General features: G+C 71.4%; 113 protein-coding genes, 3 pseudogenes and 1 riboswitch (1 of these 117 cut by a window edge). Of the genes and pseudogenes, 67 read left to right on the top strand and 49 right to left on the bottom strand.

Annotated features, from left to right (window positions below; translation table 11 throughout):
* Positions 1-1,110 carry the 5' end (the start) of a hypothetical protein gene (locus ACZ31C_RS30570; RefSeq protein ID WP_465798232.1) on the bottom strand. Its footprint begins 5,508 nt before the window's first position, so the window shows 1,110 of its 6,618 coding nt (coding positions 1-1,110); it begins with the start codon at positions 1,108-1,110; its stop codon lies off the left edge, out of view.
* Between the two features lie 508 nt (positions 1,111-1,618).
* The gene (locus ACZ31C_RS30565) at positions 1,619-2,599 is read right to left on the bottom strand and encodes a LysR family transcriptional regulator (RefSeq protein ID WP_465798231.1); all 981 of its coding nucleotides are present in this window, start codon (positions 2,597-2,599) and stop codon (positions 1,619-1,621) included.
* Between the two features lie 217 nt (positions 2,600-2,816).
* On the opposite strand from ACZ31C_RS30565, the gene ACZ31C_RS30560 reads away from it, so the two are divergent.
* The 4 genes from ACZ31C_RS30560 to ACZ31C_RS30545 are packed head-to-tail and all read left to right on the top strand — an operon-like array spanning position 2,817 to position 6,149.
* Positions 2,817-3,809, top strand: a complete 993-nt coding sequence (locus ACZ31C_RS30560; protein ID WP_465798230.1) for a glutamate ABC transporter substrate-binding protein — start codon at positions 2,817-2,819, stop codon at positions 3,807-3,809.
* 20 nt (positions 3,810-3,829) lie between these two features.
* A complete protein-coding gene (locus ACZ31C_RS30555) occupies positions 3,830-4,501 on the top strand; it encodes an amino acid ABC transporter permease (protein WP_350699589.1) in 672 nt (223 codons plus the stop codon).
* Complete coding sequence (locus ACZ31C_RS30550) at positions 4,498-5,292, top strand: amino acid ABC transporter permease (protein WP_465798229.1); 795 nt, start codon at positions 4,498-4,500, stop codon at positions 5,290-5,292. The genes ACZ31C_RS30555 and ACZ31C_RS30550 overlap by 4 nt, the downstream gene beginning before the upstream one ends.
* A gap of 29 nt (positions 5,293-5,321) precedes the next feature.
* On the top strand, positions 5,322-6,149 hold the full coding sequence (locus ACZ31C_RS30545) for a class II glutamine amidotransferase (protein WP_465798228.1): 828 nt from the start codon (positions 5,322-5,324) through the stop codon (positions 6,147-6,149).
* Here the strand turns inward: ACZ31C_RS30545 and ACZ31C_RS30540 are convergent.
* Complete coding sequence (locus ACZ31C_RS30540; RefSeq protein WP_465798227.1) at positions 6,118-6,663, bottom strand: GNAT family N-acetyltransferase; 546 nt, start codon at positions 6,661-6,663, stop codon at positions 6,118-6,120. The two genes, ACZ31C_RS30545 and ACZ31C_RS30540, sit on opposite strands and share 32 nt — an antisense overlap.
* Before the next feature lie 170 nt (positions 6,664-6,833).
* On the opposite strand from ACZ31C_RS30540, the gene ACZ31C_RS30535 reads away from it, so the two are divergent.
* The gene (locus tag ACZ31C_RS30535) at positions 6,834-7,400 is read left to right on the top strand and encodes a DUF2087 domain-containing protein (RefSeq protein ID WP_465798226.1); all 567 of its coding nucleotides are present in this window, start codon (positions 6,834-6,836) and stop codon (positions 7,398-7,400) included.
* 57 nt (positions 7,401-7,457) lie between these two features.
* On the opposite strand, the gene ACZ31C_RS30530 is transcribed toward ACZ31C_RS30535, so the two are convergent.
* Both ACZ31C_RS30530 and ACZ31C_RS30525 read right to left on the bottom strand, forming a co-directional pair.
* Positions 7,458-7,634: a hypothetical protein gene (locus ACZ31C_RS30530; RefSeq protein ID WP_465798225.1), complete on the bottom strand. Its 177-nt coding sequence runs from the start codon at positions 7,632-7,634 to the stop codon at positions 7,458-7,460.
* 87 nt (positions 7,635-7,721) lie between these two features.
* Positions 7,722-8,945 (bottom strand): serine hydrolase domain-containing protein, encoded by a 1,224-nt coding sequence (locus ACZ31C_RS30525; RefSeq protein ID WP_465798224.1) that lies wholly within the window; start codon positions 8,943-8,945, stop codon positions 7,722-7,724.
* Between the two features lie 413 nt (positions 8,946-9,358).
* On the opposite strand from ACZ31C_RS30525, the gene ACZ31C_RS30520 reads away from it, so the two are divergent.
* The 6 genes from ACZ31C_RS30520 to ACZ31C_RS30495 all read left to right on the top strand — a co-directional run bounded on the left by ACZ31C_RS30520 (position 9,359) and on the right by ACZ31C_RS30495 (position 16,862).
* Entirely contained in the window at positions 9,359-12,454 is a 3,096-nt protein-coding gene (locus ACZ31C_RS30520) for a hypothetical protein (RefSeq protein ID WP_465798223.1), read from the top strand.
* A gap of 170 nt (positions 12,455-12,624) precedes the next feature.
* Positions 12,625-13,110, top strand: coding sequence for a hypothetical protein (locus ACZ31C_RS30515; protein WP_465798222.1), 486 nt, complete (start codon positions 12,625-12,627; stop codon positions 13,108-13,110).
* A gap of 55 nt (positions 13,111-13,165) precedes the next feature.
* Positions 13,166-15,142, top strand: a complete 1,977-nt coding sequence (locus ACZ31C_RS30510; RefSeq protein ID WP_465798221.1) for a sensor histidine kinase — start codon at positions 13,166-13,168, stop codon at positions 15,140-15,142.
* A gap of 51 nt (positions 15,143-15,193) precedes the next feature.
* Positions 15,194-15,835 (top strand): response regulator transcription factor, encoded by a 642-nt coding sequence (locus ACZ31C_RS30505; RefSeq protein WP_465798220.1) that lies wholly within the window; start codon positions 15,194-15,196, stop codon positions 15,833-15,835.
* Between the two features lie 147 nt (positions 15,836-15,982).
* Complete coding sequence (locus tag ACZ31C_RS30500; protein ID WP_465798219.1) at positions 15,983-16,468, top strand: SRPBCC family protein; 486 nt, start codon at positions 15,983-15,985, stop codon at positions 16,466-16,468.
* Between the two features lie 16 nt (positions 16,469-16,484).
* A complete protein-coding gene (locus ACZ31C_RS30495) occupies positions 16,485-16,862 on the top strand; it encodes an ArsR/SmtB family transcription factor (protein ID WP_465798218.1) in 378 nt (125 codons plus the stop codon).
* On the opposite strand, the gene ACZ31C_RS30490 is transcribed toward ACZ31C_RS30495, so the two are convergent.
* Positions 16,849-17,403, bottom strand: a complete 555-nt coding sequence (locus ACZ31C_RS30490) for a hypothetical protein (RefSeq protein ID WP_465798217.1) — start codon at positions 17,401-17,403, stop codon at positions 16,849-16,851. The genes ACZ31C_RS30495 and ACZ31C_RS30490 overlap by 14 nt on opposite strands.
* Positions 17,404-17,503: 100 nt before the next feature.
* Positions 17,504-18,460, bottom strand: coding sequence for an FAD-dependent oxidoreductase (locus ACZ31C_RS30485; protein ID WP_465798216.1), 957 nt, complete (start codon positions 18,458-18,460; stop codon positions 17,504-17,506).
* A 110-nt stretch (positions 18,461-18,570) separates the two neighbouring features.
* Here ACZ31C_RS30485 and ACZ31C_RS30480 point away from each other — a divergent pair, with 110 nt between their 5' ends.
* Positions 18,571-19,479 carry a LysR family transcriptional regulator gene (locus ACZ31C_RS30480; protein ID WP_465798215.1) on the top strand — a complete coding sequence of 303 codons (909 nt, stop codon included), beginning with the start codon at positions 18,571-18,573 and terminating at the stop codon, positions 19,477-19,479.
* Positions 19,480-19,507: 28 nt separating this feature from the next.
* Here the strand turns inward: ACZ31C_RS30480 and ACZ31C_RS30475 are convergent, their stop codons facing one another.
* The 4 genes from ACZ31C_RS30475 to ACZ31C_RS30460 are packed head-to-tail and all read right to left on the bottom strand — an operon-like array spanning position 19,508 to position 22,521.
* Entirely contained in the window at positions 19,508-19,987 is a 480-nt protein-coding gene (locus ACZ31C_RS30475; RefSeq protein WP_465798214.1) for a hypothetical protein, read from the bottom strand.
* Entirely contained in the window at positions 19,984-21,231 is a 1,248-nt protein-coding gene (locus ACZ31C_RS30470) for a signal peptidase I (protein WP_465798213.1), read from the bottom strand. The genes ACZ31C_RS30475 and ACZ31C_RS30470 overlap by 4 nt, the downstream gene beginning before the upstream one ends.
* A 12-nt stretch (positions 21,232-21,243) precedes the next feature.
* On the bottom strand, positions 21,244-21,876 hold the full coding sequence (locus tag ACZ31C_RS30465; RefSeq protein ID WP_465798212.1) for a SipW-dependent-type signal peptide-containing protein: 633 nt from the start codon (positions 21,874-21,876) through the stop codon (positions 21,244-21,246).
* A gap of 9 nt (positions 21,877-21,885) precedes the next feature.
* Positions 21,886-22,521 carry a SipW-dependent-type signal peptide-containing protein gene (locus ACZ31C_RS30460; protein ID WP_465798211.1) on the bottom strand — a complete coding sequence of 212 codons (636 nt, stop codon included), beginning with the start codon at positions 22,519-22,521 and terminating at the stop codon, positions 21,886-21,888.
* 159 nt (positions 22,522-22,680) lie between these two features.
* On the opposite strand from ACZ31C_RS30460, the gene ACZ31C_RS30455 reads away from it, so the two are divergent.
* Complete coding sequence (locus ACZ31C_RS30455; protein WP_465798210.1) at positions 22,681-23,418, top strand: VOC family protein; 738 nt, start codon at positions 22,681-22,683, stop codon at positions 23,416-23,418.
* A 19-nt stretch (positions 23,419-23,437) separates the two neighbouring features.
* Here ACZ31C_RS30455 and bluB read toward each other — a convergent pair whose 3' ends face one another.
* Entirely contained in the window at positions 23,438-24,073 is a 636-nt protein-coding gene (bluB, locus tag ACZ31C_RS30450; RefSeq protein ID WP_465798209.1) for a 5,6-dimethylbenzimidazole synthase, read from the bottom strand.
* A gap of 40 nt (positions 24,074-24,113) precedes the next feature.
* A riboswitch (cobalamin riboswitch) is annotated at positions 24,114-24,316 on the bottom strand.
* 68 nt (positions 24,317-24,384) lie between these two features.
* On the opposite strand from bluB, the gene ACZ31C_RS30445 reads away from it, so the two are divergent.
* The 4 genes from ACZ31C_RS30445 (at position 24,385) to ACZ31C_RS30430 (ending at position 27,472) form a co-directional block, all read left to right on the top strand.
* Positions 24,385-25,542 (top strand): MalY/PatB family protein, encoded by a 1,158-nt coding sequence (locus ACZ31C_RS30445; protein WP_465798208.1) that lies wholly within the window; start codon positions 24,385-24,387, stop codon positions 25,540-25,542.
* Between the two features lie 58 nt (positions 25,543-25,600).
* Entirely contained in the window at positions 25,601-26,209 is a 609-nt protein-coding gene (locus ACZ31C_RS30440; protein WP_465798207.1) for a TetR/AcrR family transcriptional regulator, read from the top strand.
* 118 nt (positions 26,210-26,327) lie between these two features.
* Positions 26,328-26,912: a hypothetical protein gene (locus ACZ31C_RS30435; RefSeq protein ID WP_465798206.1), complete on the top strand. Its 585-nt coding sequence runs from the start codon at positions 26,328-26,330 to the stop codon at positions 26,910-26,912.
* Positions 26,909-27,472: a hypothetical protein gene (locus tag ACZ31C_RS30430; RefSeq protein WP_465798205.1), complete on the top strand. Its 564-nt coding sequence runs from the start codon at positions 26,909-26,911 to the stop codon at positions 27,470-27,472. Before ACZ31C_RS30435 ends, ACZ31C_RS30430 begins: the two co-directional genes overlap by 4 nt.
* Here ACZ31C_RS30430 and ACZ31C_RS30425 read toward each other — a convergent pair.
* The 4 genes and pseudogenes from ACZ31C_RS30425 to ACZ31C_RS30410 all read right to left on the bottom strand — a co-directional run bounded on the left by ACZ31C_RS30425 (position 27,456) and on the right by ACZ31C_RS30410 (position 29,362).
* On the bottom strand, positions 27,456-27,740 hold the full coding sequence (locus ACZ31C_RS30425) for a DUF427 domain-containing protein (RefSeq protein WP_465798204.1): 285 nt from the start codon (positions 27,738-27,740) through the stop codon (positions 27,456-27,458). The two genes, ACZ31C_RS30430 and ACZ31C_RS30425, sit on opposite strands and share 17 nt — an antisense overlap.
* A gap of 41 nt (positions 27,741-27,781) precedes the next feature.
* A pseudogene (locus ACZ31C_RS30420) lies at positions 27,782-28,279 on the bottom strand (metallophosphoesterase family protein).
* Between the two features lie 45 nt (positions 28,280-28,324).
* A complete protein-coding gene (locus ACZ31C_RS30415) occupies positions 28,325-28,915 on the bottom strand; it encodes a DinB family protein (protein ID WP_465798203.1) in 591 nt (196 codons plus the stop codon).
* Between the two features lie 54 nt (positions 28,916-28,969).
* Complete coding sequence (locus ACZ31C_RS30410) at positions 28,970-29,362, bottom strand: winged helix-turn-helix transcriptional regulator (protein WP_465798202.1); 393 nt, start codon at positions 29,360-29,362, stop codon at positions 28,970-28,972.
* An 88-nt stretch (positions 29,363-29,450) separates the two neighbouring features.
* Here ACZ31C_RS30410 and ACZ31C_RS30405 point away from each other — a divergent pair, with 88 nt between their 5' ends.
* Positions 29,451-29,846 carry a hypothetical protein gene (locus ACZ31C_RS30405; RefSeq protein WP_465798201.1) on the top strand — a complete coding sequence of 132 codons (396 nt, stop codon included), beginning with the start codon at positions 29,451-29,453 and terminating at the stop codon, positions 29,844-29,846.
* Between the two features lie 25 nt (positions 29,847-29,871).
* On the opposite strand, the gene ACZ31C_RS30400 is transcribed toward ACZ31C_RS30405, so the two are convergent.
* The gene (locus tag ACZ31C_RS30400) at positions 29,872-30,858 is read right to left on the bottom strand and encodes an AraC family transcriptional regulator (RefSeq protein ID WP_465798200.1); all 987 of its coding nucleotides are present in this window, start codon (positions 30,856-30,858) and stop codon (positions 29,872-29,874) included.
* Between the two features lie 89 nt (positions 30,859-30,947).
* Here ACZ31C_RS30400 and ACZ31C_RS30395 point away from each other — a divergent pair, with 89 nt between their 5' ends.
* Complete coding sequence (locus ACZ31C_RS30395; protein ID WP_465798199.1) at positions 30,948-31,781, top strand: NAD(P)H-binding protein; 834 nt, start codon at positions 30,948-30,950, stop codon at positions 31,779-31,781.
* A gap of 62 nt (positions 31,782-31,843) precedes the next feature.
* Here ACZ31C_RS30395 and ACZ31C_RS30390 read toward each other — a convergent pair whose 3' ends face one another.
* From ACZ31C_RS30390 to ACZ31C_RS30375, 4 genes are all read right to left on the bottom strand, one after another.
* Positions 31,844-32,131, bottom strand: coding sequence for a hypothetical protein (locus ACZ31C_RS30390; RefSeq protein WP_449946036.1), 288 nt, complete (start codon positions 32,129-32,131; stop codon positions 31,844-31,846).
* 117 nt (positions 32,132-32,248) lie between these two features.
* Positions 32,249-32,617, bottom strand: coding sequence for a VOC family protein (locus ACZ31C_RS30385; protein ID WP_465798198.1), 369 nt, complete (start codon positions 32,615-32,617; stop codon positions 32,249-32,251).
* 28 nt (positions 32,618-32,645) lie between these two features.
* Positions 32,646-32,963, bottom strand: coding sequence for a MerR family transcriptional regulator (locus tag ACZ31C_RS30380; protein ID WP_465798197.1), 318 nt, complete (start codon positions 32,961-32,963; stop codon positions 32,646-32,648).
* A 594-nt stretch (positions 32,964-33,557) separates the two neighbouring features.
* Positions 33,558-34,571: a DUF1152 domain-containing protein gene (locus ACZ31C_RS30375; protein ID WP_465798196.1), complete on the bottom strand. Its 1,014-nt coding sequence runs from the start codon at positions 34,569-34,571 to the stop codon at positions 33,558-33,560.
* Between the two features lie 107 nt (positions 34,572-34,678).
* Here ACZ31C_RS30375 and ACZ31C_RS30370 point away from each other — a divergent pair, with 107 nt between their 5' ends.
* A complete protein-coding gene (locus tag ACZ31C_RS30370) occupies positions 34,679-38,062 on the top strand; it encodes a S8 family serine peptidase (RefSeq protein WP_465798195.1) in 3,384 nt (1,127 codons plus the stop codon).
* 128 nt (positions 38,063-38,190) lie between these two features.
* Here ACZ31C_RS30370 and aztD read toward each other — a convergent pair whose 3' ends face one another.
* The 4 genes from aztD to aztB form a co-directional block, all read right to left on the bottom strand.
* A complete protein-coding gene (aztD, locus tag ACZ31C_RS30365; RefSeq protein ID WP_465798194.1) occupies positions 38,191-39,369 on the bottom strand; it encodes a zinc metallochaperone AztD in 1,179 nt (392 codons plus the stop codon).
* 80 nt (positions 39,370-39,449) lie between these two features.
* Positions 39,450-40,364, bottom strand: coding sequence for a zinc ABC transporter substrate-binding protein AztC (gene aztC / locus ACZ31C_RS30360; RefSeq protein WP_465798193.1), 915 nt, complete (start codon positions 40,362-40,364; stop codon positions 39,450-39,452).
* Positions 40,361-41,545 (bottom strand): hypothetical protein, encoded by a 1,185-nt coding sequence (locus ACZ31C_RS30355; protein WP_465798192.1) that lies wholly within the window; start codon positions 41,543-41,545, stop codon positions 40,361-40,363. Before ACZ31C_RS30355 ends, aztC begins: the two co-directional genes overlap by 4 nt.
* Positions 41,542-42,420, bottom strand: a complete 879-nt coding sequence (gene aztB / locus ACZ31C_RS30350) for a zinc ABC transporter permease AztB (RefSeq protein ID WP_465798248.1) — start codon at positions 42,418-42,420, stop codon at positions 41,542-41,544. Before aztB ends, ACZ31C_RS30355 begins: the two co-directional genes overlap by 4 nt.
* A gap of 50 nt (positions 42,421-42,470) precedes the next feature.
* On the opposite strand from aztB, the gene aztA reads away from it, so the two are divergent.
* On the top strand, positions 42,471-43,109 hold the full coding sequence (gene aztA / locus ACZ31C_RS30345; RefSeq protein ID WP_465798191.1) for a zinc ABC transporter ATP-binding protein AztA: 639 nt from the start codon (positions 42,471-42,473) through the stop codon (positions 43,107-43,109).
* An 18-nt stretch (positions 43,110-43,127) separates the two neighbouring features.
* Here the strand turns inward: aztA and ACZ31C_RS30340 are convergent, their stop codons facing one another.
* Positions 43,128-44,687, bottom strand: a complete 1,560-nt coding sequence (locus tag ACZ31C_RS30340; protein WP_465798190.1) for an MFS transporter — start codon at positions 44,685-44,687, stop codon at positions 43,128-43,130.
* A complete protein-coding gene (locus ACZ31C_RS30335) occupies positions 44,684-45,241 on the bottom strand; it encodes a TetR/AcrR family transcriptional regulator (protein ID WP_465798189.1) in 558 nt (185 codons plus the stop codon). Before ACZ31C_RS30335 ends, ACZ31C_RS30340 begins: the two co-directional genes overlap by 4 nt.
* Before the next feature lie 503 nt (positions 45,242-45,744).
* Here ACZ31C_RS30335 and ACZ31C_RS30330 point away from each other — a divergent pair.
* From ACZ31C_RS30330 to ACZ31C_RS30290, 9 genes are all read left to right on the top strand, one after another.
* A complete protein-coding gene (locus ACZ31C_RS30330; RefSeq protein WP_465798188.1) occupies positions 45,745-45,951 on the top strand; it encodes a hypothetical protein in 207 nt (68 codons plus the stop codon).
* A gap of 119 nt (positions 45,952-46,070) precedes the next feature.
* On the top strand, positions 46,071-47,423 hold the full coding sequence (locus tag ACZ31C_RS30325) for a glycosyltransferase family 2 protein (protein WP_465798187.1): 1,353 nt from the start codon (positions 46,071-46,073) through the stop codon (positions 47,421-47,423).
* 19 nt (positions 47,424-47,442) lie between these two features.
* Positions 47,443-48,468: an ABC transporter ATP-binding protein gene (locus tag ACZ31C_RS30320; protein WP_465798186.1), complete on the top strand. Its 1,026-nt coding sequence runs from the start codon at positions 47,443-47,445 to the stop codon at positions 48,466-48,468.
* Complete coding sequence (locus tag ACZ31C_RS30315) at positions 48,465-49,259, top strand: ABC transporter permease (RefSeq protein ID WP_465798185.1); 795 nt, start codon at positions 48,465-48,467, stop codon at positions 49,257-49,259. Before ACZ31C_RS30320 ends, ACZ31C_RS30315 begins: the two co-directional genes overlap by 4 nt.
* Position 49,260: 1 nt before the next feature.
* Positions 49,261-50,058, top strand: a complete 798-nt coding sequence (locus ACZ31C_RS30310; RefSeq protein ID WP_465798184.1) for an ABC transporter permease — start codon at positions 49,261-49,263, stop codon at positions 50,056-50,058.
* 1 nt (position 50,059) lies between these two features.
* On the top strand, positions 50,060-51,652 hold the full coding sequence (locus ACZ31C_RS30305; protein WP_465798183.1) for a nitroreductase family protein: 1,593 nt from the start codon (positions 50,060-50,062) through the stop codon (positions 51,650-51,652).
* On the top strand, positions 51,645-52,532 hold the full coding sequence (locus ACZ31C_RS30300) for a TauD/TfdA family dioxygenase (RefSeq protein ID WP_465798182.1): 888 nt from the start codon (positions 51,645-51,647) through the stop codon (positions 52,530-52,532). Before ACZ31C_RS30305 ends, ACZ31C_RS30300 begins: the two co-directional genes overlap by 8 nt.
* Positions 52,529-54,481: a TOMM precursor leader peptide-binding protein gene (locus ACZ31C_RS30295; RefSeq protein WP_465798181.1), complete on the top strand. Its 1,953-nt coding sequence runs from the start codon at positions 52,529-52,531 to the stop codon at positions 54,479-54,481. Before ACZ31C_RS30300 ends, ACZ31C_RS30295 begins: the two co-directional genes overlap by 4 nt.
* On the top strand, positions 54,478-56,397 hold the full coding sequence (locus tag ACZ31C_RS30290) for a TOMM precursor leader peptide-binding protein (RefSeq protein WP_465798180.1): 1,920 nt from the start codon (positions 54,478-54,480) through the stop codon (positions 56,395-56,397). The genes ACZ31C_RS30295 and ACZ31C_RS30290 overlap by 4 nt, the downstream gene beginning before the upstream one ends.
* A 50-nt stretch (positions 56,398-56,447) precedes the next feature.
* On the opposite strand, the gene ACZ31C_RS30285 is transcribed toward ACZ31C_RS30290, so the two are convergent.
* The 4 genes and pseudogenes from ACZ31C_RS30285 to ACZ31C_RS30270 all read right to left on the bottom strand — a co-directional run bounded on the left by ACZ31C_RS30285 (position 56,448) and on the right by ACZ31C_RS30270 (position 58,679).
* Positions 56,448-56,585, bottom strand: a complete 138-nt coding sequence (locus tag ACZ31C_RS30285; RefSeq protein WP_465798247.1) for a hypothetical protein — start codon at positions 56,583-56,585, stop codon at positions 56,448-56,450.
* A 111-nt stretch (positions 56,586-56,696) separates the two neighbouring features.
* Positions 56,697-57,026: pseudogene (locus ACZ31C_RS30280) on the bottom strand (hypothetical protein); the annotation flags it as partial.
* Between the two features lie 126 nt (positions 57,027-57,152).
* Positions 57,153-57,503 (bottom strand): Lsr2 family protein, encoded by a 351-nt coding sequence (locus ACZ31C_RS30275; RefSeq protein ID WP_396747958.1) that lies wholly within the window; start codon positions 57,501-57,503, stop codon positions 57,153-57,155.
* Positions 57,504-58,085: 582 nt separating this feature from the next.
* A complete protein-coding gene (locus ACZ31C_RS30270) occupies positions 58,086-58,679 on the bottom strand; it encodes a lytic polysaccharide monooxygenase auxiliary activity family 9 protein (RefSeq protein ID WP_465798179.1) in 594 nt (197 codons plus the stop codon).
* A gap of 564 nt (positions 58,680-59,243) precedes the next feature.
* On the opposite strand from ACZ31C_RS30270, the gene ACZ31C_RS30265 reads away from it, so the two are divergent.
* Both ACZ31C_RS30265 and ACZ31C_RS30260 read left to right on the top strand, forming a co-directional pair.
* Positions 59,244-60,491: a GAF domain-containing protein gene (locus ACZ31C_RS30265; RefSeq protein WP_465798178.1), complete on the top strand. Its 1,248-nt coding sequence runs from the start codon at positions 59,244-59,246 to the stop codon at positions 60,489-60,491.
* Positions 60,492-60,561: 70 nt separating this feature from the next.
* A complete protein-coding gene (locus tag ACZ31C_RS30260; protein ID WP_465798177.1) occupies positions 60,562-61,476 on the top strand; it encodes an aldo/keto reductase in 915 nt (304 codons plus the stop codon).
* 78 nt (positions 61,477-61,554) lie between these two features.
* Here the strand turns inward: ACZ31C_RS30260 and ACZ31C_RS30255 are convergent, their stop codons facing one another.
* A complete protein-coding gene (locus ACZ31C_RS30255; protein ID WP_465798176.1) occupies positions 61,555-62,400 on the bottom strand; it encodes a DeoR/GlpR family DNA-binding transcription regulator in 846 nt (281 codons plus the stop codon).
* 279 nt (positions 62,401-62,679) lie between these two features.
* On the opposite strand from ACZ31C_RS30255, the gene ACZ31C_RS30250 reads away from it, so the two are divergent.
* The 16 genes and pseudogenes from ACZ31C_RS30250 (at position 62,680) to ACZ31C_RS30175 (ending at position 77,345) form a co-directional block, all read left to right on the top strand.
* Complete coding sequence (locus ACZ31C_RS30250; protein ID WP_465798175.1) at positions 62,680-63,960, top strand: ABC transporter substrate-binding protein; 1,281 nt, start codon at positions 62,680-62,682, stop codon at positions 63,958-63,960.
* A gap of 55 nt (positions 63,961-64,015) precedes the next feature.
* Positions 64,016-64,951 carry a carbohydrate ABC transporter permease gene (locus ACZ31C_RS30245; RefSeq protein WP_465798174.1) on the top strand — a complete coding sequence of 312 codons (936 nt, stop codon included), beginning with the start codon at positions 64,016-64,018 and terminating at the stop codon, positions 64,949-64,951.
* A 3-nt stretch (positions 64,952-64,954) separates the two neighbouring features.
* Entirely contained in the window at positions 64,955-65,797 is an 843-nt protein-coding gene (locus ACZ31C_RS30240) for a carbohydrate ABC transporter permease (RefSeq protein ID WP_465798173.1), read from the top strand.
* Positions 65,798-65,838: 41 nt separating this feature from the next.
* Positions 65,839-66,702: a ketose-bisphosphate aldolase gene (locus ACZ31C_RS30235; RefSeq protein WP_465798172.1), complete on the top strand. Its 864-nt coding sequence runs from the start codon at positions 65,839-65,841 to the stop codon at positions 66,700-66,702.
* A gap of 1 nt (position 66,703) precedes the next feature.
* Complete coding sequence (locus ACZ31C_RS30230; RefSeq protein WP_465798171.1) at positions 66,704-67,933, top strand: ADP-dependent glucokinase/phosphofructokinase; 1,230 nt, start codon at positions 66,704-66,706, stop codon at positions 67,931-67,933.
* A gap of 6 nt (positions 67,934-67,939) precedes the next feature.
* Complete coding sequence (locus ACZ31C_RS30225) at positions 67,940-68,899, top strand: class I mannose-6-phosphate isomerase (RefSeq protein ID WP_465798170.1); 960 nt, start codon at positions 67,940-67,942, stop codon at positions 68,897-68,899.
* A 122-nt stretch (positions 68,900-69,021) separates the two neighbouring features.
* Positions 69,022-69,579: an RNA polymerase sigma factor gene (locus ACZ31C_RS30220; RefSeq protein ID WP_449945993.1), complete on the top strand. Its 558-nt coding sequence runs from the start codon at positions 69,022-69,024 to the stop codon at positions 69,577-69,579.
* On the top strand, positions 69,576-70,376 hold the full coding sequence (locus ACZ31C_RS30215; protein WP_465798169.1) for a hypothetical protein: 801 nt from the start codon (positions 69,576-69,578) through the stop codon (positions 70,374-70,376). Before ACZ31C_RS30220 ends, ACZ31C_RS30215 begins: the two co-directional genes overlap by 4 nt.
* 69 nt (positions 70,377-70,445) lie before the next feature.
* Positions 70,446-71,246 carry an ABC transporter ATP-binding protein gene (locus ACZ31C_RS30210; RefSeq protein ID WP_465798168.1) on the top strand — a complete coding sequence of 267 codons (801 nt, stop codon included), beginning with the start codon at positions 70,446-70,448 and terminating at the stop codon, positions 71,244-71,246.
* The gene (locus tag ACZ31C_RS30205; RefSeq protein ID WP_465798167.1) at positions 71,243-72,577 is read left to right on the top strand and encodes a hypothetical protein; all 1,335 of its coding nucleotides are present in this window, start codon (positions 71,243-71,245) and stop codon (positions 72,575-72,577) included. Before ACZ31C_RS30210 ends, ACZ31C_RS30205 begins: the two co-directional genes overlap by 4 nt.
* The gene (locus ACZ31C_RS30200) at positions 72,574-73,173 is read left to right on the top strand and encodes a hypothetical protein (RefSeq protein ID WP_465798166.1); all 600 of its coding nucleotides are present in this window, start codon (positions 72,574-72,576) and stop codon (positions 73,171-73,173) included. Before ACZ31C_RS30205 ends, ACZ31C_RS30200 begins: the two co-directional genes overlap by 4 nt.
* Positions 73,174-73,226: 53 nt before the next feature.
* Complete coding sequence (locus tag ACZ31C_RS30195; protein WP_465798165.1) at positions 73,227-73,373, top strand: hypothetical protein; 147 nt, start codon at positions 73,227-73,229, stop codon at positions 73,371-73,373.
* A gap of 61 nt (positions 73,374-73,434) precedes the next feature.
* A pseudogene (locus tag ACZ31C_RS30190) lies at positions 73,435-73,824 on the top strand (MerR family transcriptional regulator); the annotation flags it as partial.
* Between the two features lie 98 nt (positions 73,825-73,922).
* Entirely contained in the window at positions 73,923-74,288 is a 366-nt protein-coding gene (locus tag ACZ31C_RS30185; protein WP_465798164.1) for a metalloregulator ArsR/SmtB family transcription factor, read from the top strand.
* A complete protein-coding gene (locus ACZ31C_RS30180) occupies positions 74,285-74,764 on the top strand; it encodes an SRPBCC family protein (RefSeq protein ID WP_465798163.1) in 480 nt (159 codons plus the stop codon). Before ACZ31C_RS30185 ends, ACZ31C_RS30180 begins: the two co-directional genes overlap by 4 nt.
* A 154-nt stretch (positions 74,765-74,918) precedes the next feature.
* Positions 74,919-77,345, top strand: coding sequence for an ATP-binding protein (locus tag ACZ31C_RS30175; protein ID WP_465798162.1), 2,427 nt, complete (start codon positions 74,919-74,921; stop codon positions 77,343-77,345).
* A gap of 38 nt (positions 77,346-77,383) precedes the next feature.
* Here the strand turns inward: ACZ31C_RS30175 and ACZ31C_RS30170 are convergent, their stop codons facing one another.
* The 3 genes from ACZ31C_RS30170 to ACZ31C_RS30160 all read right to left on the bottom strand — a co-directional run bounded on the left by ACZ31C_RS30170 (position 77,384) and on the right by ACZ31C_RS30160 (position 80,064).
* Positions 77,384-78,208, bottom strand: coding sequence for a trypsin-like serine peptidase (locus ACZ31C_RS30170; RefSeq protein ID WP_465798161.1), 825 nt, complete (start codon positions 78,206-78,208; stop codon positions 77,384-77,386).
* Positions 78,209-78,380: 172 nt separating this feature from the next.
* On the bottom strand, positions 78,381-79,556 hold the full coding sequence (locus tag ACZ31C_RS30165; protein ID WP_465798160.1) for a low temperature requirement protein A: 1,176 nt from the start codon (positions 79,554-79,556) through the stop codon (positions 78,381-78,383).
* A 52-nt stretch (positions 79,557-79,608) separates the two neighbouring features.
* The gene (locus ACZ31C_RS30160) at positions 79,609-80,064 is read right to left on the bottom strand and encodes a hypothetical protein (protein ID WP_465798159.1); all 456 of its coding nucleotides are present in this window, start codon (positions 80,062-80,064) and stop codon (positions 79,609-79,611) included.
* A 326-nt stretch (positions 80,065-80,390) separates the two neighbouring features.
* Between ACZ31C_RS30160 and ACZ31C_RS30155 the strand changes: the two genes are divergently transcribed.
* Complete coding sequence (locus tag ACZ31C_RS30155) at positions 80,391-81,281, top strand: MerR family transcriptional regulator (RefSeq protein WP_465798158.1); 891 nt, start codon at positions 80,391-80,393, stop codon at positions 81,279-81,281.
* Between the two features lie 184 nt (positions 81,282-81,465).
* Positions 81,466-82,242 (top strand): hypothetical protein, encoded by a 777-nt coding sequence (locus tag ACZ31C_RS30150; protein ID WP_465798157.1) that lies wholly within the window; start codon positions 81,466-81,468, stop codon positions 82,240-82,242.
* Positions 82,243-82,312: 70 nt separating this feature from the next.
* Here ACZ31C_RS30150 and ACZ31C_RS30145 read toward each other — a convergent pair whose 3' ends face one another.
* Positions 82,313-83,158: a carbohydrate-binding protein gene (locus ACZ31C_RS30145; RefSeq protein ID WP_465798156.1), complete on the bottom strand. Its 846-nt coding sequence runs from the start codon at positions 83,156-83,158 to the stop codon at positions 82,313-82,315.
* A gap of 98 nt (positions 83,159-83,256) precedes the next feature.
* Between ACZ31C_RS30145 and ACZ31C_RS30140 the strand changes: the two genes are divergently transcribed.
* From ACZ31C_RS30140 to ACZ31C_RS30125, 4 genes are all read left to right on the top strand, one after another.
* Positions 83,257-83,592, top strand: a complete 336-nt coding sequence (locus tag ACZ31C_RS30140) for a hypothetical protein (protein WP_465798155.1) — start codon at positions 83,257-83,259, stop codon at positions 83,590-83,592.
* A 53-nt stretch (positions 83,593-83,645) separates the two neighbouring features.
* Positions 83,646-84,434, top strand: a complete 789-nt coding sequence (locus ACZ31C_RS30135; RefSeq protein WP_465798154.1) for a spermidine synthase — start codon at positions 83,646-83,648, stop codon at positions 84,432-84,434.
* Positions 84,435-84,496: 62 nt separating this feature from the next.
* Complete coding sequence (locus tag ACZ31C_RS30130; RefSeq protein ID WP_465798153.1) at positions 84,497-85,405, top strand: NADP-dependent oxidoreductase; 909 nt, start codon at positions 84,497-84,499, stop codon at positions 85,403-85,405.
* A 108-nt stretch (positions 85,406-85,513) separates the two neighbouring features.
* The gene (locus ACZ31C_RS30125) at positions 85,514-86,455 is read left to right on the top strand and encodes an acyltransferase domain-containing protein (RefSeq protein WP_465798152.1); all 942 of its coding nucleotides are present in this window, start codon (positions 85,514-85,516) and stop codon (positions 86,453-86,455) included.
* Between the two features lie 21 nt (positions 86,456-86,476).
* On the opposite strand, the gene ACZ31C_RS30120 is transcribed toward ACZ31C_RS30125, so the two are convergent.
* Positions 86,477-87,958: an NAD(P)/FAD-dependent oxidoreductase gene (locus tag ACZ31C_RS30120; RefSeq protein ID WP_465798151.1), complete on the bottom strand. Its 1,482-nt coding sequence runs from the start codon at positions 87,956-87,958 to the stop codon at positions 86,477-86,479.
* Between the two features lie 328 nt (positions 87,959-88,286).
* On the opposite strand from ACZ31C_RS30120, the gene ACZ31C_RS30115 reads away from it, so the two are divergent.
* Together ACZ31C_RS30115 and katG are read left to right on the top strand one after the other, a co-directional pair.
* Positions 88,287-88,712 carry a Fur family transcriptional regulator gene (locus tag ACZ31C_RS30115; protein WP_396748056.1) on the top strand — a complete coding sequence of 142 codons (426 nt, stop codon included), beginning with the start codon at positions 88,287-88,289 and terminating at the stop codon, positions 88,710-88,712.
* 43 nt (positions 88,713-88,755) lie between these two features.
* Positions 88,756-91,032: a catalase/peroxidase HPI gene (gene katG, locus ACZ31C_RS30110; RefSeq protein ID WP_465798150.1), complete on the top strand. Its 2,277-nt coding sequence runs from the start codon at positions 88,756-88,758 to the stop codon at positions 91,030-91,032.
* Between the two features lie 82 nt (positions 91,033-91,114).
* Here katG and ACZ31C_RS30105 read toward each other — a convergent pair whose 3' ends face one another.
* The 4 genes from ACZ31C_RS30105 to ACZ31C_RS30090 all read right to left on the bottom strand — a co-directional run bounded on the left by ACZ31C_RS30105 (position 91,115) and on the right by ACZ31C_RS30090 (position 95,124).
* Positions 91,115-91,735, bottom strand: a complete 621-nt coding sequence (locus ACZ31C_RS30105) for a DUF1775 domain-containing protein (protein WP_465798149.1) — start codon at positions 91,733-91,735, stop codon at positions 91,115-91,117.
* Positions 91,732-93,471 carry a copper resistance CopC/CopD family protein gene (locus ACZ31C_RS30100; RefSeq protein ID WP_465798148.1) on the bottom strand — a complete coding sequence of 580 codons (1,740 nt, stop codon included), beginning with the start codon at positions 93,469-93,471 and terminating at the stop codon, positions 91,732-91,734. Before ACZ31C_RS30100 ends, ACZ31C_RS30105 begins: the two co-directional genes overlap by 4 nt.
* Positions 93,472-93,485: 14 nt before the next feature.
* Positions 93,486-94,190 carry a YcnI family copper-binding membrane protein gene (locus ACZ31C_RS30095; RefSeq protein ID WP_465798147.1) on the bottom strand — a complete coding sequence of 235 codons (705 nt, stop codon included), beginning with the start codon at positions 94,188-94,190 and terminating at the stop codon, positions 93,486-93,488.
* 112 nt (positions 94,191-94,302) lie between these two features.
* The gene (locus ACZ31C_RS30090) at positions 94,303-95,124 is read right to left on the bottom strand and encodes a class I SAM-dependent methyltransferase (protein ID WP_465798246.1); all 822 of its coding nucleotides are present in this window, start codon (positions 95,122-95,124) and stop codon (positions 94,303-94,305) included.
* Between the two features lie 219 nt (positions 95,125-95,343).
* Between ACZ31C_RS30090 and ACZ31C_RS30085 the strand changes: the two genes are divergently transcribed.
* From ACZ31C_RS30085 to ACZ31C_RS30075, 3 genes are read left to right on the top strand one after another with little or no spacing between them, the layout of a single operon-like run.
* Positions 95,344-95,706 (top strand): DUF2089 domain-containing protein, encoded by a 363-nt coding sequence (locus tag ACZ31C_RS30085; protein WP_396748066.1) that lies wholly within the window; start codon positions 95,344-95,346, stop codon positions 95,704-95,706.
* Entirely contained in the window at positions 95,703-95,963 is a 261-nt protein-coding gene (locus ACZ31C_RS30080; protein WP_465798146.1) for a hypothetical protein, read from the top strand. The genes ACZ31C_RS30085 and ACZ31C_RS30080 overlap by 4 nt, the downstream gene beginning before the upstream one ends.
* 19 nt (positions 95,964-95,982) lie before the next feature.
* Positions 95,983-96,405: an SHOCT-like domain-containing protein gene (locus ACZ31C_RS30075; protein ID WP_465798145.1), complete on the top strand. Its 423-nt coding sequence runs from the start codon at positions 95,983-95,985 to the stop codon at positions 96,403-96,405.
* A gap of 84 nt (positions 96,406-96,489) precedes the next feature.
* Here the strand turns inward: ACZ31C_RS30075 and ACZ31C_RS30070 are convergent, their stop codons facing one another.
* The 5 genes from ACZ31C_RS30070 to ACZ31C_RS30050 are packed head-to-tail and all read right to left on the bottom strand — an operon-like array spanning position 96,490 to position 103,619.
* On the bottom strand, positions 96,490-99,300 hold the full coding sequence (locus ACZ31C_RS30070) for a DUF5682 family protein (RefSeq protein WP_465798144.1): 2,811 nt from the start codon (positions 99,298-99,300) through the stop codon (positions 96,490-96,492).
* Entirely contained in the window at positions 99,297-100,409 is a 1,113-nt protein-coding gene (locus ACZ31C_RS30065) for an ATP-binding protein (protein ID WP_465798143.1), read from the bottom strand. Before ACZ31C_RS30065 ends, ACZ31C_RS30070 begins: the two co-directional genes overlap by 4 nt.
* A gap of 14 nt (positions 100,410-100,423) precedes the next feature.
* The gene (locus ACZ31C_RS30060) at positions 100,424-101,758 is read right to left on the bottom strand and encodes a VWA domain-containing protein (protein ID WP_465798142.1); all 1,335 of its coding nucleotides are present in this window, start codon (positions 101,756-101,758) and stop codon (positions 100,424-100,426) included.
* Positions 101,755-103,152 (bottom strand): hypothetical protein, encoded by a 1,398-nt coding sequence (locus ACZ31C_RS30055; protein WP_465798141.1) that lies wholly within the window; start codon positions 103,150-103,152, stop codon positions 101,755-101,757. Before ACZ31C_RS30055 ends, ACZ31C_RS30060 begins: the two co-directional genes overlap by 4 nt.
* Positions 103,152-103,619 carry a hypothetical protein gene (locus ACZ31C_RS30050; RefSeq protein WP_465798245.1) on the bottom strand — a complete coding sequence of 156 codons (468 nt, stop codon included), beginning with the start codon at positions 103,617-103,619 and terminating at the stop codon, positions 103,152-103,154. The genes ACZ31C_RS30055 and ACZ31C_RS30050 overlap by 1 nt, the downstream gene beginning before the upstream one ends.
* A gap of 314 nt (positions 103,620-103,933) precedes the next feature.
* Between ACZ31C_RS30050 and ACZ31C_RS30045 the strand changes: the two genes are divergently transcribed.
* Both ACZ31C_RS30045 and ACZ31C_RS30040 read left to right on the top strand, forming a co-directional pair.
* Positions 103,934-104,452, top strand: coding sequence for a SigE family RNA polymerase sigma factor (locus tag ACZ31C_RS30045; RefSeq protein WP_465798140.1), 519 nt, complete (start codon positions 103,934-103,936; stop codon positions 104,450-104,452).
* Between the two features lie 3 nt (positions 104,453-104,455).
* Complete coding sequence (locus ACZ31C_RS30040) at positions 104,456-104,749, top strand: hypothetical protein (protein WP_465798139.1); 294 nt, start codon at positions 104,456-104,458, stop codon at positions 104,747-104,749.
* On the opposite strand, the gene ACZ31C_RS30035 is transcribed toward ACZ31C_RS30040, so the two are convergent.
* Positions 104,691-105,146, bottom strand: a complete 456-nt coding sequence (locus ACZ31C_RS30035; protein WP_465798138.1) for an STAS domain-containing protein — start codon at positions 105,144-105,146, stop codon at positions 104,691-104,693. The genes ACZ31C_RS30040 and ACZ31C_RS30035 overlap by 59 nt on opposite strands.
* Positions 105,147-105,389: 243 nt before the next feature.
* Complete coding sequence (locus ACZ31C_RS30030; protein ID WP_465798137.1) at positions 105,390-106,070, bottom strand: HAD family hydrolase; 681 nt, start codon at positions 106,068-106,070, stop codon at positions 105,390-105,392.
* A 451-nt stretch (positions 106,071-106,521) separates the two neighbouring features.
* Between ACZ31C_RS30030 and ACZ31C_RS30025 the strand changes: the two genes are divergently transcribed.
* Positions 106,522-106,950 carry a helix-turn-helix domain-containing protein gene (locus ACZ31C_RS30025; protein ID WP_465798136.1) on the top strand — a complete coding sequence of 143 codons (429 nt, stop codon included), beginning with the start codon at positions 106,522-106,524 and terminating at the stop codon, positions 106,948-106,950.
* Between the two features lie 12 nt (positions 106,951-106,962).
* Here ACZ31C_RS30025 and ACZ31C_RS30020 read toward each other — a convergent pair whose 3' ends face one another.
* Positions 106,963-107,478 (bottom strand): phosphatase PAP2 family protein, encoded by a 516-nt coding sequence (locus tag ACZ31C_RS30020; RefSeq protein WP_465798244.1) that lies wholly within the window; start codon positions 107,476-107,478, stop codon positions 106,963-106,965.
* Positions 107,479-107,792: 314 nt separating this feature from the next.
* On the opposite strand from ACZ31C_RS30020, the gene ACZ31C_RS30015 reads away from it, so the two are divergent.
* From ACZ31C_RS30015 to ACZ31C_RS29995, 5 genes are all read left to right on the top strand, one after another.
* Positions 107,793-108,305 carry a M78 family metallopeptidase domain-containing protein gene (locus ACZ31C_RS30015; RefSeq protein WP_465798135.1) on the top strand — a complete coding sequence of 171 codons (513 nt, stop codon included), beginning with the start codon at positions 107,793-107,795 and terminating at the stop codon, positions 108,303-108,305.
* A 12-nt stretch (positions 108,306-108,317) separates the two neighbouring features.
* Positions 108,318-109,538, top strand: a complete 1,221-nt coding sequence (locus ACZ31C_RS30010; RefSeq protein WP_465798134.1) for an MAB_1171c family putative transporter — start codon at positions 108,318-108,320, stop codon at positions 109,536-109,538.
* Between the two features lie 96 nt (positions 109,539-109,634).
* On the top strand, positions 109,635-110,756 hold the full coding sequence (locus ACZ31C_RS30005) for an AbfB domain-containing protein (protein ID WP_465798133.1): 1,122 nt from the start codon (positions 109,635-109,637) through the stop codon (positions 110,754-110,756).
* A 316-nt stretch (positions 110,757-111,072) separates the two neighbouring features.
* Positions 111,073-111,687 carry a superoxide dismutase gene (locus tag ACZ31C_RS30000; protein ID WP_465798132.1) on the top strand — a complete coding sequence of 205 codons (615 nt, stop codon included), beginning with the start codon at positions 111,073-111,075 and terminating at the stop codon, positions 111,685-111,687.
* Between the two features lie 5 nt (positions 111,688-111,692).
* Complete coding sequence (locus ACZ31C_RS29995; protein ID WP_465798131.1) at positions 111,693-111,953, top strand: superoxide dismutase; 261 nt, start codon at positions 111,693-111,695, stop codon at positions 111,951-111,953.
* Positions 111,954-112,153 lie beyond the last annotated feature (200 nt).

Raw genomic sequence — 112,153 nt, 5'->3', positions numbered from 1 at the left:
GGACGGCGCCGACATGCCGAGATTCGCGAAGACGTCGACGCCGACCGCGTTGGTGACCTCTGCCGAACCGTCGACCCGCAGGATCCGCAGCACGTGCGACTCCAGCACGGCGTCCTGCGTCGGTGGACCGGTGACCTCCCGCGCGACCAACGCCGTCCGCATCCGGAGATATCCGATCACGGACCCGTCGTCGTCGAACAACAGCGGCGACGGGTGGCTGCCCGTCCACGACAACGGGATGTTCGCGCGCAGGCTGTACTCGCCGAAGAACTCCCACAGGTCTCGTCTGGACGTCTGGGACAGCGCCGCGAGGTGCGGCCGGAACGACGCCATGACGTCGCGGAAGATCAGGTCGGCGTTCAGCACCGACTGCACGCCGAAGAGCGGCAGGTCGGTACGGAGGAGTTCCAGCGGTGCCGGTACGGGCTGTTCCTCGTCCGGGCTCGGAGCCTGGACCAGGTGTTTCGGGAACCACACCGTCAACCGCTCGGGCGGTGGGTTCTCCAGGTCGGCCCACGGACGGTGCACGTCGTCGCCCATGCGTAGCTGCCACCGCATCCGGTAGCGGTACGGCCACGAGCGCTCGCGACTGCGCAGCAGCGTCAGCGCCTGCACCGCGCCGGTGACCGTCGCGGAGGTCGACGCCTGGTTGTACGTCACGGTCGGCTGCACCGTCAGCGCCATCCGCCGCAGTACGCCGCCGCTGTCCGCCGGCACCGGGTGCGAGTAGGTCAACGGCACGCGTACGGTCCGCAGGTCGCTTGCGCCGCCGCTCTCCGCCACCTCCCATCCGCCGAATGCCCAGCGTTGGAGCGTGACGGGTGGGCCGTCGGGCATCTGCTCGATGTCGGGGTCCGCTTCCACTGCGTCGCGTAGCAGCACCCGCAGCCACGGGGTCCGGTCGCCGTCGGCGGGGCTCGACAGCGGCAACCCGGTCTCGCTGCGGATCCGGGGCCACTCGGTGAGCAGGTAGTCCGAGGTGAGGCGCCGTCCAAGATCCGCGTCGAGGGAGGCATGCGAGTCGGGGGTACCGGCCGCCGCCTTCACCTGCGCGAGCAGCCACTGGACCACGGCCTCGGGCACCGGCGCGATGTGTTCGAGTCCCTGCATGCCGTCGAACCGCGATCCGTACTGCCGTACCGCCTCGGTGATGCCCCGGCGCGTGGACCTGGGCGTCGATTCTTCCCCGGATTCGCCCTGTGGCGATGTCAACCGCTGGTTCCCCCCTTCGTTTCCGGCGGTCCGCGTACCGGTTCACCGCCTGAGGGCACGACCGTTCGCAACGGCGGAGCGATGCGATCGAGGAATGCGCTACCCGCGCATGACAAATGCAGGAACAATTACCGGAGCGAAGAATTGCGCCGCAATGTCGAAGCCACCGGCGGCGCTATCGAGAAGCCGTCTGCGGCTTCGTCGTCAAGCTCAGCCGGTGGTGCCGCGGAACCGAAGGATTTCGACGGAGTGGCGTCGAATGGGACACCTGCTTGCACTCATGCCGACAGGCTAGGTCCGGCGGCGGTGCGATGTCAGCAAGTGTGATCCAATGCACCCGTTAACCTATAGGTTAAGTGGGAGTTGCGGACGCGCCTCGCCCCGTGGGGCGCGGCCGCAGCGGCCCCTACGCCGCCTGGAGTCCAGGGCGCTGGACGCCGATCGGGGCCGACCGCAGGCGGCCCCGGAGGGTGCGCGCGGCCGTGCGCAGTTCGCGCACCGTGTGCGCCACCGGCGCCTCGCGCAGGACCTCCGGCGACGCCAGTGCGTAGATCCGACGGTGCGGCCAGTTGGCCAGCGGCCGGACGCGCAGCCGACTGTCGAGGTGGGCCGAGATGGCCAGCTCGTTCATGAGGGTGATGCCGACGCCGCTGGTGACGAGGTTCTGGATCGTGACATGGTCGTCCGCGGTGGCCACCAGGCGGGGTGCGAAACGCGCCGCCGCGCAGGCGGCGAGGAAGCGGTCCCGCACCGTCTCCATGACCCACGGCTCGTCGGCGAGGTCGGCGAAGTCGACCTCGTCACCGTCGGCCGTCTCCCGGGCCAGCCAGTGGTCGGCCGGCACCACGACGCACCGGCGATCGGTCATCAGCGAGACGCGGCGCAGGCCGCGCTCCGCGTCGGCGGTGCCCTCGTTGCTCCAGTCGCAGAGCAGGCCGATCTCGATCTTGCCGGACCGCAGGAGCTGCGCGGCCTCGGGTGGTTCGACCTGCTGCACGACGAGTTGCGGTGCGGGATCCCCGCCGTCGTCAGGCGTGCTCCGGGCGAGTCGGTCCAGCAACGAGGGGACCAGGGTGGCGCAGCTGCTCCGGAACGCCCCCAGACGTACGGTGTCGGCCCGCTGCTCGCTCATCGCCCTGAGCTCGGACTCGGCGGCCGCGAGGGCGGTCAGCACGATCTCGGCGTGGTCGGCCAGTCGGCGGCCGGTCTCGGTCAACACGATTCCTCGTCCCGCCCGCATCACCAGGGGCGCCCGGGCGGCGCGTTCGAGAAGCCGCATCTGATAACTGATGGCCGGCTGGGAATAGCCGAGTGCTTTGGCGGCGGCGGTGTACGAGCCGTAGCGTGCCACCTCGGCCAGGATGAGCAACTGATGCGTGTCCAACACGAGCTGAATCATAAAGACCACTTATGAATGCTCGGTGACGTTTTGATTGGACGTTCGGCAGCGTCGGCCCCGATGCTTTGTCCGCAACCGAAATCCGGCTGACCCTCGCTATCGGATGGGTGCCCCAGGTATCCGTCGGCGGCCCACGGCCGACCACGAGCGGCCGGCGTTCACCCACCCCCGAGTAGTTCCCGGACACACCCTCAGGAGAGACATAGTGGAACCGTCAACCGCCCTGGCCGCTCGCGGCCGACGCCGGCCCTCGGGTCGACGGGCAGTCGTCCTGGCCACCGCCGTGGCGCTGGCCACCGCCCTCGGCATGACGGCGGGGTGCAGCTCCGCCTCCCTGCCGGCACCGCCCGGGACCGCTGCCGCCGACGGGGGAGCGGGTGGCGAGTCGATCGAGAAGATCCTGGCCGACGCCCCCGTCGCCGATCCGGCCGATCTGCCGGCCGGTAGTCGGGCGGCCACCATCAAGCAGGCGGGCACCCTGCGCGTCGGCGGCACCGCCACCGCAGCCCTGTTCTCGCTGAAGGACCCGACCACCGGGAAGGTGTCCGGCTTCGACGCCTACCTGGCCCAGCTCCTGGCCAAGTACATCACCGGGACGCCGTCGGTCGAACTGGTCCAGGTGACGGCCCAGACCCGGGAGCTGTTGCTGCAGAACGACACCGTCGACGCGGTGCTCGCCACCTACACCATCACCCCGGCCCGGGCCGAGAAGATCAACTTCGCCGGACCGTACTTCAACTCGGGCACCTCCATCCTGGTGAAGAAGGCGGAGACCGGCATCACGAAGCCGTCGGACCTGGCCGGCCGGACGGTCGTGACCCAGGCCAACTCCACGGCGGTCAACACCCTCAAGCAGGTGGTGCCGGACGCGAAGCTGCTGCTGCTCGAGACCAACGACCAGTGCGTCCAGGCGCTTCGCCAGGGCCGGGCCGAGGCGTACGTGCTCGACCAGGCCATCCTGCTCGGCAACGCGCAGCGCGACCCGCAGGTCAAGGTCGTCGGTGAGCCGTTCACCGAGGACCCCTACGGAATCGGGCTGCCGCCCGGCGACGCGCAGTTCAAGACGTTCGTCAACGGATGGCTCACCAAGATCATCGAAGCGGGCCTGTGGGACCGGATCTGGAAGCTGACCGTGGGCACCGCGATCGAGGGCGAACCGCCGGCCCCGCCGGTTCTCGGCTCCGCCGCCGGAAGCTGAGCGCGATCCACGTGTCGTACGTGTCGGAGGTGGCTGGGTTCCCGCTGGTCGACGGCGTGCTCAGCCACCTCGGCCGGCTGGGAGCCGGCCTCCTGGTCACCATCGAGCTCACCGCGGCCTCGTTCGCGGGCGCCATGGTCCTGGGGACCGTGGTGGCGATCATGCGGATCGTGCCGGTGCCGCTGCTGAGGTTCTGCGCCGCGGTCTACGTGCAGTTCATGCGCAACACGCCGCTGCTGGTCCTGCTGGTGCTGTTCGTGTTCGGGCTGCCCGAGATCGGGATCCTGTACGACCTGTTCTGGACGGTCACCACCGCGATGGCGATGTACGGGGCGGCACTGATCGCCGAGACGATCCGGTCCGGCATCCGGACCGTACCGCCCGGTGAAGCGGAAGCGGCCCGGGCGTTGGGCATGACCACGGCACGCAGTCTGCGCCACGTCATCCTTCCGCGCGCCTTCCGCTCGATGGTCCAGCCGCTGGGCAACATCTTCATCGCCATCGCCCTGAGCAGTTCCCTCGCCGCGGCGGTCGGCGTCACCGAACTGACCGGTGAGACCGACCTGATCAACCTGGAGTTCGCCGACGCCGGTCCGACCTTCCTGGTCAGCACGGCGCTCTACCTGATCCTGACCCTGAGCATCGGCTTCGTCACCGGGCTGCTGGAGAAGAAGGTGGCGATCGAGCGATGAGCGTGTCCGAGCAGGCCCTGTTCGACCAGCCGGGTCCCCGGGGTCGGCGATGGATCCGGCTGGCGACCATCGGCACCGCCGTGCTCCTGGTCGGGCTGTTCTGGCGGGCGATCACCGAGTTCCACGCCCACGGCCAGCTCGACCCCGCCAAGTGGACGATCTTCGGGCAGTGGCCCGTGATGGCCTTCCTGCTCCAGGGTCTCGCGGCGACTCTCCTGGCCGCCGGGGTCAGCGCCGTCATCGCCGCGCCGTTGGGGTTGCTGGTCGCGCTCGGCCGGCTGTCCCGGCGGCGGGTCATCCGGTGGCCGGCGGTGGCGTACGTGGAACTGTTCCGCGCGGTGCCGATCCTCCTGCTGTTGTTCGCCTTCCTGATCCTGGCGCCTCGCTTCGGGCTGCGCCTCCCGATCTTCTGGCAACTGGTCGTACCGATCGTGGTCTCGAACGTGGCCGCCCTGGCCGAGATCTTCCGCGCCGGCATCCTCGCCGTCGACGCAGGACAGACCGAGGCCGGGCTCTGCGTGGGTCTGAGCCCGGCGGCCACCATGCGACTGGTGGTGCTCCCGCAGGCGCTGCGCCGCGTCGCCCCGGCGCTGGTGACGCAGTTCATCCGCCTGCTCAAGGAGAGCACGCTCGGCTACGTGGTGGGTTTCCTCGAACTGCTCCACGCAGGGCGGGTGCTCGGCGAGTACACGCACGCCCTCATCCAGACCTATCTCGTGATGACCCTCATGTTCGTCGCGGTCAACGCGCTGCTGTCGTGGCTCGCCGCGGTTCTGCAGCGGCGGAGCTGACCGCCCACCCTGACCCCGGGAGTATGCCCATGTGCCGTCTGTTGGGTGTGGTCGGCGCGTCCGCCGGTCGCCTGACCGATCTGCTCGCCACCGAACTGCCCGGATTCACCGAGTTGTCGGCCGAACACGGCGACGGCTGGGGCGTGGCCCACTGGCACGACGGTGAACTCCGCGTCGACAAGGAGCCGACGTCGGCCCACACCAGCGAGGGATTCACCGCCGCGCTGAGCCGGATCACCACCGATGCCGCCCTGCTGCACATCAGGCTGGCCAACCCCGGGTCACCGCTCGTCCTCGCCAACACCCATCCGTTCCGGTCGGCCACGGTCGCCTTCGCCCACAACGGTGACTTCTCCCCGGCCGACGCCGTCGACGATCTGCTCGAACCGGCGATGCGCGCAGCCGTGACCGGTACGACCGACAGCGAACGGTTCTTCCTCCTGGTCAGGCAGTTCCTGCGCCGCACCGACCCGGTGGCCGCGCTGAGTTCGGCAGCAGCCGAGGTGCGGCGTCGTGCCACCCGGTACAGCGGCCTCAACTGCCTGCTGCTCACCGAGCAGTCGCTGTTCGCCTACGCGGACCACGATCCGGACTCCGCTGTCAGCCGACGTCGCGGCCCCGGGTTCTTCCCCCTCAACTACCTCGTCGAACCCGATCGGGTGGTGGTCGCCTCGACCGGCTGGGACCAGCCCACCCCGCCCTGGCACCACCTGGACCAACGGCACGTGCTCGAGGTCCGCCGCTCCGACCTTCGGGTGTCCCGGCACCTGGCCCGGCCCGAACTACTCCCGGTCGCCGCCGCCGTGCGGGGTCCGAGCGGCATCCTCAGTGGCCCGTCGGCCTCGCCGCACGGGTGAACACCGTCAACGGCCGTCCCTCCACCTGATAGGAGAACCGGCGCTCCCAGCCCGCCCGCTCATAGAGTCGCGCTGCCGCCGCGTCGGGATGGGTGGCCAGCCAGGCAGGGTGATCACCGACCTGACGCGCCAGCAGGTCCCGACCCAATCCCCGTCCTCGATGTGCCGCAGGGACCATCAGCTCTGCCACCACCATCGCCGGTGCCACCAGCAGCGCTGCCACGTCCGGCGCTGCGGCCTCCCGCACCGCGATGTCGAACGCGTTTGCCGCCGGCAGTTCGGTCGGCGCGGGCCACCCGTACACGACGCCGGTGACCTCGCCGTCCTGCTCGGCGATCCAGCCGTACGCCCCCGGTTGCCCGGCATGCCGGGCGAGCCGGGTGGGGAAGTCCGCGATCTTCTCGGCCGGTTCGTTCCACGGCGGTGCCGCGAAGCACTCTCGGTAGATCGGATGGAGTTGTGCGACCGACTGCCGCAGCCCGACTCCGTCCACCTCTCTGAACACGAGGGACATTTCCACCACCTTATTGCCAAGAACTTGCAACTGCTAGACCGTGGCGGCCAATGTACGCGGCGATGATCCACAGGACAACCTGCGATGTCGGGATCCGACGGTCCACCCCGGCCCCGGCCTGCCCGGGAACCTGCTCGTCGGAGTCGAGGGTGACTGGGCAGAATGATCGGATGTCCGCCGAAGCCGCGCACGCCGCGGAGATCCTCGCCGCGCTCGCCGCCCCCGAGCGCCTGCAGGCGCTGGCTGAACTCGCCCGCCGTGGCGAAGACGGGCTCACCGTCAACCAACTGGCGCAGGCGCTGGACATCCCCGTGTCGAAGGCCGGAGCGGCCCTCGCCCGGCTCCACGCGATCGGTGTGGTCACCGGCACCGGCGTGTACCGGGCCCGGCTCGACGCCCTGCGCGAGACCGCCGCCGACCTGGACCGTCAGCAGCCGATCAGCCGTCTGCTCGTGATCTATCCGGAGCTGCGGAGCGTCTTCTCGCACGGCCGGCTGACCGCCCTTCCGCCGACCCTGTCGCGGAGGTGGGAACTGCTGGCCGAGATGCTGGTCCGCTTCCTCGACCTCGACGGCCCGTGCGACGAGGACGAGATCAACCGGCGGCTGGCTGCGGTGACCGACGACGTGGCCGGCGCGCGACGGATGCTGGTCGACGCCGGCTGGTTGGAACGCGACCGCGCCGGCACCACCTATGGCACGTCGCGCACGCTGCCTGCGCGCGAATCGTCCGCCTGATCGGACAACGCATAGACGTGCGGCCGGGACGGTGCTGTCCCGGCCGCACGGTGCGGATCAGATGTTGGAGATGCGGAACACCGTGGCGGCGGTGTCACCGCGCGCCGCACGGTCTCCGGCGGCCGCCGACTCCTCCGGGGTCGCCCCGCGAGCCATGGCCCTGGCCACGGCCGCGTTGCGCTGCTCTTCGATCTTCCGCCTACGCCGCTGGGTGAACCTGCTCCAGATAGACATGCAGAAGATCTTCCCGATCGCGCACCGACCAAACCGGTGCACGGGCGATCATCGGATCGCCCGTGCACCGTCGATGTCCGGGCGGGGTCAGGAGACCGCCACCACCGCGTCGTTGCCCGGCATCCGGGTCACGCTGGGCAGTTGTGGCGCCGCCTGTGCCGAACGACTGCTCACGCCGTTGGCCGGGCACATCGCGGTCAGCAGGAACGTCTGCCAGGCGACGTCGACCGGATGCGCGTCGGGCAGCCCGATCTGGAAGTGGCTGAGGTTGATCCCGGAGGAGACCTGACGCCCACTGTCCCGGCTGTGCAGTGAGTACGTCAGGTGACCGATGACCGCGCCGTCGTGACCCCAGAACTCGCCGCACGGGGTGGGCAGCGAATAGATGCCCAGACCGTAGCCACCGGCCTCCGGCAGTTCCGGCACCATCGGCACCCGGGTGAACATCTGGTCGAGGGTGGCCGGACGGAGTAGGTCACCACGGAGCAGCGCCCGGAAGAACGTGTTCAGGTCCGTCGTAGTGGAGATCATCTCGCCCGCCGCACCTCCCCAGCTCATGTTGAACTCGCTCATGTCGCGGACGCCGAAGGGGGCGAAGTAGGCGCCGCCGTGCGGGCCACGGATCGTCGGATCGGTGCCCGGGAAGGACGTACCGGTCAGCTTCAGCGGTCGCAGGATCCGCCGCTGCACCTCCGTCGCCGTACTGTTGCCGGTGACCGCCTCGATCAGCATTCCGGCCAGGACGTAGTTGGTGTTCGAGTAGCTGAACCGCTCGCCGGGTGCGTTGGTCGGCGGCATGGCCAGGCCCATGGCGACCAGCTCGGCCGGCGCGTACGTGGTGACCTGCATCCGGTCGATCGCCGCGTACGAGTCGATCATCGCGTTGGTGTAGTTGCCGATGCCGCTGGTGTGATTCAGCAACATCCGGACGGTGACCTGGGTGCCGAGTTCGCCCGGCACCACGTCGGGCAGCCGCTGCCCGATCGGGTCGTCCAGACCCAGCCGACCGTCGTCGACGAGCTGGAGCACGGTGGTGGCGACGAACGTCTTGGTGATGCTGCCGATGCGGTGACGCATCTGCGGCTGCATCGGTCGCGGCGTGGTCAGGAACGCCTGGCCGGCGGCTCCCTGCCAGTCGTGTCGGCCGTCGCGCACGGCGGCCAGCGCGCCGGGCACGCCGGCCTCGGGTACGGCCGCCAGCGCGGCACGCAGCCCGGTGCGGTCCAGCTTTTCGGCGGACGCCCCGGGCTGCGCCACGGCGGAGGCGGGTACGACAGCGATCGTGGCGACCAGCGTGAGGCTGGTGGCCACCACCTTCATTGTCCGAAGAGTGCGAGACATGGAAATAGGATCGATGTGTCCTGGTCGGAGTGCATCGTGCTCAGGCGCGAGATTCGCCTCCCACTGCGGAGTGAGCCGCATTCGACCAGCGACCTACCGCAGCACCACCGCCGCAGGTCTTGCGCATGACCCGCCACCCGGCCGGTACGGATGTCCCTGGACGGCGGGCGGTCGTCCCTGCCCTGCGGGACATCCCGTCCACCAGCCTCGGAACGGTCAGGTTCGATGTGGCCCGGCCCGTCCGGTCCCGGTCTTGGGAGGAACACGTGGTGACGACAGCGGCGAAAGGGTCGGGCAGACCGCCCGGCCGACACGGCAGGCCCACCGGCCGCCGGGGCACCCTCGGACGGTGGTGTGCCGTCGGGATCGCGGCGGTGCTGACCGTGACCATGCACCAGACTCCGGCGCGGGCGGTCGAGCAGGTGCCGTTCGACGAGCACACCGTGCACGGTGCGCTCTTCGCTGCCGTGGTGCAGCTCCACGACAACGGTGCCGCCGGGCTCACCGACGCCCTGCTCACCGCCGAACTGCTGGACTGGCGCACGGCGAACCCGAACGCCGACGCCGCCCAGGTGGCGGCACACGCCAACGGCACCCGCGCGGCCGTCGCCACGGTGGCGCCCGACGGCAGCGGGGAGGAGCGGTCCCGCTTCGCCCTGGCGATGGCCCTGCTCGCGCGGCTGGGGGAGACCCCGAGCAGCGGCGCGGTGCTCACCGGCCCGGCGCTGCGGCTCTTCCTGGACAGCACCGTCGGCGCCGAGGGCGCCAACGTCGTACCGGACATGCTGAACCTGGTCCGTGGCGGCTACCAGGACGCCGCGTGGAACGCGAAGTCCCGCGACGTCGTCCGCGAAACCTGGATGGAGCTGCACCGACGGGCCAAGGTGGACGACCCGCTGACCGTCGGGTGGGACGCCGCGTTCACCGGCCGCACCAAGACGGCGGTCCGCACCCCGGTGGACACGTTGCTGGCCACCCGCATCCACGAACCGCGTCCAGACGGCAACGCCGGCACGCTCGGCCACTACGTGCCGCTGACCGCCATCCGGGACGAGCGCGACGACCCGGCCGCCTTCCGCGCGTTGGTGCAGGACCGTGCCTACGCGGCGCTGGCCGTGCTGGACGCGGGCGGACGGGCCCGGGCCGACGAGGTGGTGGCCAGGGCGGCGACGTACCCGCTCAACGGCGACCCGAAGCCGACCTCGGCGGTCATCGACGAGGAGAAGCGCAAGACCGCCGAGAACAAGACCATCTTCGAGGGGCTCGGCTCCACGGTCAGCGTGCTCTCCACGGTGATGGGGTTCCACGACAAGAAGTTCGGCAAGCAACTGGAAACCATCGGCAAGGCGATCGTCACCTCGGTCACCGCCATCAACACCTACATGACCACCGTGCTCGGCCAGGGGCTGAGCACCGCCGCCATCGCCATGGGCACCGCGGTGCTCACCGGTAACCTGCTCGGCGCGGCGGTGAGCCTGATCGGTCTGTTCGCCGGTGGCGGGGACCCGAACGCCGCCGTGCAGGCCGAGATCGGCAAGCTCCGGGACCAGATCAACCGCCTGGCCCAGGGCATGGACCGGCGCTTCGACCGGATCGAGGCGGCGCTCGGTGAGATGTACGCCAACCTGGTCTCCCAGCTCGACGCGCTGACCCGGTCGCTGGACCAGGTTCACGCCAACCTGAGCCGGATCGCCACCCAGTTGCAGACCATCGAACGCAAGGTCGACGCGATGGCGCTCGCCACCCACGTGGCGTTGCAGAACATCGCCCGCGACCCGCTGAACACGGTCATCACCACCTACGTGCACCACAAGGAGATCACCGGGGAACCGATCCCGGACTACATCAACACGTACTTCCCGAAGGCCGAGTCGCCGACGTTCGAGTTCGCCACGCTGCGCGCCGCCGCCGAGGGCACCTTCACCGTCCCGGCCGGGACGAGCACCGCCGACCCGGTCTCGCAGCTCGACCTCTTCCTGCCCGAGGGCTCGATCAACTACCTGACCCAGTGGGCCGGTCAGCGGGTCGGCGGGGCCTGGACCACCGGACCGGTGGCCAACGCCGCCGCCTGGAAGACCGCCGCCCGCACCTACAACATCCTGCAACTACAGAACCCGCAGTACGCCAGGCGGATCGACACCGGGCGGGCCGAGGCGGTGGCGCTGGCCGGTGACGAGATCAACGAGCGGGTCCGGCAGTTCAGCGAGCCGACCGACGACGGGGCCACCAACCCGCTGTTCACCGCGCTGGTCGCCGACTACCGCACCGCCATGAACGGCTGGCGGGACCAGGTCGACAACGTCCGCCGCGCGGTGCTCTGGAACGGCAGCGACGCGATCCCCGAGTACGACATGTGGGGCAGCCCGGACCAGCAGATCGCCGCCGGGAACCGGATCAGCGAGACCGGCTCGATCGGTCCCTGCACCGGCACCCTCGGCAACCGTGCCGTCCCGGCGACCCTGCGGCACAACACCCTGCCGAACCCGTTCCAGTTGGCCGCCCACGGCCTGCCGCCGGCCCACCGTCCCTCCTTCACGAGCTGCTACGAGGCGCAGTTCGTCAACGTGGTGGAGAACGAGGGTCCCCGCTTCCACACCACGAGCGGGGACCTGCAGATCACCGTGCGGTCCCGGGTGAAGTGGGCCGGCGGGGACTGGCAGCAGGTCCGCAGCGCCACCCGGGTCTTCCCGATCGGCGTCTACTGCTCCTGGAACGTCCGTTCTCAGGTGCCCGACGGCTACTGCTACGACGAGCGCAAGTTCCTCGACGAGCGGTGGAACACCACCTATCGGACGGCCTTCGAGTCCGCCGCGATCCCGACGGTCGACGCCCAGACGGCGACCGCCCGGGCCAAGGCCGCCAGCATGCTCGCCGGCCGGCAGAAGTACTTCTACCGGGTGATGCTGGCCGGCTCCGGCACCGCCGCCCCGGACCCCGGCACCTGGGACTCGGCCAAGGCGCTGTGGCAGCAGGGCAAGAAGGTCTCCAACGCGCTGCGACTGCTCCAGGCGTACACCGAGTTGGGTTGGGGTTCCGCCCTGGAGTCCGACGACGGCCTGCGCGGTCTGCTCTTCGGCAGCCACGGCCTACCCGCCGACTGGGCCCGGCCCCGCAGCGACGCCGACCAGTCCGCCAACCGGCACCTGCACAACGCGATGGCGCAGGCGATGGCGAACTACGCCGGCTGCACGCAGGTCGACGGCTGGGACCCGTGCGGCGGCGACCAGTCCGGATTCAACCCCCTGGCCAACCAGGGCCAGTACGGTGCCGGCTGCCCGCAGGCGACGAGCGGGGCACCTCGTGACCCGCTCAGCGCCTGCCTGTTCGGCGCCGCCGAGCTGCGGGCCAACCAGCTCGCCGCGCGATACAGCCACTGGTCCGGGCGGGTGGACGCCGGAGCGCACGTCGAAGGACTGCCGGACGTCACCGCCACGGTCGACATGACCCGCGCGGCCAGCCGGGCGATCCGGTTGGGCTGACCGGGCGGGCCACGATCCCGCCGACCCGGGACATCCGCCCCGGGTCGGCGGGACACCCGCCGCGCGACGATGGGCAGGTCGGACCTTCGCCGACGAACGCGACACCCGCGGCAGTCGCACTGTGGACCTCCGCGCGTGTCTACGCTTCGCGTGATCCTGAGGAGACCACCATGACCCTGCCCACTCGTGAACCGGACCGCGCCTCCGCCGACACCGACCCGCGCATCGTGCTGGTCGCCGGCGACGACACCTTCTGCCACGTCTACCGCAACCTCGCCGAACTACTCGACGAGCAGAGGCACTACGACAAGCTCGACGGCCCGGTGGAGTTCTTCGACCCCACCGGACGGCAGTTGATCCCGGTCTTCTCGCAGGACTGGCAGTTGGTGGAACTGCACCCGTCGCCCCGCCCGGCCGCGCCGGAGATCCTGCGCGAACGGTTCAAGGCGGTCCTGGCGCACGTCGAGCGGTTCGTCCGGGAACGCCCGCAGGTGCTCGGCGACCACCGGATCGACGTCGAGGAGGTGCTCTCCGAGCTACCCGACTGCGACGCTCCGAACTTCACCGACGTCGTCGACGCGTTGCCGTGGCACTCGCACGGCCATCGAGGCAATCTGCTGCACAACGCCATGCACGCGGCGGGCTGGGCCCGCTGACCCGACACCTTCCCGACCCGTCCCGGAGGCTCCCTTGTCGCGGACCCCGCCACCAGTGACCGTCCGCCGTCGGGCCCTGGCGGTGGCGGGGACGGCCGTCGCGCTGCTCGTGGTGATCGGCCACCTGTGGAGCCGGGACGCCGCGGCCCAGGGCCCGGTCGCGGTGACCGCCAGCATGGCCGCCGCGTTCACCGCGCTCGGCACGCTGGTGCTCGCCGGTGTGCCGGGCCATCCGGTCGGTCGACTGATGACCGCGGCCGGACTCACCGCCGCCGTCGCGGCCCTGTCGCTGAGCTGGACCGGGATCACTCCGGTCGCCTGGGTGGGGCAGTGGCTCTGGTGGCCGCCGTACGGACTGGTCATCCTCGCCCTGCTGGTCTTCCCCGACGGCCGGCTGCCGGGACGGCGGTGGCGTCCGGTCGCGTACCTGATCGTCGTCACCACCGCCGTGGCCACCGTGGCGTTGGCGGTTGCCGCGCTCAGCGACCCCCGCCGGCTGCTGCTCTCGGCCGAGCCGGCCGCCACCGCCCAGGCCCGTACGCTGGTGCAGATCGCCCTGCTGGCGATCGGCGTCGAGGTGCTGGCGCTGCTGGCGGTGCTCTGCTCGCTGGCCGTGCGCTGGCGTCGCGCCACCGGTGAGACCCGCCAGCAGCTGGCCTGCCTGCTCGCCGCCGCGGCATTGTTCCTGCTCGGACTCGTGCTCGACGCGCTCAACCTCTCCGGGGCCTGGGTCCTCATGGTGATCGCCATTCCCGGGGCGATGACACTCGCCGTGCTGCGCTACCGGCTCTACGGCCTGGAACAGGTGATCAACCGCACGCTGGTGTGGCTGGTGATGAGCCTGCTGCTGATCGTGGCCTTCGTCTCCACCGTGAGCCTGCTGCGTGACCTGGTGCTACGCGGCGACACCTCCAACGCCTCGCTGGTCACCACCGGACTCATCGCGGTGACTTTCGAGCCGTTGCGGCACCGGGTGCAGCGCGGCGTCAACCGGCTGCTCTACGGCGAGCGCGACGAACCGTACGCGGTCCTGGCCCGCCTCGGGGACCTGCTGGAACGCACCGTCGAGCCGCAGGCCGTGCTGCCGCTGCTCACCCGGACCGTCGCCGGCTCCCTGCAGGTGCCCTACGTCGCGGTCGAGCTGACCGCCGACCACGACCCGGACCGGCCGCCGAGGGTGCACGCCGAACACGGCCGGCCCACCGGTTCGGTGGAACGGTTCGACATGGTCACCCACGGCGAGCGCGTCGGCTCGCTGGTGGTGGCACACCGTACCCCCGGGACCCGCTTCACCTCCGTCGAGCGACGCCTGCTCAGCGACGTCGCCCTGCACGCCTCGGTGGCGGCGGCGACCGCACGGTTGATCCGTGACCTGCGGGCCTCCCGCGAGCGACTGGTCACGGCGCGGGAGGAGGAGCGGCGCCGGCTGCGTCGCGACCTGCACGACGGGCTCGGTCCCACCTTCGCCGGCATGTCCATGCAGGTACGGGCCGCCCGCAAGCTCGCCACCGACCGGCAGCGACTGGTCGGCATCCTCGACGGGCTCGCCGAGGACCTCCGGACCTGCACCGCCGAGGTACGCCAACTGGTCGACCAGTTACGTCCACCCGCCCTGGACCGTGGGCTGGAATCGGCCCTGCGGGCGGAGTGCCAGCGCTTCGACGGCCCCGGCCTGTCCGTGCGACTGCGGGTGGAGGACGAACTGGACCGGCTGCCCGCCGCCGTGGAGGTGGCGGCGTACCGGATCGTCGGCGAGGCCCTGGCCAACGTGGCCCGGCACGCCCAGGCCACCACCTGCGACGTGGTGGTCCGCCGGGGTCGCGCCCTCGTCGTCGAGGTGAGCGACGACGGTGTCGGTGTCCGCGCCCGCCGCCCGGGTGGCGTCGGCCTGGACTCGATGCGCGAGCGCGCCGCCGAACTGGGCGGCGAGTGCGACCTGGTCGACCGTGAACCGCAGGGCACCCTGGTACGGGTACGACTGCCGTTCCAGCCGGTCGCGTCGGCCCCCGTTCCGGTGGACGAACCCGGCTGACACCATGAGGCGGGCCGGTCGAGGCGGTCGGGCCGGAAGTGGGGCGAGGAGATGTCCGGACAGGGCCGGGTGCTGATCGTGGACGACCATCCGGTGGTCCGCCGTGGACTGCGGATCATGCTGGAGGGGGAGGGCTGGGTCAGCGCGGTGCTGGAGGCCGCCACCTGCGCGGAGGCGATCCGTCTGGTGATGACCGAGCCGGTCGACGTGGTCGCCATGGACGTCGGTCTGCCCGACGGCGACGGTGTCGAGGCCACCCGCCGGATCGTGCGGGACCGTCCGGCCACGGCAGTGCTCATGCTCACCATGGCCGACGACGACGAGGTGGTGAGCCGGTCGTTGCACGCGGGCGCCCGGGGGTACCTGCTCAAGGACACCGACCCCGACGTGATCGTCGACGCGCTGCGCACCGTGGCCGGCGGTGGCCTCGTACTCGGCCCCCGCGTGGGCCCTCGGGTGCTGGCCGACCTGCAACGCCGGCCGGTGGAGCTGCCCGCACCGTTCGACCAGCTCACCCCGCGCGAACGGGACATCCTGCGCTACCTGGCGGCCGGCGAGAGCAATGCCCGCATCGCCCGCCGGGTCGGGTTGAGCGAGAAGACGGTCCGCAACCAGCTTTCCGCGGTCTTCGCCAAGCTCGGGGTCTCCGATCGGGTTCAGGCGGCTCTCCTCGCCCGCGACGTCGGTCTCTGAGAGCCGTCTTCGGCAGCGGACGAGACCCGACCGAGGTTACTCAACCAGTTGGTTGACAATCATCGGGGCGCCCTGCGATGCTCAGCCGAATAGTTGAAATGGCAGTTCAGCTTGCTTGTCGACGTTGCTGCGAAGGAGAGCGCCACCATGACCGCCAGCACCCGTGAGACCCGGATCGTGGCCGACCCCACGGTCCCTCAGGTGATCATCACCCGCGAGTTCGACGCCCCGCCCGACGCGGTGTTCCGAGCACACGCCGATCCCGAGTTGTTCGCCCGCTGGATCGGTCCGCGAGGCATCACGACCGTGATCGACACGTGGGACTGCCGGAGCGGCGGGTCGTACCGCTACGTCCAGCAGACCGAGGGGTTCGAGGGTGGGTTCCGGGGCTGCTTCCACGACGTGCGGCCGGGTGAGCTGATCGTCCAGACCTTCACCTTCGAGGGGATGCCCGACGGCGTCGCGCTGGAACGACTCTCCTTCGAGGACCTGGGCGGGCGTACCCGGCTGACCGCGACCGCTCTCGTCGACTCGTTCGAGGACCGTGACGCGTTCCTGGCCTCGGGTATGGAGACCGGGGTCCGTGAGGGTTACGAGCAGCTCGATGAGCTGCTCGCCGGGCAGGGCGCATGACCATTCGGCGGCGGGCATGAGCGCGGACACGCTGTCGCCCGTCTTCTCGGCCCTGGCTGACCCGACCCGCAGGCGGATCGTGGCCCGGCTCGCCGCCGGGGACGCCACGCTGACCGAGCTGGCCGAGCCGTTCGACATGAGCCTCCAGGCCGTGGCCAAGCACCTCGCGGTGTTGGAGGACGCCGGCGTGGTGACCCGTGGCAAGGACGGGCGTCGCCGGCCCGCCCACCTCGAAGTGGAGGTCCTGGACCTGATGGCCGGGTGGATCGAGCGGTACCGCCAGCGGGCCGAGGAGCGTTACCAGCGTCTCGACGAGGTCCTCGCCGCGATGCCGGACGCCGAGGTGACGTCCGAGCCCGGCCGCGACGGGCACTCCGGCGTCAGCTCAACGTGAAGGTCACGTCGTCGACGTCGAAGGTCGTGACGCCGTTGCCGGCCGTCTCGCTGGCGAGGAAGCTGACCGTCGCGGTGCGCTCGACCGTCGCCGTACCGCTCGACATGGTGTACTCCCGCCACTGCGCTCCGCCGTCGAAGGCCAGCGAGAACCTCGTCTTCGGCGGTATCCCGGTGACCGCCAGCCCGACGTTCAGGTAGTCGCTCCGGCTGGTCTCCGTGGTCGTGGTCCGGACCCAGAAGCGGACCGTCAGGTCGCAGTCGGCCGGCACGGTGACGGTGGTACGCAGTAGATCCGACCGGGTCACGTCCAGCCCGGCGAAGGTGGCGTAGGCGCGGCCGGCGTGTGCGGGCCGCGCCGCGTCGCCGAGCACGACGATGCGGGGTCCGGCCGTCCAGCCGGTGGTGCCGCGTTCGAACCCCGGATTGGCGTGGATCTGCCCGGCGCAGGGCGCGTCGGTCGGCGGCGGACCGGCGGGCGCGCTGCCCGTGGCCAGGAACAGCAGGGCCGCAGCCGAGACGGTGGTGACGAAACCCCTCATGTGTCCTCCCCGTGGCAAGACATCTATACAAATCGACTTTGCTCGATGCTGTGCGGAGCGTCAAGCCCTTCCCGGATCGGCTCCGAGGTCGGTGTCCCGCTCAGCCGCTTACCGCGAGATCGGCCACCTCGGCGGCACATCCCCAGGACAGGGTGACCCCGGCCCCGCCGTGGCCGTAGGCGTGCACGAGCCGGCGTCCGGGGCCGGCCGACGGGTCCAGCTCGACCCGGGGGCCGCCGTGCCGGGCCGGACGCAGGCCGATCCGTTCGCCGAGCACCAGGGCGTCGGCGAGTTCCGGCACGAGGGCGACGCAGCGCCGTCGGATCGCCAGCGCGGTGTCCGGGTCGGGCGCGGTGTGCCCCACACCCGGCTGGTACGTGCCGCCGAGAACCACGTCGTGTCGGCGCGGGTGCACGTAGGTGATCCCGGCCGGGTCGTCCTCGTCGCGTACCGAGACGGTCAGGCCCGGGTTCGCCACCAGCACCAGGTGCCCGCGTACCGGGTGCACGGCCGGGTCGGCGGCGAGCCGACCGGCGGCCAGGCCGGTCGCGTTCACGACCGTCGGCGCGAGGTCGAACGCGTCGGTGAGCCGGTCCACCCGGTGGCGCACCAGCCGCCCACCGTCGGCCTCCAACCGCTGCCCGAGCCAGTCCAGGTACGGCGTCATCTCCACCGTCGGCGCGGTGAACCGCAGCACTGCGGTGTACGGCGGCGTCGCCGGCTCCGCCACCAGGTCCGCGCACGCCGCCGACCACCAGGGCGGCCCGGTGTACGGACCGCGCAGCAGCATCCGGGTCGGCCGGTCGACCACCCCCGGCACGCCGTCGGCCGCCTGGCGGCTCAACTCGATCCGGGTCCGGCGTGCCCAGTCCGACACCCGTGGATCCTCGTCGGTGTGGCTGGGATACCAGACCGCGGCGGCCACCGCCGACACCGTGTCCGCCGGATCGTCCGCCGACAGCACGGTCACCCGTGCCCCGCGTCGCGCCAGGGTGACGGCCACCGTCATCCCGACGATCCCGCCGCCGACCACCACCACGTCCGTCGCTGCCGTCACCGTTCGCTCCCGTCCGTCGTACCGCCTGTCTCGAATCGTGGCGGCGACGCCGCGGCGACGTCCAAGACGACATGGGGCACTCGGCGATAAGCGGCGCTTATGGTGGCTGCATGTCCGACGTGCCGGTCCGGGAAGCCTGGTCTGACCTGCGCCGACTGCGGTATTTCACGGTGCTCGCCGAGGAACTGCACTTCACCCGGGCCGCCGCGCGGCTGCGCGTCGCCCAACCCGCGCTCAGCCAGCAGATCCGCGCGCTGGAACGTCAGCTCGGCGTGCCGCTCGTGCACCGCACCAGCCGGGGCTGCACGCTGACCGAGGTGGGCGCGCGGGTCGCCGACGAAGCCGCGCGGCTGCTCGCCGAGGTGGACGCGGCGACCGCCCGCATCCGGGGCCTGGCGGGCGGACGGGGCGGCCGGCTGCGCCTGGCGTACACCCGCTCGGCGCGCGGCGGCCGGGTCGACGACCTCGTGGCCCGGTTCCGGGCCGCCCACCCGGAGGTCGAGGTGGTCCCGGAGACGGCCTGGACGGCACCGAACGTGGCCGGACTGCTGGCTGGTCGGCTCGACGCGGCGTTCGTCCGCCCGCCGCTCGACGAACCGGCGCTGGCCTGCCGGACCGTCGACACCGAGGAACTGCTGCTGGCGCTCCCCGCAGGGCACGCTCTCGCCGCCGGTCGCCGCCGGATCAGCCGGGCCGAGGTGGTCGACCTGCCGGCCGTGATGTGGCCCCGGGAGAACGGCCCCGGAATGTTCGACCGGACGATCGCACAGGTCTGGCCGCACGGCGGCTTCCGGCTCGTCCGGCAGGAGCCGGACGACGAGCAGCTGCTGCGGGCGGTGGCGCACGGCGACGTGGTCGCGGCAGTCCCGGCCGGTCGGGCACGCGCGCTGCGGATGCGCGGGGTACGTCTGCGTCGTTTCACCGCCCCGACACCCACCGTGGACGTCGCCCTCGCATGGCCCCGGGACAGCACGAACCCGGCCCTGCACAGGTTCCTCGCACTGCTCGGCCAGCCCTGAGCCCGCCGCCGTCGCCCTGCGGCAGGGCCTACGGCACGCTGCAGGTGTAGAGCACCGCGGTCAGCATGCCGAGCGAGCCGGTGACCTGTGTCGACGTCCAACCGCCGGGTCCGTTCGCGACCAGTCGGAAGGTGCCGCTGCCGATGGAGAGGAGCCCGCCGGGGACGGTGACGCTGGTGGCGGTGGAGGCGAGTGTCCCGCCGCCGGTGAAGCTGCCGGACAGCGACCACGTGAAACCGCTGCGGGTCAGGCCCCCGACGGGCAGTGTCCAGGTGAAGGTCGGCGGGGTGAGCGCACCCGCGCTGCACTGGAGGTTGGTCGGTGGGCTGACGATGCCGGCCTGGAGCGTGCCCCGGGCGTACTCGGTGTCGGTCCACGCCGCCAGCGTCGACCGTGGCGGCGCGAGCACCCCGACGGTGAAGGCGAGGACCAGGGCGGCCGTACCCGCGAGCCACCGGCACCCGACCTGTGTGGTGGCTGGTCGAGCCGGCCTCCACCGACGCCTCACGGTTGCTCCACCCGGACCCGACGCCTGCGTACGGCGAGTACGAGCAGCAGGCCGGCGAGCAGCGCACCGGCCCCGACGGCCAACGGCGTCCGCAGGTCGGGCCCGGTGCGCGGAAGCGGGCCGACCGTGCCGCCGGCCGAGGCCCGATCACCGAACCCGGTCGCGGTGACGACCAGGTCCGCCGACCCGGCGGCTGTCGCGCCGGCGAGCAGGCTCGCGGTGACGAGGACCCACCGTTGCTGGTCGGCGCGCATCGCGTCGATGGTGATCGGCGCCGTGGTCAACCTGGTGGCCGGACCGTCCGCCAGGACCTGTTTCTCCTGGCCGGTGGGGCAGGCGCCCTTCACCCACCGCTGCGGGCAGACGGCGGCCGTCACCTGGAGTCCGTCCGGCCTGGCGGCGAGCGGGCCGGAGGCCGACAGCGAGATGGTCACCGTGCCCGGCTGCGGCGCGTGTGCCGAGACGCCCACCTGCCAGGGCACCGGTTCCTCCGGCGCCATGGTGGTCATCCGCGCCTCGTCGCCGATCGAGACCAGGGTGAGGTACCGGCTCCGGATGACCTCCTCGGTCGGGTCGGCGCGGGCCGGGCTCGGTGCCGCCAGCACCGCAGCGGCGACACCGGGCAGCACCGCCACGGCCAGGAGAAGGCATCGCAGGGTCGAACTCGGGTGCGCGCCAGTCTGGCGATCCGGTGTCGCCCCGTCCGGCCCCGGCCGCCGATGGCGAGACGGTGGCCGAGGCTCGCTGCGCGGCCAGAAGGCCCAGGTCACGATCGCGGCGGTGCCGATCGTGATCGCGCTCATCGCGTACACGTTCGACACCGCGCGGACCGCGTATCCGAGCCGGGGCGCCGACCACTCGACCAGCCGTACGTGGGTCACCGCGTATGGAGCGGTGTCGTTGGAGTCGTTCGCGTCCCCGCGCAGGGTGAGCAGGCGCGTGGACCCGCCCCCGTCGGCGATCTCGACCACCCGGTGGGTGATCGGCGCCAGCGGCGTACGGTCGATGGTGACGACGTCTCCCACGGCGACCTCGGACGCGGGGATCTCCCGCACCACCGCCAGGGATCCGGCGGGGATGCTCGGGCTCATCGACCCGGTCTTGAACAGGATGAGCGAGATGTCGAAGAAGAACGCCAGCGGGACGAGGACGACGCACACCGTCCCGCCCACGGCGAGCAGGGTCAGCGCCAGGTCGCCGATCCTCGCGAGGAGTCGACGCCGCTGACGTACTGGTCCCACCATCCGACCGGTCCTTTACGTAGACGTGGCAGTGAATTCCCAGGTGACCGCACCGGTGGTGCCCTGGTACGCGTTGCCGGCGCCGGACTGCACACGTGCCTCGAAGCAGAACCGCAACTGAGGTGTCGCGCCGGCCGGCGTGGTGATCACCGACGACACCGGCGACCCGGGGACCGAAGTGACGCCCAGGTAGCTGGGCCCGACGATCCACGTCGGCGTACCGGTGAACGCGGCGGCCGCGCAGGTGGTGCTGACGGTGGCGGTCCGCACCACGCGGTACTCCAGTACCGGCAGCAGGGCACCGGCGTTGTTGGACGAACTGGTCAGCGCGACCGTGCCGCCGACGTTCGTCGTGGTCGTCGTCCTGATATCGAGATAGGCGTAGAACGAGACCGAGGGGGACATCGCCGTCGCGTTGAACGCCAGCGATGCGGCGTTGGCCGCCGGGGTGTTGCTGCCCCAGTTGGTGGTCGCGGTCCGCGACTCGGTGCCGAAGACACTTGCCGCGAACGAACCGGTGCCGTACTCGCCGTCGGTCCACGCGGCGAGCGTGGACGTCGTGCCCAGGCCGAGAACCAGGGCGCCGGCGAGTACGGCACGGGTCCGGCGGAGCCGTGGTGTCCCGGCCGGCGTGCGACGGTTGACCACGGCCACCACCTACACGGATTCGGCGAGGAGCTGCCAGGTCTCCGTGACCGACGTGCCCTGCACCAGACCGGCGTCCGCCGTGACGACGAAGCACAGGAACACCGGAGCGCCGGGTGTCGTGGGCGGAGTGCCCTGGGTCAGGTTGAACGACACCGCGCCGGCCACCGAGTCGAGCGCGGTGCCCTCGGCCACGATCCAGGTCGGAGTCGTGGGTGTCGGAGCACAGTCGCCGAACGTCGGGACGGTCGCGATCCCGTAGGTGAGGCCGGCGAAGGCGGGCGGTGCGGGGGTGGCCGACGCCACCGTGACGGTCGCGTCGTACGTCGTCGCCGCGGTCAGGCGCACCGCGAACGGTGCGGCGACCACGTCGTCCGGGCTCATGTTGTCGAAGCCCGTGCTGAACGCCAACGCCGCCGCCGTGCCGGCGGTCGGGTGCTCGGCGTAGGTGGTGCCGTCCGTGCTGCCCTCCATGCTGAAGCTACCGGCGGTGAACGTGCCCGAGGCGTACTCGGAGTCGTTCCAGGCGGCGAGGGTGATCGTGCCGCCGAGGCCGAGCGCGAGCCCGCCGGCCAGGATCGCCTTGAGCTTGCGACGACCTCCTCGACTGCTCGACTCGCCCGTCGTCATCCCTGTCGGTCCAGTCAACTTGTCCTCCTCGTGCATCCCCGTTGGCGTGCTGTCACGCAGGGACACGATAAAGCTCCAATACGGACAAGTCGGGCATAAACTCCGAAACTTCACGGAGGTGTATCGACCAGCATCAAGTAAATCGAATTCGTTTCGCGATGCCGCTAGCATCGCCGGATGGCAACACGGCTCGTACAGATCAACATGAAGGCCCGGGACGACTCCGCGCTGGGCGGTTTCTGGGCGGAGACACTCGGCTGGGGGATCTCCAGCGAGGAGCCCGGCGTCACCAACCTCGAACCCGAGGGCGTCGCCTATCCCGACCCGATCGCCGTCTTCGTCGACCTCGTCGTCTCCTCGGAACCCAAGACGGTGAAGAACCGCGTGCACCTCGACCTCGCCACCACCTCGGCGGACCACCACGCCGAGACGGTCGCGCGCCTGAAGGATCTCGGCGCCACCCTCGCCGACGTGGGACAGGGCGACGTTCCGTGGACGGTCATGGCCGACCCGGAGGGCAACGAGTTCTGCGTCCTGGACCCCCGACCGGCCCACCGGGACGTCGGACCGGTCGCCGCCGTCGTGGTCGACTGCGCGGACCCGCGCGCCATGGCCGACTTCTGGAGCACCGCCATGGACTGGCGTCTGCACGAGGTGACCGACCGCCGAGCGGTCCTGCGCTCCGCTGCGGACGTGGGTCCGTACCTGCAGTTCCTGCGTACGCCCGACGTGAAGACCGGCTGGAACCGGGTCCACCTCGACGTCCGCCCGTACCCCGGTGACGACCCGCAGGGCGAGGCGGCCAGGCTGCGGGCTCTCGGCGCCACCACCGTGGACGTGGGCCGCGACGATCTGCCGTGGACGGTCATGGCCGACCCGGAGGGCAACGAGTTCTGCCTCCTCGCCCCCGGCTGACGCACCCTCGCGCCGTCGGTCAGTGGCCCGCCGGCTCCCAGCGGTCCCGGTGCACCGCTGCCCGCAAAGGACGGCGCTGCCGCCAGCCGTGTCGTTCCAGGTCCGGCACCTGCTCCAGGTGGGTGACCGGACCCAGGCACAGCCAGGCAACCGGGCGGACAACCGCCGGGATCCGCAGCAGGTCCTGCACGAACGGTTCCCGGTAGAACGACACCCAGCCCACGCCGAGCCCCTCGGCGGTGGCCGCCAGCCACAGGTTCTGGATGGCCAGGCACACCGAGTACAGGCCAGCGTCGGCGATGGCGTGCCGACCCAGCACCGCCGGGGAGCCCCGGTCCGGGTCGTACGTCACCACGACCGACAGGGTCGACTCCCGCACCCCGTCTATCTTGATCCGGCCGAACCGGCGCGCCTCCTCCCCGTCCAGGGTCGCGGCGAAGACGTCCCGCTCCTGCTGCACGTGGCGGTGGAACTCCGCCCGCAGCGCGGAATCGCGGACCAGGATGAAGTCCCACGGCTGCGACAGGCCGACGCTGGGCGCGGCGTGCGCGGCGGCCAGCACCCGATCGAGGACCTCGGCCGGGATCGGCGCGCCGGTGAACTCACCCCGTACGTCCCGGCGGGCGTGGATGACCTCGTACACATCGTCGAACATGGGCAGGCTCCCGCTGCGCTCCAGGCCCTGCCCTCACGGCAGGGCAACCAGGCGCGAGGCCGGTCTTCGGACTTCCGGATCGTCACCTCACCGCCCGCCTTCCCGGCCCGGGCAGGGCCAGTGGCTGCGCGTGACGCGCGTGGGCGGCAGCTCCCCGGTCACCGCGGCGGGCCCGTGCCGGACTCTCACCGGCTTCCCGATTCTCCCCACCACGGGTGGGGCACCTCGCAACAGTTCGTGCCGCCGAGCACCCTACCGGACACCGTCTTCCGTCGGCGCTGTCGAAAGATCGAGTCACTAGTCTCGGTGTCGTGACCTCCGAGACCAGGCCCCTGCGGCAGCTCACCCTGGACCAGCTCCGGAAGCGGACGAGCGAGAAGTGGCGCGCCTACCCGAGCGACGTGCTGCCGATGTTCGTGGCGGAGATGGACGCGCCGCTGGCCGGGCCGGTCGTCGACGCGATCACCGAGGCCGTACGGCGCGGCGACACGGGCTACCCCGCCGGCACCGACTACGCCGAGGCGCTCGCCGAGTTCGCCCGCGACCGGTGGGACTTCGACGGCATCGCCGTGGACCGCACCACGATGGTCCCGGACGTGATGAGCGGCATCCTCGAGGTCCTCGACGTGACCTGTGGCCCGACCGATGCCGTCGTGGTCAACTGTCCGGTCTACGCGCCGTTCTACCAGGTGGTGGGGCGTACCGGTCGCCCCATCCAGGAGGCCCCGCTCGGCGCGGACGGCCGGATCGACATGACGGTCCTGGACGACGCCTTCCGGCGCGCGGCACGTCGTGGCTCCCGGCCCGCGTACCTGTTGTGCAGCCCGCACAACCCGACCGGCACCGTGCACACCGCCGACGAACTCGCCGAGGTCGCCGCGCTGGCGGGCCGACATGGTGTGCGTGTGGTGGTCGACGAGATCCACGCGCCGCTGGTGCTGGCCGGGGCGAGGTTCACGCCGTACCTGAGCGTGTCGGGCGCCGAGAACGGCTTCTCGGTGATCTCCGCGTCCAAGGCGTGGAACCTCGCCGGTCTCAAGGCCGCCGTCGCCGTCGCCGGACCCGCCGCGGTCGACGATCTCGCCCGCATCCCCGCCTGGGTCAACGAGAGTCCCAGCCACGTCGGGGTGCTGGCCCATGTCGCCGCCCTCCGGGACGGCGGCGGATGGCTCGACACCCTCTTGGCCGATCTCGACGAGAACCGTCGTCTCCTCGCCCGGCTGCTGGCCGAACACCTCCCGACGGTCCGATACCGGCCCGGCGAGGGCACCTACCTGGCCTGGCTCGACTGCCGCGCCCTCGGTCTCGGCGACGACCCCGCCGCGACCTTCCTCGATCGCGGCCGAGTGGCGCTCAGTCCCGGCCCCGTCTTCGGCACCGGGGGAGCGGGACACGCGCGATTCAACCTCGGCACCACCCCCGAGCTGATCACCGAAGGTGTGCGGCGGATGGCCGAGGCGCTGACCTGACGCCGGTGCCACTGCCGGCCCGTTCGCACCGCACGCCGGGATTGCTACTGTGGTGAACATGTATGCACCGGAGGATCGCACCGCCAAGGCGATCATTCGGGACACCGCCCTGGAACTCTTCGGCGAACAGTGGCCGGCGGCCGCGTCGCTCAAGCAGGTGGCAGAGCGCGCGGGAGTCTCGCAGTCGCTCATCATCAAGCACTACGGGTCGCGTGAGGGCCTGGTCGCCGCCGTCGACGCGCACGTGCTGGGCGTGTTGGGCAACGCACTGGAGGCACTCGCCGAGACAGCCGGTTCCGGCCCGCCCGACCGCTTCCTCGCGTCGGCCGACGCGCTGTCCTCCCCGTCGGCCACCCGGTATCTCGCGCACCTGCTCGTCGGCACCACGTCGCGCTCGGTCGAGGCGTACCGGATGCTGCAGGGGTTCGCCGACTCGCTCCTGCGCCGGATGGCCGACGTGGGCGCGGTCGCCCCGGACGTGGACCGGGCACAGCTCGCGGTCGTGCTGCTGGCCCACGAGCTCTCCATCATCCTGCTGCGCGACCGCATCACCGACGTGCTCGGCACCGATCCGATGGGTCACGACGGCCTGCGGCGCTGGTGGGAGACCATCGACCGGCTGTACTCCGGCACCGCGATCCAGGACCCCGTTCCGTCCGACGGCTGAGTGCCGCCTGCGGGTGGGGCTGCTCCATGGGGCCCTGAACAGCCCCAGCTCGACGGGTGCACAAATGTTCACTATGCTGAGCGATAGTTCATCAATCGTCTCCGAGCGAACGGCGGCCATGCCCACGACCACGTCCCCGAGTCCGCCGCGCGGTCCGGTCTCGCGGCTCAACGACCTGCTCGTCGCGCCCGGGGCCACGCGGGCGGAGAGTCGGCTCAGCTACCTCACCGCAGGTGTCGGCGCGACCGTCGCCGGGGCCGTGGGTGCCGCTGCCGGCTACCCGGTGCCGATCGTGCTCCTGCTGACGGTGCTCGGGTTCGACCTGTTCGGTGGTGCCGTCGTGAACGCCACCGTGTCTGCATCGAGGCGGTTCCACACCGGACCCGGCACCGTCCGACGACACCTGGTCTTCGTGGCGGCCCACGTCCATCTGCCCGTCGTCGCGTTGGTCCTGCCCGCGTACCCGTGGTCGACCGCGATCGTGCTCTACGCCGGCACCCTCGCCGCCGCCGTGCTGATCGCCACCGCCGCACCGGCGCTGAAACGCCCACTCGCGTTCGCGGCCTCGACCGTGCTGCTCGTCGCGGCGGTGACGCTGTCACCGGTCCCGACGGCACTCGCCTGGCTGGCACCGATGCTCATCCTCAAACTCCTGCTCGGACACCTGCTGCCCGGCTCCGTGACCACGGAAGGGACGTCATGACCGAGACCGGGAAGACCCGCACGCGCACCGATGACGTCGCCGTGTCCGAGCGCGCCCTGGCCCGTACCGGGACCCTCGTCCTCGCCGGCTTCGCGCTGCTCTGGGCGGTCTCCGGCCTACACGTCGCGCCCGCCGCCGCGCGCATCCCGCTGCTCGTCGCCGCGACCGTGCTCACCGCCATCGTCCTCGCCCTGGGGCTGACCCGGCCTCGACCGCAGGTCACCCGGCGCCTGGCGGCGTCCTGGATGCGCCGGTTCAACCGGGTCGGCGTCGTGCAGGGACTGTTGATCGGCGGCGTCTGCCTCGTCGCCGTGCCGACCGGACACCCGAGGTTGATCCCCACTCTCGTCCTGGTCGTCGTCGCGGCGCACTTCGTGCCGCTCGTGACGATCCTCCGGCAACGCGAGTACGCGGCCACCGCGGTCGCGCTCGCCCTGGTGGCCGTCGTTTGCCTCGTCGCGTACGCCATGGGAATGCCGGAACTCGCGGCGGCCGTGACCTCGCTCGGCGCGGCCGTGGTGCTCTGGGCGACCGCGGTGGTGGTCACCCGACGACCGTGACGTCCTTCCAGAACGCGACCCGGTCCCGGACCATCTCCGCCTCCGGCAGCGGCTCGGGGTAGTACCAGACCGCGTCCACGCTGCTCTTCCCGTCGTGCTCCAGCGTGTAGTACGACGCGGTGCCCTTCCACGGGCAGAACGTGTGCGTGTCGGAGTCGCGCAGCAGGTCGTCGCGGAGCGCCGTACGGGGGAAGTAGTGATTTCCCTCGACCACGACGGTGTCCGTGCTCTCGGCGACGACCAGGTCGTTCCAGATCGCTCTCGGCATGTGCCCAGACTATGCCGATCCGACCGCCGGTCCACCCCTCGTCATCGCGGCACCTCGTGCAGCGTCACGGCGTCGAGCCGACCGTCGCCGACCTCGGCGGTGAGGTACGTCGCGTACGGCTGACGCCGCCGGTCGGTCGGGGAACCTGGATTGAGCAGCCGCAGGCCACCGGGGGCCTCGCTGTCCCAGGGGATGTGGGAGTGCCCGAACACGAGCAGGTCGCAGTCGGGAAACCGGGCCGCGCACCGCCGCTCCCGCCCACCGGCCGGACCGGTCTCGTGGACCACCGCGATCCGCAGACCGCCGACCTCCGCGCGGGCGATCTCCGGCAACCGGGCACGCAACTCGGGGCCGTCGTTGTTGCCGAAGACGCCGATCAGCCGGGCGCTGCGTCGCTACACCTCGTCGAGCAGCGACGCGTCGACCCAGTCCCCGGCGTGGATGACGAGGTCGGCCGCGTCGACGTCCGCCCACAGCCCGGCGGGCAGGTCCCGAGCACGTTTCGGCAGGTGGGTGTCCGCCATGATGACCAACCGCACGCGGCCAGCGTAACGTCGCCCGCACGCGGTGACCGGCCGGAGCGGCTAGGCGAAGCGGTCGGCCAGTCGCGTCAGCCTGGCGAGGTACTCCGGCCACGGATAATCGGTCGGGATGTTGGTGTTCTCCTGCCGTAGGCCGATCGCCGTGTCGAGCTGCTCGCGGATGATGTCGGCGTGACCGACATGACGCGTGAGGTCCCAGGTCACGTGGATGATGACCCGCTGCAACGTCACCGCCTGCCGCTCCGGGCTCCACCACGACACCCGTCCGGGCGCGTCGAGCGGCAGCTCGGTGATGGTCTGATCCGCGAAGGCCGCGACGCGGCGGTACAGGTCGATCAGGCCGTCCTTCGTCTCGTCCGCACGGGCGTACCAGTCCGCCTGCGGGTCCTCGTCGAAAGCCGACTCGGAGACCAGCTCCTCGGGGGTCGGGAACGCGCGACCAAAGGTGGGCCCGAAGTAGCCGGCTTCGGTGTTCAGGGCATGCTTGACGATCCCCAGCAGATTGTTGCCGGTCGGCGTACGGGGGAGTCGGGCTTCGCGTTCGCTGAGTCCGTCGAGCTTCCAGATGAGGTCGTCGCGCGTCGCCTGAAGGTAGTGCAGTAACGCCGCCTTCGCGTCGTCTTCGTCAGCCATACCCGTCAGTCTTCCTCGTCCGGGCCGCCACCGCGCGGCCGGCGAGTGCGGACGTCACGTCTGTTCGAACCGGCGACGGGAGGCCAGGACCTCGTCCAGATGACGACGGCTCCACCGGCAGAACCCGTTGATCGTCTGATGGAGTTCCAGGCCGGCGGCGGTGAGCCGGTATTCGGTGCGGGGCGGCACGGTCGGGTGGAGCGTCCGGTCGACCACTCCGTTCCGTTCCAACTGCCGCAGCGTCGCGGTGAGCAGCCGATGGCTGATCCCGGCGATGGTCCGGCGCAGTTCGCCGAAGCGACGCGTGTCGGCACCGATGGCCTCGATGACCGGCAGGGCCCATTTGGTGCCGACCACGCCGAACACCTCCCGAGCCACCAGGTGTACCTGGTTCACCTGCGCCGCCGTCGGAGTGCCGGGCTCGTCCACGTGCCGCTGCTCCTTCACCCGCACCGGTTACCGAAAGGTGCGTACTTACCCATCAATGCTGCCGGCCCTACGGTCTTGTCGACGACCTCAACGTACAGGAGTGGATATGACCGTCTTGAAGACGTGCGCCCGGCTGTGGGTGGACGACCTCGACGCCTCGCTGCCGTCGTTGCGGACCCTGGTCGGCGCGGAGCCGGATCTGCGGTTCGCCTTCGACGCGATCGAGTTGGCCGTGCTCGGCGACTTCCTGGTGATCGCCGGTCCACCGGCGGAACGCGCCCGTTACGCGCATGCCTCGGCCACCGTCGTCGTCGACGATCTGGACGCTGTCGTGGCCGCGCTGACCGCCGAGGGCGGGGTGGTCACCACGCCGGAGGCGACCAGCCCGACCGGCCGCTACCTGTACGCCCGGCATGCCGGTGGGGCCGAGGTCGAGTACGTCGAGTGGGTGCCGGAACTGGTCGACCGGATCATCACCGCCCCACCTGCCCAAGCTGGTTGAGGCCGACCGCCCGTTCGGCAGGGCGTCAGCGGGGGAGGGGCTGCCGGGGGAGCTGACCCGGAGACGGTGGGTCGATCGTCGCCGCCACCGATCCCGCAGACTGCGCGAGCCTGCGGTGCTCGCTGGGGCTCACCCCGTGGACCCGTTTGAAGGCCGTGCTGAAACCGAAGGCGTCGGAGTAGCCGAGTCGACGCGCCATGGCGGCGACCGTCGCGGTGGTGTCGGTCAGCATGTCGGCGGCGAGGGTCATCCGCCAGTCGGTCAGATAGGTCAGTGGCGGCTCACCCATCAGCTCGGTGAACCGTTTGGCCAGCGTGGTGCGGGACACCCCGGCCCGGGCCGCCAGGGAGGCGAGCGTCCACGGCTCACCCGGGGCGTCGTGCATGGCGCGGAGCACCGGACCCACCGTGTCGTCGCCGAGCGCCCGATACCAGCGGGGAGCCTCGGCGCCCGGCTGATCGAACCAGTCCCGGATCGTGCAGACCAGCAGCCAGTCCAGCAGGCGGTCCAGCACGACCTGCCGACCCGGGCGGCACCCGCCGAGCTGGAAGTCCAGGTAGTCACGGAGCGACGCACAGTCGTGGTCGTCCGGTACGACCAGCACCGGCGGGAGCACGCCGAGCAGCCGCTGCGGGGCCTGACCCCGGACGTGGTACGCCCCGGCCAGGAGCAGCATCTGCTCGGCCGGGTCCGGGTCCGGGTCTGGTGTCCGGATGCCCGGCGACTGGCGACAGTCGACGTCGCGCAGTTCGTCGGGTCGGAAGGTCGACCGGGGCTCGGCGGAGAGGACGAAGGGTTGCGGTCCCCGCACCACGACAGCCTCACCGACCCGGACCAGGATCGGCTCGTCGCGTTCCGGGTGGACGATCCACGCCTCGCCGCGCAGCGGCACGCAGAGCGTCAGGGGTGCGCCGTCGGTGAACCGCAGCGCCCACGACGGCGAGAGTACCGATCTGCCGAAGGCGGCGCCCTCGGCGCGTACGTCCCGCAGCAGGGTGTCGAACGGGTCCATCGCCTCACCCTAGGGGTGCGGACGATCGCGCATGCCGGGCGTACGACGAGCCATGTCCTGCCGGCGGCCGGGCGGGTTGACTCGTGGTCATGACGAAAGAAGCGAACGAGATCCTCGTCATCGGGGGGACCGGGAAGACCGGACGTCGGCTGGTGCACGCGCTGCGGGCGTCGGGCGAGCGGGTACGGGCGGCTTCCCGTTCGGGCGAGGTGCGTTTCGACTGGACGGAGCCGGCCACCTGGGAGCCGGCGGTGGCGGGAGCCTCGGCTGTCTACCTGACTGCCCCGGCGGACCCGGCAGCCGCCGACGCCTTCGTGGCGTCGGCGGTGAAGTCGGGCGTCGGCCGATTCGTGGCGCTCTCCGGACGCGGGATCGACAAGATCGACCGCGACTTCTCGCCGAGCATGCTCGGCGCGGAACAGGCGGTGCGCGACTCCGGCGTGGAGTGGACGATCATCCGCCCGAACAACTTCCACCAGAACTTCGACGAGGACCTGTGGCGCCAACCGCTTGTCGACGGTCGCCTCGCCCTGCCGATGGACGCCACACCGGAACCCTTCATCGACGCCCAGGACATCGCCGACGTGGCGGCGATCCTGCTGACCGAGGAGGGCCATCACGGGCAGGTGTACGAGCTGTCCGGCCGACGGGCACTCACCTTCGCCGAGGCGGTGGCGACGATCGCCGAGGCGTCCGGCCGATCGATCCAGTACGTGGAGTTGACGCCGGAGGAGTACCGGTCCGAGGTGCTCGCCGAGGGCTGGTCGGAGGCGGACGCGGCGGCGCTCAACCTCATGTTCGCCGGCATGCGGGCCGGATACCTCGCCGAGCCGACCGACACGGTGCGGCGGCTGCTCGGACGCGAACCGATCGACTTCGACACCTACGCCCAGCAGGCCGCGGCGGCCGGCGCCTGGTCGTGACGCAGTGCCGCCGCCCGCTGTCACCGGTGCCGTCAGCAGGCGGCGGCGATCCGTCGCCGTGATCAGAAGGGGGGTGCGTCCTCGCCCATCAGCGCCAGGACGACGCCCCCCTTGCCGCGCTTGAGGCTCTGGACCACGACCGTGCCGGTGCTGCCGTCGGGCAGCTCCAACGTGAAGGTCTTCCCGACCGCGTTCTTGGGGCCGTTGCCGGCGCTGTTGGCCGGCCGGAAGTCACCCGCCCACGGCGGGACCCCACCCTTGCGGGCCGGCTCGGCGAAAAGTGCGGCGGTGCCGGGGGTCCTGGTGCCGTCGGCGGAAAGGAGCACTGAGGCGCTGCGATAAGTAGCCATATGCGGCAAGGGTATCCGGGGCCGGTGCCGATTGCGCCCCGACGCTCGTGCCGGTGGCGCCGACGGCGAGAGGACCGACCGGTCCGACGCCGACCTCTCGTCACCGTTTGCGTGGCACTACGCCTCGGCCCAGACGCCCAGCTCGTTTCCACTCGGGTCGGTGAAGTGGAAGCGACGACCGCCCGGGAACGCGTACGGCCCCTCGATCACCTCACCGCCGGCCTTCCGGACGGCCTCGACGCTCTGGTCCAGGTCGGTCGAGTAGAGCAACACCAGGGGGCCGCCGGTCCGCACCTGCTGGTCCAGGCGTAGACCGCCCACCTCGGACCCGGGCCTCGAACCCTGGATGCCGGCGTAGGCCGTCCCGTAGTCGGTGAACCGCCACCCGAACGCGTCGGCGTAGAAGCGCTTGGCGTCGGCCAGGTCGGTGACGGTGAGCTCGACGTAGTCGAGAGCATGGTGTCGGTGCGTGGTCTGCTGAGCCATGCCCACCATTCTTCACAGGGGGTACGACTCAGGTGTCGGCTTCCGATCGGCGCCGGTACTCCTCGTTCTGCCGGCGAGCCTCCTTGAGCTGGTCCTCAAGGATGATGATCCGGCAGGCGGCCTCCAGTGGAGTGCCCTGGTCGACCATCTCCCGGGCTCGGGCGGCCAGTCGCAACTGGTAGCGGGAGTATCGACGGTGCCCGCCGGCCGACCGGGACGGGGCGATCAGCTTCGCTTCGTCGAGCCTGCGCAGGAAGTCCTGTGACGCGCCGGTGATCTCCGCAGCGCGGCCCATCGTGTAGGCGGGGTAGTCATCGTCACCGAACATGTCATCGGGTTGGGCCATAAACGAATCTCTCCATGACGAGGGCCCCGGCACACAAGCGCCGGGGCCCGGGGTTACGGGTTGGAAACACCATCTACCGACTGGTTCGTCGGGTTGTCGTGTCCGCACCTGACGCCGTCGGCGGCGTGGGGTGCGAGGATCGCATAAGCGTGACCGGAGACCACCTCTCGTTCGATGGAAACTGCGGTGTCCGCGCCAGAGTTGCATCTGTCCTGGCAGCGGGCGATCCAACGGTGTTCAGCCCTCCCTTTCCTCTGCTTACACATGAGCCGTGCTGCCCGTCGGTGCCGGAGCCCACGCGACTTCATGGCCCCGCACACGTGCGGCGAGCTGTCCTACCGGGCTGGGGAGTGCCCCGCCCGTCTTGCCCTGACCTGGAATCTCGTCAGGTTGCTGCTGCGGTTGCAGGTCCTTGCACCGCTGTGCCGAGCGAGCCGCGAACGTCCGGGCCCTGCGTGATGCTCGGTCTTGGTCGTCTGCGTCTTTCTCGGACCTCATCTCTCAACACCAGGAACACTAGTCTGGCCCAATGTGAATGTCTAGTACTTCGAGCATAGATTTTCTCGGTGACCGTTCGAGGTCGGCGGACGGCGGTCAGTGCGGGAAGGCGCGGGGAACGCGGTGGTGGAGGAGCTCGTCGCGGAACGTCTGGATGCGTGTGATCACCTGTCGCCGGCCGATGGTGTTCTCGATGCGGTCCAGGTACAGGCACCGTGCGGCGAGCGCGTCGAGGTCGACGGTGAAGTAGATCGCCATCAGCGGATTGACGAACAGGTTCCCTTCGCTGGTGCGTCGGGTGAATCGAACGTCTCCGAACGCGCCACGGGTGGCTGCCGCGATCTGCCCCTGAACGATGCTGGGCCGGTCCGGGGTGGCGTGCTGGGCGTGGGCCACCGCGTCGCGGTACAGGGTCGCCTCACGGCTGGAGTTGGGTATCGACAGTGCGCCCAGGTAGCCGCCCTCACGGTCGAGTGCGGCGAGATTCTCCAGGACCTCGACGTGGTTGACGCCGTCGTGCGCGTCGATGCCGAAGCCCAGGCTGGTGACCAGCTTGATCGGCACGTCCAGGGCGGTGACGGCGGCCAGGCTGGTGATGTCCTCCACGGGGGTGCCGAGGTCGCTCTCGTCGCCGCGCAGCAGCACATCGGTGCCGCCGTCGACCAGGACGACCGCGTCGACACCAAGGTGCTCGACCAGATGCCGGTACGCCGCCCGTAGCGGCTGGACGCCCAACGGTGGAAAGGCGTACACGGTCGACGGGAGGTCCTGCGTCGCCAACCACTGGGCGAGAGTGCGTTCCGGGAAGTACCAGTCCGGGCTGCCGGTGTCCGGATGCACGGCCGCGACGTGTTCCGTCAGCCATGCGGTGCGGTCGATCAGTTCGAGTTCGGAGAAGGACAGGCTCGCCAGGTGCACCTGAGTACCACCACTGGACAGAGCGAGCGCCAGGGGCAGGCCGGCGTACAGGTCGAAGCCTCCGCCGGCCCCGGCGATGAGGATGTTCCGCGCGGGAGCCAGCGCGGCGAACAACGGCGGAACCGCCAACGAGAACCCACCGGGAGTGGCCGACGACGCGGCAGGATCCATCACCGTTCCATGATCGGCCATGCCGCCGGACCATACCGCCCGCGCCCGCAAACCGACCGTCCTAACAGGAATCTGATGAGTGGTCCGGATGATGCTTCTACGTCTTGATCGTCTGATGTGGAGGTCTGATGAGGGGACTCAAACGGATCGGTGCGGCCGGGCTGGCGACCGCTCTCGTGCTGGGGCTGGGGCAACCCGGCTGGTCTGCGCCGGGCGGCGGTACGCCCGGTGGCGGCGGACCCGGCCGCAGTGGCGGGACGCCCGCCAGGGCCGACCACCAGCCGGCCACGGTCACGCTGATCACGGGGGACCGGATCACCGTCGACCGGGGCGGTCGGGTGACGATCCGTCCGGCGAAGGGTCGCGCGGACATGCGGTTCCGCTCCCACGAGATCGGCGGCGAGCTGCACGTCGTACCCGTGGACGCGGTGCCGCTGATCGCCTCCGGCGTGCTGGACCGCCGTCTGTTCAACGTCAGCAAGCTGATCGAGTACGGCTACCACGACGCGGCCCGTGACCGGCTGCCGATGATCATGGCGTACCCGGACGGGGTGGCCGCCCGGCGCGGCGGCTCGCCGGTGCCCGGTGGCGAGGTCCGGGTGGACCGGGCGCTGCCAGCGATCGAGGGCGTCGCGGTCAGCGCGGACAAGGTCGACCTGGCCGACGTCTGGACGAAGCTGACCGGGGCCGGACCGGAGGCGGCCGACAGCATTCCCGGCGTCGAACGGATCTGGCTCGACGGGAAGCGCCGCCCGGCGGTGGACCGGGGCGTACGGCAGATCGGGGCACCCGCCGCGTACGAGGCGGGCTTCACCGGAGCCGGAGTGACCGTGGCAGTCCTCGACAGCGGCGTCGACCTGACCCACCCCGACCTGGCCGACGCGGTGAGCGAGGCGGTCACCTTCGTGCCGGACACCGATCCGGTCGACCGGTACGGGCACGGCACGCACGTGGCCTCGACCATCGCCGGCCGGGGTACCGCCTCCGGCGGCACGTACCGGGGTGTGGCCCCGGGCGCCGACCTGGTCTCCGCCAAGGTCTGCGACGACTGGTGCGAGGACTCGGCGATCCTCGCGGGGATGCACTGGGCGGCCGTGGACAAGCAGGCCACCGTCATCAACATGAGCCTCGGCGGGTGGGACGGGCCGGAGATCGACCCGATGGAGGAGGCGGTGAACACGCTCACCGCCCAGACCGGTGCCCTCTTCGTGGTCTCCGCCGGCAACGACGGGCCGGGCGACCGTACGGTCGGCTCGCCGGGCAGCGCGGACGCCGCGCTCACCGTCGGGGCGGTCGACCGGGACGGAAGTCTCGCGGACTTCTCCAGCCGGGGCGCGCGGGTCGGTGACGACGCCGTGAAGCCGGACATCACCGCTCCGGGCGTCGGCATCGTCGCCGCCCGGGCTGCCGAGGGCGTGATGGGCGTACCGGTCGGCGAGCACTATGTCGCCGAGTCCGGCACCTCGATGGCCGCGCCACACGTGGCGGGCGCGGCGGCACTGCTCGCGCAGCAGCACCCCGACTGGGACGCGACGCGCCTCAAGTCCGCCCTGATGGGCTCGGCCAACCCACGGCCGGGGGACACCGCGTACCAGCAGGGGGCGGGCCTGGTCGACGTGGCGCGGGCCGTCGGGCAGGCGGTGACCGCCGATCCGCCGAGCGTGTCGTACGGCCGCACCCAGTGGCCGCACCACGACGACGACCCGATCACCCGGACGGTCACCCTTCGTAACGACGGAAGCGAGCCGCTCACCCTCGACCTGACCTGGCAGATCATCGGGCCCGACGGCAAGGCCGCCCCCGCCGGCATGTTCCGCACCGCCGCGCCGCAGGTCACCGTGCCGGCCGGGGGCACCGCCGAGGTGGCCGCCACGGTGGACACCAGCGTCGACGGGGTGGACGGCTACTACAGCGGGCACCTGGTCGCGGCCGCCGGTCAACGCCGCACCGTCGTCCCGGTCGGGGTGCACCGCGAGGTGGAGAGCTACGACCTGACCGTCCGACACCTCGACTCGACGGGGACGGCGGCCGACACGTACTGGACGCTGGTAAACGGGATCGACGGTCCGGCGTACGAGTCGCTCGACGGCACGTCCGGCGGACCCACCACCATCCGGATCCCCACCGGCCGCTACGCCGTGACCGGCCTTGTCGAGGAGTTCGGCGAGCGGGAGCGCAGCACCGTGCTGAGCCGACCGGAGATCGACCTGGACCGGGACCTGACGGTCACGCTGGACGCCAGGAAGGGCAAGCGGATCACGGCGACGGTGCCGGAGCGCACCGCCCGCCCGGTGCTGGTGCAGGCCGGGGTGTTGGTCGACATGTACGAGAACTCACCGGCGAAGATCGACGTGTGGGCCGGCGGGTTCGACGGCCTCTACACGGCCCAACTCGGTGACCGGGCGACCCACGACCACATCAGCGGTTTCGTCGCACACCAGTGGGCCAGGCCGGACGGCGACGGCGGTTTCGCCGGTAGCCCGTACATCTATCACCTGGGTGAGGGATTCCCCGGCCGGTTGCCCACCGGCTACCGCAAGGACGTGCGGCGCGCGGAGTTGGCCACCGTACGGCACGAACTGCGCGGCGAACGCCTGGGCGACGTGGTCGAGCGGAGCATGTCGGCGGAGTTCGACGGGGTGTACGGCTGGACCGCGAGCGCGTCGGTGCTGGTCGGGGACGCCTGGACCGAGTACCACAGCACCACGGACACTGCCTGGTCGGGTGCGGTCAGTGTCGCGCAGAGCGGCGACGGAGAGCTCGACGAGGAGTTCCGGAAGATCCTCTACGGCGAGTCGGAGCGATACCGGGCCGGCCGCAGCTACCGGGACGTGTGGAACGCCGCGCCGATCGGGCCGACCCTGCTGCGCAACGACACCCCGTACAGCAGCGCGAGCCGGTTCGAGGACTTCATGCGAATCGACATCCCGCTGCACGGCGACGCGGCCGGGCACGGTGGCGTCTCCAACGGGGACACCGGTCGCACCGCGCTGTACCGGGGCGACGAACTGGTCGACGAGTACACCGGGGCGCTCGACGCCGGTTTCGGCTTCTTCGAGGTGCCGCCGGAAGCGGCGTCGTACCGACTGGAGACCTCCTCCCGGCGCAGCTTCACCGAGTTGTCCACCGAGGTCGCTCTGACCTGGCAGTTCCGGTCCGCCCGGCCGGCCGGGGACGACTGGGAACGCCTGCCGGTCATGGTGGTGCGGTTCGATCCGAAGCTGGACCGCGACGCCGCTGCGCCGGCCGGTGGGCGCCTCGACATCCCGCTGCGTGTGCTCGGCAACGAGGGGGCCGCGGTGACGCCGAAGACGGTCACCGTGCAGGTCTCCTACGACGACGGAAAGACCTGGCAGCCGGCCACGGTCCGGTCGACCGGCACGAAGTGGACCGCGACGGTCCAGCACCCCCGCTCCGGCGGGTTCGTGTCGCTGCGTGCCTCGGTGACCGACCGGGCGGGCAACAGCCTCGACCAGACGATCATCCGGGCGTACCGGCTGCGTAACGGGTGATGCCGGGCTGACCTCGGCTGCGGTGCCGGGCCTCACCGGCCCGGCGCGGCAGTCGAGAGCGCCCCGTGCCGCCCGGTCGATCCGACCGGGCGGCACAGTGCTGCTGTTTCGGGACCACTGCGGTGCGGTCAGTGGGCGGACAGCGTCCCGCTGATCTCGTTCGGGGCCGACGGGAGTTCCACCGAGCCGACGATCGTGCCGGTGGTCAGGTCGAGCCGGTGCACCTTCCTGCTCACGGGCTCGGTGACGTAGGCGGTGTCGCCGCGCACGAACAGGGCGGGACGGGGCTCCTGCCAGTTCATCGGCTCCTGCCACGCGGCCACCACGGGCCACGAGGCGGCGAAGGTGCCGGTGGCCGGGTCGACCACGTGCAGCTTGCCGTCGGTGCCGAGGATCAGGCCCTCGCCCTTCGGGCCCCGGGCCAGGGAGCGGAAGCTGTAGCTGACGCCCTCGGGCATCGGCACCACCTTCAGGGCGTTCGCGGCGGTGTCGATGAGCGCGAACTGCTGCGGGAACTCCCGCTCGGCGTCCGGATCGATCTTGTAGTCGCCGAGCAGGACGGGCGAGTCGTCGCTGCCGGCCTGGGTGCCGACGGCACCGTACGCCCGGTCGCTGGGAACCTTGACGAACGCGCCGTTCTTGAACAGCAGGACGCCGTCCTTGCAGCCGAACGCGACGACCTCGCCCTGGGCGACGGCCTCGCCGTGTACGCCGGGGCACTCCTCGCTGCGGGCGATCTCCTTGCCGTCCTTGTCGAGCGCGATCGCGCCGGGCCGGGACTCCTCGGTGCCCAGGGTGACCACGAGGGTGCCGTCGCGCAGTTCGACCGCCACGCCGTGGTGCGGCTGTGCGGTCTTGTACTGCCGCCCGGCGGGCTTGCCGTCGGCGAGGTCCGCCGAGACGAAGCTGTGCACCTCGCCGGTGCCGTCGGTGAACAGGATGGTGCGGTCACCGTGCAGGACGACGTGGCCGGGCTTGGCGCCGGGGTAGGTGATGTCGGTCATCGTGCCGGTGGCGGCGTCGAGCACCTGGAAGCCGGCCTCGGTCGAGACGAAGACACCGGTGGCGTTGCCGGCCGGGTTGACCCGGTTGAACCCGTCGAGGGCGACGGTGTGCGCCACCCGCAGGGTCTCACCGTCGAGCACGTAGATGCCGCCGTCGTAGGTGATCGCCACCGGATCCGGCACCGATCCGTTGGGCGACGGTGCGGGTGATCCGCTCTCATCCGTGGTCTCGGTGGCGCATGCGGCGAGGGCCAGCGATGCGGCCATCAGCACGGCCACACCACGGCTACTGCGTCGAGTCACGACGATTACTCTCCTTCTGAAACTGACAACCATTTTCAATTACGATACAGAGGGGGCCCGGACGGGTCGCGCCGGGGGGGTCAGCCGCTCAGGCCACCGACGATCGCGTCGACGTTGAAACGCATCATGTCCAGATAGGTCGGCGCGTCACCGTCGGCGTCGCTGAGCGACTCCGAGTACAGCCCCACGACGCGTACGGAGATGCCGGCCTCGCTGGCGAGGACCTCGGCGAGGCGTGCGGGTTGCGCGGTGTCGGCGAAGATGGCCGGTACCCGGTGGGTCTCGATGGCGGTGACCAGCGAGGCGAGGTCGGAGGCGCTCGGCGAGGCCAGGGTCGTCCCGCTCGGAATGATCGCGCCAACGACCGTGAGGTCGTAGCGCGCGGCGAGGTAGCCGAAGACGTGGTGGTTGGTGACCAGGACGCGGCGTTGCTCCGGCACCCCGGCGAAACGCGCCGCCACCGTCGCGTCCAACTCCCCGACCTGCTTCGCGTACGACTCGGCGCGCCGCCGGAGGGCGTCGGCGTCCACGCCGTCGACGTGCGTGACGATCTCCTCGGTCAACATCCGCACGGCGGTGACGACGCGGACGGGGTCGGTCCAGAAGTGCGGATCCGCAAGCCCGGCGGCGTCGCCGTCCCGATAGTCCATCGGCTCGACCCGGGCACCCACCTCCACCGTGGGCACCCCCTCGGATCTCGCCGCCTCCACATGGTGCAGCACGCCCTCCTCGAGCCCGAGGCCGTTGTAGACGAGCAGGTCGGCCGTCTGCATGGCGTGCGCCTCCCGGGCGGAGACGGCGAACGAGTGCGGGTCGGCGTTCGGCTTCATGAGCACGCTGACCCGAGCCTGGTCGCCGACGATCTCGCGGACCACGTCGCCGAGGATGTTGGTGGTGACCACGATGCGCGTCGGCTGCGGTCCGGTGCAGGCGATGCCGCCGGCCAGCAGGACGGCCGCCGTGGCGAGCGCCGTCAGGAGTCTGGGTGCCTTCATCGGCCGACCTCCACCACGAGATCCGGTCGTTCGGTGACCCGCAGCTTCCGGGCGGTACGCAGCCCGTCGCGATAGTCGATCTCGTGGATGACCCGGGCCGCCGGCTCGGTGAGGTAGGCGCGGTCGACGTCGAGCGTCAGGTTCGTCGCCGGTACGGTCGACTGTGCCAGGACCTTCCCGGTCTCCAGGTCGTAGCTGACCAGCCTGCCGGTGTCGTCCAGGGCCAGCACCGTGCTCCCGTCGGCCGGCGAGGCCGCCGCCACGAGCCGACGATCGTCCACCGGCAGGTAGCGTAGGGTGGCCTTGGCCGCGTTCACCGACCAGATCCCGTCGTGGTCCGCGACTGCCGCCTCGTTGCTGCGCGGTCGGTATCCGAACGCGTCGGTGGCGACCGGCGCACGGGGGCTGGCCAGCGTGGTGGCGGTGAGCCGGTCACCGTCGAGCTTCACCCGGACGAGACCGTCCGCACAGGCGATGACCGCGCCGCCGCGTAACACCGCCCACCCGCGCGGGTCGACGCAGGCGACGTCGAGTCCGCCGGTCGGCTCGCCCCGCTCGTCCATGGCGACGATCCGGTCCGCCGGCCGACCCGGATCGTCTCCGACGGCGACGAGAAGGTGCTCCGCGTACGGCACGGCGAGCGCCGTGGCACTGCCGGAGGGGATCGCGGCGAGCCGGGTGACCTGGCCTGCTTCGAGCGCACGCCGGTCAAGCACGGTGACCGTGCCGTCGGCGGTGCCGATGGTGGTGTGCGCCTCGACGCCGGCGACCGTCGTGATCGGCGCGTCGAGCGTCAGCGAACCGACCGGCCGTGCCGGCGAACGGTAGTAGTGGACGTGGTCGGTGTGGTCGACCGTCCAGACCCCGGTGTCGACGATTTCGACCCGCCGGTCACCGTCGTCGACGTAGACGAATCGGCCGTCCTCGGTGATCCGCTCGGCACCGAACGGGAGGTCGATCCCGTGCTCCGACTCGGTGATCAGGTCGAGCAGGTGCAGCCGTCCGACGCCACGGGTCGCGTACGCGATGGCCGACTGGGCCTCGGCCATCTCCTCGGCGCCGGCGACGTAGCCGTGCGGTGTCTCCTCGCTCGTCGGTGGATCACCTGATCCACAGGCGGCCACGGTGAGCGTGAGGCTCAGGGCGACGACACAGGCCAGCAGCCTGTCGGTTCGTGTCACGGACGTCCTTCCAGCGTGGGGGCGGCGACGGATGCGGGCACCGGGGACCGGAGACGCCGCACCCCGGTGGTGACCCACCGCGCGCCGAGAATCGTGAAGAAGATCAGTACGGTGACGGCCGCGATCGTGGCACCGGCAGCGGTCGCGGCGTACCAGGAGATCCAGAGGCCGACCACGGTGGCGGCGGAGCCGATCAGGAAGCTGGTCAGCATCAGCGCCGGCAGCCGCCGCGCGACGAGCATGGCCGCTGCCGACGGTGCGATCAGCATGCCGAAGGCGAGCAGTGTGCCGACGACGCTGAAGGCGACCGCCATCGTGATGGTGAGCAGCGCGAGCATCGCCGCATTGGCCAGGTCGGGGCGCAGCCCGAGGGTCCGGGCCTTGCGCGGGTCGAAGGTCAGCGCGAGGAACGGCCGGTAGCACGCGGCGGTCACCGTGGCGACCACCGTGACCGCGACGCCCAGCATCACCAGGTCCGACCAGCGGATCGCCAGCACGTCGCCGAACAGGAACGCCATCAGGTCGGTGGCGAACGACCGCGAGTGCGACACGATGATGACGCCGACCGAGAGCATCCCGACGAACAGCAGCCCGATGGTGGTGTCGCGTCCGAACTCGCGGCTGTGTCGGAGTGCGTTGACCCCGGCCGCCATCGCGAAGGCGCTGGCGGCGGCGCCGACGACGAGGTTGCCGCCGAGGATCGACGCGATCGCCACGCCGGGCAACATGCCGTGGCTCATCGCCTCGCCGAGGAAGGTCATCCCACGAGCGATCACCCAGACGCCGACCAGCGCGCACGCGCCGGCCAGCAGCACGCCGCCGACGAGCGCGCGGACGACGAAGGACACCGTGAACGGTTCGACCAGGGACGACATCACCCGGCCGACTATACTGAAACGAAAATCGTTGCCGTTAAGGGGTTGCTATGGGTTCCGACGTCCTGACCGCCGAGAACGTCGGCTTTCGATACGCCGACGTTCCCGTCCTGCGCCATGTCGACCTGGGCGTCGCATCCGGAGCCGTGATCGCGCTGACCGGCGCCAACGGTTCCGGCAAGAGCACGCTGCTGCACCTGCTGGCCGGCGTCGCGCAGCCGGCCGAGGGGCGCGTCCACCGTCGGCCCGGCACCCGCCTCGCCCTGTTGCCGCAGCGCACCAGCGACATCGACGCCACTCCGCTGACCGTCGCCGAATGCGTCCAGATCGGGCGGTTCACGCTGCGTCGCCGCCTCAGCCGCGACGACCGTGCGGCGATCTCGCAGATCATGCAGCGACTGGACATCGCCCACCTGGCCCGCCAACGGCTGCGCGAACTCTCCGGCGGTCAGCGACAACGCACGCTCATCGCCCAGGCGCTCGTCCAGGACGCCGACGTCTATCTCCTCGACGAGCCCACCGCCGCCCTCGACACGCACAGCCGACAGCGGGTCCACGAGCTGCTCGCCGAGCGCGTCGCCACCGGCGCGGCCGTGGTCGTCGCCAGCCACGACCCCGCCGAGACGGCGCTCGCCGACCGCACGTTCCACCTCGACGGCACCATGACCAGCACCGCCATCGCCCGGTGACGGCCCCTACCCGGCCCCTCAGTGGCCCTTGGTCACGTCCAGTCCCTTCGGAGTCAGGGCGAACACCACGACCACCGACACCAGCATGATCGCGGCGCCGATGCCGCCGACCAGCATCAGTCCGTGGGTGAAGGCGTTCTGGGCCTGGGCGGCAGCCGCAGCCCCGGCCGGACCCAGGCCGTCCAGCACGTGCAGGGCGCCACCGAGCGACTCCTGGGCCACCCCCACCTGCTCGGGGCTCAGCCCCGCAGCGGCCAGATCGGAGGCGGGGAGTTCGGCGCGGTACAACGCCGCCGCCGTGCTGCCCAGCACGGCCACGCCCAGCACCGCGCCCAGTTCGTAGGAGGTCTCCTCAATGGCGGCGGCGCTGCCCGCGTGCTCGGCCGGTGTCCCGGACATGATGATCGCCGAGGCGATGGCCAGCGAGCCCATCCCGGCCCCGAGCAGGGCCAGGAAGATCCCGACTGGGGTGTAGCCGAGCGGCTCGGGGGCCACCGCCAGGACCGCGAAACCCAGACCCGCAAGCGCCAGGCCACCCACCAGGACGGTACGGGCGCCGATGCGCTGGGCCAGCGCCGGTGCCAGCGGCGAGACCACCGTCGCGGCGATGGCCAGCGGCAGCAACGCGCCACCCGCCTGCAACGGCGACATGCCCCGCACGAGTTGGAGCCACTGGGCGGAGAGCAGCAGCGCCGACCCCATGGCCAGCATGGTGAACAGCGCTGCCAGCGTGCCGGCCGTGAACGAGGGGACGCCGAACAGGCGTACCCGCAGCAGCGGCGAGTCGCTGCGCAGGCACCGCAGCACGAACCACACCAGCAGGGCGAGCCCCGCCGTCAGGGCCGCCAGCGCCAGTAGATCGGTCGGCCCCTCCTTGGCGATGCGCTTGATGCTCCACACCAGGGCGGTCATGCCCGCGATCGACAGCACGGTGGCCAGCGCGTCCCAGCGGCCCGGGTTGGGGTTGCGGGCCTCCGGCAGCAGCAGCACCGCCGCGACGATCGCCGCGACCATCCAGGGCACGTTCAGCAGGAACGCCGCCTGCCAGGCGAAGTGCTCCAGGAGCAATCCACCCACGATCGGCCCCACGGCCGCACCCAGGGAGGCGACCGCCGCCCAGATGCCGAGCGCCTTGGCGCGTTCGGCCGGATCGGTGAAGAGGCTCCGGATCATCGACAGGGTCGCCGGCATGATCATCGCCCCACCCACGCCCAGCAGGGCGCGAACCGCGATCACCATCGGGGCCGACTCGGCCACCAGGACCAGCAGGGACGCGCCACCGAAGACCGAGAATCCGGCCAGGAGCAACCTGCGGCGACCCCACCGGTCGCCCAGGGTGCTCATGCTGACCAGGAGCCCGGCCAGGACCAGCGAGTAGATGTCGACGATCCAGAGCTGCTGGGCGGCGGTCGGCGACAGTGCCGCGGCCATGTCGGGCAGGGCGACGTTCAGGATGGTCATGTCCATGACCACCACCAGCAGGCTGGTGGAGAGCACGGCCAGGGCGGCCCACCGGCGCCGGGCGGACAGGTGCCCGGCGGTGGCCCCGGGTGCGTCGGAGGTGTGCGTCGTGCTCACTGGTCCTCCGGGAGGGACGTGCCCATCAGGGCGGCGATGGCCATGCGCAGGGCCCGCTCGTCGACGGGCCGATCGTGCAGCAGGGTGTAGAGGATGACGCCGTCCAGGTAGAGGGCGGTGGCCTGGGCGGCCTCGGGGGTGGCGTACGCCGAGAGGATCTCGGTCGTGCCCCGGATCCAGCGCTGCGCGTACGGACGCAACTCGGGCTGCTGGACGCCGGCGTAGTAGAGCAGGTTCTCGGCCTGTAGCCGTGCGCGGTCGCTCAGGTAGTCCATGAACAACGCGGCAAGACCTTCGGGGCTTCCCGCGCAGGCGTGGACGGCCTGCGCGACCTGCCGGATCTCCTCGTCGGCCTGGGCGACGACGATCTCCAGGGCGCTCGTGCGCAGGTCGTCCAGCGAGTCGAAGTAGTAGGTGGTGGCGCCCAGCGGCACCTGGGCCAGCTCGGCCACCCGGCGGTGGGTCAGGGCCTCCCAGCCGTTGTCGATCATCTCCTGCGCGGCGACTTCGAGCATCGCGCGCCGACGCCCCTCGGGATCCCGGCGGGAGGTCATGGGCGCTCCCCGCGTGCGGGCAGTCCGGTGGTCATGCTCAGCCTCTCGAACTAGTACGTCCGTACAAGTACAAACGTACTAGACGCCCGGCGCCGGTCGGCATGACCTGCGTCACCGCGCGCCCCGCGCCCGATGCCCGCGCGGGTGAGGGGCGCCTGTTCGTCGAGGTCCCCTGCTTGCGCGGGGGCGGTCGGGCGTCTGGGTGTCATTCGGATATCGGTCGCCGTCGACCTCTCGCGGCTGTGGCGTCGGTTTGTTTGTCGATGCGAACGCATGGACCGAAAAGACGTGACTAGTATCGACGAGAATCATTAAATAGTGGCGCGTTCAAGTGATGCCGAGGGGTGTTTTTCCTGTTCAACTGAGGTTGAACACCGAGAATTGTGTGGCAAAGCGACACGTCAACGGTGGTTTACCGTCCTGTTACCTCTCTTGAATAGAGCGACTTTGGGAGCGCTCCCTACACTCGTCGCGATGATCACCTCACCCGAAGGGAGTTTGTGATGAGTGGAGCATTGGATCTGTCCGACCTGGACGCCACCGACATCTCGTGGACGGACGGCGACGAGCAGTCGACCGGCCTGTACGCGGTGGCACCGGTCGGCAGCGTCGTCCTGACCGAGGGCGCGAGCGACGGCAAGACCTGCGGCGGCGGTTCCTGCGGCTGCGGCGGCCGACCGATCAGCTGGTGCTGCGTCAACTGCCACTGATCGGGTAGCGGGCGCTGGTCAGCCGCGACGCGGTGGTCCAGCGCCCGGGTGGGGCGTCGGCGTCGGCGTCGGCGCCCCAATCCCTGCCAGTACGTGCGGATCCGGGAAGGGATTCAGGAATGGCCTCCGAGATGAACACCGGTGTCGAGATCAGCGTGGTGATCCCCACGCACGAGGACGCCCAGTGTCTGGAACTGACGCTGCGGTCGCTGCGTCGGCAGAGCCTGGCATCGGAGCGGTTCGAGGTGATCGTGGTGCGCGACGGTGGTGACGGCGGGGAGTACACCGACGTGGCCGACGCCGGGAAGGGGCTGAACCTACGGCTGGTCGAACTGCCCGAGCGGCAGGGCCGGGCGGCGGCACGTAACGCGGGGGTACGGCACGCCTCGGCCGGCCTGCTGCTCTTTCTCGACTCCGACTCGTACGCCACACCCGAGCTGGTGGAACGGCACCTGATGCACCACCTGGGCGCCGGCCGCCCCGCGGTCCTGCTGGGGCGGCGGGACGAACTGGGACTGCCGTACGTCAACGCCGCGCTGGCCGGCGAGCCGACCATCCCGGTGCCGCGCCGACGTGCCGCCGGGGGCGGTGACCTGCGCTTCCCGGCCGGGGTGGCCCCGTCCGGGGAGGAATGGCTGCAGGCGGGATGGATGTTCGCGTACACCCACAACATCTCGGTCTCCCGAGCGCTGTTCGACGCGGTCGGCGGATTCGACGAGCGGTTCGGCCTGCGCTGGGGGCTGGAGGACATCGAGCTGTTCTACCGGGTGCACGAACACCTCGGCCTGCACGACCGCAACTTCGCCTTCGACGAAGCGGCTGCCGCCTACCACCTGCCCCATCACCGCAACGTCGACCGGAACTGGCAGGAGTTCTCGACCAACCGCAGCCTCGCCGCCGAGAAGTATCTCATCCTGGAGTGGGAGTTCTTCGGCATGTTGGACGTCTACGACTCAGCGGAGCGGGTGGTGGGCTACCGCGCGGCGATCGCCGACTGCCTGGCCCGGTCCGCCTGCCGCATCGAGTCCGCCGTCGCGCTTCTCACCCCGCACCTGCCGGGCGAGCGGGTGCTCTGGGTCGGCACGGGCAGTGATCGGACGTCGCTGCCCGAGGGGGCCGTGACCTTCGACTTCTCCGTGCCGGCCAGCGCCACCAACCACCACCTGATCGGCATGGACCCGCCGATCGCGCCCGGCAGCCTCGACGCCGTCGTCAGCGTCGACTTCTGGCGCTACCTGAGGTGGGAGGAGTTCTGCCAGTTCGTCAACGTGGCCGGTGCCCTCGCCGGGGAGGTCCACCTGGTCGACACCGGAGCCGAGCTCGCCAACGCGGTCGACCCGGACATGTCGACCTTCGGCTATCTCAGCCGCGTCCTGCGGACCGCGTTCGACAGCACCGTCGGTGAGGTCGAGGGACTGGGTACGGTGCTGCGCCTGCGTCCGCGCGTCCCACCGGCCCTTCCGACCGAGTGACGCCGACCCCACGACGCCGATGACACCCAGCACCGTGATCGAGGCCCGTGGCCTGACCAAGACCTTCCGGACGCCCGACAAGCAACCGGGACTGACCGGGTCGCTGCGCCATCTCGTCCGGCCGAGGCACCGCTCGCACACGGCCGTGGACGGCATCGACCTGACGGTCGCGGCCGGGGAGGCCGTTGCCTACGTGGGACCCAACGGCGCCGGCAAGTCGACCACCGTCAAGCTGCTCACCGGCATTCTCCAGCCGACCTCGGGACAGGTCGAGGTCTGTGGCATCGTGCCGCACCGCAACCGGTTCGCCAACGCCCGCAACATCGGTGTGCTCTTCGGCCAGCGCAGCCAGCTCTGGTGGGATCTCCAGGTCCGCGACTCACTCGCGCTGCTGCGCGACATCCACCGGATCCCGCAACGACGGTACGCGGAGCGGCTCGACGAGTTCGATGCCCTGCTCGGCCTGGGGGAGCTGCTGCCGGTGGTGACCCGCCGACTCTCTCTCGGCCAGCGGATGCGGGCCGACCTCGCCGCCGCCCTGCTGCACTCGCCCTCGGTGGTGTTCCTCGACGAACCCACGATCGGGTTGGACATCATCGCCCGCCAGGCGGTCCGCGACTTCCTGCGCGCCCAGTGCCGTAACGGCACGACACTGCTGCTGACCACGCACGACATGGGTGACATCGAGCAGGTCTGCCAACGCCTGGTGATCATCGACGGTGGTCGGGCCATCTTCGACGGACCGATCGACGCCGTACGCGCACAGGTCGCCCGGCAACGCACGCTGCACCTGACCCTGGACGCCGACTGGTCCGCCGCCCACGATCCCGACCTGCCGGGCACCCGCCTGTCTCCGGGCACCTCACCGCGGCACGTCTCGATCGCCTTCGACCACGCGACCTACGGCGCGGGCGAGATCGTGGCCGCGGTCGCCGCCCGGGTGCCGGTGGTCGACCTGCGGATCGACGAGCCCTCGATCGAGGACGTGGTCCGCCGGGCGTACGCGGGCGAACTCGGTCAGCCGACGGTGGGACGACCGGCATGAGGGCGTACCGGACGCTGGCCCGGATGGCCTGGTCGACGGTGCTGGTCTACCGGGGCGAGTTCCTGCTGCAACTTGCCGGTGTCGCGGTGCAGACCGTGGCGCTGTTCGCGGTGTGGCGCGCGTTGTTCGCCGCCGACCCTGGCGGCGAGATGGCGGGTCTGACCTGGGAACAGATGAAGGCGTACCTCTTCGTCGCCTTCCTGGCCGGCACCCTGCTCTCCAGCTTCACCGACGGGCAGGTCGCCCTGCGGGTGCTGGACGGCTCGGTCGCCATCGACCTGCTCCGGCCGATCGACTACCAGTTGGCCCGGTTCGCCGAGACGATCGGCTATCTCGTCGGCGAACTGCTGGTGGTCGCGGTGATGGGCTCAGTGCTGCTGCTGGCGTTCGGCGGGATGCCGCTGCCCGACCCCACCCAGGCCGGGCTGTTCCTGCTCAGCCTGCTCGCCATGGTGCCGCTGAAGTTCGCACTGGTCTACCTGGTCGGACTGGCCTGCTTCTGGACGGGCAACTTCCACGGGTTGAGCATGTCCCGGATCGCGATCACCAACATCCTCTCCGGCGCGCTGGTGCCGATCGCCCTGTATCCCGACTGGTTGCAGACGATCTGTGCCTGGTCGCCGTTCCCCGGCATCGTCTCCACCCCGGCACTGATCTTCCTCGGCCAGGTCCGGGGCACCGAGTCGCTGTACCTGATCGGCGTCCAGGTGCTCTGGGTCGCGGTGCTCTGGACCGGTGCCCGGCTGCTCTGGCGCGTCGCCGTACGCCGACTCGTGGTGCACGGAGGCTGACATGCTCGCAACGATCGAGGCGGTACGGATCTACCGACGGCTGCTCGGGGCCCACTTGCGGGCCGTCCTGGAGTACCGGGCCGACGCGATGCTCACCATCGCCGCAGCCGTACTCGGCCAACTGGCCGGGCTGATCTTCGTGGCCACGATCTTCCGGCAGGTGCCCGTCCTCGAAGGCTGGACACAGTGGGAGGTCCTCTGCGTCTGCGCGATGGTGATGCTCGCCGAGGGGATCGGCTCTCTATTCTTCGAGGGCACCTGGCACCTCAGCGGCATGGTCAACCTCGGTGCCCTGGACTACCTGCTGGTCCGCCCCTACCCGGTGATCCTCCAGGTGACCGGCGCGGCGGTCGGCGTCAACGGCCTCGGCAACGTCGTGGTCGGCACGGTGCTGCTGGTCGCGGCCGTCGGACGGACGGACGTGGCGTGGTCGCCGGTCACCGTGCTGTGGGCGGGGCTGCTGCTGGCCAGCGGACTGCTGGTGAAGATCGCTGTCAGCCTGGCCACCAACGCGTTGACGTTCTGGCTGCTGAGCCCGTCGAACTCCGTCGCGGTCAGCGTGCACATGCTCGGTGACCTGGCCCGGTACCCGCTGACCGTCTACGGCACCGGCGTACGGGCGCTGCTCGTCGTCGTCCCGGTCGCCTTCGTCGGCTACTTTCCCGCCGCAGCCCTGCTGGACAAGGGCGTCTCGGCCACGATCGGCCTGCTGACCCCGGTCGTCGCGCTGGCCTGCGCCCTCGCCGCCTGGCGGATCTTCGAGGCCGGGCTTCGTCGCTACGAGAGCGCGGGGACCTGAGATGACACCCGAAGCACCGGGCGACGTCGTGGCGCGTTACCTGGACGCGGTCGACGCCCAGACCGGCGCGGCACCCGCCGCCTACCTGCCGCCGCAGAGCAAACGCTACCCGGGCAGCCCGCGTACGCCGTTGCCCTGGCCGGGGCCGGGCGCGCGACCGTTGGCCGACACCGGCCTGGACCGGATCAGCACGCTGCTGCTGGGCTACGGACCGCGCCGGGTGGAGATGCTCACCCAGGCCGGGATGTCGGCGTTGACCGGAACCCCGTCGAGTGGGCCGGCCTTCGCCCGCGTCCTGCCCGCCTGGTTCACCCTGCGCTGGACCGTGCCGTCCGGCGGCGCCTACTACCCGGGCGAGGTCTACCTCGCCTGGACCGGATCCGGGGACCTGCCTTCCGGCGTCTACCACTACGACCACGTCCACCACTGCCTCGAACTGCTGCGCGACACGAACCCCGCCGCCGACGTCGACCGGCTGCTCGGCCCGGCGACGACCGCCCCGGCCGGCGCAGAACGTAGCGCTCTGCTGCTGGCCTGCCGGCCGTGGAAGAACGGCAGCAAGTACGGCGCGTTCGGTTACCAGCTCGGCACCGTCGACGTCGGCGTGCTGCTCGGCCAACTGCTCACCTGGCCGCAGACCGGCACCGCCCACCTGGCTCCCGATCCCCGGGCCGCCGACGACCTGCTGGGACTCGACGGCATGCTGGAGACCGTCTACGCGGTGATCGAGATCCCCACCGGCACCACGCCGGACACCCCGCCCGGAGCCGGCACCCCGCCCGGCACCTGCACCCCGCCCGGTCGGACCGCGCCACCGGAACCGGTCGGCCTGGCCCACGACCGGCTCGTCCTGGCCGACGCCGATCCACACGCGGTGGCCCTGCACCGGGCCGCCTGGGCCGGGACCGACATGCCGCAGCGCGCCACGCCACTACCTGCACCGCAGGTCACGACACCGTCGGACGCGGCCCCCGTCCATCTGCCCGAGGTCACGCCGCTGGACCTGATCGGTGCCGCCGCCGACCGGGCGTCGGCCTGCGACCTCGCCCCCGGCCTGCGCCTGACGCAGCTCGCCGACGTCCTCGCGTACGCCGGTGGCCACCGGACCACCACCGCCGCCCTGGCCGAGCTGGCCCGGCACCCGCTGCACCCGGCACTGTGGTGCCTGGTCAGCCAGGTGGACGGATTGCCGCCCGGCGCTTACCGCTACGACCCCCGACACCACCTGCTCCGGCCGTCGACCGGTGCCGACCGGGCGGGACCGCCCACCACCGTGGTCGCGCACCGCATGGCGACCGCCGGCGTCAGCATCGTCGTCGTCGCCGGGGGAGAGCGACCCATGACCGACCTGACCCCCACGGAGTTCCGCCGACTCCACCTGCTCACCGGAACCGTCGTGCAACTGGCCGCCCTGGCCGCGCAGGCGGTCGGTGCGGCGATCCGCCCGATCGGCGGGTTCTCGGCCCCCGACGTCGCCGCACGACTCGGCCTGCCCGGCGGAGACACCCCCGTCCTGCAACTCCTGCTCGGCGCGCCCACGTCGCGTGCCGGACTGCTGGCCGTGGCACTCACGGAAGGAACCACGAATGGATGACCAACGGATCCCGGTGCTCACCGGTCAACCGGCGCCGGAGACGGTGCTGGCGACGGTGGCTCGGCACGGGGCGGCCCTGCTGCGCGACGGCGACCGGCAACGCGAGGCGTTCGTCCGGTTCGGCGACGCGGTGATGTCGCCGCTGCCGTACGACGGCGCCTTCCACGACGAGCGGGACGTCGTCGACGACGATCCGACCACCACCACGGTCACCCGTGGCACCCAGGGGATGCCGCTGCACCGCGAGGCGTCGTACGCGCCGGGATCCCCGGACCTGATGACCTTCTTCTGCGAACGGCCCGCAGGCGACGGCGGGGGTGGCACCACGCTCTGCGACGGGATCGCGTTGCTCGCCGCGTTGCCCGCGCCGGTGCGCGAGCGGTTCACGCAGATGGAGATCATCTGGGAGAGCCGGATGCCCACCGCCGACTGGCAACGGATGTTCGGCACCACCGACCCGGCCGAGGCACAGGGCGCGCTGCGACGGTGGGAGCCGTACCTGCGCCCCTGGGAGTCGATCCACGTCGACGTCACCGACGAGGGGATGACGACCGGCTTTGGCACCCACTGCACGCCGCCGACCAGGTTCGGTGCCGTACCCGCCTTCTGCAACTCGCTGTTCATCAGCCGTCCCCGCGACGACGAGTACCACGATCGGCGGTTACGGGTGCGTACCCCGGACGGGCCACCCGTCGACGACGACCTCGTCGCCACCGCCGCCGAGATCGCGGCCGGTCTCACCGTCACCGTGCCTTGGCAGGCCGGTGACGTCCTGGTCGTCGACAACTCCCGGTACCTGCACGGCCGCCAGGCGTTCCAGGACACCGGCCGTACCGTCCTGGTCCGGATGGGCATGCTCGACCGGGCGGTGGCGGCATGAGGGCCAAACTGCGCGACGACCTGATGTACGTGCCCACCGAGGACGGCGTCTACCTGGAGACGGGCACCACCAGCACCGAGATCAGCGGCGGATCCGCGTACGGTCTGATCCGCCGGATCGCCCCGCACCTGGACGGCACCCGCACCGTCGCGGACCTGACCGCCGGCCTGCCCGCCCCGCCACAGCGCCTGGTCACCGACCTGGTCACCATGCTCGTCGACCGGGGCATCGCCCGCGACCTGGACCGGGATCCGCCACACGGGCTCCAGGACTGGGAGCTGGACCGGTATCGCCAGGCCATCTCCTTCGCGGAGCACGCCGCCGACGCCCCGCCGCACCGCTTCGAGTCCTTCCGCAACAGCCGGGTCCTGCTGATCGGCGCCGGTCCGGGCCTGGCCGCACTGGTCCAGACCCTGTTCGACGTCGGACTCCGGCGGGCCACCCTGGTCCCGACCGCCGAATCGCCGACCGACCCGGCGGCCTGTCGGCGGATCCTCGACCGCCACCGCGCCGACGACCCCACCGTCGAGCTGGACCTGCGGCCGGACCTCGCCGCCGCGCTCACCGACGACGCCGCGCTCGCCGCCCTGATCGGTACGCACGACGCCGTGCTGCACTGCACCGACCGGCTGATGGCGGGCCGGGCGCTGACGCTGAACCGGGTGGCCCGCGCACACGGCGTCGCCGCCCTGCACGCGCTGGCCACCGGCGGCAGCGCGTGGGTCGGCCCCACCGGCGGCGGGGCCGCCGGCGGTTGCTGGGAATGCGTGGTCTGGAGCCTGCACGGCACCAGCCGCTCCGGCGACGCCCCGTGGCAGGACGACCAGCCGGACCAGGTCCCGGAGTACCTGACCGCCCCGGTCGGTGCCCTTGTCGGCACGGCCCTCGGCTTCGGCTACTTCCGGCACGCCGTCGGCGCCGAGACCGTCACCACCAGCCGCATGACCCACATCGACCTGGCATCGGCCGTCACCAGCGAACACCTGCTCACCGTCCACCCCCGCTGCCAAGCCTGCCGCCGCGACCGACCGGCCGGCGACCTCGCCGAGCGGATCGCCACGGTGACCCGACGTCCGGCGGTCGACGCCGAGACGTTCGCCACCCGGGTGGCCACCCTGATCGACCCGCGACTGGGTCCGGTGCTCGACATCGGCACCGGCCGGCAGTCGCAGACGTCGGTGAGCTGCATCGAGGCGACCGTCGCCGACGTGGCCGGCACCGGGACCGGACCGACGACCGTGACCGCCATCGGCGACGACCGCCGCCAGGCGCTCAACCGCGCCGCGGTGGCCGCCGTGGAGTCGCTCGCCGGGCAGGCGGCCACGGTCGCCGACACCACCCCGACCCGCTGGTGGGACCCGGTCGCCGGGGAGGTCGTCGCGGCGGTGCCCACCGCCGCGCTGCTGGCCGCCGGTCTCAGCTGGACCGAGGCGGTGGGCCGGGCACTGCTCAGGTTGCGCCGCACGACCGCGACGGCACCGGACGCCGGTCACCTGTCCGACGCACCCTCCGACGCGACGCACCCGGCCGGTTCCGCACTCGACCCCGCCGACTGGCCGGAACCGGTCCGGACCAGGGCAGCGGACATGAGCGTCCTCGGACACGACCTCGCCGCCTGGTGTGACACGTCCAGCACGCCGACCGTCTTCGTCGGCACCACCGACGGTTGGCTCGCCCACAGCACCGCCCCGGACACCGCGACCGCCCTCGAACAGGCCATGCAGACGGCGGTCGCCGCCCTCACCGGACGCGAACCGGCCGGTGCGGACGTCGGCCCGGACCTCGGAGTCGGCGAGTGGGACGCCTGGCTCCCGCCACTGCTCAAGGAGGTGGACGCCGCCGGGCAGCGACTTCTCCTGCGGCCGGTCGACCACCTGCCCGACACCCGGGACGTGCTCCCGTTCCTCGTCGAAGCCATGCTCACGCCACGACCCGGAGACGCCGGATGACCGACACGACCACGCTGACGCACGCCGTTCGCGTCCACGGCGACGGCGCCCTGTTCCAGGCCGTCGCGGACGCGACGGCACCGATCCGGACCGACCGCCCGGTGGACCTGTTCGTCGTCGACGACCGGACCGACCGGGTGCAGGACGCGGCCCGCCGCGCCCACCAGGAGGGACGGGACTTCCTCCCGGTCTACCCGACGCCGCGCGGTGTCCGGGTCGGCCCGTACGTCACGGCCGGGCGACCCGGCTGCCACCACTGCGTACGCGTCCGCGAACGTCGCGCCCGCGTCACCGGGACACCCCAGCGCTCGGCGCTCTGGCGTGCCCTGTACGAGGAATCCGTCACCGCGCCGACCCCCGTCCTCGGCCCGCCGGTGCGCACCACCGTGGCCGCGCTGGTCACCGACGAACTCGTGCGGGTGACACGCGGTGCGACTCCACGATGCGCCGGCGCGGTGCTCGAGGTCGGCACCGCCACCCTGGCGGTCAGCCGCCACCGGTTCATCCCCGACCCCGAGTGCCCGTCGTGTACGACCCTGCCCGACGACGGGCCCGAGGCGGGCACCTTCACGTTGGTGTCCCGGCCCAAGTCGGCGCCGGACGACTACCGCGCCCGCAGCCTCCCCGCCGAGCACGAGCGGCTGCTGGAGTCCATGGTCGACGTCGAGACCGGCCTGATCTCGTCGATGACGCTCCACCACAACCACCCGATGATCCTGGCCGCCGCCATCGGCGGCCCGGCCTGCTGCACCGAACTGTCCGGATACGGGCGCACGTTCAGCTATCCGGCCAGTGTGTCGGTCGCCATCGCCGAGGCACTGGAACGGCTGGGCGGCACCCTGCCGCGGGCCCGTCGGACCCGGGTCCGCGCCTCGTTCCGCGAACTCGGCCCGGACCGCGCCGTCGCACCCCCGGCGCTGGGCCTGCCCGACTCGCCGCCGCACCCCAATGCCGTGCGATACCACCCGGACCTGCCGGTGGAGTGGGTGTACGCGTACTCCTTCCGCCGCGACGGCCCGGTCCTGGTTCCGGAGAGCACGGCCTACTACGGCTCGCACGCCACGGCCTTCGGCCTGGAGAGCTCCAACGGCTGCGCGCTCGGCGGCAACCTGGAGGAGGCCATCCTGCACGGCATCTTCGAGGTGGCCGAGCGCGACGCGTTCCTGGCCACTTGGTTCGCGCGGCTGCCGGTGCCCCGGGTCGACCCGCTCACCTCGGCGGACCCGGCGACCCGGCTGCTGGTGCGCTGGCTGGAACGCACCACCGGAAGCCGGCTGCACGTCTTCGACATCACCATGCCGGAGGGGATCCCCGCGCTCTGGCTGATGCTGGTGGACGAGGACGACCGGGCCGGCGAACCCAAGGCGTTCTGCGGCGCGGGCGCCCACCTCGACCCCGAACGGGCGCTCTGGTCCGGGCTGGTCGAACTGGCCAGCGTCGCCGACGCCACGAAGGAGATGGTGGCCGCCGACACCACGGCGCCCGACCTGGTCGCCGACTCCGACCTGGTCCGGTCGATGGAGGACCACGCGCTGGTCGCCGCCGCCCCGCAGAGCTGGGACCGTTTCGCCTTCCTCTACCAGCGCGACGAGATCCTCTCGATGGAGGCCGCGTTCCCGCCCGCGAAGCGGTACCGACCCGCCACCGACCTGCTCGACGATCTGCGCTGGGTCGTCGACCGGTACCTCGACAGCGGCCTGGACGTGGTCGTCGTCGAACAGACGGCCCGGGAACAGGCCACCGTCGACCTCACCTGCGTCAAGGTCATCATCCCGGGCACGCTGTCGATGGTCTTCGGGCACCGGAACCGCCGGGTCGACCTGCCTCGGCTCAGGGAACTCCCGGTACGGCTGGGCTACCGGTCCACGCCGCTTCCGCCCGAGGAGATCAACCCCTACCCGCACCCGTTCCCCTGACCCCGCACCGCGACGGTCGACGGTGACGGCTGATCCCGGCGGGCAACAGGTCACTCCGACGCCTTCGCGGCCCAGTAGTACTGCTTGTGCCCCCTGGCCTCCATCACTGCCACGAGATCCTCGGCGTCCGCGCGGGACTCCGTGCGCGTCACTTCGTACCGGTTGCCGTTGTCGTCCTGTCGCCACACGATCCACCGCGCCGACCGGTCGGCGTCGGCGGTGGACTCCGGCGGCAGGTCGGGGTCGGGATCGGAGCGACGGGGGCCTTCCGGACCGTCGTCGAAGCGGAGGAGAGTCTCGACCCGGGTGATCCGGAAACGACGCTGCTCGACGCCGATCTCGTCGGTCCGGCCGGCTTCGAGCGCATCGGTGGCCTGCTGGTACGCGGCACCTGGGCGCGGGGGTAGTGCGCGGTCAGCAGGTCGACCTTCAGCATCGCCGCGCCGACCCCGGTGGGTGCGGCCGGATCGGCGACCACCTCCGGGTCGAGAAAACTGTCGTGCTACGGCCGATCGCGCCGCAAATGCGGCGACGACCGTCAGCGACTCCGGTGGCGGACACCTTTTCGTCTTCGCTCCGCCGGCACCGATGGGGAGATCGGTGACCGGACGTCGATGCGATTCATGCACCAGCGGTCAGATTCGTGCACGACCGGTAAAAGGCCCGTCACGGTGCGCGTGACCCCGGCGGGCAGAGGCTTCACGGCACCGGAACGAGCGTTTCGCCGAGCCGCGCCAGATGAGCCGTGCGGCCGGTCAGCGACCGGCTTTCGCGTGGTACTCGTCCACGATCTCCTGCGGAATCCGGCCCCGGTCGGAGATGTCCTTACCGGCCTTCTTGGCCCACTCCCGGATCGCCTTGTTCTGCTCCCGGTCGGTGCTGGCGGAACCCTGACCACGGGCAGCCCGGCCGCCCACGACCACGCCGCCGCGACCCACCTTCGTGCCGTGGGCGACGTAGGAGGCGAACGCGTCCCGCAACTTCGCGGCATTGCTGCTGGACAGGTCGATCTCGTACTGCACGCCGTCGAGAGAGAACTTCACGGTCTCGTCGGCGTCGCCGCCGTCCAGGTCGTCGACCAGCTTATGAATGATCTGCTTAGCCACGTCTGAGCACATTCCCTTCCAGTGAGGACAGTTCCGCGAACGTGGTAGTCACAATAGCGCCTGCGTTACTTGCCGCGTCAACGGGATCCGCATAACGGTCCAGGCATTGACCGATCCGATCGTCCGGGCGGATCTGCCCGTCCCGAGAGCGCCGAAAATGTTCGGTGCGGTAAGTGGATGGCGACTATGTGTCGCGGCGAAGGGTGATCAGTTGCCCGCCGCCGTCGCGCGAATCGGGCTCCGGCCGGGAGCCGGGTGGTGTGCGCCCGGGGATCGTCGCGAGCGATTCCGGTCGGGCGGGTGCGGTCCTAGCCGCGCGGGGCACCCGACGCGGCCGACGGCGGTGCTCGGGGCCGGTGCGGTTTTGGGCCGCCGGGTCGCTGCCGCCGTGCGATCGGCAGGCATTCGACCCCGATCTCGCGCGGAGGGCGCCCGGGGAACTGTTCGCGGAGCGGTCGGCCGAGTCGGCGGGGCGAATTCGTGAGAACGCCATTCTCGACTGCGTTCGACGCCGGACGCACCGCTGCTCCGGTCCGGAAGGGGTCCGGACCGGAGCAGCGGCGTAAATGCCGACCTCGCGGATCAGACGATGTTGATGTCGCTGCACCACATGTAGGTCTGGTCCATGTGCGACGCCTTCCAGATCACGAAGAGGACGTGCTGTCCGCTACGGCCGGAGGTCGAGACGTTGAACGAGATGTTCTGCGTCGGCGCGTACCGCCCGGTCGTCTGGATCAGGTCGATGTTTCCCCACCCGACCTGCTGGGTCGCCGGGTTGAACCCCTGCCGGGTCAGGTAGACCCGGAAGTAGTCGGCGCCGTGGCTGGCCTGGTCGTAGAACTGGAGCGTGAAGCTGCGGCTGACGGTGGTCGCCTTCCAGGCGCCCGGCTGGTTCAGGGCGTTGTTCCGGGAGAGGGCGTTGCTGCACAGCTGACCGTCAGGCGTACGAGCCTGGAACTGCCCGCCCAGGCCGTCGCGCAACTGGCTCATCCAGTTCCACATGGTGTCGGGGTTGGCCTGGAAGGCCCGGTAGCACATCGGGTCCTGCGTCTGCATGGCCGGATCCATGTGCCGGTGGCCCCAGTTCTGCCAACACTGGTAGGCGCGGGTCGCCGGGTTGATCACGGTGCCGTGGGCCTGGGCGGCGCCGGCCCAGGGCAGCATCGCGACGACCATGGTGAGCGCCAGGGCGAGTGCCTGGAGAGGTCGGCGGACGACCGACCGGGATTGAGGGGGGTGGTGTGAACGCACGGTGCATCCTCCGTTCCGAGCGCTCCGGGACGGTGTGGGAGCGCTTCCAACGAGTGTTGCATCGAGGATACCCTATATCAATGATCATCTATTAAGTCGATGTTCTGAAGCCGCGACATTCACCCCGGCACTGCGAATTCGTCGCAGTCGGGGCGACGGTCCGGCGGACCGCCGCCCCGACTCCGGTCAGTTCAGGGAGCCGCTGTCGATCGGGGGATCGCTCGGCGCGTTCGGTCCCACCGGATCGAGGCCGGGTAGACCGGGGGTTTTCGAGGACCGGCTACGTGCCGTCTTCGCCGCTCGCATCGCCGATCGACCTTCCACTGCGCCGCCGGCGCCCCCGGCGCCGAGGCAGCAGCAGGGCCACGACCGGTGAGCGGGTGCGTCGTCCCGTAGGTTGATAGCGCACGAACGGGATCGACGGCGAGGGGCGGACCACACATCATGACGGCGGTATCGGGCGGGCGGCCTGCTGCTGCGGGTCCGGCGGTGACCACGCCCGCGGCAGAGGACGACCTGCGTACGTTGTTCGGCCAGTCCATCGCCGTGTTCGCCTCGCTCACCGGGCCGACGCATCTGCTGGAGGCGGCGAACCCGGCCTTCTTCACCACGATCGGCCAGGAACGCGCACGCACCGGGGTCCCGCTGGCGGACCTGATGCCCGAACTCGCCGGTCAGGGCTTCATCGACCTGCTGGACCAGGTCTACCGCGCGGGGGAGTCCTACACCGGACGGGACGTCCGGGTCGTGCTGGGCACCGGCCCGCAGGCCCGGGAGACCTTCTTCGACTTCACCTACGAACCACGCCGCGACACCGACGGTACGGTGATCGGCATCCGGGTGATCGGTGTGGAGACCACCCAGGTCAAGCACGCCCAGTGGCTGATGGCCGAACACCGCGCACTGCTGGAGCAGATCGCCCGTCAGGCACCGCTGACCGAGGTGCTCGACGGGATGGCCCGCTGCATCGAGAACCTCGCTCCGCAGGAGGTGTTCGTTTCGGTCCTGTTGGCCGACCCCGACGGCCGGCACCTGCGCCACGGTGCCGCGCCCAGCCTGCCGGACTTCTACAACGAGGCCATCGACGGCATCGCCACCGGTGAAGGCGTCGGTTCCTGCGGCACCGCAGCCCATCGGCGGCAGCCGGTCGTCGTCACCGACATCGCCACCGACCCGTTCTGGAGCGACTTCCGCCCGTTGGCCGACCGGGCCGGGCTGGCCGCCTGCTGGTCCACGCCGATCCTGGCCCGCGACGGCGGACTACTCGGCACCTTCGCCATGTACCACCGCACCCCACGCGTCCCGCAGGACACCGACCTCGCCATCGCCCGGCTGTTCGCCGGCACCGCGGCGCTGGCCATCGAACGCCACCACATCGAGCAGGCGCAGAAGGCCGCCGAGGAACGCGCCGCGGCAGCCCACGACGAACTGGCCAAGGCGATCCGCGCCGAGCGCGAACTCCGCGCCGAGGCTGAGCAACGCGCTGCCGCCGCCGCGGAACTCAACGCCCGGATGCGGTCGGCCGCCGCCGCGCAGGTCGCGGTGCCGCACCCCGATCACTGCCAACTCGGCGGTACGGCCGGATGCACCGCACCGGCCGAGATCAAGATCGCCGACTCCTGGGGCGACGCCGCGTGGGGCTGCCCCACCCACGTCGAGGAAGCCATCATCAACGTCCGTTCGGTCTTCATCGCCAACGAGGAACTCGGCGGCCTGGCCGCCTACCTGCACCGCTGAACCCGCCGGGCCGGACGGGAACGACCCGGGTGGCGACGACGACGCGCAGCCTGCCGTGTTGGATGGGGTGATGGCAACCATCGCGCGCCTGGCCGCAGGCTCCCGGATCGGGCTCGGACTGGCGGCCGTCGGCCGTCCGGGCTACATCAATCTCGGACGCGCCGCGGACCTGCCGGCCGATCGGACCGTCGAGGCGTTGCGCGCGCGTGCGGCCGAACTCCTCGATCAGGCGTACGCCGCCGGCGTCCGCTACGTCGACGTCGCCCGCTCCTACGGCCGGGCCGAGGAGTTCCTCGCGCACTGGCTGCGGAGCCGGCCGGACGTCGACGACGTGGTCGTCGGGAGCAAGTGGGGCTACACCTACACCGCAGGCTGGCGCGTCGAGGCCGAGACGCACGAGGTCAAGGACCATCGCCTCGCCACCTTCGAGCGGCAGTACGCGCAGACCCGGGAGTTGCTCGGCGACCGCCTCGACCTCTACCAGATCCACTCGGTCACCCCGGACAGTCCCGCGCTGCACGACGTGGCCCTGCACCGTCGACTCGCCGACCTCGGCCGGCAGGGCGTGCTGGTGGGACTGTCGACCAGCGGGCCGAGGCAGGCCGAGGTCATTCGCGACGCGCTCGGCGTACGCGTCGACGGCGAGCCGCTGTTCCGCAGTGTGCAGGTCACCTGGAACCTGCTGGAGCCCAGCGCGGGCCCGGCCCTGGCCGAGGCGCACGACGCGGGATGCGTGGTCATCGTCAAGGAGGCCCTCGCCAACGGCCGGCTCGCCGTACGCGAGGACGTCGGCGACGCGATCGCGCTCGCGGCGGCGCTGCACCAGCCGTGGGCGACGATCGTCCTGTCCGGAGCCGCCACCGGTGACCAACTGGCCTCGAACCTGCGGGCGCAGACGCTCACCGTCGACCCGGCCCGGTGGGCAGAGCTGGCGATGCCGGTCGACCGCTACTGGCAGGAGCGCGCCGCGCTGCCCTGGACCTGAGGCCGTCGAACGCGTCGACTGCGGGGCGCCGGCTGGCGCTGGTGCCCCGGCGGCCGGTCCGAGCAAGGTCGGGCCCGGCTAGTCGGTGAGGCGGGCGTCCCGTTGACGCGGTGAGGTGGTCGGGGTGATGACCTGCACCCCGCTCGCGGCGAGGGCGTCGCGCAGATTCGCCGGTGGCGCGGTGTCGGTGATCAGGTAGTCGGCGCTGCCCAGTTCGGATGCCTGCGCGAACAGCCGGCGGCCGAATTTGGAGGAGTCGGCGAGGATCGCCACCCGGGCGGCTCGCGAGATCATCTCCTGCATCATCGCGGCCTCGGCGAGGTTGCTGGTGGTGTAGCCGGCGTCCGCGTCGACCGCGCCCACGCCGATCAGCGCCAGGTCGCAGCTGATGTCCAGCTCGGCACCGCCACCGGCCCGGAAGCTCACCGGCCCGATGGTGGCGAGCGTGAGGGTGCGTACCGCTCCGCCGAAGACGTAGATGTCGCGGATCGCTGTGGGCGGCAGTGCGCCGGGCACCAGCAGGTTGTTCGTCGCCACCGTGAGGTCCCGGTGCTGGCCGAGGTTGCGGGCCACGGCCAGGGTGGTGGTCCCACCGTTGATCATGATGGTCGAGCCGTCCCGGACCAGCGCGGCGGCCAGCGCCGCGATCTTCTCCTTCTCCTGCTCCTGGAGGGTGAGCCGCTGGTCGACGGCGCGGTCGGTGCGGAAGACGGTGGAGAGGCTGACGGCACCGCCGTACGTGCGCACGAGGACGCCGTCGGCGCTCAGCTGGTCGAGATCGCGTCGGACGGTGTCGATGGAGACGCCGAAGCGCTCGGCCAGCTCGCCGACCGTCACCTGGCCGGTGTCGGCGACGTACGCGGCCAGTTGCGCCTTGCGTCCGGCGGGCAGATGCCGCTGTCGCTCGTCCTTGTCGACACTCATGGTTCCCCCTTGTCAATGCGGCAGTATGCCACAACCCCGCGTCGGTGCCGCGCGCAGCGGCAGAGAACGGCACTGAGCGGCATAGCCCAGTGGAGTGCATCGAAAGCGCAGCGTGCATCTTTACCTGCGGTGGAGCGTCCCGCGCGCACATCCGGCGCACAGCTTTGCCGTACTACGCGTTTTCTTGCTGTTCTCCTCTTGTCTTTGCCTGTAACACGTTGCTAACGTGACGCCAATCTCGCAGAGAAGCGAAGGATCTCGATATCGAAGGAGTCCCCCATGATGTTTCGTGCTACCCGGCTGAAGCGGCTGGTCGGGGTGGTGACGGCGGCGACGATGGTGGCGGCCGTGGCCGCCTGTGGTTCGGACGACGCCGCCTCGGACGGCAGCGTGACTCTGGAGTTCGCGCAGTGGTGGGGGGCCGAGCTGCCGGCCGGAGAATTCGACAAGATCATCGATGACTTCACCGCGCAGAACCCGAACATCAAGATCAAGCTGCTCAGTGCGCCGTACGCCTCGACCAAGCAGCAGTTGCTGACCGGCGCGGCCTCCAAGACCCTGCCCGACGTGGTGGGCCTGGACGGCGCCTGGGTCAACGACTTCGCCACGCAGGGCGCGATCACCGACCTGTCCGCGCTGATGACCGAGGCGGACTACGACGACAGCGAGCTGGCCAGCCAGGTGCAGGTCGACGGCAAGACCTACATGATCCCGGTGGTCAACTTCGTCTACCCGCTGTTCGTCAACATGGACCTGCTCACCGCCGCCGGCGTCGACAAGGTGCCCGCCACGCGGACGGAGTTCCTCGACGCCGCCAAGAAGATCAGCGCGGGCGACGGCGACGCCAAGGGTTGGGTGCTGCCGCTGGACACCGCCGTACCCAACGGCGTCCAGAACGACGTCATGTCCTGGCTCGGGGCCTCCGGCGGCAGCATGCTGGCCGATGGCAAGCCGAACCTGACCAGCGCGCCGGTCAAGAACACCATCGAGTACGTGAAGAGCCTGAACGACGCCGACGTCATCGCCCCCGGCTCGCTCACCATGAAAGAGCAGGACAAGGTCGAGAAGTTCACCAACGGCCAGGTCGGCATGATGATCGACTCGCTCGCGCACATCAACCTGATCCGCAAGAACAAGCCGGACCTGAACTTCCAGGTGGCGCCGCTGCCGGCCGAGGACGGCTACACCGGTGAGCGCGGCATCCCCTACGCCTCCTGGGGCATCGGCATCTCCGACTCCACCAAGCACAAGGCCGAGGCGTTCACCTTCGTCTCGTACCTGATGAGCCAGCAGACCAACGCGAAGCTCAGCACGATCGCCAACGGCTTCCCCGGCAACAAGACCGCGGAGCCCGACTTCGGCAACAGCGACCCGCTGTTCAAGACCGCCTTCGACATCTATCAGCAGGGCTACCCGGCCAACGAGTTCGTCGGACTGCCCAAGTCCGAGGACCTGATGCGCAGCTTCGCCGAGCAGCTCCAGCTCGTGCTGACCGGCAAGTCGAGCGTCGACGACGCCCTCGCCAAGGCGCAGGAGAACTGGTCCTCGGTAATCGGTTAGCCCGCCCGGGCGTCGCGCCGGACCCTCGGCGCGGCGCCCGACCAAGGAGACAGCCATGACCCTGACAGCACCGGAGACCTCGACGCGGGCCGCGCCGAGCACCACCGGGCGCTCCCGATCCACCCTGACCCGGCGCCTCGTCCCGTACGGCTATCTGTTCCCCACGATGCTGCTGGTCGTGGTCCTGATGGTCGTGCCCATCGTCATGGTGGTCGGCTACTCGTTCCGGGACAACGTGATCGTCCAGGAGAACTCGGTGTTCGCCGGGTTCGCCAACTACGCCACGGTGCTCACCGACCCGGCCTTCCTGGCCGCGCTCAAGAACACCGCCGTCTTCATCTCGGTCAGCACCGCGGCCCATCTGGTCCTCGGCCTCGCCTTCGCGATGATGCTCAACAGCCCGCTGCTGGGCGGCGTCACCAAGGCCATCTTCCGGATCGTCTACATCCTGCCCTGGCTGTTCACGATCGCGGTGATCGCCGTCATCTGGCGGCTGCTGCTCGACCCGGCCGGCGTGGTCAACCACGTGCTCCAGACCCTGGGCGTCATCCAGTCGGGCGTGAACTGGTTCAGCGACCCGGGCACGGCCCTCTGGGCGGTGACGTTCGTCAACATCTGGGCCGGCTACCCGTTCTTCATGATCAGCCTGTTGGCCGCGTTGCAGGGCATCCCCGGCGACCTGTACGAGGCCGCCGCCGTCGACGGCACGAACTGGTTCCAGCGGTTCGTGCACGTGACGCTGCCCCAGCTCCGGCCGGTGATCATCAGCATGGCGGTGCTCGACCTGATCTGGACCTCACACCAGTTTGCGCTGATCTGGATGACCACCGGCGGGGGACCGCTGAACACCACCGAGATGCTCAGCACCTTCACCTACAAGCAGGCCTTCAGCGAGTACGAGTTCGCCACCGCGTCGGCCGCCGCCGTGATCGTCCTGCTGCTCACCATGGTGCTGGCCTTCTTCTACGTACGCTCGCAAAGGGAGCGGTGAGACATGACCACCGTCAAGATGCGGCGTACCTTCGCCAAAGTCGGCGTCGTCACCGGGCTGGTCATCGGCGGACTCTTCGCCGGCCTGCCGGTCCTGTGGCTGCTCTCCACGTCGTTCAAGAGCAACGGCGAGGTCTTCCAGAACCCGCCGCAGCTCATCACCGAGGGCTTCTCGTTCGACGCCTACCGCGCGATCCTGGGCGACGCCGCCCAACTGCGCTTCTTCCTCAACAGTTACGTCGTCGCCTTCGCGGTGACCATCCTGACGCTGCTGGTGGCCATCCTGGCCGGGTACGCCTTCTCCCGCTTCGCGTTCCCGTTCAAGAAGACCATCAACGCCGCGATCGTCAGCGTCCAGGCGGTACCGCCGATCACTCTCGTCATTCCGTACTTCGGGCTCATCGTGGCGCTCGGCCTGTACGACACCTACCTCGGCCTGATCCTCACCCACATGGTGTTCACCCTTCCGTACGCGATCATCATGGTCACCGCCTACCTGAACACGCTGCCGCGCGAGCTGGACGAGTCGGTCAAGGTCGACGGCGGCAGCGGCTGGACCGCGCTGTGGCGGATCCTCGTACCGACCGCCGTGCCCGGCCTGATCGCGGTCGGTGTCTACACGTTCATGATCTCGTGGAACGAATACCTGTTCGCGCTCACGCTGACCCGCACCGACGAGATGCGCACCGTCCCCATCGGCATCCAGTTGCTGATGGGCCAGCACTCGTACGAGTGGAACCAGATGATGGCGATGAGCATCCTCGGGTCCATTCCCGTACTCCTGCTCTTCCTCTTCTTCCAGCGGCGGTTCATCGGCGGGCTCACCGCCGGCGCCGTGAAGGCCTGACCGACCGGCAACACCCATCAGTGACAAGGAGAAACGCGAACATGCTGACGACCGGTAAGGCGATCCTCGACGTCGCCAACGCGCACCACTTCGCCGTGCCCGCCTTCAACATCAGCGACTGGGCGATGTTCCGGGGCATCGTGGAGATCAGCGAGGAGACGGACGCCCCGCTGATCGTCGCGATCCACCCTGACGAGATGCGGCACATCGGCCGGGAGATGATCAACGGCGTCGTCGAGCGGGCACACCGCTCCAGCGTGCCGATCGCGATCCACTGGGATCACGGCGCCACCTACGAGCAGATCCTGCAGGCCGTGCAGTTCGGCTTCACCTCGGTGATGATCGACGGCTCGCTCCTGCCGTTCGAGGAGAACGTCGCCATCACCCGCAAGGTCACCGAGTCCGCCCACGTGCTCGGCGTGTCGGTGGAAGGCGAGCTCGGCACCATCGGCGGCAACGACAGCTACGCCGAGGCGGGCGCCGCCGAGATCATCTACACCGACCCCGACGACGCGGTCACCTTCATCGAGCAGACCGGTGTGGACAGCCTCGCGGTGGCCATCGGCACCTTCCACGGCATGTACCCGGCCCACCTCAAGCCGGAGCTGAAGCTCGACCTGCTCAAGGAGATCAAGAGCCGGGTGCAGATCCCGCTGGTGCTGCACGGCGGCTCCGGCAACCCCGACGACGAGATCCGCGAGGCGGCGCAGATCGGCATCAACAAGATCAATATTTCGACCGACATCAAGCTCGCCTACCACGCCAAGATGCGCGAGGTGCTCGGCAACGACCTGAAGACCCGCGAGCCCAACGCCATCCAGCCGGCCTGCATCGAGGCCATGAAGGTGGTCGCCGCCCAGAAGATCGAGCTGTTCGGCGCCGCCGGCAAGGGCTCGCTGTACTGACATGGCCGACGCGTCCCGTGTGGTCCTCGGCCTCGGCGGCTGCGTCGACTACGAGGTGACACTGACCACCGACGTGCTGGCGCGCCTGGTCGGCGACTACGACATCGTCGCCGCCGACCTGACCGCGTCGACGCCGGTGACCAGCGAGCGAGACCTCGTGGTGTCGATCCTCGGCTACGTCGCCAGGGGCGGGGGCGGCGAACACTTCGTCGCCTCCGCCCCGGTGCTGGAGACCTTCGCCCGGCGGTTCCCACACCGGGTGGCCCTGGGCGGCACCTCCGTGCGGGCCGGGATCCTGATGAGTCGACTGGGCATACCGTCGACGCTGCACCTGGTCACCGTCAACGACACCGTCCGCCGGCTCCTGCCGCACGACAGCGACCACTTCACCACCGCCACCGAGGACACCTTCTATCCACACCTCATCGTCCAGTACGACCAGGGCCTGCGGATACGCACCGACCGGCTCGACATCACCGCGCCGCACCCGAACCGGCTGATCTACGTCAACGACCCCGCCAACAGCGCCATGCTGCTCAGCGACGACCTCGGCCACCGGCTCAGCGGCGCGGAGGTGTTCCTGATCTCCGGGTTCAACGCCATGCGCTCCTCGGCGCAGCTCGACGACCGGCTCACCGAACTGCGTGCCCACCTGCGCCACCTGCCACCCGGGGCGGTGACCTACTTCGAGGACGCGGCCTACCACGAGCCCGCGTTCAGCGGCCAGGTCCGGGACGCGCTGCTCGACGTCATCGACGTGTACGGCCTCAACGAGGACGAGATGCAGTCGTACCTCGGCCACCCCGTCGACCTGCTCTCCCCGGCCGAGGTCGCGGACGCGCTCACCGCGTTGCACCGGCTTATCCCGGCACCGACGCTGGTCCTGCACACGAAGTACTGGGCCGCCGCGTTCGGTCCCGCCGCGACCCGCTACGCCGACGCCCTCGACACGGGCACCGTCATGGCCGCCGCCCGCTACTGCCACGGCGACGACGTCACCGACACCGACGTCGCCCGCCTGCGCGCCCGGCCCCGCCGGCCCGAGTCGGTGGCCTTCGCCGCCGCGGTGCGCACCCGGCTGGGCGACACCGTGCACTGCGTGCCCGGCTTCGCGCTCGACGTCCCGAACCCCACCACGGTCGGCCTGGGCGACACGTTCGTCGGCGGCTTCCTCGCCGCGCTCGCCGCGACGGGCGCGACCGCCCCGCCACCCCCACCACGAACGGACTGACCACCGATGACCGTCGAGGTCCTATCCGCCAACCAGCCGGAGACCTTCTATCGGGGTGCCGGCCGGATCGCCGACTTCCGCACCGTGCCCGCGTCGCCCGACCGACCCGAGGACTGGGTGGGCTCGGTGACCACCCGGTTCGGCCTGGGCCCGTCCGGGCTGTCCACGCTCGCCGACGGGCGCGTGCTGGCGGAGGCGATCGCCGCCGACCCGCGCTGGTGGCTCGGACCGGGACGCACCGACACGGGCGTACTCGTCAAACTGCTCGACGCCGGCCAACGCCTGCCGCTGCACGTCCATCCGGACCGCCGGTTCGCCACCGCCCACCTGGCCTCGCCGTACGGCAAGACCGAAGCCTGGGTGATCGTCTCGGCCCGCCCCGGCGCGTACGTCCACCTCGGCTTCTCCCGCGACGTGCCCGCCGACGAACTGGCCGGCTGGGTGACCGGGCAGCGAACCGCCCAGATGCTCGACGCCACCAACCGGATCCCGGTGTCGGCCGGCGACGCGATCCTCTGCCCGGCCGGCCTGCCGCACGCGATCGGCGACGGAATCCTGCTCGTCGAGGTCCAGGAGCCGACCGACTTCTCCGTGCTGCTCGAGTACGACAGCTTCGGCCTCGCCGACGGCCACCTGGGGATCGGCTACGACCTCGCCCTGCAGTGCGTGGACCGCAGCAGGTGGACACCGGACCGACTCGACCGGCTGCGCGGCGGGCACCGGCTGCTGCCCGAGGCCGCCGACGAGTTCTTCGCCGCCGGACGGCTGCACGGCGGCGACCGACTGGAGCCGGACTTCGGCGTCCTGGTCGTGGTCGCCGGGGACGGCAGGCTGACCGGCGACCACGACGACCTGGCGCTGCGACGGGGCGACACCCTGCTGGTCCCGTACGCCGCCGGCCCGCTGCGCGTCGACGGTCACGTCGAGGTGATCCGCCTGGCGGCGTCGCTTCGATCGGCTGCCTGATCGACGATCACTGTCGGCCGGGCAGAACCCGCATCGCTGCGGCGCCGATGTGTGACCACCGTCACGGTGATCCGGGACCCGATCCCGGTCCGCCCGTCGTCTTACCCGGTGTGAGTACCGGCATGGACGCAGCCGACGAGGGCGAACTCGTGCGGCGCGTCGCCCGTGGTGATCGGCGGGCCTTCGACGAGCTGTATCGGCGTACCTCGCCGTGGCTGGAGGTGCGCCTGCGTCGCCGGTGCGCGGACCCCGACATCGTCGCCGAGGTCCTCCAGGACACCTACCTGACCGTCTGGCGGGCCTCGGGCACCTTCGCCGGAGTGCGGAGCGGAAGCGGCGGCGCGGCGCGGGGTACCGCGGTGGGCTGGCTGTGGACCATCGCCGCCCACCGACTGGTCGACGCGTTCCGTCGCCGGGCCCGCACGGCGCAACTGCCGCAGGTGCCACTGACGCCGACCACGGCACCCGCCGCCGAGGACGAGGTGATGGCGGCCCGGATCGGGCAGGAACTCGAACAGGCGCTGCTCACCCTGCCGCCCGAGGTCCGGGCCGCCCTGCGCGCCACCGTCCTGGACGGGCTCTCGCCCCGAGAGGCGTCCGTGCTGCTGGGCGTACCCGAGAACACCGTCAAGTCCCGTGTCCGCCGAGCCCGGATCGCGCTACGGGAGGCCCTGTCATGACTTCCCACCCGACCCTCACCCAGATCGAGCGGTACGCCACCGCCGACCCCCGCCTCGACGAGCCCAGCGTCTGGGCCGTCGAGGTGCACCTGGAGGACTGCGCCGACTGCCGGGCCCGGCTGGCCGGCAGCACCACCGTCGACACGCGTACCGTCCTCGCCCAGGTCGCCGTCACCCTGGACCGGGAGATCGCCGCGTCCCCGGCCCCGGCCGCCCGCAGCCGGTCCTGGACGGTGCTGCGCCGCCGCTGGCTGGCCGGCACGCTCGTCCCCTGGCTGGCCATGACCGCTGCGGTACTCGCCTGCGCCGTCCTGCTCAGCGAGTTGTGGACCGAGTTGCCGTCGCTGGTGCTGCTGCTCGCGCCGCTGGCCCCGTTGCCCGGCGTCGCGGTCGCCTGGCACCGCCGGGCCGATCCCGCCTGGGAACTGATCGCCACCACCCCCGGCGCCGGCTTGACGACCCTGCTGCGACGCACCGCGACGGTGCTGGTGGTCGTCATCCCACCCCTCGCCCTCGCCGGCTACGGCACCGGCGTGCCACCGGCGCTGACGCTGTTGCCGTGCCTGACGTTCACCGCCGCCACGCTGGCGCTGGGCAGTCTCGTCGGCGTACGTCGGGCCGCGTTCGGACTGGTCGCGGTATGGACGCTCGCGGTGATCACACCCAGCCTCGCCGCCGCCCGTACGCCACTGGTGCTGACCGAGGAGAGCACCGGCATCTGGGCACTGACCACGGTCGCTCTGACCCTCACCGCGCTGCTGCGGGCCGACGGGCTCCGACGACTCGCCCAGCAGTAACACCGTTCCGCCCACCGGACGCGCGACGCCGCGTCCCGCTCCACCGACCCCGAACGAAGGAGGATGCCGATGCGTGCCCTGAGCGCGGCCGAAACGGCCGTCACCACCAATCCCTGGGCTGTCCACGCCGAGGGACTGCGGGTCCGCGCCGGACGGCGTCTGGCCGTCGACGGCCTCGACCTGGCCCTGAACATCGGGGTCCACGGACTGCTCGGCCCCAACGGCGCCGGGAAGACCACGCTGATGCGGTGCCTGGCGACCGTCCTCGCGCCGGCCGCCGGGCGCCTGACGCTGCTCGGACACCCGGTCGACGGCCGCGCCGACCTGCGGGCGGTCCGCCGTGGCCTGGGCTACCTGCCGCAGCACTTCGGCTTCTATCCGCGCTTCACGGTGCGGGAGTTCGTCGGATACATGGCCTGGCTCAAGGAGATGCCCAAGGCCGCGATCCCCGCGGCGGTCCAGCGGGCCGTCGACCGGGTCGGCCTGACCGACCGGGCCGACGCCCGACTGAAGACCCTCTCCGGCGGCATGCTGCGCCGCGCCGGCATCGCCCAGGCCATCGTCAACGACCCGCAGCTCCTGCTGCTCGACGAACCCACCGTCGGCCTCGACCCGGAACAACGACTCGACTTCCGCGAACTGCTGCGGGACCTCGGCACCGACAGTTGCGTCCTGGTCTCCACCCACATGGTCGAGGACGTGGCGGCGGCCTGCACCGACGTGGTCATGGTCAACGAGGGACGCCTGGTCTGGCAGGGCACCGCCGAGGCGCTCAGCGCCCAGGGCGACCAGAGCCACCCGGGCGACAGCCCGACCGAGCGGGGCTACTCCGCCATCCTGCGCCGGCACCGGGCGGAGGCCGCCCGATGAGCATCCTGGGAGTCGAACTACGCCGCTCCGCCGCGCTCGGTGCCGCGCTGATCACCGTGCTCGCCGGAATCGGCGCACTCTATGTCGCCCCGGCCCGCTGGTCCGGCGGCTGGATGTCGCTGGCTCTCATCACCCGCGAGTACCTGCTGCTGATGTGGCCGTTGGCGCTGGCCGCAGGCGCCTGGCAGGGCCGTCGGGAACACCGGTCGAACGTCGGTGAGCTCTTCGGCACCACCGCCCGGCCCCGGGTCCAGCGGATGGTGCCGGTTCTCGGCGCGATGGCCCTCACCCTCGGCACCGCCTACCTGCTGGTGACCGCGGCGGGTGCCGCCCGGATCGGCACCAGCGCCGGCTATCTGCCCCTGCTCGGCTTCGCCGTCGTCACCGGCGTCGGCGTGTTGTCCCTGATCGCCGCGGCCTGGCTCGGTCTGGGGATCGGGCGTCTGCTACCCGTTCCGGCGACCGCGCCCGCGTTGGGCGTGGCCGGCGTCCTGATCGTCTCGGTCAGCATGTTCATCCGCCCGGACTGGCTGGCCGCGGCGGTGTCCCCGATCTACGGCACGAGCCAGTTCCACGCGTACCAGACGATCGACAACCGGGTCAGCGGTGCGGTGGCGATCTGGCTCGCCCTGCTCGCCGTCGCCGGACTGGTGCTGTTCGTCGCCGGTGGCCGGCGAGCCCGTACGGCGGCGCTGGTCCCGGTGCTGCTCGGGCTCGCCGCGGCAGTGGCGGTCGTGCCCCGGGACCCGGCGGTGCTCGACGCTCCGGTGGACCCGATCGCCCGGGAACTGGTGTGCACCGACGATGCCCCGACGGTGTGCGTGAGCCGGGTCAACACCAAGCTCCTCGACGACCTGACCCCGTTGGCCCGCGAAGGTCTGGCGGCGTTGGCGAAACTCCCGGACGCCCCGACCGCCGTGCACGAGGACACCTCCACGTACGGGCGCGGCGGGGCCACGCCGTCCCGCGACGACGTCGTCGAGGTACCGGTCCGGATCGACAAGTTCGGCGGGCTCGCGCACCCGGGCGTCGTGACCGTCGAGGTCGTCCGAGGGCTCGGCGTCCCCATCGACATCGAGTGCCGACAACACCACGAGGCGGTCGAACGGGCGGCGGCGTACTGGCTGCTGGGCCGCGAGCCGCAGTCCGACGTCGGGCTCATCCCCGGAATGATCCAGGAGGACCCCGAACTCAACCCGGAGGCGCTCGCCCTGTGGCAGGGGCTGCGCGAGGTCTCCGCCGAGGAGGCGCTGGCCCGGGTGACGGCGGTCCGTGACGCCAAACGGGACTGCGAGGACACGAGCGAACTGCTGACCCGGAGCACTCGGTGACCTGGACGCTGCTGTACCTGCGCTCCCGGCGCGTACCCCTGGCCGTGGCCGTGGCCCTCGGCGGCGCGGCGGTGATCTGGACGCTGTGGCTGACCATCGCCGACGAACGCGACGTCGCCCCGACGACGGTCGTCCTGACGGTCCTGCTGATGGTCGCGGTGCTCTCGGCCACCCTGGCCGCACCCGACGAGAACCTGGACCGGACCGCCTCGGTGCGGTGGCCGCCACGGCGTGCGGCACACCTGCTGGTCGGCCTGCTGGTCGTCCTGCTGGCCCTGGTCGCCACGCGGTACACCGGGGCCCGCTTCGGGCCGGCCACGCTGGTGTTCCGCGACGCCGCGGGCCTGCTCGGACTGACGGCGCTGTGTGCGACGGTGGTGGGCGCCGGTCGATCGTGGTTTCTGCCGCTGGGCTGGACCAGCGTCGCGGTCATGTATCCCCAGACGGGCACCGGGGGAGCGGTCCTGACCTGGCAGGGCCAGCCGACCGACAACACTGCGGCGACGGTGACGGCGGCGGTGCTGGCCCTCGGCGGGCTGATCGCCTACTCGCTGGCCGGCCCGGCCCGCAGGGAAGCCACCGAGTCGATCCCCTGAGGCGTCCCCCGGCTTGGGGCGAAGGATTGATACCCTTCGAGGAAATCGAGCTCGTGCTGCTCGTCATGGAGGTCATCATGCGCCTGCGCCGCACGGTCGTGTCCCTCATCCTGCTGGCCGCCGCCGGGGTGGTCGCCGCCCTCGGTGTCGACCAGGCCCGGGAGATCTCGCACCTGGCGGGATTCACCTGGTCCAACTGACCCGACGACACCTGCTCGCGATCGTGGAGTGCGAACGATCGCGAGCAGGTGCGGGATGAGCGTGGTGTTCACGCACGACGCCAGCGACACCGGCTGGCGTCAGCGGTTCTGGCTCAGCCGGGACTACCTGCCCGAGGTCGCCGGCCTGGTGGTCGGCCGCCCCTCGGTGGACGAGTTGGCCCGCGCGATCGGGGCTCGCATGGAGCCGGTGCTCGTCCCGTGGGACTGTGCCGACGGTTTCTTCGAGGCGTACTGGCGTCGGCCCGAGGCGTACCTGGAGTAGCAGGTCCGTCGGGCGGTGTCGGTGTGGACCCGGGTCGGTCCGGCAGCCGAGCAGCGGGCCGTCCGTGCCCTCCGGCAGGACCTGTCCTCGGGCCGGTGGGCCGAACGCAACCGCGAGCTCGTCGACCTCGACGCGGCCGAGCTGGGCCTGCGACTTCTCGTGGCCTGAGGTTCAGCACCCGGAGCGGGGATCGGCTCAGGTCGCGGTGAAGACGACCGCGCGTCCGGCGGCGAGCAGAAGCGTAACCTATGGGTTACGCTTTAGTCGTGGACGAGGTGACTGCGGCGATCGCCGATCCGGTGCGCCGGGAGATCCTGCTGATGCTGCGCGACGAGTCGCTCTCGGCCGGGCAGATCGCCGACCGGTTCGTGATCAGTCGACCGGCCGTCAGTCGTCACCTGCGCGTGCTGCGGGAGGCCGGTCTGGTGCGCGACACGGCCGACGGACGTCGGCGGGTCTACACCCTGACCACCGCGCCCCTCGACGAGTTGGTCGGGTGGTTGGGGCGGCTGATGCGCCCGTCCCGATGGCAGCAGCACCTCGACGCGTTGGAGACCGAGGTCTTCCGCACCCGCCGCGAGCGGCGCACCACCTCGACCGCGCAGCACCCATCGACGAAGGAGACAGCGTGACACCGACCCCGACCGGCCGACTGTTCGACCGCGACCTCGTGCTCACCCGCACGTTCCGCGCACCCATCGCCGACGTCTGGGCGAGCCTCACCGAGTCGTCACGGACGGCGCGCTGGTTCGGCCCGTGGCGGGGCGACGCGGGGCCCGGCCGCACGATCGAGGTGCAGATGGCATACGAGGAGGACGCACCCTGGATGGACGTGACCATCGAGGCGTGCGAACCGCCGAGCCGGCTCACGGTCTCCGCGGTGGACGAGGAGGGCAGCTGGCATCTGGACATGGCGCTGTCCGAGGACGCGGGCGTGACCGAGCTGCGGTTCACCCACCACCTGACCGCCACCGACCACGTCGGCGAGTCCGGGTCGGGATGGGAGTACTACCTCGACGCGTTGGTGGCCGCGCACACCGGTCAGCCGAGGCCGAACTTCGACGACTACTACCCGGCGATGAAGGAGTACTTCGAGGCGCAGCGGTAGGCGTACCCGGGCGGGGGGTGGCCCGCCCTGCCAGGACACGTTTTCCCGAGATGTCGCGACATCGCCGGATGCGCCGACCCGTGGCGACGGCGGAAGAGGTCGACAATCCTCTATGGGTTGGGCGATCGCGTCCGCCTGGGGGAGGGGTGCGGGGATGAGTGGACCGGCTGGGCAGGCGCAGGCGGCTCTGGCCCGGTTCGTCGACGACCTCAGGCGCCTGCGGCAACACTGCGGGTCCCCGTCGCTGAACACCCTGGTGGCCGTGTCGACGGCGCTGGGGTCACCGCTGGCCCGCTCCACCCTCAGCGACAAGCTCAACGCGAAGTCGTTGCCCGAGTGGCCGTTCGTCGTCTCCTACGTCACCGCCTGCCTGGCCCACGCCGAGCAGTCCGGCGTCCCGGTGCCGACCGAGATGGCCGAGCTGAGCCGCTGGGACGCGGCGCACTGGCGACTGTTGCGTGCCGTCGACGCCGGTCGCGCGGAGGACCGGCTCCGGGCCGCCGCCCACGCGCAGCTCGCCCGGCGCGCCGAGGACACCGCCCCTCGCGTGACGCCGCCGGTGACACCCCGGCAGCTTCCGGCGGCCGTACCCGTGTTCGTGGGCCGGCGCACGGTGCTCGCCGGGCTGGCGGCACTGGTGGCACGCCGACCCGGCGAGCCGGGCACCGTGCCGGTCGCGCTGATCAGTGGTACGGCCGGCGTCGGCAAGACCGCGCTGGCACTGCACTGGGCACACCGGGTCGCCGACCGCTTCCCCGACGGGCAGCTCTACGTCGACCTGCGCGGGTTCGACCCGGACGGGCCGGTACCGGAACCGGCGGAGGTGCTGCGGGAGTTCCTGGAGGCGTTCGGGGTGTCCACGCCGCGCGTCCCGGCGGGACTGAACGGCCGCTCCGGGCTGTTCCGCAGCCTGCTGGCCGACCGGCAGGTTCTCGTGCTGCTCGACAACGCCCGTGACGCCGCGCAGGTGCGTCCCCTGCTACCCAACTCGCCCGGGTGCCTGGTGCTGGTGACCAGCCGCAACCACCTGCCGGGACTGGTCGGCATCGAGGCTGCCCAACCGTTCGTCCTCGCGCCGCTGTCGCCGCCGGAGGCGTACGAGTTGCTCGCGGCCCGGCTCGGTCCGGACCGGACGGCCGGCGAGCCGCACGCGGCGGCGCGGATCGTCGCCGCGGCGACCGGACTGCCGCTCGCGTTGGCCATCGTGGCGGGACGGGCCGCCACCCGGGCCGGACTCAGCCTCGGCCGCCTCGCTGACGAGCTGGCCGAGCCGGGGCGCCTCGACGGGTTCACCGGCGGCGACCGGACCCTCGACATCCGCGCGGTCTTCTCCTGGTCGTACCGGAGTCTCGACGCGACCGCGGCGTGGGCGTTCCGCCTGCTGGGGCTGCACCCCGGGCCGGAGGCCACCGTCGCGGCACTGGCCAGTCTCACCGGCGTGTCCGCCGGGCAGGCGGGACGGACGCTGACGGCGCTGGCCGACGCGAACCTGGTCTCCGAGCCACGGCCCGGCCGGTACGCCCTGCACGACCTGTTGCGCGCCTACGCGGCCGAGCAGGCGACCACACACGACCCCGATCCGGTACGCCGGGAGGCCCTCGGCCGTCTCCTCGACCACTACCTGCACACCGCGTACGCGGCCGCGCTGCTCCTGTACGACCACCGCGACCCGATCGACCTCGTCCCGGCGCGCGTCGGGGCGGTGGTCGATCCGCCGGCCGACCGTGCCGAGGCATGGCACTGGCTCGTCCGGGAACATCGGGTGCTGCTCGCGCTCGTCGCCCTCGCCGCCCAGACTCGCTTCGACACGCACGCCTGGCAGCTCGCCTGGACCCTGAACACCTATCTCGACCGCATCGGCGCCTGGCCGGAGCAGTTGGTCGTGCAGGAGTTGGCGTTGGTCGCCGCAGCACGGGTGGACGACCGGGACGGCCAGGCCCGCGCCCACCGGAACCGGGCCGTGGCCTGCCTACGGCGTGAGGACCACGAGCAGGCACGGTCCCATCTGGACGCCTCGTTGGCGCTCTACGCCGGGCTCGGTGACGCCGTCGGCAGCGCCCGGGTCCAATTGAACCTCGGCATCCTCGCCGAACGGCAGGGGCGGCTGCGGGATGCCCTCGACCAGGCCCGGCAGGCGCTGGAGCTGTTCACCGAGGCGGGGAACGTCGGCGGCCGGGCCAACGCGCTGAACAACATCGGCTGGTACCACAGCCAGCTCGGCGAATACCCGCAGGCGTTGGCGCACTGCCAGCAGGCGTTGGCGCTGCAACAGCAGGTCGGCAACCGCTACTGGCAGGCGCACACCTGGGACAGCCTCGGTTACGTGCACTACCGGCTGGACCGGCAGCCGCAGGCGATCCGGTGCTATCACCAGGCCCTGGCGCTGTGGCGGGAGGCGGCGGAACGCTATTTCGAGGCGACCACGTTGACCCACCTGGGCGACAGCCACCGCGCGGCCGGCGAGCCGGAGTCCGCCCGTACCGCCTGGTGTCGGGCGCTGGAGATCCTGGAGCAGCTCGACCACACGGACGCCGCGCAGGTCCGGGCGCGGCTGACCGCCGCGCCGGCCCGGTCGGCCTGACCGGGCCGGCGCGAACGTGGATCGGCCGTGGGCGGCGGTCACCGCCACTGCGCGTAGTTGGTGAGGGCCTGCTGCGTCAGTCGGGTGACGACGCTGTTGGTGTGGACCGGTCCGGTGCCACCCACGCCGCTGGCCAGGATGCCCAGGGCGGTGAGCGTGGGCGGGCAGGGGCAGGGCGGCTTCGGCCAGGGGAAGTCCAGTCGCGGCGGCAGCGGGCACCAGTCCTCCGGGTCGGGGGTGTAGGCGACGGGGCTGCCGTCCTGTCCGCCGCCGAAGCTGTGCGACGTGTAGAGCTGCGTGACGGTCTCGGCGCGGATGCGGTCGGTGCTCGCCCACTGCCCGGTCCGGTCCGCCGGATACCCGTGGGTGACGGTGCACGAGCCGGTCAGGGGCTGGGTGGTGGATCCGAGGTCGTACCAGCCGGTGCTGTTGCCGACGGCGCAGTTGAGCTGCACGGCCCCGTAGTCGTGGGCCGGGTCGCCGCCGCCGGGTGCGTAGATGGAGCCGGTCCAGTTCTGCGGGGCGAAGAGGCGGGTCGCCGCACACGAGCCGAAGGGCGCGGTCGTCCCGTTGTGCCCCGGGTACGCGACGATGTTCGTCCGCCAGCCACCGCCGGAACCTCCGGTGTGCACGCAGTGCCCGGCGGTCGCCACCGTGCGGGGGCTGATCATGAAGCCGCTGCACCGGCCGCCGGGGAACGTCAGCAGCACGGTGGCGCTGGCGGGATACGTCGTGGTCGACGTGACCGGAACCCGGTTGTCCGGTCCGGAGCTCGTCGCGGCCGCCGCCGGTGCCGCCGCGAGGGCGGTGGACGCGAGCGCCACGGCGGCCAGGGCGACGAGCGCCCCACTTCTTCTCGGCATCGGTTCTCCTTCGTCGGGGGTGGTGGCCCGGGTGGGTACGCCCATGGTGGCCCGACCGTCTGCTGTCCGGCCGGTTCCCGGACACCGGTGTCGGTCGGACGGCGTCACCCGGCGGCGCGGCGGCGGCCGGTGCGGCAGAGTCGACCGGATCGTGCGCCACCGGCCGGACCGGTCACAGCGGCGGCGTCGCCGGCACGGGTGTGCGACGTCGCCGGTGCGCGAAATCGAACAGGGCGATCGCCAGCAGCACCAGGTTGGCGCAGACCACCGCGAGCAGCGGGGTGAGCGCCAGCGCGACCGGGGCGAGCGCGCCGAGGAGCGCGACGCCGGCCAGCAGTGGCCAGGCGACCCGACCGAAGACCTCGTACTCGAAGCGGGTCCGACCGATGAGGAAGATCGCCGGTCCGCCGACGACGACGGCGAGCAGCTCCGGCTCGACCGTGCCGGTCGGCTCGGCGATGATCAGCTTCGCGCTGGCGGCGGCCGTCACCACCCCGGCGATCATCAGCAGGTGGGTGTACGGCGCGGACCGCGCGAACCGGCCCGGCTGCCGGGCCTTCTCGATGGCCTGGGTCAACTGCGCGGCGGCGCGGTGTACGTAGATCCGGAACAGCAGCGTCGCGCTGGCGAACGCCACCACGATCGCCGCGGTGCGCTCGGCGGTGACCGGGTGTGCGCTGTACGTCAGGCCGGCGACCAGGATGATGTCGCCCAGGGCGATGATGAAGAACTGGTGGTACCGCTCGGCCATGTGTTCGGCGATGGGGTTGAACTGGGCCGCGCCGATCCGCCGCCGACCGGGGAACGGGTAGCCGAACGCGAAGGCCAGATAGTCGACGGCCGCCGCGCCGCCCCACCACCACAGGCGCGTCGTGCTGTCGGCGAAGACGCCGGCGATCCACCCGACGGCCGAGACTCCGAACCACGCCCAGATCCGTACCGCCCGTCGGCGCGGGACCGGCTCGTGCAACGTCAGGAAGAAGAGGAACCCTCGACCGAGGTGACTGGCCACGTAGGCCCCGGCGAAGATGGCCGCCCGGTCGGCGAACGCGGACGGCAGCGCGGCGGCCATCATCAACGCGCCGAACATGACCCCGACCGTCACCACCTGGATGACCCAGCTATCCGGGTTGTAGAGGTCGGTGACCAGAGTGGTCAGCACCCACACCCACCAGACGGCGAGCAGGACGACCACGGCCTCGGCGACGCCGCGCCAGGTCAGCTCGGTCACCAGACTCTCGGACAGCAACGCGAGCGCGACGACGAAGACGAGGTCGAAGAAGAGTTCCAGGAAGGTGGCCCGGCGTGGGGTGGCGGCGCTGCGGAGCAGGCTGTTGGCAGAGGTCATCGCGGCACCCGGCCGCCCGCCGGCACCGTCGCTGCGGCTGGCCCACGAAAACTCATAAGGGACATATAGTATTAAATATCCGGGCTTGGGGCGGTGACTCCGGCGGCTCTCCGGCAGAGCCGGCGGTGAAGGCGCGCAGCGGTCGTCGCGTACGCCACAGGTGTTCGCTGACCTGCCACCCGGACTCCGCCGACGGTCGCAGGGCGGCGGACCCGGGCCCGGTTCGCGCCGTGGGCACCGGGCCGGGACCGGCGAACCGTGCCGCGACCACCCGCATGCCACGCCGGGCCCGCAGCCGACCGACGATCGGCGCTACCAGGCCCCGGGCCGTGTCGGTGATGCCGCGCCGGAGACGTCGCCCGAGGTGACGCAGGCCGTACCGACGGTTGACCCACCGCAGCAGCAGGACCAGCAGGATCGCCAGCTCCACGACGGTCAGGACGGTCGGCAGCGTCTGCCGGTGGGTGTCCAGGAAGCCGCCGAGCTCGCTCAGGGACGGCGTGTCCAACCGTGCTCCTCCTCGCGCGGTAGCGGCCTGCGCACGGCGCAGCCGCCGTCGAATGCTAGCCGTGGACGGACCTTCGCTCCCGGCCCGGCGATTCCCTGCGGCGCAGGTAAAGTCCCAGCTCAGAACGCGTGGAGAAGCTTCCGGCGGGCTGGTCGGCCGGCGGATGAGCTCTTGGTGACGAACAGTCTGCGTCCCCGTCGTCGGGCTGGTCCCTCCGGCAGCGCGGGCGCCCCGGCCGGCGGGCGGCGTCCGAGGCGCGGTTGACCTTGCCCAAAGGGCCGGGCCGATGATGAGTCGGTCCACAAGCGCCAGGCCCGAGGAGAACCATGAACGACGACCTCACCGCTGGTGAGTTCCAGGTGATGACCGGCTTGTCGGCCAAGGCGTTGCGCCTGTACGCGGAGCGCGGCATCCTCGCCCCGGCGTCGGTCGACCCGCGCTCCGGGTACCGGCAGTACGCGCGCTCGCAGGTGCGACACGGGATCATGACCGATCTCCTGCGTCGTGCCCAGGTGCCCCTGTCCGAGCTGGGGGAGGCCGCCGACTTCCCGTTCGCGCAGTGGCGCGACAAGGTCGTCATGCGGCGCAGCTTCGAGGACTTCTTCCTGGCCGTCGCCGAGCACATCGCCGAGTGCGACCCGGCGGACCTGATCGCCCACCGTCAGGCCGCACCGAGCCTGGAGTGGGTGGGAGTGATCCTGGATCTCGACATCCCCGACGACGTGGAGGGCACGGTCGGGCGGATGTCCGAGATGGCCGCCGTCACGCCCGAGGTCGACCGGGCGTTCGGCGAGGCCCTCGCCGACCTGGCGGTGCCCCGGGCCGGCCTCTGCTGGGCCGCCGCTGCGCAGTCGGTCGGGGCCGGCGCGGCCTCCCGGATGCTGCTGGCCCGTCCCGGACCCGCCGGTCTCGACGAGGCCGCCCGCGACCTGATCGAGGAGCGGGTGCGCTCCCGGACCGGAGAGTCCGTCCGCGCGGTGACCGGGACGCTGCCGGCCCGGCTGGAGATCACCTTCACCGCCGGCGCAGACGGCGACCTGTCGCCCGTCGAGGAGGCGGCAGCCGGATACCTGTACGTGCTCGCCTTCGGCGAGTACACCGCCCGGCACGGCCTGACCGCGTTGTCCCCGATGCCCCGGGAGGTCAGCCACGGCCCGTCGCTGTTCTCCGACGACCCCGCACACCGCTCGGTCAGCGTCTTCGACACCCGCGCCTGACGCCCGTCACCCGGTCGGGTCCGACCACGGGTCAGCGTAGGCATCCACCGTCTGCTATATATGGGAACGCTTCCACAGGCGGTCGACGGATTCTGGTCCCGCCTGGGCACCCGTGACGCACCGGAGGTCGGACGCCGGGTGCCCGGCGGCGGACCGCCGCCGTGGCGACCATCGGAGGACAGGCATGCGCACACTTCTCGCCGCGTTGACCGCCGCGCTGACACTCGCCGTCACGGCCGGCAGCGTCCCGTCCGACGCCGCGAACGCCTCGCATCGCGGCTCCTGCACCCGGCACATGCTGTTCTGCGAGGACTTCGAACGCCTGCCGCGTGGCGGTGCCAGCAGCCTGAACTGGGGCATCGACACCCGCAACGGCACGCTCACCGTGGAACGCACCCACCGGGGCAACCAGGTGCTGCACGTCCACACCGTCGACAACGGACGCGCCTTCCTGCGCGTCGACGACTTCGCCGCACCGGGCAACCGCTTCTACGGCCGGATGCGCCTGCGCGTGGACGCCTTCCCGACCGCCCCCGACTGGGCGCACTTCACCCTCGTCGAGGCCACCGGCAGCGGCAGCAGCGAGGTCGTCCGCCCGGTCGGCGGCCAGTACGCCCCCACCGTCCCCGGCATCTTCTGGGGGATCGGCGCCGACGGCGGACCGACCGGCGACTGGACCAACTGGCGCGAGTCCGCCCCGGTGGTCGAGGACACCTGGCAGTGCTTCGAGTGGAAGCTCGACCCGACCGACAACCGCGTCACGGTCTGGATCGACGGAGTCGCCAACCCGGAGCTGACCGCCTCCACCACCGAGCACGGCGGCAACGACGTGCCGTTCGTCCTGCCGAACGTCAACACCGTGAAGATCGGCTGGCAGCTCTATCAGGGCGGCACCACCCCGGGCGCGTTCGACCTCTGGATCGACGACATCGCCCTGGCCAGCCGCCGCCTCGGCTGCTGACCCGGGGATCAGGCCGGTCCGACGCCGGCGCAGCGCGGCGAGACGGGTGACGACGGCTCGGATCGCCGTGCTACACCCGTCTGGCCCGGACGGCGTCGTAGGCCACCCGCTGCTCGCTCCGGCGACAGCCGCTGGATTCGCCGAACGAGGCGTGTGGCTGGCTCTGCATCACGCCGATCTCGCGGTTGTCGTCGGTCACCTTCTGCCGGCCGAGCGAGACCCAGGAGCCGCGGTTGGCGGCCTGGTCGACGATGGTCTCGCCGTACTCCACCTGGTCGGACAGGTTCGGCACGTCCGGCACGTGGACGCTGACCTCGTAGGTTCCCTTGGGTAGGCCGGCCAGCCAGAACATCACGTAGGGAACCGCACAGTCCCTGCCGATCCCCACGGGCACCCAGCCCCATCGCCCGGTTGCGCCGCCGGAGGACTCGTACCGGATCTCGCCGATCACGTCGTTGGCCGACTCGTAGTACCAGTAGCGGTACGTCGGGCCGCTCGGGTGCTCCGGCATGGTGCTGGTGGTGGAGGAGTTGACGCTGACGACGTACTCGGTGCGTTTGCGGCCCGGCGTCGCGGACGCGGAGCCGTCCGGCCGGCTCGGCGTCCCGGACGAAGGCCGAGGTGACGCCGACGATCCCGTCGGCGCGACCGAGGCCGACGAACTGGCAGGGGCGGCCGGGTCCGCCGTGGTGGGGGTCGCGCCGACGTCGGCGGCGTCCGGACCTGCGGAACGGGCCGCCTGGTACGCGGCGAACGCCACACTGGCGGCGACGAACCCGACCGCGCACAGTGCCACCGTGCGGACGTGCAGGCTGGCGATCTTCTGGTTGATCAGGCCCGCGACGATGTTGCCCGCGAGACCGAGGAGTGCGAGCACGCCCGCGACGAGGAGGAACTCCGGCCAGGAGGTGGGCATGTGCGCATCGTATTCGAGGATCAGGAGTGATCGATTCCCGTCCGGTGGGCGCTGCCGTTCCGTGCAGGTCCGGCGGGAGTCCGGGTACCCTCGGGCGGGTGCGGATCATCGCGTTCCTGGCTGTCCTCCTCGTCGTGCTGGCCGCCGTTGCGCTCATCGGAGCGGTGCTGACGGCCGGTACCCGACGCCGCCGTCACGCTGCGCAGGTGTCGGCGCGGTGGACGGTGCGCCACTACGCCATCCCCGGTCGGGGGCACACCGTGGTCGGTGTCAGCCTCACCGACGCCGACGGCCGGATCCACGGTGAGAACGTGGTCGCCCGCATCCCGGACGGCGCTCCCGACTGGCAACGCGACTTCGTCGCGGCGCGGCAGGAGGCCGAGGAACGCGCCTTCCACCTCAACAGCGACCGCCCGCCGATGCTCGGGAGCTGACGCCGCCGGGTCCTGCCGGTGCGGCACCGGCGGCTGGGCTAGCCTGCCTGCTCATGGAGGCCACCGACGACCGTCTCGAACTGGTCGTCGACCCGGCCCGGCCCACCGGGCGCACGCTCCTGGCCGATGGCGTCGAGCAGTCGTACGTGGACCTCGCCGACCCCACCTACCTGCACTTCGAGTACGTGCGCCGGATGGCCGCCGTGGCCGATCTCGCCGCACCGGCCGGTGATCCGCTCGACGTGCTGCACCTGGGCGGCGGCGCGCTGACCCTGCCGCGCTACGTCGCGACGACCCGGCCCGGCTCGGCCCAGCTGGTCGTCGAGCGGGATCCGGCCGTGGTCGACCTGGTGACCCGGGACCTGCCGCTGCGGCAGCCCGGCATCGAGGTCCGGGTGGCCGACGCGCGGCAGGCGGTCAGCGATGCCCCCGCCGACGCGTACGACCTGGTGTTCGCCGACATCTACCGGGCGGCCCGGATGCCGCCGCACGTGGCCACCGTGGCGTTCGCCGCCGAGGTCGCCCGGGTGCTGCGCCCGGACGGCGTCTACCTGGTCAACGTCACCGACCTGCCGCCGCTGGTCCTCGCCCGGGTGCAGGCGGCCACCCTGCGTGCGGTCTTCGCCGACGTCTGCGTCGTCGCCGACCGGCGGATGCTGCGCGGCCGGCGGTACGGCAACCTGGTGCTCGCAGCGGCCAACCGCCCGGGTCGGCTGCCGGTGTCGCGCCTGGTGACGCGGGTGCAGCGGGACCCGTTGCCCGGTGCGGTATTGCACGGGCCGACGCTCGACACCTTCGTCGGTGGTGCCCGCCCCCGCACCGACGACCGGTCACGTCCTTGACTTCGAGTGAGGTTGAGGTTCGAGACTGGGTCCGGTGGCCACGATCACGGGGAGGCGTACGGATGCAGGCAGCGGTGTTCCGGCAGGTCGGCGGGCCGGAGGTGCTCACGTGGGGGAGGATCGAGACCCCAGAGGCGGGACCCGGCGAGGTCCGGGTACGTGTGCGGGCCGCCGGCGTGCAGCCCATCGACTGCGCCGTACGGGCCGGGGTGATGCCCGCCGGGGCGACACCGACGTTGCCGGCGGTGCCGGGCAACGAGTTCGCCGGGACGGTCGATCAGGTCGGCGCCGGGGTCACCGGGGTCGCCGTCGGCGACGAGGTGTTGGGCTTCGGGTTCATGAACGCGGCGGCCGAGTACGTCGCGGTGCCCGCCGAGCAGGTGACCGCCAAACCGGCCGCGATGCCCTGGGAGGTCGCCGGCGGTTTCAGCGGTGCCGCCCAGACCGCGCACATCGCCCTCGACCAGATCCGACCCGGGCCGGGGGAGACGCTGCTCGTGCACGGAGCGGCCGGCGCCGTCGGTGCGGTCGCCGTGCAACTCGCCCTCCGGGCGGGAGCCCGCGTCGTCGGCACGGCCAGCGCCGCCAACCAGGAGTACCTGCGGTCGCTGGGCGCCGTGCCGGTCGTCTACGGCGGGCACCTGGCCGACCACCTCCGTACGCTGCTGCCCGAGGGCGTCGACGCCGTGCTCGACGGGGCCGGCGGGGAGGCCCTCACCCTGTCGCTCGCGCTCTGCCCCGACCGGTCCCGGATCCTCACCCTGACCGCGCACGCCCGCGCCGTCGACCTCGGTATCCGGACCACACCGAACCTGCGTTCCGCCGCCCGTCTCGCCGCGCTCGCCGATCTCTACGCCGTCGGCGACCTGCGCTTCCCGATCCGCCGCACCTATCCGATGGCCCGGGCCGCCGACGCCCACCGAGAGGTGGAGACCGGACACGGCCGGGGCAAGGTCGTTCTCGTCGCCTGACCGACCACCACGCCGGCACGTCTCGACCCGCCGCCGACCTCTGTCCACGAGGGACGTGCTGCTTCGTAGGGGCTTGCGGCGGCCCCGCCGCCGAGTAGGTTCGTCGACGTGGACCTGGAGGACATCGCCGCCCGGCTCGGCGTACCCGTCGAGGACGTCGCGCGCGTCGGGCAACTCGCCGGTGACCGGCCGTCGGCCCCGTTGCCCGCGAAGGCCGACGCGCCCGCGATCCTGGACCGGCTCGCCGTACGCCCCGACGACGCCGCCGAGATCATGGCCGGCTGGCCCGATCCCGACTCGGCGCTGTGGACCCCGGAGCTGCGGTGGCTGCTCGACCGCTCGATCGCGCTGGTCCGCGCCGACCTCGGCGGCCACGAATGGCTGCCGCCCGGCCCGGAGCTGCCCCGCGATCGGGGACCGGCCTGGCGGCACCTGTACGTGTACGCGTACCTTGCGCTGCTCGACGTGGTGCGGGCCTTCCACCGTGACCACGGCGTCCCCGACGCGGTGTCCTGGGCGACCCTGGCGGACCTGGGCCGCAACCTCGCGATCGACCGGCGGATGCACCGCGAGGGTTGGCCGGTCATGCAGAGCTGGTTGACCCTGCACGCCCGGGGCAGCCTCTACGAGCTGGGCCGGTTGCAGCACCAACGCGGCGACACGATCGGCCTGCACATCCCCGAGGCGGGGCCGTTGACGCCGCAGGCGGTCACCGACTCGCTCGACGCGGCCCGCGCCTTCTTCCCGCGTCACTTCCCCGACGAGCAGCACACGGCGTTCTCCTGCGGTTCGTGGCTGCTCGACCCGCAACTGCGCGAGTACCTGCCGGAGGACTCCCACATCGTCGGGTTCCAGCGCCGGTTCACCCTGGAGCCCTACGAGGAGCCGGAAGGCATCGACGCCGACGTCGAGGTGCTGCGGTTCGTGTTCCGCAGCCTGAGCACGCCGCTGGACGAGCTGCCGCGCCGCACCGTGCTGCAACGCGCGGTCGTCGACCACCTGCGCGCCGGTCGCCACTGGCACTGGCGTCGAGGCCACTTCCCGGTCTAGCCGTCGGCGTGGGTGCCGAAGTCAGCCGGTCGGCTGCTCCGGCGCGCCGCGCCGCGCCGCCTCGGGCCCTGGCACGGCCGCCCGCTGCCCGGGCACCTCGTCCGGGGCGTCCGCCGACCCGTCGGACCCGGCTGCGGCCGCGACCGCCGGTGGCTCGGCCTGGGCGGTCGCCTCCTGCAGCGCGGTACGCGCCACCACCTGCTGCAACGTCACGGTCCGCTCGGAGCGACCGCGCCCGATGAAGCTGACGAACCAGTGCAGCACGGCGGTGACCCGGTTCTTGAAGCCGACCAGGTACAACAGGTGCACGGCGAGCCAGAGCAGCCATCCGGTCAGTCCGGCCAACCGCAGCCGACCGACGGTGGCCACCGCCGAGAAGCGCGAGATGGTCGCCATGCTGCCCTTGTCGCGGTAGCGGAACGGCTGCCCCGCCGGCTCGCCCCGGAGCCGCCGTAGGATCTGCCGGGCCGCGTGCCGCCCGCCCTGGATGGCCACCTGCGCCACGCCCGGAAGCCGGTCCAGAGCCATCAGGTCGCCGACGACGAACACCTCGGGATGTCCGGGCAGGGTCAGGTCCGGCTCGACCCTGACCCGACCGGCCCGGTCGGTCTCGGCACCGGCCCGGGCGGCCAGGTGCGCGCCCAGCGGCGAGCCCGACACCCCGGCCGCCCAGATCTTCGTCTTGCACTCGATGCGCCGCCGCCGGCCGTCCCGGTCGGCCACCTCGATGCCGTCGTCGTCCACGCCCACCACCATGGCGCCCAGTTCCACGTCGACACCGAGGCGGTGCAACTGCTGCAACGCCTTAGCGGAGAGCCGGTCGCCGAACGTGCCGAGGACCGAGTCACCGGCGTCCAGCAGGACGATCGTGGCCTTGCGCGGGTCGATGCGGCGGAACTCGCCCGGCAGGGTCCGGTGCGCCAGCTCGGCGATCTGTCCGGCCATCTCCACGCCGGTCGGTCCGGCACCGACCACCACGAACGTCATCCACCGCGCGATCGCCGCCGGGTCGGTCTCCAACTCGGCCAGCTCGAACGCCCCGAAGATCCGTCCGCGTAGTTCGAGCGCGTCGTCGATGCTCTTCATGCCGGGCGCGTGTTCGGCGAACTCGTCGTGGCCGAAGTACGACTGTGTCGCCCCGGCGGCGACGATGAGGCTGTCGTACTCGACGCGGAACGTGGTCAGCGGCGCGTTCGCGGTGACCGTCCGGGTCTCCAGGTCGATGTCGGTCACCTCGCCGAGCAGGACTTCGGCGTTGCGTTGGCGGCGCAGGATCTCGCGGGTGGCGGGCGCCACCTCGCCGGGGGAGAGGATGCCGGTGGCGACCTGATAGAGCAGCGGCTGGAACAGGTGATGGGTGGTCCGCGCGACCATGGTCACGTCCACCGGCGCGCGGCGGAGCGCCTTGGCCGCGAACAGCCCGCCGAAGCCGGATCCGACGATCACCACCCGGTGTCGCCGGTCACCGCTGTCCGTGCTCTCGGTGGTCCTGTCTCGGTTCATCTGCGCCCTCCGTCCCGGTGTGAGCCACGCCCTCGGGCGTCTGCACGTCATCCTCAAGCGCGCTCCCGGCCGGACGGAACCGGCGGCTCGATCAATCTGTTCTGATTTCCGGTACGTCGACGGCGAAACCCGCACCACGGCGGGCTCCGGGTGTAGCGGGACCTGGGCACCGTGTCCGGCACCCCGCGCCGTACGTTGCCTCTGTGACGGTGCTCACCGGCGTCACCCGTCGGCAGGTCGGCGCCGGCACGTGGACGGACCGTGACACGAACGTGCGGAGCGTCAGCAAACTTGATTGATTCCAAAAGAGTGGAGTAGGTTGGCCGGCATGACGTCCGACTTCGAGGCCCAGCTCCGCGCGGTCTCGTTGCGCGTGACCCGGCCCCGACTGGCGGTGCTCGCGGCGCTGCGGGACCACCCGCACGTCGACACCGACGCGGTGACCCGGCTGGTCCGGGCCGACCATCCCAGCGTGTCCCACCAGGCCATCTACGACGTGCTGCGGGCGCTGACCGACGCCGGTCTGGTGCGGCGCATCCAGCCCGCCGGAGCCGTCGCCCGGTACGAGTCCCGGGTGGGGGACAACCACCACCATGTCGTCTGCCGCTCCTGCGGCGCGATCGCCGACGTGGACTGCGCCGTCGGCGACGCACCCTGTCTCACCGCCTCCGACGACCACGGTTTCGTGGTCGACGAGGCGGAGGTCGTCTACTGGGGCACCTGCCCCGACTGCGACCGCACGCACCACCAGTGACACGCACCACCAGTGATCCGCCAGGTCGGAAGGAAGCAGCACATTGAGTAACCCACAGCACGACGGTCCGACGAGCGCCCAGGGCGTGGACAAGAAGGCCGAGTCCGGCTGCCCGGTCGCGCACGACTCGGTGACCGCGCACGGCAGCGAGAGCGAGAACCCGGCGATCGACTCGCCCACCCCGAAGACCGGCGGTCGCCCGCGTACCAACCGGGACTGGTGGCCCAACCAGCTCGACCTCTCGGTGCTGCACGCCCACTCGTCCAAGGGCAACCCGCTCGGCGCCGACTTCAGCTACGCCGCGGAGTTCGCCAAGCTCGACGTCGAGGCGCTCAAGCGGGACATCACCGAGGTCCTCACGACCTCGCAGGACTGGTGGCCGGCCGACTTCGGCCACTACGGCGGTCTGATGATCCGGATGAGCTGGCACGCCGCCGGCACGTACCGCATCGAGGACGGTCGCGGCGGCGCCGGTGACGGCGGGCAGCGCTTCGCCCCGCTCAACAGCTGGCCGGACAACGCCAACCTGGACAAGGCCCGCCGCCTGCTGTGGCCGGTCAAGCAGAAGTACGGTCAGCAGATCTCCTGGTCCGACCTGCTCGTGCTCGCCGGCAACGTGGCCCTGGAGTCGATGGGGTTCAAGACCTTCGGCTTCGGCTTCGGCCGCCCCGACGTGTGGGAGCCCGAGGAGATCTTCTGGGGCCCCGAGGACACCTGGCTCGGTGACGAGCGCTACGTCTCCGAGCAGGAGATGGCCAAGGGCGTCGGCGCGACCGAGATGGGCCTGATCTACGTCAACCCCGAGGGCCCCCGCGGCAACGCCGACCCCCTCGCGGCGGCGCACTTCATCCGGGAGACCTTCGCCCGGATGGCGATGAACGACGAGGAGACCGTCGCGCTCATCGCCGGTGGCCACACCTTCGGCAAGACCCACGGCGCCGGCATCGCCGACGACCACGTGGGCCCCGAGCCCGAGGGCGCTCCGCTGGAGACCCAGGGCCTGGGCTGGCTGAGCACCCACGGCAGCGGCAAGGGCGCCGACACGATCACCAGCGGCCTCGAGGTCACCTGGACCGACCGGCCGACCGAGTGGAGCAACCGCTTCTTCGAGATCCTCTTCGGCTACGAGTGGGAGCTGACCACCAGCCCGGGTGGCGCCAAGCAGTGGGTCGCCAAGGACGCCGAGGCGATCATCCCGGACGCCCACGACCCGTCGAAGAAGCACAAGCCGACCATGCTCACGACGGACCTGTCGCTGCGCGTGGACCCGGCGTACGAGCGGATCTCCCGCCGGTTCCTGGAGAACCCCGACGAGTTCGCGCTCGCCTTCGCCAAGGCGTGGTACAAGCTGCTGCACCGCGACATGGGCCCGGTCAGCCGCTTCCTCGGCCCGTGGGTCCCCGAGGCCCAGCTCTGGCAGGACCCGGTGCCGGCCGTCGACCACGAGCTGGTCGGTGACGCCGACGTCGCCGCACTCAAGAGCAAGGTCCTGGAGTCCGGGCTGAGCACCGCCCAGCTCGTCTCCACCGCCTGGGCCTCGGCCGCCAGCTTCCGCTACACCGACAAGCGGGGCGGCGCCAACGGTGCCCGGATCCGCCTCGAGCCGCAGCGTAGCTGGGAGGTCAACCAGCCGGAGCAGCTCGCTGCGGTGCTCAAGACCCTGGAGGACATCCAGCGGGAGTTCAACTCTGCCGGTGGCGCGAAGATCTCTCTGGCGGACCTGATCGTGCTGGCCGGCTCCGCCGCTGTGGAGAAGGCGGCGCGTGACGCCGGGGTGGAGATCACCGTGCCGTTCCACCCGGGTCGCACCGACGCCAGCCAGGAGCAGACCGACGTCGAGTCGTTCCGGGTCATGGAGCCGCGTGCCGACGGGTTCCGCAACTACCTGCGCCCGGGTGAGAAGACCCAGCCGGAGGTCCTGCTCGTCGACCGGGCCTACATGCTCAACCTGACCGCGCCCGAGATGACGGTCCTGATCGGCGGCCTGCGCTCGCTCGGTGCCAACGTCGGCGAGAGCCGCCACGGTGTCCTCACCGACCGGCCCGGCGTGCTGACCAACGACTTCTTCGCCAACCTGCTCTCCCCGGGCACCCGGTGGAAGGCGTCGGAGTCCGAGGAGCACGTGTACGAGATCCGCGACCTGGCGACCGACCAGGTGAAGTGGACCGCCACCGCGGTCGACCTCATCTTCGGCTCCAACTCGCAGCTCCGGGCGCTCGCCGAGGTCTACGCCAGCGACGACGCCCGCGGCAAGTTCGTGGCCGACTTCGTCGCCGCCTGGACCAAGGTGATGGAACTCGACCGGTTCGACCTGGCCTGATCCGGGTCCCACCGAGAGGGCCCCGGTCGATCGTCGACGATCGACCGGGGCCCCTCCCGTTTTCGGAGACCGCGCAGTCGCCCTATCCGACGCGGCGGGCGACCAGGAGACCCGCCCCTGCGGCGACGGCGACGAACACGACGACCACGGTCAGCGCCTGGCCCAGCGTCGCGCCTCCGCCCTCGGCCGAGGACCCGCCACCCGAGGCGGCAGGCGGCGCCACGGTCGCCTCCGGCGGGTTCTCCAACACCGCGTTGGTCGCGATCAACCTCGGTGCCGGGTAGTCGCTGTCGGCGGTACGGTCGATCCAGTCGAGCGAGTTGCCGTCGGCACACCGTTGCAGCACCGGGAAGTGCAGCGTGTCGCCCGCCTGGGCGGCGATCCGGGCGGTCACGCCCACCTGGGCGGTCTTGCGCCCCGGCCCGGTGAAGGTGACACGGTCCCCGGAGAGCGCGGCGGACCAGCCCTCCGGTTCCACGGTGCCGGTCGCGGTCACCCCCTCGGGCAGCGCCACGACGAGTTGCGTGGTGGGGGAGTCGTCGCAACTGTGGTCGTAGGCGAACGTCAGGGTCGTGCTGCCGTCACCGTTCGGCTGCGCCCCCGCGACCTCGACGTGCGCCGAGGCCGGCGCCGCCCCCAACGCCAGGTACGCGACCACGCCGCCCGCCACGGCGGCCGTCCGGATCCACCGTCGCGACGTCATCCGACGTCCACCGTGACGCGGGCGACCGGACTCTCGTACTTCGAGGTCCGCACGCTGACCTGGACCACCCACGAGCCGGCGAGCGGCAGGTCGACGACCGCCTCGTACCGGCCGGGCCCGGTCGGCGACAGCGTCCGCTCCAGCGGGCCGACGTCCATCGCGGGCAACTGGACCGTCAACCTCGGGTCGTCGACCGGCTCGACGGGTTGCCCCGCCGCGTCGAAGAGATTCAGTTCCATCGAGTTCACTCCCACCACCCCGGGGGTCAGCCGGACCACGGCCCGCCCTGACCCCAGCGGTGCCTCCACCAGGATCGGACGCTCCCCGGCGTCGGCCGTCGGACGCGTACCCGCCTCGGTGACCGGGCTCTGCGTGACCAGGAACCCGGTGGCGGCGACCACACCGACCAGCAGCGCCGCCTCCCACCGGACCGACCGGCGCAGCAGCCGCCACGCCGCCGCAGATCCCTCGTCGCGATCGGTGGCCACGACGCGGGGCACCAGACGGAAACGGTTGTGTGCGGCCACCGCCAGCACCACGACGGTCAGCCCGACCTTCGTCAGCAGGGCCAGACCGTAGGCCGTGCCCCACAGCGCCGCCCAGGACCCCATGATGCGCCAGCCGAGCAGCACCCCGGCGACACCGAGCAGACCGACGAGGACGGCGGCGGTGCGCGAGAACGCGGACACCGTACGCGCCGCTGCGCCGGGCGGCAGGTCGGCCGACCGGGTCAGCGTCCACGCCAGGGCCACCAGTCCGCCCAGCCATACACCGGCGGTGACCACGTGCAGCACGTCGGCCGGGACGACCAGCCAGGCCGGACCGTAGGTCCGGGTGTGCCCGACCAGGGCGACCGCCCCCCAGGCGAGGACCACACCGGCGAACGTCACCGCGGTCAGCGCCGCCCGTCGCCCGGTCGCCCCGCCGGACGGCGCAGACCCGGCCGTCGCGGTGGCCCACCAGGCAGCACCCAGACCCAGCACCACCAGCAGGCTGCTCAGGGACTCCTCCGCACCGAGGCCGGCGGTCCACAGCGCGGGGTCGACCAGTCCGTCCAGGTCCCGGCCGTCCTGCCAGGCGGGGACGGCCGGCACCAGGACCAGCCGCGCCACCACGGTCAGCCCCACCGACCAGGCGGTCAGCCGCAGCAGCCGCCGCCGCAACACCGGCGCGTCGGCGCGCAGCAGCACCAGCAGGAAGACCAGGACGCCCGCACCGACCAGCAGACCGAGGTACGCGAGCGCCTCGAAGACCTGACGCAGCACGTCCAGCCCGCGTCCCGGACTGCTCTCCGGCACGGCCACGGTGGAGCTGCTCGGTGCCCCCACCGCGAAGCTGAACCCGCCCGAGACGGGATGGCTGTCGGCGGAGATCACCCGGAACGTCACGATGTAGGTGCCGCCGGGCAACTCCGGCGGCACGGTCAGCACCACCGTTGTGTCCACCGACCGGCTGTCGGCGGACACCTCCTCGCCGGCCGCGTCGAGCAGCCGGACGCCGCCCGGGCGTACCGCCACCGGCTCGTTGAAGGTCAACGTGATCTGGGCCGGCGTGGTCGCCAGCACGGCACCGTCGGCCGGGTCGGTGCCCAGCAGGACGGCGTGGGCGGAGGCCGGCGCTGCCGGCAGGACGGCCGCCAGCAGACCGAGCAGGCCAGCGAGCACGATGGACCATGTCCACCGCGCCCGCCCGCCTGCCGCCGTCCGCCGTGCCGCGAGGCCGCTACGGGACGTCACCTGGTTCCCGCCCGTCAGGCCGTCCTGCGGGTACGCACCAGCGCCAGCCCGCCGGCCAGCAGACCCAGCGCGCCGAGCACCAGACCGATCCACCCCACCGCGCTGCTGCCGCCACCGGACTCCGTGCTGGTCTGGGCCACCGGCTGCACGGCGGCGTCGTCGGCGTCGCCGTCGGCCGCGGCGGTCAGCACGAACTTCGGCGCCGGATACTCCAGCTCGTCGGCGTTCTGACCGTCGGCGGGCATCTGCACCCAGGGCGTCTCACCCTGCTCGCAGGTCTGCACCGAGGGGAACGCCAGTGTCTCGCCGGCGGCGTCGGGCAGCTTCACCGACAGCTCGAAGGTGTCCCGCAGGTCGTCCGGCAAAGGCGTCCTGGCGGTGTAGACCACCTCCGCGACCCGCTGGGTGACCTCGTTGCCGTGGCTGTCCTTGACCGGCGGGTTCAGGTCCGCCATCACCTTCTCCACCGTCCAGTTCGGGTTCACCGTCGGCGTGACGGTGACGATCTGCTCGGGGATCTGGATGGACACCTTGGTGGTGGCGGAACCGTCGCAGCCGTGCGGCACACCCATCGTCAGCACGGCGTACGAGCCGGCGGTCGTCACCGACGGGCTGATCGTGACGTGCGCGGCGGCCGGTGAGCCGGTGAGCGCCACCGTCGCGGCGGTGAAGAGCCCGAGAGCGCCGAGCTGCGCGACCCGACGACGTGTGAAGAACATGTCTGGACAACCTTCCGGGAGGGGTGCGGCGACCGGTGCGTACGCACCTCGCTTACCTGGTCGGGCGCACCCCGCCCGGAGTTCCCGGCATCGCCGGGGATTTCTGCCCCGGTCAGGAATCCTCGCGGGTGCCGAGGGCGAACCGGATGGTGGTGGTCAACCGGAGGCTCCCGCCGTCGGGGGACAGCACGTCTGCCACGTCGGCGAGGGCGGCGGGCAGCCGTTCCGGCGGGATGCTCTCCAGGATCGCGCGGGATCCGTGGGACCAGACCCAGGCGACGAAGTGGTCGCTGTCACGGAACCGGCTCTCGAACGGTACGTCGTGCACGGTGACCTGGTGGTAGCCGGCGCGGCGCAGCAGGTCGCCGGTCGACTCGCGGGTGGCGAAGTCGTCCTCCCGGCCGGTGGCCGGCGGTTGGCGGCGCTCCGGCGGCAGGTGTCGGGCCAGCGTGCCGAGCGCCTCGCTGAAGCGCGGGTCGTAGGCGGCGAAGGTGGTGACGCCGAGCCGCCCGCCGGGACGCAGGAGCCGCCGGTAGGCGCGCAGTGCGGGCAGCGGCGCCGGCAGCATGAACACGACGAGTCCGGCGAGCACCGCGTCGAAGGTCGCCTCGGGTAGGGCCGGGTCCTCGGCGTCGCCGATCTCCACCCGTACGTGCGGGAGGTGGGTGGTGTCGGCGCGGGTCAGGTCGACCATCGTCGGAGCCAGGTCGATGCCGACGACACCGCCGGTGGGCCCTACCGCCTGTGCTGCGGGCACCAGGACGGCGCCTCGTCCGCACCCGACGTCGAGGACCTGTTGGCCGGGGCGCAACCCGGCCCGGCGTACCAGTTCCCGTCCCATCGGGCCGAAGAACTCCACACCGACGCGGTCGTAGGTGGCGGCGCTGCGGTCGAACACCGCCGCCGTGTGGTGGCTGGCGCGGCTCGCGCTGATTCGGTTACTCACGGGCTTCCCCCTGGGTCTCTGGTGGTGCCGTCGAACCATCGATCGTCGTACCTCTATACCCAGCTCGCCTCGACCTTAACGACCACGGTATTCGTTCCAGACCGAAACTCGACCACTATCAACTATCTTGAAGTTCTGCCGTTGCAGAATTAAGAAAATCAAGATACAACTAGTTCCAGGTACGTCGTCGACGGCAGGGGGCCGCAGGTGGACTGGCAGGAACTGACGGATCTGACCCGTGGGCAACCGTTCGTCGTCGAACGGGTCCGCCTCACCGACAGCGGCATCGCGGTCGAAGGACAGTTCGAGCCGCCGCAACTGGCTCAACTCGGCGTCGACGACCAGGTGTTCGTGGCCGCGTTCGTGCGGTCGCACGGGTCGATCAAGGAGATGGAACGGATCTTCGGGGTGAGCTACCCGACGATCAAGTCCCGACTCAACCGGATCGCCGCGCAGCTCGACTTCGTGGACACCGACCCGGCGCCCACCGGTGCCGACGTCGTCGACCGGCTGCGACGAGGAGAGATCGACGTCGCGCAGGCACTGGCGGAGCTGGAGCGGTCGCGATGATTCCGCAGCTGGTGACGATCCGCCACCGCCGCACCGAGGGCCGCTGGCGGCGACGGTTCGTGCCGGTCCTGCCGGTCCTGCTGCTGATCAGCCCACTGTTGCTGCTCGCGTTGCCGGTCGCACTGGTCGCCTGCCTCGTCGTCCGGGTGAACCCGGTGGCCGCGCTGCGGGATGTGGGGCGGGTGCTGGGGGCCCTGCCCGGCACCCGGATCGAGGTCGCGCAGGGCGGCAAGACCCTGCTGGTAAGCGTCAGATGAGCCGAGGAAGAGGAACGACATGAACGAACAGCGCCGCCAGATCCTGCAGATGCTGGCCGACGGAAAGATCACCGCCGACGAGGCGGAACAGCTCATCGGCGCGCTGGAGCGCGAGCAGCCGGAGTCGCCGTCGGTCGTCCTGACCCGCCCGAAGGCCCGACCGAAGTACCTGCGCGTGATGGTGACCACGCAGGACGAGGACGGTCCGGGCCGGGTCAACATCCGGGTCCCGCTGCAACTGCTGCGCGCCGGGGTACGCCTCACGAGCCTGGTCCCGCCGCAGGCGCTCAGCAAGGTCAACGTCGAGCTGGCCAAGTCGGGCGTGCCGATCGACCTGACCCAGCTCAAGCCGCAGCACATCGAGGACCTCGTCGAGCAGCTCGACGACATGACCATCGACGTGGACCAGTCTGAGGCCAAGGTGCAGGTCTTCTGCGAGTGACCCCGACCGACGCACCGGGGCCGGCCTGCGGGGTGGTGTCGGGGCCGGGTGGCTCGACACCCACGCGGCCCCGACACCGACGTGCTACCTGTCGGACAACAGTGACGCGACCGCCTCGGCGGTGCTCGGGTGCGCCTCCACCAGGACCGCCGCGCCGCTGCGAGGAGCATGCCAGTCGCCCCGGACACCGAACAGCTCGGCGACCGCGTCCACCGGCTCCGGATGACCGGCCAGCAGGGCGTGCACCGGCCCGGCGACCCCACCGGAAGCGCGCGACGCGACGGCCGGAGTGGCGGGCACGCCCAGCCAGGGCGGCACCCAGGAGTCCAGTGCGGACAGGCTGCCCGGAAACGTACGCCCCGCCTCGCGGACCAGCAGCGGCACCGACTCGGCGCCGTGCTCCCGCAGTGTGGTGACCAGGTTGGGCAGCCAGGGCAGCAGGACCGGGTCGGGGAGCCGGGCGAACGCCGTCGACATCGTCTCCACCACGAACGGTGTGAGCCCCGGCACCGGTTCCAGCGCGTGCACGAACCCGGACAGGTACTGCGGGAAGGCCGGCACCACCAGCGGGTTGGCCAGCAGCTCCTGGCACTGGGCCCGTAGCTCGGTCAGGGGCAGCAGCCCGAGCTGGTGACGAGCCGCCCAGAGCAGGGCCACCTTGGCCGGCGCCTGCGGATGTGACTGACCCACCGCGAGTTCGAGCTGGGACCGGTCGCAGCCCAGCGAGAGCGCCAGGCTCTCCAGGCTGAACAGGAAGCCGAGCATCGCCCCGACCTGCCGTACGCCGGTCTCCTCCTCGACGAACGCGGTCGGCAGCAACGTGCAGTAGTGCGCGTACCCGGTGGTCACGAACGCCGCGCACCAGGCCGGCAGCGTCGGCGCGGTGGCCTGGTGGTGGGCGAGCAAGCGGCGGATCCGGCGCAGCACGCGCGGTGCGTCGTCGACGGTGCGTTCGGCGGCGAGCAGCTCCACCGCCCGGGTGCCGAGTTCGTCGACCAGCCGAGGGCTGTCCAACAGCCGGATGGCGTCCTCCACGGCGGCGAGAGCGCCGGCGGCGGTGGCGTCCGGGCCGTGTGCAGCCCGACGCAGGCGCTGTTCCAGCACCTGTTCGACGGTCACCCCCTCGTACCCGAGCTCAATGAGCGCGCGTTGGTGACGGCCCAGTGCCAGGTCCCAACTCTCCTGGATGGACCGGTGGCCGAGCCGACGCTCACCCATGATCGGACGGACCGCGCCCGGCGGCAGCACGTGCCGCAGCATCCAGAGCAGGTCCGAGCAGCCGGCCAGCTCCGGGTTGCCGTGCAGATCCAGCAACGCCCGCTGCACGGTCCGCTTCTCCAGGTCCAGCCCGAGCGGCTGGAGCCGGTCCAGCACGTCGCGGGCCAGTGGCGGCAGGGCGTCGTAGCCGACCTGCCCGATCCGGTCCCCGCCGAGCAGGATCTCGCAGAGCCGCCGCACGTCGCGCCGACCCGGCACCACGTCCTTCTCGATGCAGGTCACCGCCGCGTCGGCGAAATCGTACGGAGTGGGCCGGGCCCGGTTGCGCAGCCCGGCCAACAGGATCGAGGTCTCGAACACCGCGATCGCGTCGGCCGTGCTGGCCAGGTAGCCGTTGCGTCGTGCCAGCCGGACGATGTCCACGCACCACCGGCGCAGCTCCGCCTCGTCGAGCCCGTCGAGAGCGGGCGGCGCGGCGAGGAACCCGGAGAGCCGGTCGCTGACCGCCTCGTCGGGTGCCGGATCCGGCTCACCGCGTCCCCGCCGGCCCCGGGACGTGCCGCCCCGCTGACCGTCCAGCCGGTACGGCTTCAGACCCGACCCGCTCACCGTCTTGGTCCAGCTCGCCGCCGCGATCGACACCGAACCGGGCGCGAGCCGGAACTGCGCCTCGATCGCCGAGTGGCTGGACGGGATCAGGCCGTACCGCCACCGGGTCGCGGTACGCGGGGAGATGTCGAAGTCCGGTGCGGTCGAGTCCAGACCGAACTGCGCGACCCGGCTGGCGGCGTGGAAGGCGCCGCAGACGTAGAGACAGTCCTCGGGTGCGGCACCGGAGGCCGCCAGGTGCTGTCGGATCCGGGTCCACATGTAGCGTTCCCGGTCCTCGTCGCGGTCGGTACGGTCCGACCCGGCGGGACGCAACCGCCGGAACAGGCTGCCGATCAGCACCATCACCTGCCGATAGGTGTCGTGGTCGGCGACGGTGAGCGGCCGTTCGACGTACTGGTCCCACCACTCCGACCAGTGCCGCACCTTGCCGTGGTGCAGCAGGTGCGCCTCCAGCTCGGCGAACCGGGGACGCAGGTCGCCGATCTCCACACCCACCGCGTCGCCGTGCAGGGCGACCTGCTCACCCGCCTCGGCACCGCCCTCCGCACCGGCCACCTCGTCCTGGGGTGGGGTCTCGCCCCGGGGCGACCACTGGAAGACGTGATCGGTGGAGCGGTCGACCAGCACCAGTTCCACCCCGGGCGTCTCCAACGCGTACGCGATCGCCTGGTATTCGGCGGACGCCTCGGTGACCGGCGCGATCACGCTGAGCGGACCCCACGCGGCGGGGAAACCGTCGAGTTCGGAGGCGAACGCCTGCACCGCCACCGGCAGCCGACAGTTGCGCAGTTCCCCCAGCAACGGTCGCAGGTCCTCGCAGAGCTCCAGATAGATCACCCGAGGCTGCTTGTTCCGCAACCGGCGCACCATGGCCAGCGCGGAGGCCGGCGAATGGTGGCAGACCGGGAAGATCTCCAGCCGCTCGCCCAGGGCCCGGTCCACGTCGTCGACCATCCCGGCGAGGATGTCGGCCAGCGCGTCCGGACCGCCCGCGAACGCGGCGGCCGCCTCGGTGAGCTGGTCACGCAGGGCGCCGAACGCGCCGACGGTCGCCGGGGCGCTCATGACAGGGCGGCGATCGCCTGACGGCCACCGTCGAGGAAGCCGCGCCACTCACCGCCGCCCTCGGTGGCCCGGGGCTCCACCACCGCGTGCAGGTACTTGTTGAGGATCGCCAGGTCCTCCGGGCTGCGTCGGGCCAGCGACCCCATCAGCGAACCGGCAAGCGTCTCGGCCCGCAGGGTCCGGTCGCCGAAGAACTGGCTGTGCAGGATCGCGTCCTCCAGCACCCCGATCTGCTCGGCGGTGGACAGCGCCGACTCCAGCTTCTCGTCGTCGCTGGTCGCCGACGCGGCGGCGGCCCGCAGGTCGGCGAAGCTCTGCAACAGGATGTCCAGCAGCGTGGGCGGCACGTCCAACTCCACGTGGTGGCGGCGCAGCAACTCCTCGGTCCGGAACCGGACGATCTCCGCCTCGCTGCGCTTGTTGGTGACCACCGGGATCCGGACGAAGTTGAACCGTCGTTTCAGCGCCGACGACAGGTCGTTGACGCCCCGGTCCCGGCTGTTCGCGGTCGCGATGATGGAGAAACCGGGCTTGGCGAAGACGATGTTGTCGTCGTTCAGCTCGGGGATGGAGACGTACTTCTCGGACAGGATGGAGATCAGCGCGTCCTGCACGTCACTGGTGGAACGGGTCAGCTCCTCGAAACGGCCCACCACACCCTGCTCCATCGCCGTCATGATCGGCGACGGAATCATCGACTCGCGCGACTGACCCTTGGCGATCACCATGGACACGTTCCAGGAGTACTTGATGTGGTCCTCGGTGGTGCCGGCGGTGCCCTGCACCACGAGCGTGGAGTTGCGGCAGATCGCGGCCGACAGCAGCTCGGCGAGCCAACTCTTGCCGGTGCCCGGGTCACCGATGAGCAGCAGGCCACGGTCCGACGCCAGCGTCACGATGCTGCGTTCGACGAAACTGCGGTCGCCGAACCACTTTTGCGGGATCTCCCGGTCCAGACCGTCGGCGCGTTCCGAACCGAGCACGAACAGCCGGACCATGCGCGGGCTCAGCCGCCACGAGTACGGCTTCGGACCGGTGTCCACCGACTCCAGGAAGTCGAGTTCGTCGGCGTACTTGACCTCGGCGGGGGCACGCAACATCTCGGACATCAGGGGTGTCTCTCCTAGGTGAGGAAGCTCTTGAGCTCGAAGACGAGTTTGCGGATGTGGCCGGAGACGACCGGGGTGCCCAGGTCCTTGAGGCGCTGCCGGAACCACGGGTTGACGCTCTGCTGACCGGAACTGCTGACCGAGCCGACCGGGATGAACCGCACGCCCGACCGGTGCACCGCCTCGATGCCGTCGAACAGGGGCTGGGACCGGCCGAACTCGTAGAAGTCCGAGATCCAGACCAGCACCGTGTTCCGCGGCTCGACGATCTTCGGGCGGGCCATCGCCATCGCCAACGGCCCGTCGTTGCCGCCGCCGAGGTTGGTGCGGAGCAGGACCTCGAACGGGTCGTGCACCCACGGGGTCAGGTCCAACGCCCGCGTGTCGTACGCGATCAGGTGCACGTCGACCTTGGGCAGCCCGGCGAAGATCGACGCCAGGATGGTGCAGTTGACCATCGAGTCGACCATCGACCCGGACTGGTCCACCACCACGATCAACCGCGACGGCGTGGTCTTGCGCGCCGTCTGCCGGTAGTAGAGCCGGTCGACGTAGAGGCGCTCGTCCTCCGGGCTCCAGTTGGTCAGGTTCTGCCAGATGGTGCGATCCAGGTCGAGGTTGCGGTAGACCCGCTTCGGCGGCACCGACCGGTCGATGCTGCCCACACTGGTCTGCTCCACCTGGGTCCGCAACACCTCGGCGACCTCGTCGACGAAGCGACGGATCAGCGCCTTGGCGTTGGCCAACGCGACGCCGGACAGGTTGGACTTGTCCCGCAGCAGTTGCTCGATCAGCGACATGCTGGGCGTGAGCTGCCGGGCCAGCGCCGGATCCGCCAGCACCTCCCGCAGGTGCATCCGCCGGACCAGGTCACCCTCGATACCGGCGAGGGTGGCACCGAGCCCGGTGCCCTGCCGGCGCAGCTCGCCGGGCGCGGTGCCGAGCGCCTGCTCGAACCAGCCGGCGTCGGCCTGCCAACGGGCCAGCTGGCCGGCGCTGACCGACCCGGCACCCGTGGCGAAGACGTTGAGCAGCACCTTCGACACCAGCGCGGCCCGACGGACCTCTGCCTCACCGGGCTGATGCGGCCCGTCGGCCGACGCCACCTCGGCGTCGGTCTCGGCGAGCAGACCCCGCAGTTCGTCGGCCACCTCGGGGAAACGCTGCACCACGGTGTCCACCGACACCGACGGGTCCAGCAGGGCGGCCGGCAGGCCCAGGTCCTCGACCACGGCCATGCTCGCCGACTCCAGCGTGGGCTGCTCGTCCGGGTCGAAGATCCGGCCCAGCAGCCGCCAGTAGAGCACCTGCCGCCGGTTCGCGGCGGCCTGTTCGGGGGAGTCGGTCATCGGCGCAGCAACCGTCCCGCGCGCTCGCGCAGCACGGCCACGGCGTCGCCCGCCCTGGCCTCGGCCTTGGCCACCTTCGGGTCGGTGACACCCTCGGCCCAGTCACCGTTGTGCGCCTCGACGGGCGCGCGTTTGACGGTGGCCTGCACCGCCAGGGGCTGCACCCACCACCGTCCGTCGTCCCAGCGCGCCAGACCGAGACAGGAGGTCGAGGCGGCGACCAGTGCGGGGGTGAGCGGACCGGCCGCCGGCAGCCGCTCGACGGTGACGCCGATCGACTCTCCGTCGCGTTCGAGGGTGAGGCCGTCGCCGTCCTTGCGCACCCGGTAGCCCTCCATCAGCACCGGTTCGGCGATCACGGCCGGATGTCGGTCCAGCGGGGCGGTGGCCGCCGCCGTCGCCTCGGCCAGCAACACCCGGCCGGTGGCGAAGGGATCGGCTGGTTCGCCCGGGCGTACCTGTGACTCGCACCAGGACAGGTCACCGCCGCGCACCGGCAGGTCGGTGACGCTCACCGTCCGCCGCTGCGCCACCGCCGCCAGCAGCACGGGGTACGCCGCCAGGAGCCGCCACACCGCCGGGCCGGTGATCGTCTCGACCTTCCCGGCCGCCACCGTCGTCCGCACCAGTCGGGCCGGTCCGCCGTCGGACGGTTCGAGCACGGCGTGCACCTGCACCTGCACCGCCGTGGCGTGCTCGTGCACGTCCACCCCGAGCGGGAGCAGCCGCCCGGAGACCCGCTCGACGTCGTCCGCCGGGCCGGACCGGTCCTGCGCGAGCAGCACGGCGCGGGTCCACAGGTCGGCCCAGCGGCGGGCCGGCACCTGCGGCATCGTGGCCACCGGCAGGCTCGCCCGCACCTCGGCGGCGAGCCCGTCGAGCAGCACCGCCAGGCGGCGCAGCCGTGGCTCGGCCAGGGCGGCCTCGACCGCCGAGCCGACCGCGGAGAGCAACTCGTGGTCGACGCCGCGCCAACCGGCCACGGCCACCTCGTGCAGCCAGGCGGCGGCCGCGCCACTCGCGGCGGAGATCTCCGCCGGTGCGCCGGACGGTGCCGTCCACCGCGCCCGGTCCCGTCCGACGGCGGTGTCGAACCGGTCGAGCAGTGCGTCGTGCGCCGCGCCGAGCAACGCCGACCGGGCGCCCGCCAGGACGGCCAGGTCGTCGGGACCGAACCCGCCGGACGTCACCCTGCCGACCGCGTCGGCCACCGGGACGCCCAGGGGAGTGCCCGCCACCGCGTCGGCCAACGCCGCCAGCGCTGCCGCCGCCTCGTCGCTGACCCGCGCAAAACCGCTCACCATCGCTTCGTCGAAGCCGGCCACCACCGTGTCGGCGTCGGCCAGGCCGGCCGGAGGGTCCTGCTGCAACTGCGCCACCTGTGTGCCGAGCATCAGCGACCTGCCCCGGTGGCCGGGAACCAGTGCAACTCGGGCAGCGCGCTGGTGCTGTCCGGCAGTTCGAGATAAGCCAGGTGACGCAGGAACCGGCTGAACACCACGGCGGCCGGGGTCGGTTCGTGCCGGGTGTCCATCCGGGTCAGCAGATCCGCGCCGCTGCGCACCCCGTCACCGGCGTCGACCCGCAGATACCGGGCGACCCGCTCGACGCCGTACTGGAGGACGGCCTCCTCGGCGAGGGCCTGGAGGTGCTTGCAGGGCGCGCCGCGCAGTCCGCCGCAGGGCCGGTTGTTGTTGGTGCTGCAGTGATAGGCGTGGGTGCCGGCGGCCACCGACGAGACGTAGACCCGCTCGATGTCCGAGCCGCTGGAGACGACTCCCTGCAATCGGCCGTCGGCCAGTTCGACGAAGGGCACCTTCGCCAGCTTGCGCGGGCGGGCCGGCGGCACCACCGCCACCACGCTCCGCCGCCGCCAGGCGGCCCCGTCAGCGTCCGTCACCGCAATCCTCCCGACCGCCGCAGACTCGGCGTCCGCCCTGGTGATGCCACGCCGACCGGTTCCGGCGCCGCCGTTCAGACAAGATCATGGCCCACGGGTACGACATCCGCCCGCGCTCAGGCCGTCCCACGATCCGCCACCCCATCAGGCCATCCTCCTAGGACGCTCTACGAGGAGTGCGCGCGCTCATCCGTGTCCGGCAGGAGCGGCGACGAAATGGGCGTCAGCGTTAACCTCGCGGCCCGCCCAGCGCGTTCCTGCACCGGGAGGTACAGATGCGACGACACGGGGAAGCGGGACCGCCGGACGGTCTCGTCGAGTTCGTCAGGGTCCGGTCCGACGGCCTGCTGCGGTCCGCCTGGTTACTGACGGGGGACGCGAAACGGGCCGAGGACCTGGTGCAGACGGTGTTGGCCGACGCCTGGCGCCGTTGGCCCACGATCGCCGACGGTGGACAGCCGGAGGCGTACCTGCGCAGGGCCTTGTTCACCACGTACGTCTCACGGTGGCAATGGCGGTGGCGTGGGCAGATCCCGAGGCCACCCACGGAGGACCCGGGGTACGGGGACATGGCCGTCGGCTCCGCGGACCGGGACGCGGTGTGTCGGGCACTGGCCCGGCTGACCCGGCGGCAGCGGGCGATCGTGGTACTGCGCTGTGTCGAGGAGCTGTCGGTGGCGCGGACGGCGGAGATTCTCGGCTGCCCGGCCAGCACGGTCGAGGCGCAGCAGCAGAAGGCGCTACGGACGGTGCAGGCGGATCCGCATCTCGAACTCTTCGCGGTCTGGAGGTAGGGCGTGACCTACGACGACGACCACATCCGGATCCTGCTGACCCAGGCGGTGCCGGTACTGCGGCCCCCGCAGGACCGACTCGACCTGGTGGAGCATCGCGTACACCGCCGCCGACGGTGGATCGCCTACGGCGGCGCGCTGGCGGTGCTGGTGGCGGCCGGGCTGGCCGCCGCCGGGATCGGGGCCGCCGGTTGGGCCGAGCGTCACCGGCGTGGACGCCGTCTGCCGCGCAGACCTGTCAGCGGGATGCCGGCTGGTCCGGCTGCCCCGCGTCCACGAGACGGCCCGACGCGGTAGCGACCGACGGGCGGTGAGGGCCGGTCACCTCGCGCGTGATCGACGCGGTCGGCCCGGCGAGGTGCTCCGGCGCCCGCAGGACGTGCTCCGCGCCGCTGAGCGCGATCACCCTCGCCGCGCCGCTGGTGGCGGTGACGGTGATCCGCTGACCTCGTGCGGCGGCGGTCTCCCTGATCACGAGCAGCGCGGAGAGAGCGGCGCAGTCGAGGTACCGCAGCGGAGTCAGGTCGAGCACCAGATGGGTGATCCACTCGGGCGTCAGGAACTGCCCGAGGTGGTGCTGGATGCGCGTGGCGGTCGCCAGATCGGCCTCACCGGACAGGGTCACGTGCCGGGTGCTCGGTCTGGCGTCATAGTGATGGAATTGCAGAAGGTCCTGGTCAGTGACGACATTCATGCGAATGCTCAGTCCCTGCCCTGGCGAAGGGCACTGGCGCGGCCGGATGAGGTTGCCACCATCGATCCGGCGCCGGGGAGGACAGCGTTCAGGTGCCGACCTCGACGTGGCGCGTAGGACGCCTTCCCTCGACCGTACCCGCCGCCAGCGACCGATGCCATCCCCGCCGGTGCCGCGAGCCGGTGCCGGAGTGGACGACCGAGGGCCGGGACCGCCGTCCGCCGCCCCCTGCTCGGCCGCAGGTCACCCGCCGGAGACCGGGGTGACCGGATCGAGCTGCCGGACCGCGTCGACGATGTCGGGAAAGGCGTCGACGAACGCGTCGACGTAGCGGGGGTCGAAGTCCGCCGGTGTCCGGATCCGGCTCTGCAGACAGCCGATGAAGTGCAGGCCCGCACCCCCGGCCGCCAGGGCGTCACCGGGGGAGTCCCCCACATAGACGCACTGGGTCGGCGGGAGTCCGGTCGAGGTGAGGAGTTCGTCGAAGGCCCGGGGGTCCGGCTTGCGGAAACGCGTGTTCCCGGCGTGGTAGACGCCGCTGACCCGGGTGGCCAGAACATGGTCCGGTGCCAGCATGTGCCGGATCTCGTCCTCGGTGCGCGACGTCAACAGGAACACCGCCCGGCCGGAGAGCACGAATTCGTCCAGCGCCCGCAGGTTCTCCGGTGGAATCACGTCCAGTCGTCCGTCGGCGATGTGCCGCTCCAGCGCCCGCTGGTGCAGCGTCGTGAACCGGACCAGGTCGAGCCCGGGCGACCGGATGGGCATGGCGTCCAGCAGTGGCGCGCCCCACGTCGACAGGTGGACGTGCGGGGGTATCGGAGGTCGGCCCATCTCCGCGAGCACCTCGTTCTCGAGCGCGAGCGCGGCGGCCTGGGTGAGGCACAGGGTGTCGTCGACGTCCACGATCACGGCCCGGATCACCGGCCCAGCCTAGCCCTCGGCCTGCTCGTCGCAGGCGGTGGCAGGCCCCGGCGGTGTCGGTGGCAGTCCGCGAACAGCCACGGTGGCGCCACCACACCGAGTCGTGGCCCGGGACGTGCACCGTCCCGGGCCACCGGCGCCAGGGGCGCGGGCGTCCCGGACACGGAGGGCGGTGAGCCCTGCTCCCGCCAGCCGGCCGCCCGAGGTGCGGCAACGCACGCCGTGACAGCCTGCGTTTCCCCGTGCCGCTTCCACCACTGACGCTCGACACCCGACACGTCGATACCGATTCGACATCTGCCGGTGGCCGTGGATGCCTTTGGGTATCGGGCGGTGTCCGCTACGGTGTCACTGCCACAATAGTTGTCGGGTGCAGCTCAGTAGAGCACAGCGTTGCGACGTTCAGCAACTATCGTGGTCGACCCCTGTCGGGTCGCGACGATCGTCGCAGGTGGATCGGAAGGTGGTCATGGCGGACGTGGGTAGCGCCGACGGGCCGACCTCGTTCGCCGCCCGGTTGCGGCACCTGTTCGAGACGCGACTCAAGCCCGGCACCGACAAGGCGTTCTCGCCGGACGAGGTGGCCAAGGCGACCGGTCTGTCCACCAGCTACGTCAACTACCTGCTCCGGGGGGAGCGCGACAATCCGTCGCGATCGGCCATCCAGCAGCTGGCCAACTTCTTCCGGGTGGAGCCGAACTTCTTCTTCGACCGGGTGGCCGACGCCGAGTCCGTCGGCGATCCGGATCTGGAGACGATCACCGTGCTCGCCCGCCGGATGCCACCCGGCGCGCCACGGGCCAGCCTGCGGGCCATCGTCGAGCAGGTCGCCGCGCTGGAGGCGCAGAGCAAGGCACGCCGGGACCGGTCCGACCCGTAGCGCGTCCCGGGATCACCGCAGGGCGAGGAACGCCGGCGCGGCGACCAGCACACCCACGACGGTGCCGACGATCACCTGGGCGACGGTGTGATCCCGCAGCCGTACGCGCGACCAGCCGACCAGCGCGACCACCGGCGCAGTGGCGAGGAACGCGGCACCGAACGCGATCACGAGCACCGCGGCCGAACCGGCGGCCACCGCGGCGTGGATGCTGAGCTTCCAGACCAGGTTCACGGCGGTCACCGCCACCCCGAGCAGGAACATCACCACGACGATTGCGGTGACCGGACGCGGCGCACCGAGACCGATCATCAGCGACAGTCCCACGAGTACGGAGAGCAGGCCGTACAGCAGGGGCGTCCGGCGTTGTTCGCGCACCCGGATGTGGTGGTCGGTCAGTCGCCCACGACGGACGTCCCACCAGATCAGGGCGTTGGGGATCGCCGAGCAGAACAGCGCGCCGACCAGCGCCCACCCGAGGCCGTCGGCGAGGGGCGACACGCTCGTCACTCCGATCACGACGGGCATGGCCGCGGCCAGCAGTGCCGGTGCGAACACCTCGGTCACCACGCGCGCGGACCGCAACGCCGGTCGACCGGCCCTGACCTCCCTGGTGTCGTGCACGTCCCGCATTCTGCCTCGTCCGGTCGCAGCATCCGGGCAGGGGCGCGCACCGCGCGGGGATCCCACGGTCGACGCCGGTTGGCTATGCTGCCCCCTTGCGCCGCCACTATTGTGGCGCAGCGCGAGGCTCGATGGACCGGACGTCGGATCAGGACGAGGACGGGCGACAGGCACGGGATCGTCTCGGTGGGGGCTCGCACGGGGGAGGCGCAGCGACGATGTGGCGGCAGAGACGGCAGGTCCAGAAGCTCATCCGCCAACTCGTGGTCGACCTGCCGGCACCGCTGACGCTCTCCGGGATGATCTCCGCCCTGGCCGACGCCCGCCGCCGGGACATCCAGCTCCTCGCCATGACGATGGGTGAGCAGGCCGGGCCGTGCGGGCTGTGGGTGGCGACCGCGGAGACGGATTACGTGCTCTACAGCCGAGACTCGTCCCCGGTCCTCCAGACCCAGACGATTCTGCACGAGTTGATGCACATCGCCCTGCGGCACCGCGGGAAGGTGGTGCTGCCGCACACCATGCCGGAGCCGGCCGGTCCGGCGGATGTCCAGGCGCTGCTGGCCCGCGCGTCGTCGACGTTCCACGACCGTCAGGAGCACGACGCCGAGCTGCTGGCCACCTACCTCGGCGCACAGATGGCCGCCGTCGGCCAGGTCGGCGGCTTCGACGATCTCGCGGACGAGACGGCGGCGGTGATGTACCGCATCGCCGCCACGCTGACCGACTAGCCGGAGGTACGCATGCTGGTGGCGGCGGGCCACGTCGCGGCGCTGGTGGTCGCCGTCGCGGCGTTCGTCGTGAAGCTGGGCGCGCTCCGCCGGGACCCGTCGAACCCGAGGGTCCTGGCCAGCCTGGGGATCTGCCTGGGCTGCGGTGTCGCCGTCACCGCCGGGTGGGCCCCGGTGCACAGCGGGATCGACGGACTGTCCGGGGTGCCGAACCTGGCCAAGCCCGTCGAGCACGGGGCGGCGCTGGTCACCGCCACCGCGATCCAGTTCCTCTTCCTGCACCTGGGAGATCCGCAGCGGGCGCGTCGGTCCATGCGGCGGCGATGGCTCTTCTTCGCGGTGGTGGCCACCGTGATGGTCACGATGTTCTGGGCGGCGGACTTCCCCGAGTCCGAACCGATGCACTTCGCCGAGCGCTATGGCGACATGCCGCAGGTCATCGTCTACATGCTCGCGTTCCTGGCGTACCTGGGCGTCTCCGTGGTGGACATCCTGCGCATGTCGCTGGGCTACGCGCGCTTCGCCGGTACCCGGCTGAAGGTCGTGATGCGGCTGCTGAGCGCCGGAGCGTTCTTCGGCGCCGCCTTCGTGGCGCACAAGGCGTTGTTCCTCGCGTGGAAACTGGCCGGTACCACCCCTGCCTGGTCCGAACCGCTCGCATCACAGTCGCTCGTCACGCTGTCGGTCGTCCTGATCTGTTCGAGCTTCGTGCTCTCCACGGTGTGGAAGACCGTCGACGGCCTGCGCGCGTGGCCCCGCAGGAGGGCGTTGTACCGCGACCTGCATCCGCTGTGGCACCTGCTCTATCGGGCCGTCCCGAGCATCGCGCTGCATCCGCCCCGGCGTCCGGAGCGCGACCCCTGGTGGGTGTGGGGTGTCGGGCAACGGCTGTACCGGCGGTGCGTGGAGATCGGTGACGGTCTCCAGGCGGTGGGCCCGCCGGATCCGCGAGTGGTGGCGCGGGCCCGGCGGCGGGCGGCGGAGGCCGGTGGGGACGAGGCCCGGGTGACCGCCGTCGGGGAGGCCGCCGGGATCCTGGACGCCGTCCGGCGGTACGCCCAGGGACAGGTGGCCGGCAGCACGGTGGAGCCCGGCGTGGAACCGCCGTCGGGAGACATCGCGCACGCCGATGTGGAAGCCGACGCGCGACGTCTCGCGCCGATCTCGACCGCGCTGAACGAGCGCCTGGTCCGCGACACCGCCCCGGATAGTCGCGGTACGCCTGCGATCTAGGACTGGCGTCGACCCGTGTGGTGATGAGAGCGTATGTGCCGCAACCAGATGACTTGTCCGGGCGGGCGCGTGCGCGGGAAGCGGCAGGAGACCACCATGTCCGAGAAGGGCACCAATCAGCCACGCCTGCGTATCGGTGGCTGGATCTCTCCGCCCGACATGGACGCCGGCTCGACAGCGACGGCCCGATCCGGTGACGGGCGGCACCACGGGCCCGGTGAACCGCCGCGACGCAGCGCTGCGTCCCCGGCCCTGCCCCGCATCGTGGTGTCCGCCCAGGCCCGGCTGACCCGTACCTCTGCCGAGGGCGGCGCCGTACCCGGTCCGGTGCCTACCGGCGACGAGCGTGCCGCAGACCTGCTCCCGCCGTTCGGAGGCCCGCACCGCCGGGACCAGGCCGGGGCTGCCGACGTCCGGCGCAAGCTGCTGCTCTGTGGTGTCGCCGTGGTCGCCGTGAGTACCATCGTCGGCGCGACGGCGCTGTACGACGGGTCCGCACCCGATCCGGTCCGCGGCGAGTTCGCCGCGGCGGTGCCCCGTCCGGACCAGCCCGTCGACGGACCACCGATCGGCACGACTGCCCCCGAGGTCGACGGGCCGCCGGGAGCCCCGCCCGCGTCGCCGGGCGCCACCCCGACCACCGACGGCGGCGGTGCCAGCGTGTCCCGCCGGGCTACTGCGGCCCCCACGTCCGCGCCTCCCGTTCCCGCCGTGCCGCCACCGGTGGCGAGTGATCCCGCGCGTCCCTCGTCGACGCCGACGGCTCCGGCCGGCACCGCCCTGACTCCGGGCGCGCGCGTCGGCCTGGAGGTGGCCGCCCTGCCGGGCCGCCGGGTTCGGCACGCCGGTTTCCAGGCCCGGGTCGACGCGGTGGACGCGGGCAGCAGCGCCAGCACGAAGGCCGATGCCGCGTTCGTCGTCCGGACCGGCCTCGCCGGGACCTGTCTCTCCTTCGAATCGGTCAACTTTCCCGGTCACTACCTGCGGCACCACGAGTTCCGGGTGTTCCTGCACCGCGCCGACGGCAGCGACCTGTTCCGTGCCGATTCGACGTTCTGCCAGGTCACCGGCATCAGCGGGACGCAGACGTCGCTGCGCTCCTACAACTACCCGAACCGGTACCTGCGCCACGACGGTCAGCGGCAGATGCAGATGTCCCCGATCGACGGTGGCGCCTCCTCGTCGTCGGCCACCTTCGTCGTCCGCCCGGCCCTGTGACCTCCCGGGTGGACCCGGCTCCGCGCCGGTAGCAGCCGCCTCCGGCATCCCGATCGCCGACAGCGCCACCCTCGCGCCTTCCCGCTGACCAGGGTGGCGGAGGTCCGTCGTGCCCGGTCGACGGGACCGGCGGATCGGAGCGGCACCCCCCGGGCCGCCCCGCTCCGCCGACGTGCAGCCCGACCCCGGCCCCTGGCGTGTCCACCCGCCGGTATTCGAGGAACGCGAACCCGGTCCTGCTACTGCGCGGCGACGATTTGTTGCAAGATAGTGGCAACAGCAAGGATCTCGCAGAAAGACGTGGAGGATCTTCCTGATGGCGGTCTACACCCTGCCCGACATGCCCTACGACTACGGCGCACTGGAGCCGGCGATGTCGGGACAGATCCTGGAGTTGCACCACAGCAAGCACCACGCCGCGTACGTCAAGGGGGCCAACGACGGTCTGGAGCAGCTCGCCGAGGCCCGTGCCAAGGGCGACTTCGGCACGCTGGTCGGTCTGGAGAAGACGTACGCGTTCAACCTGTCGGGGCACGTCCTGCACACGATCTTCTGGGGCAACCTGTCGCCGGACGGCGGTGACCGCCCCGACGGTGAGCTGGCGGCGGCGATCGACGAGCACTTCGGCTCGTTCGAGGCGTTCGCCGGCCAGTTGTCGGCGGCGACCAAGAGTGTCCAGGGCTCCGGCTGGGGTGTCCTGGCTTGGGAGCCACTCGGGCAGCGACTGATCGTGGAGCAGGTCTACGACCACCACGGCAACGTCGGACAGGGCTCCACGCCACTGCTGGTCTTCGACGCCTGGGAGCACGCCTACTACCTGCAGTACAAGAATGTCCGGCCGGACTACGTGGACCGGCTGTGGAACCTGGTGAACTGGTCGGACGTGATCGCCCGCTTCGACGCCGCCCGCGCCACGGCGCCGAAGATCTGACCGGCGTGACCGGCCATACCCCGGCCGCGGCGGAACTGGTGCAACGCGCCGCCGGGGTGATCGCTGCCAAGCACCGCGGTGACCTCGCCGGTGCCGAGGAACTCCTCGCCGCCTTCGACTCCGAGCAGGCCAGGACGCTCGGCTTCTATCTGCTCGCCGACCTCGGTCTCGGACTGCTGCGGACGCAGAGCGGCCAGTCCCTCGACGACCTCGTGCGGGAACTGTCGCTGCTCGTCGCCGTCACCGCCGGACGGCCCGAGACCTGACCGGCGGAAACGCCACCGGCGGCCCTGTCCCACGGGTACGGGACAGGGCCGCCGGGGTGCTCACCCCGGCGGGCCCACTGCGGGCCCGTCGGGTGTGTGGCGGTGGGTCAGCGTTGCAGGGTGAGTAGTCCGGGGCGGTAGGGCAGGAGGCCGTAGTCGCCGCCGGAGTTGGGTGAGCGGCCTTGGTAGAGGAACTGGAG

The organism is Micromonospora sp. NPDC023869 (assembly GCF_055559695.1).
This window is presented reverse-complemented; position numbering and strand designations above follow the sequence as displayed.

Coding starts and splice junctions, on each gene's coding strand:
- ACZ31C_RS30400 (WP_465798200.1), bottom strand. CDS start 30,858: ATGGACCCGTTCGACACCCTGCTGCGGGACGTACGCGCCGAGGGCGCC.
- bluB (WP_465798209.1), bottom strand. CDS start 24,073: ATGTTCGACGATGTGTACGAGGTCATCCACGCCCGCCGGGACGTACGG.
- ACZ31C_RS30135 (WP_465798154.1), top strand. CDS start 83,646: ATGGAGGCCACCGACGACCGTCTCGAACTGGTCGTCGACCCGGCCCGG.
- ACZ31C_RS30425 (WP_465798204.1), bottom strand. CDS start 27,740: ATGCCGAGAGCGATCTGGAACGACCTGGTCGTCGCCGAGAGCACGGAC.
- ACZ31C_RS30405 (WP_465798201.1), top strand. CDS start 29,451: ATGACCGTCTTGAAGACGTGCGCCCGGCTGTGGGTGGACGACCTCGAC.
- ACZ31C_RS30175 (WP_465798162.1), top strand. CDS start 74,919: ATGAGTGGACCGGCTGGGCAGGCGCAGGCGGCTCTGGCCCGGTTCGTC.
- ACZ31C_RS30330 (WP_465798188.1), top strand. CDS start 45,745: ATGAGTGGAGCATTGGATCTGTCCGACCTGGACGCCACCGACATCTCG.
- ACZ31C_RS30395 (WP_465798199.1), top strand. CDS start 30,948: ATGACGAAAGAAGCGAACGAGATCCTCGTCATCGGGGGGACCGGGAAG.
- ACZ31C_RS30165 (WP_465798160.1), bottom strand. CDS start 79,556: ATGACCTCTGCCAACAGCCTGCTCCGCAGCGCCGCCACCCCACGCCGG.
- ACZ31C_RS30220 (WP_449945993.1), top strand. CDS start 69,022: ATGGACGCAGCCGACGAGGGCGAACTCGTGCGGCGCGTCGCCCGTGGT.
- ACZ31C_RS30230 (WP_465798171.1), top strand. CDS start 66,704: ATGGCCGACGCGTCCCGTGTGGTCCTCGGCCTCGGCGGCTGCGTCGAC.
- ACZ31C_RS30045 (WP_465798140.1), top strand. CDS start 103,934: ATGCGACGACACGGGGAAGCGGGACCGCCGGACGGTCTCGTCGAGTTC.
- ACZ31C_RS30530 (WP_465798225.1), bottom strand. CDS start 7,634: ATGTCTATCTGGAGCAGGTTCACCCAGCGGCGTAGGCGGAAGATCGAA.
- ACZ31C_RS30000 (WP_465798132.1), top strand. CDS start 111,073: ATGGCGGTCTACACCCTGCCCGACATGCCCTACGACTACGGCGCACTG.
- ACZ31C_RS30385 (WP_465798198.1), bottom strand. CDS start 32,617: ATGGCTCAGCAGACCACGCACCGACACCATGCTCTCGACTACGTCGAG.
- ACZ31C_RS30500 (WP_465798219.1), top strand. CDS start 15,983: ATGACCGCCAGCACCCGTGAGACCCGGATCGTGGCCGACCCCACGGTC.
- ACZ31C_RS30080 (WP_465798146.1), top strand. CDS start 95,703: ATGATTCCGCAGCTGGTGACGATCCGCCACCGCCGCACCGAGGGCCGC.
- ACZ31C_RS30535 (WP_465798226.1), top strand. CDS start 6,834: ATGTCCGCCGAAGCCGCGCACGCCGCGGAGATCCTCGCCGCGCTCGCC.
- aztA (WP_465798191.1), top strand. CDS start 42,471: ATGGGTTCCGACGTCCTGACCGCCGAGAACGTCGGCTTTCGATACGCC.
- ACZ31C_RS30120 (WP_465798151.1), bottom strand. CDS start 87,958: ATGAACCGAGACAGGACCACCGAGAGCACGGACAGCGGTGACCGGCGA.
- ACZ31C_RS30505 (WP_465798220.1), top strand. CDS start 15,194: ATGTCCGGACAGGGCCGGGTGCTGATCGTGGACGACCATCCGGTGGTC.
- ACZ31C_RS30375 (WP_465798196.1), bottom strand. CDS start 34,571: ATGGCCGATCATGGAACGGTGATGGATCCTGCCGCGTCGTCGGCCACT.
- ACZ31C_RS30065 (WP_465798143.1), bottom strand. CDS start 100,409: ATGTCCGAGATGTTGCGTGCCCCCGCCGAGGTCAAGTACGCCGACGAA.
- ACZ31C_RS30210 (WP_465798168.1), top strand. CDS start 70,446: ATGCGTGCCCTGAGCGCGGCCGAAACGGCCGTCACCACCAATCCCTGG.
- ACZ31C_RS30035 (WP_465798138.1), bottom strand. CDS start 105,146: ATGAATGTCGTCACTGACCAGGACCTTCTGCAATTCCATCACTATGAC.
- ACZ31C_RS30305 (WP_465798183.1), top strand. CDS start 50,060: ATGACACCCGAAGCACCGGGCGACGTCGTGGCGCGTTACCTGGACGCG.
- ACZ31C_RS30540 (WP_465798227.1), bottom strand. CDS start 6,663: ATGTCCCTCGTGTTCAGAGAGGTGGACGGAGTCGGGCTGCGGCAGTCG.
- ACZ31C_RS30205 (WP_465798167.1), top strand. CDS start 71,243: ATGAGCATCCTGGGAGTCGAACTACGCCGCTCCGCCGCGCTCGGTGCC.
- ACZ31C_RS30545 (WP_465798228.1), top strand. CDS start 5,322: ATGTGCCGTCTGTTGGGTGTGGTCGGCGCGTCCGCCGGTCGCCTGACC.
- ACZ31C_RS30170 (WP_465798161.1), bottom strand. CDS start 78,208: ATGCCGAGAAGAAGTGGGGCGCTCGTCGCCCTGGCCGCCGTGGCGCTC.
- ACZ31C_RS30415 (WP_465798203.1), bottom strand. CDS start 28,915: ATGGCTGACGAAGACGACGCGAAGGCGGCGTTACTGCACTACCTTCAG.
- ACZ31C_RS30335 (WP_465798189.1), bottom strand. CDS start 45,241: ATGACCTCCCGCCGGGATCCCGAGGGGCGTCGGCGCGCGATGCTCGAA.
- ACZ31C_RS30115 (WP_396748056.1), top strand. CDS start 88,287: ATGACGTCCGACTTCGAGGCCCAGCTCCGCGCGGTCTCGTTGCGCGTG.
- ACZ31C_RS30255 (WP_465798176.1), bottom strand. CDS start 62,400: ATGAGTGTCGACAAGGACGAGCGACAGCGGCATCTGCCCGCCGGACGC.
- ACZ31C_RS30310 (WP_465798184.1), top strand. CDS start 49,261: ATGCTCGCAACGATCGAGGCGGTACGGATCTACCGACGGCTGCTCGGG.
- ACZ31C_RS30470 (WP_465798213.1), bottom strand. CDS start 21,231: ATGGTGGGACCAGTACGTCAGCGGCGTCGACTCCTCGCGAGGATCGGC.
- ACZ31C_RS30150 (WP_465798157.1), top strand. CDS start 81,466: ATGCGCACACTTCTCGCCGCGTTGACCGCCGCGCTGACACTCGCCGTC.
- ACZ31C_RS30380 (WP_465798197.1), bottom strand. CDS start 32,963: ATGGCCCAACCCGATGACATGTTCGGTGACGATGACTACCCCGCCTAC.
- ACZ31C_RS30260 (WP_465798177.1), top strand. CDS start 60,562: ATGGCAACCATCGCGCGCCTGGCCGCAGGCTCCCGGATCGGGCTCGGA.
- ACZ31C_RS30440 (WP_465798207.1), top strand. CDS start 25,601: ATGTATGCACCGGAGGATCGCACCGCCAAGGCGATCATTCGGGACACC.
- aztC (WP_465798193.1), bottom strand. CDS start 40,364: ATGAAGGCACCCAGACTCCTGACGGCGCTCGCCACGGCGGCCGTCCTG.
- ACZ31C_RS30155 (WP_465798158.1), top strand. CDS start 80,391: ATGAACGACGACCTCACCGCTGGTGAGTTCCAGGTGATGACCGGCTTG.
- ACZ31C_RS30455 (WP_465798210.1), top strand. CDS start 22,681: ATGGCAACACGGCTCGTACAGATCAACATGAAGGCCCGGGACGACTCC.
- ACZ31C_RS30235 (WP_465798172.1), top strand. CDS start 65,839: ATGCTGACGACCGGTAAGGCGATCCTCGACGTCGCCAACGCGCACCAC.
- ACZ31C_RS30315 (WP_465798185.1), top strand. CDS start 48,465: ATGAGGGCGTACCGGACGCTGGCCCGGATGGCCTGGTCGACGGTGCTG.
- ACZ31C_RS30095 (WP_465798147.1), bottom strand. CDS start 94,190: ATGTTCTTCACACGTCGTCGGGTCGCGCAGCTCGGCGCTCTCGGGCTC.
- ACZ31C_RS30105 (WP_465798149.1), bottom strand. CDS start 91,735: ATGACGTCGCGACGGTGGATCCGGACGGCCGCCGTGGCGGGCGGCGTG.
- ACZ31C_RS30020 (WP_465798244.1), bottom strand. CDS start 107,478: ATGCCCGTCGTGATCGGAGTGACGAGCGTGTCGCCCCTCGCCGACGGC.
- aztB (WP_465798248.1), bottom strand. CDS start 42,420: ATGTCGTCCCTGGTCGAACCGTTCACGGTGTCCTTCGTCGTCCGCGCG.
- ACZ31C_RS30295 (WP_465798181.1), top strand. CDS start 52,529: ATGAGGGCCAAACTGCGCGACGACCTGATGTACGTGCCCACCGAGGAC.
- ACZ31C_RS30225 (WP_465798170.1), top strand. CDS start 67,940: ATGACCGTCGAGGTCCTATCCGCCAACCAGCCGGAGACCTTCTATCGG.
- ACZ31C_RS30550 (WP_465798229.1), top strand. CDS start 4,498: ATGAGCGTGTCCGAGCAGGCCCTGTTCGACCAGCCGGGTCCCCGGGGT.
- ACZ31C_RS30290 (WP_465798180.1), top strand. CDS start 54,478: ATGACCGACACGACCACGCTGACGCACGCCGTTCGCGTCCACGGCGAC.
- ACZ31C_RS30145 (WP_465798156.1), bottom strand. CDS start 83,158: ATGCCCACCTCCTGGCCGGAGTTCCTCCTCGTCGCGGGCGTGCTCGCA.
- ACZ31C_RS30075 (WP_465798145.1), top strand. CDS start 95,983: ATGAACGAACAGCGCCGCCAGATCCTGCAGATGCTGGCCGACGGAAAG.
- ACZ31C_RS30490 (WP_465798217.1), bottom strand. CDS start 17,403: ATGAGGGGTTTCGTCACCACCGTCTCGGCTGCGGCCCTGCTGTTCCTG.
- ACZ31C_RS30370 (WP_465798195.1), top strand. CDS start 34,679: ATGAGGGGACTCAAACGGATCGGTGCGGCCGGGCTGGCGACCGCTCTC.
- ACZ31C_RS30130 (WP_465798153.1), top strand. CDS start 84,497: ATGCAGGCAGCGGTGTTCCGGCAGGTCGGCGGGCCGGAGGTGCTCACG.
- ACZ31C_RS30005 (WP_465798133.1), top strand. CDS start 109,635: ATGTCCGAGAAGGGCACCAATCAGCCACGCCTGCGTATCGGTGGCTGG.
- ACZ31C_RS30515 (WP_465798222.1), top strand. CDS start 12,625: ATGACCCTGCCCACTCGTGAACCGGACCGCGCCTCCGCCGACACCGAC.
- ACZ31C_RS30390 (WP_449946036.1), bottom strand. CDS start 32,131: ATGGCTACTTATCGCAGCGCCTCAGTGCTCCTTTCCGCCGACGGCACC.
- ACZ31C_RS30015 (WP_465798135.1), top strand. CDS start 107,793: ATGTGGCGGCAGAGACGGCAGGTCCAGAAGCTCATCCGCCAACTCGTG.
- ACZ31C_RS30070 (WP_465798144.1), bottom strand. CDS start 99,300: ATGAGCGCCCCGGCGACCGTCGGCGCGTTCGGCGCCCTGCGTGACCAG.
- ACZ31C_RS30060 (WP_465798142.1), bottom strand. CDS start 101,758: ATGACCGACTCCCCCGAACAGGCCGCCGCGAACCGGCGGCAGGTGCTC.
- ACZ31C_RS30270 (WP_465798179.1), bottom strand. CDS start 58,679: ATGGTCGTCGCGATGCTGCCCTGGGCCGGCGCCGCCCAGGCCCACGGC.
- ACZ31C_RS30010 (WP_465798134.1), top strand. CDS start 108,318: ATGCTGGTGGCGGCGGGCCACGTCGCGGCGCTGGTGGTCGCCGTCGCG.
- ACZ31C_RS30245 (WP_465798174.1), top strand. CDS start 64,016: ATGACCCTGACAGCACCGGAGACCTCGACGCGGGCCGCGCCGAGCACC.
- ACZ31C_RS30435 (WP_465798206.1), top strand. CDS start 26,328: ATGCCCACGACCACGTCCCCGAGTCCGCCGCGCGGTCCGGTCTCGCGG.
- ACZ31C_RS30325 (WP_465798187.1), top strand. CDS start 46,071: ATGGCCTCCGAGATGAACACCGGTGTCGAGATCAGCGTGGTGATCCCC.
- ACZ31C_RS30250 (WP_465798175.1), top strand. CDS start 62,680: ATGATGTTTCGTGCTACCCGGCTGAAGCGGCTGGTCGGGGTGGTGACG.
- ACZ31C_RS30300 (WP_465798182.1), top strand. CDS start 51,645: ATGGATGACCAACGGATCCCGGTGCTCACCGGTCAACCGGCGCCGGAG.
- ACZ31C_RS30430 (WP_465798205.1), top strand. CDS start 26,909: ATGACCGAGACCGGGAAGACCCGCACGCGCACCGATGACGTCGCCGTG.
- ACZ31C_RS30320 (WP_465798186.1), top strand. CDS start 47,443: ATGACACCCAGCACCGTGATCGAGGCCCGTGGCCTGACCAAGACCTTC.
- ACZ31C_RS30240 (WP_465798173.1), top strand. CDS start 64,955: ATGACCACCGTCAAGATGCGGCGTACCTTCGCCAAAGTCGGCGTCGTC.
- ACZ31C_RS30055 (WP_465798141.1), bottom strand. CDS start 103,152: ATGCTCGGCACACAGGTGGCGCAGTTGCAGCAGGACCCTCCGGCCGGC.
- ACZ31C_RS30480 (WP_465798215.1), top strand. CDS start 18,571: ATGTCCGACGTGCCGGTCCGGGAAGCCTGGTCTGACCTGCGCCGACTG.
- ACZ31C_RS30215 (WP_465798169.1), top strand. CDS start 69,576: ATGACTTCCCACCCGACCCTCACCCAGATCGAGCGGTACGCCACCGCC.
- ACZ31C_RS30495 (WP_465798218.1), top strand. CDS start 16,485: ATGAGCGCGGACACGCTGTCGCCCGTCTTCTCGGCCCTGGCTGACCCG.